The organism is Pseudomonas lundensis, from assembly GCF_002269125.1.
GTDB classification, from domain to species: domain Bacteria; phylum Pseudomonadota; class Gammaproteobacteria; order Pseudomonadales; family Pseudomonadaceae; genus Aquipseudomonas; species Aquipseudomonas lundensis_A.
On the sequence record NZ_NQKI01000022.1, the window covers coordinates 1 to 83,384 of the forward strand.

The 83,384-nt window shown below is 58.0% G+C and carries 83 protein-coding genes and 2 pseudogenes; 39 read left to right on the forward strand and 46 right to left on the reverse strand.

The window, feature by feature from the left end; translation table 11 throughout:
- Positions 1-161: 161 nt before the first annotated feature.
- A complete protein-coding gene (locus tag CJF39_RS14285) occupies positions 162-1,715 on the forward strand; it encodes a glycosyl hydrolase family 17 protein (RefSeq protein ID WP_094994002.1) in 1,554 nt (517 codons plus the stop codon).
- Positions 1,716-1,763: 48 nt separating this feature from the next.
- Here the strand turns inward: CJF39_RS14285 and CJF39_RS14290 are convergent, their stop codons facing one another.
- Complete coding sequence (locus tag CJF39_RS14290) at positions 1,764-2,129, reverse strand: hypothetical protein (RefSeq protein WP_094994003.1); 366 nt, start codon at positions 2,127-2,129, stop codon at positions 1,764-1,766.
- A 229-nt stretch (positions 2,130-2,358) separates the two neighbouring features.
- Between CJF39_RS14290 and CJF39_RS14295 the strand changes: the two genes are divergently transcribed.
- Entirely contained in the window at positions 2,359-3,657 is a 1,299-nt protein-coding gene (locus CJF39_RS14295) for a serine/threonine protein kinase (RefSeq protein WP_094994004.1), read from the forward strand.
- The gene (locus CJF39_RS14300) at positions 3,650-4,438 is read left to right on the forward strand and encodes an MlaA family lipoprotein (RefSeq protein WP_048375839.1); all 789 of its coding nucleotides are present in this window, start codon (positions 3,650-3,652) and stop codon (positions 4,436-4,438) included. Before CJF39_RS14295 ends, CJF39_RS14300 begins: the two co-directional genes overlap by 8 nt.
- Before the next feature lie 112 nt (positions 4,439-4,550).
- Here the strand turns inward: CJF39_RS14300 and CJF39_RS14305 are convergent, their stop codons facing one another.
- Positions 4,551-5,618, reverse strand: coding sequence for an IS630 family transposase (locus CJF39_RS14305; protein ID WP_094994005.1), 1,068 nt, complete (start codon positions 5,616-5,618; stop codon positions 4,551-4,553).
- A gap of 235 nt (positions 5,619-5,853) precedes the next feature.
- Positions 5,854-6,486, reverse strand: a complete 633-nt coding sequence (locus CJF39_RS22845) for a hypothetical protein (protein WP_141232191.1) — start codon at positions 6,484-6,486, stop codon at positions 5,854-5,856.
- 295 nt (positions 6,487-6,781) lie between these two features.
- On the opposite strand from CJF39_RS22845, the pseudogene CJF39_RS14310 reads away from it, so the two are divergent.
- From CJF39_RS14310 to tnpC, 3 genes and pseudogenes are all read left to right on the forward strand, one after another.
- Positions 6,782-7,279 (forward strand): annotated as a pseudogene (locus CJF39_RS14310) (IS5 family transposase); the annotation flags it as partial.
- A gap of 84 nt (positions 7,280-7,363) precedes the next feature.
- A complete protein-coding gene (tnpB, locus tag CJF39_RS14315) occupies positions 7,364-7,723 on the forward strand; it encodes an IS66 family insertion sequence element accessory protein TnpB (protein WP_249275366.1) in 360 nt (119 codons plus the stop codon).
- An 18-nt stretch (positions 7,724-7,741) separates the two neighbouring features.
- Positions 7,742-9,274, forward strand: a complete 1,533-nt coding sequence (gene tnpC / locus CJF39_RS14320) for an IS66 family transposase (RefSeq protein ID WP_094994006.1) — start codon at positions 7,742-7,744, stop codon at positions 9,272-9,274.
- A 242-nt stretch (positions 9,275-9,516) separates the two neighbouring features.
- Here tnpC and CJF39_RS14325 read toward each other — a convergent pair whose 3' ends face one another.
- The 3 genes from CJF39_RS14325 to CJF39_RS14335 all read right to left on the reverse strand — a co-directional run bounded on the left by CJF39_RS14325 (position 9,517) and on the right by CJF39_RS14335 (position 12,469).
- Positions 9,517-10,233, reverse strand: a complete 717-nt coding sequence (locus CJF39_RS14325) for a hypothetical protein (RefSeq protein WP_094994007.1) — start codon at positions 10,231-10,233, stop codon at positions 9,517-9,519.
- A gap of 115 nt (positions 10,234-10,348) precedes the next feature.
- Positions 10,349-11,509, reverse strand: a complete 1,161-nt coding sequence (locus CJF39_RS14330; RefSeq protein WP_094994008.1) for a patatin-like phospholipase family protein — start codon at positions 11,507-11,509, stop codon at positions 10,349-10,351.
- Positions 11,510-11,536: 27 nt separating this feature from the next.
- Entirely contained in the window at positions 11,537-12,469 is a 933-nt protein-coding gene (locus tag CJF39_RS14335; protein WP_094994009.1) for a lipid A biosynthesis lauroyl acyltransferase, read from the reverse strand.
- Positions 12,470-12,589: 120 nt separating this feature from the next.
- Here CJF39_RS14335 and minC point away from each other — a divergent pair, with 120 nt between their 5' ends.
- The 7 genes from minC (at position 12,590) to CJF39_RS14370 (ending at position 19,333) form a co-directional block, all read left to right on the forward strand.
- A complete protein-coding gene (gene minC, locus CJF39_RS14340) occupies positions 12,590-13,327 on the forward strand; it encodes a septum site-determining protein MinC (RefSeq protein WP_094994010.1) in 738 nt (245 codons plus the stop codon).
- 200 nt (positions 13,328-13,527) lie between these two features.
- Positions 13,528-14,340: a septum site-determining protein MinD gene (gene minD, locus CJF39_RS14345; protein WP_094994011.1), complete on the forward strand. Its 813-nt coding sequence runs from the start codon at positions 13,528-13,530 to the stop codon at positions 14,338-14,340.
- Positions 14,341-14,343: 3 nt separating this feature from the next.
- Positions 14,344-14,598 (forward strand): cell division topological specificity factor MinE, encoded by a 255-nt coding sequence (gene minE, locus CJF39_RS14350; RefSeq protein WP_003175252.1) that lies wholly within the window; start codon positions 14,344-14,346, stop codon positions 14,596-14,598.
- A 90-nt stretch (positions 14,599-14,688) separates the two neighbouring features.
- A complete protein-coding gene (locus CJF39_RS14355; RefSeq protein WP_047274219.1) occupies positions 14,689-15,324 on the forward strand; it encodes an RluA family pseudouridine synthase in 636 nt (211 codons plus the stop codon).
- Positions 15,325-15,446: 122 nt separating this feature from the next.
- The gene (locus tag CJF39_RS14360; protein ID WP_094994012.1) at positions 15,447-16,736 is read left to right on the forward strand and encodes a M18 family aminopeptidase; all 1,290 of its coding nucleotides are present in this window, start codon (positions 15,447-15,449) and stop codon (positions 16,734-16,736) included.
- Between the two features lie 135 nt (positions 16,737-16,871).
- Positions 16,872-17,054, forward strand: a complete 183-nt coding sequence (locus CJF39_RS14365; RefSeq protein ID WP_094994013.1) for a hypothetical protein — start codon at positions 16,872-16,874, stop codon at positions 17,052-17,054.
- Positions 17,055-17,173: 119 nt separating this feature from the next.
- Complete coding sequence (locus CJF39_RS14370; RefSeq protein WP_094994014.1) at positions 17,174-19,333, forward strand: mechanosensitive ion channel family protein; 2,160 nt, start codon at positions 17,174-17,176, stop codon at positions 19,331-19,333.
- Here the strand turns inward: CJF39_RS14370 and CJF39_RS14375 are convergent.
- Positions 19,330-20,052, reverse strand: coding sequence for a UTRA domain-containing protein (locus tag CJF39_RS14375; protein ID WP_094994015.1), 723 nt, complete (start codon positions 20,050-20,052; stop codon positions 19,330-19,332). The two genes, CJF39_RS14370 and CJF39_RS14375, sit on opposite strands and share 4 nt — an antisense overlap.
- A gap of 331 nt (positions 20,053-20,383) precedes the next feature.
- Here CJF39_RS14375 and CJF39_RS14380 point away from each other — a divergent pair, with 331 nt between their 5' ends.
- The 6 genes from CJF39_RS14380 to CJF39_RS14405 all read left to right on the forward strand — a co-directional run bounded on the left by CJF39_RS14380 (position 20,384) and on the right by CJF39_RS14405 (position 25,662).
- The gene (locus CJF39_RS14380; RefSeq protein ID WP_094994016.1) at positions 20,384-21,451 is read left to right on the forward strand and encodes an ABC transporter substrate-binding protein; all 1,068 of its coding nucleotides are present in this window, start codon (positions 20,384-20,386) and stop codon (positions 21,449-21,451) included.
- Positions 21,452-21,552: 101 nt separating this feature from the next.
- Complete coding sequence (locus tag CJF39_RS14385; protein WP_094994017.1) at positions 21,553-22,368, forward strand: alkaline phosphatase family protein; 816 nt, start codon at positions 21,553-21,555, stop codon at positions 22,366-22,368.
- On the forward strand, positions 22,365-23,201 hold the full coding sequence (locus tag CJF39_RS14390) for an ABC transporter permease (protein ID WP_094994018.1): 837 nt from the start codon (positions 22,365-22,367) through the stop codon (positions 23,199-23,201). The genes CJF39_RS14385 and CJF39_RS14390 overlap by 4 nt, the downstream gene beginning before the upstream one ends.
- The gene (locus CJF39_RS14395; RefSeq protein WP_094994019.1) at positions 23,188-23,988 is read left to right on the forward strand and encodes an ABC transporter permease; all 801 of its coding nucleotides are present in this window, start codon (positions 23,188-23,190) and stop codon (positions 23,986-23,988) included. Before CJF39_RS14390 ends, CJF39_RS14395 begins: the two co-directional genes overlap by 14 nt.
- Positions 23,985-24,974, forward strand: a complete 990-nt coding sequence (locus CJF39_RS14400) for an ABC transporter ATP-binding protein (RefSeq protein WP_094994020.1) — start codon at positions 23,985-23,987, stop codon at positions 24,972-24,974. Before CJF39_RS14395 ends, CJF39_RS14400 begins: the two co-directional genes overlap by 4 nt.
- A gap of 34 nt (positions 24,975-25,008) precedes the next feature.
- Positions 25,009-25,662, forward strand: coding sequence for an HAD family hydrolase (locus CJF39_RS14405; RefSeq protein ID WP_094994021.1), 654 nt, complete (start codon positions 25,009-25,011; stop codon positions 25,660-25,662).
- A gap of 42 nt (positions 25,663-25,704) precedes the next feature.
- Here CJF39_RS14405 and CJF39_RS14410 read toward each other — a convergent pair whose 3' ends face one another.
- On the reverse strand, positions 25,705-26,667 hold the full coding sequence (locus CJF39_RS14410; RefSeq protein ID WP_094994022.1) for a zinc-binding dehydrogenase: 963 nt from the start codon (positions 26,665-26,667) through the stop codon (positions 25,705-25,707).
- Positions 26,668-26,806: 139 nt separating this feature from the next.
- On the opposite strand from CJF39_RS14410, the gene CJF39_RS14415 reads away from it, so the two are divergent.
- Complete coding sequence (locus tag CJF39_RS14415; protein WP_169965958.1) at positions 26,807-28,888, forward strand: carboxy terminal-processing peptidase; 2,082 nt, start codon at positions 26,807-26,809, stop codon at positions 28,886-28,888.
- A gap of 91 nt (positions 28,889-28,979) precedes the next feature.
- Here the strand turns inward: CJF39_RS14415 and CJF39_RS14420 are convergent, their stop codons facing one another.
- The 4 genes from CJF39_RS14420 to CJF39_RS14435 form a co-directional block, all read right to left on the reverse strand.
- Positions 28,980-29,435: an SEL1-like repeat protein gene (locus CJF39_RS14420; RefSeq protein ID WP_094994024.1), complete on the reverse strand. Its 456-nt coding sequence runs from the start codon at positions 29,433-29,435 to the stop codon at positions 28,980-28,982.
- On the reverse strand, positions 29,436-29,804 hold the full coding sequence (locus tag CJF39_RS14425; protein ID WP_094994025.1) for a hypothetical protein: 369 nt from the start codon (positions 29,802-29,804) through the stop codon (positions 29,436-29,438).
- Positions 29,801-30,139, reverse strand: a complete 339-nt coding sequence (locus CJF39_RS14430; RefSeq protein ID WP_094994026.1) for a helix-turn-helix domain-containing protein — start codon at positions 30,137-30,139, stop codon at positions 29,801-29,803. Before CJF39_RS14430 ends, CJF39_RS14425 begins: the two co-directional genes overlap by 4 nt.
- Positions 30,140-30,554: 415 nt before the next feature.
- Positions 30,555-31,292, reverse strand: coding sequence for an FKBP-type peptidyl-prolyl cis-trans isomerase (locus CJF39_RS14435; RefSeq protein WP_094994027.1), 738 nt, complete (start codon positions 31,290-31,292; stop codon positions 30,555-30,557).
- A gap of 266 nt (positions 31,293-31,558) precedes the next feature.
- Between CJF39_RS14435 and CJF39_RS14440 the strand changes: the two genes are divergently transcribed.
- A complete protein-coding gene (locus tag CJF39_RS14440) occupies positions 31,559-33,373 on the forward strand; it encodes a di-heme-cytochrome C peroxidase (protein WP_094994028.1) in 1,815 nt (604 codons plus the stop codon).
- Between the two features lie 46 nt (positions 33,374-33,419).
- Positions 33,420-34,556 carry a catalase family protein gene (locus CJF39_RS14445; RefSeq protein ID WP_094994029.1) on the forward strand — a complete coding sequence of 379 codons (1,137 nt, stop codon included), beginning with the start codon at positions 33,420-33,422 and terminating at the stop codon, positions 34,554-34,556.
- A gap of 74 nt (positions 34,557-34,630) precedes the next feature.
- Here the strand turns inward: CJF39_RS14445 and cysB are convergent, their stop codons facing one another.
- The 4 genes from cysB to CJF39_RS14465 all read right to left on the reverse strand — a co-directional run bounded on the left by cysB (position 34,631) and on the right by CJF39_RS14465 (position 37,646).
- Positions 34,631-35,605, reverse strand: coding sequence for an HTH-type transcriptional regulator CysB (gene cysB, locus CJF39_RS14450; protein ID WP_047277772.1), 975 nt, complete (start codon positions 35,603-35,605; stop codon positions 34,631-34,633).
- A gap of 105 nt (positions 35,606-35,710) precedes the next feature.
- A complete protein-coding gene (locus CJF39_RS14455) occupies positions 35,711-36,220 on the reverse strand; it encodes a universal stress protein (protein WP_094994030.1) in 510 nt (169 codons plus the stop codon).
- A gap of 83 nt (positions 36,221-36,303) precedes the next feature.
- Entirely contained in the window at positions 36,304-37,221 is a 918-nt protein-coding gene (locus tag CJF39_RS14460) for a 5'-nucleotidase (protein WP_094994031.1), read from the reverse strand.
- Positions 37,222-37,259: 38 nt separating this feature from the next.
- Positions 37,260-37,646 (reverse strand): thioredoxin family protein, encoded by a 387-nt coding sequence (locus CJF39_RS14465; RefSeq protein ID WP_170046129.1) that lies wholly within the window; start codon positions 37,644-37,646, stop codon positions 37,260-37,262.
- Here CJF39_RS14465 and CJF39_RS14470 point away from each other — a divergent pair.
- Together CJF39_RS14470 and CJF39_RS14475 are read left to right on the forward strand one after the other, a co-directional pair.
- Entirely contained in the window at positions 37,645-38,091 is a 447-nt protein-coding gene (locus tag CJF39_RS14470; RefSeq protein ID WP_094994032.1) for a PilZ domain-containing protein, read from the forward strand. The two genes, CJF39_RS14465 and CJF39_RS14470, sit on opposite strands and share 2 nt — an antisense overlap.
- A gap of 131 nt (positions 38,092-38,222) precedes the next feature.
- Positions 38,223-39,299: a 3-deoxy-7-phosphoheptulonate synthase gene (locus tag CJF39_RS14475; RefSeq protein ID WP_094994072.1), complete on the forward strand. Its 1,077-nt coding sequence runs from the start codon at positions 38,223-38,225 to the stop codon at positions 39,297-39,299.
- Between the two features lie 59 nt (positions 39,300-39,358).
- Here CJF39_RS14475 and ppk2 read toward each other — a convergent pair whose 3' ends face one another.
- The 3 genes from ppk2 to CJF39_RS14490 all read right to left on the reverse strand — a co-directional run bounded on the left by ppk2 (position 39,359) and on the right by CJF39_RS14490 (position 41,652).
- Positions 39,359-40,528, reverse strand: coding sequence for a polyphosphate kinase 2 (gene ppk2, locus CJF39_RS14480; RefSeq protein ID WP_094994033.1), 1,170 nt, complete (start codon positions 40,526-40,528; stop codon positions 39,359-39,361).
- A gap of 174 nt (positions 40,529-40,702) precedes the next feature.
- Positions 40,703-41,209 (reverse strand): macro domain-containing protein, encoded by a 507-nt coding sequence (locus CJF39_RS14485; RefSeq protein ID WP_094994034.1) that lies wholly within the window; start codon positions 41,207-41,209, stop codon positions 40,703-40,705.
- 161 nt (positions 41,210-41,370) lie between these two features.
- A complete protein-coding gene (locus tag CJF39_RS14490; RefSeq protein WP_094994035.1) occupies positions 41,371-41,652 on the reverse strand; it encodes a GNAT family N-acetyltransferase in 282 nt (93 codons plus the stop codon).
- A 482-nt stretch (positions 41,653-42,134) separates the two neighbouring features.
- Between CJF39_RS14490 and oprI the strand changes: the two genes are divergently transcribed.
- Entirely contained in the window at positions 42,135-42,386 is a 252-nt protein-coding gene (gene oprI / locus CJF39_RS14495) for an outer membrane lipoprotei OprI (protein WP_003172710.1), read from the forward strand.
- Between the two features lie 123 nt (positions 42,387-42,509).
- Here the strand turns inward: oprI and CJF39_RS14500 are convergent, their stop codons facing one another.
- From CJF39_RS14500 to CJF39_RS14510, 3 genes are all read right to left on the reverse strand, one after another.
- Entirely contained in the window at positions 42,510-43,565 is a 1,056-nt protein-coding gene (locus CJF39_RS14500; protein WP_094994036.1) for a L,D-transpeptidase family protein, read from the reverse strand.
- A gap of 109 nt (positions 43,566-43,674) precedes the next feature.
- Positions 43,675-43,968, reverse strand: a complete 294-nt coding sequence (locus tag CJF39_RS14505) for a hypothetical protein (RefSeq protein WP_003446817.1) — start codon at positions 43,966-43,968, stop codon at positions 43,675-43,677.
- A 58-nt stretch (positions 43,969-44,026) separates the two neighbouring features.
- Positions 44,027-44,632 carry an arylesterase gene (locus tag CJF39_RS14510; protein ID WP_094994037.1) on the reverse strand — a complete coding sequence of 202 codons (606 nt, stop codon included), beginning with the start codon at positions 44,630-44,632 and terminating at the stop codon, positions 44,027-44,029.
- Between the two features lie 10 nt (positions 44,633-44,642).
- Between CJF39_RS14510 and CJF39_RS14515 the strand changes: the two genes are divergently transcribed.
- From CJF39_RS14515 to CJF39_RS14530, 4 genes are all read left to right on the forward strand, one after another.
- On the forward strand, positions 44,643-45,326 hold the full coding sequence (locus CJF39_RS14515) for an ABC transporter ATP-binding protein (RefSeq protein ID WP_094994038.1): 684 nt from the start codon (positions 44,643-44,645) through the stop codon (positions 45,324-45,326).
- A complete protein-coding gene (locus CJF39_RS14520; RefSeq protein WP_094994039.1) occupies positions 45,326-47,830 on the forward strand; it encodes an ABC transporter permease in 2,505 nt (834 codons plus the stop codon). Before CJF39_RS14515 ends, CJF39_RS14520 begins: the two co-directional genes overlap by 1 nt.
- A 34-nt stretch (positions 47,831-47,864) precedes the next feature.
- Positions 47,865-48,362 carry a transcription elongation factor GreB gene (gene greB / locus CJF39_RS14525; RefSeq protein ID WP_094994040.1) on the forward strand — a complete coding sequence of 166 codons (498 nt, stop codon included), beginning with the start codon at positions 47,865-47,867 and terminating at the stop codon, positions 48,360-48,362.
- A gap of 110 nt (positions 48,363-48,472) precedes the next feature.
- A complete protein-coding gene (locus CJF39_RS14530) occupies positions 48,473-49,330 on the forward strand; it encodes a hypothetical protein (protein WP_094994041.1) in 858 nt (285 codons plus the stop codon).
- A 46-nt stretch (positions 49,331-49,376) separates the two neighbouring features.
- Here the strand turns inward: CJF39_RS14530 and CJF39_RS14535 are convergent, their stop codons facing one another.
- The 3 genes from CJF39_RS14535 to CJF39_RS14545 form a co-directional block, all read right to left on the reverse strand.
- Entirely contained in the window at positions 49,377-49,685 is a 309-nt protein-coding gene (locus CJF39_RS14535; RefSeq protein ID WP_094994042.1) for a hypothetical protein, read from the reverse strand.
- 284 nt (positions 49,686-49,969) lie between these two features.
- Positions 49,970-50,407 carry a DoxX family protein gene (locus CJF39_RS14540; RefSeq protein WP_094994043.1) on the reverse strand — a complete coding sequence of 146 codons (438 nt, stop codon included), beginning with the start codon at positions 50,405-50,407 and terminating at the stop codon, positions 49,970-49,972.
- Positions 50,408-50,510: 103 nt separating this feature from the next.
- Positions 50,511-51,929 (reverse strand): transglycosylase SLT domain-containing protein, encoded by a 1,419-nt coding sequence (locus CJF39_RS14545; protein WP_094994044.1) that lies wholly within the window; start codon positions 51,927-51,929, stop codon positions 50,511-50,513.
- A gap of 237 nt (positions 51,930-52,166) precedes the next feature.
- Between CJF39_RS14545 and CJF39_RS14550 the strand changes: the two genes are divergently transcribed.
- The 3 genes from CJF39_RS14550 (at position 52,167) to CJF39_RS14560 (ending at position 54,938) form a co-directional block, all read left to right on the forward strand.
- On the forward strand, positions 52,167-52,979 hold the full coding sequence (locus CJF39_RS14550; protein ID WP_094994045.1) for a TatD family hydrolase: 813 nt from the start codon (positions 52,167-52,169) through the stop codon (positions 52,977-52,979).
- Between the two features lie 123 nt (positions 52,980-53,102).
- Positions 53,103-54,584 (forward strand): methyl-accepting chemotaxis protein, encoded by a 1,482-nt coding sequence (locus CJF39_RS14555; RefSeq protein WP_094994046.1) that lies wholly within the window; start codon positions 53,103-53,105, stop codon positions 54,582-54,584.
- 99 nt (positions 54,585-54,683) lie between these two features.
- Entirely contained in the window at positions 54,684-54,938 is a 255-nt protein-coding gene (locus tag CJF39_RS14560; RefSeq protein WP_094994047.1) for a terminase, read from the forward strand.
- On the opposite strand, the gene CJF39_RS14565 is transcribed toward CJF39_RS14560, so the two are convergent.
- The 3 genes from CJF39_RS14565 to CJF39_RS14575 form a co-directional block, all read right to left on the reverse strand.
- A complete protein-coding gene (locus CJF39_RS14565; protein ID WP_094994048.1) occupies positions 54,939-55,736 on the reverse strand; it encodes an acyl-CoA thioesterase in 798 nt (265 codons plus the stop codon).
- A gap of 76 nt (positions 55,737-55,812) precedes the next feature.
- Positions 55,813-56,580, reverse strand: coding sequence for a CHAD domain-containing protein (locus CJF39_RS14570; protein ID WP_094994049.1), 768 nt, complete (start codon positions 56,578-56,580; stop codon positions 55,813-55,815).
- 26 nt (positions 56,581-56,606) lie between these two features.
- A complete protein-coding gene (locus tag CJF39_RS14575; RefSeq protein ID WP_047274136.1) occupies positions 56,607-56,885 on the reverse strand; it encodes a hypothetical protein in 279 nt (92 codons plus the stop codon).
- A gap of 153 nt (positions 56,886-57,038) precedes the next feature.
- On the opposite strand from CJF39_RS14575, the gene CJF39_RS14580 reads away from it, so the two are divergent.
- Positions 57,039-58,079 carry a patatin-like phospholipase family protein gene (locus tag CJF39_RS14580; RefSeq protein WP_094994050.1) on the forward strand — a complete coding sequence of 347 codons (1,041 nt, stop codon included), beginning with the start codon at positions 57,039-57,041 and terminating at the stop codon, positions 58,077-58,079.
- Here CJF39_RS14580 and CJF39_RS14585 read toward each other — a convergent pair.
- From CJF39_RS14585 to CJF39_RS14620, 8 genes are all read right to left on the reverse strand, one after another.
- Positions 58,076-58,765 carry a response regulator gene (locus tag CJF39_RS14585; RefSeq protein ID WP_094994051.1) on the reverse strand — a complete coding sequence of 230 codons (690 nt, stop codon included), beginning with the start codon at positions 58,763-58,765 and terminating at the stop codon, positions 58,076-58,078. The genes CJF39_RS14580 and CJF39_RS14585 overlap by 4 nt on opposite strands.
- A gap of 36 nt (positions 58,766-58,801) precedes the next feature.
- Positions 58,802-61,468: a sensor histidine kinase gene (locus tag CJF39_RS14590; protein WP_094994052.1), complete on the reverse strand. Its 2,667-nt coding sequence runs from the start codon at positions 61,466-61,468 to the stop codon at positions 58,802-58,804.
- Positions 61,469-61,542: 74 nt separating this feature from the next.
- Positions 61,543-62,094: a potassium-transporting ATPase subunit KdpC gene (gene kdpC, locus CJF39_RS14595; protein ID WP_094994053.1), complete on the reverse strand. Its 552-nt coding sequence runs from the start codon at positions 62,092-62,094 to the stop codon at positions 61,543-61,545.
- 18 nt (positions 62,095-62,112) lie between these two features.
- Entirely contained in the window at positions 62,113-64,185 is a 2,073-nt protein-coding gene (kdpB, locus tag CJF39_RS14600; RefSeq protein WP_094994054.1) for a potassium-transporting ATPase subunit KdpB, read from the reverse strand.
- A 10-nt stretch (positions 64,186-64,195) separates the two neighbouring features.
- Complete coding sequence (gene kdpA / locus CJF39_RS14605; protein WP_094994055.1) at positions 64,196-65,890, reverse strand: potassium-transporting ATPase subunit KdpA; 1,695 nt, start codon at positions 65,888-65,890, stop codon at positions 64,196-64,198.
- Between the two features lie 8 nt (positions 65,891-65,898).
- Positions 65,899-65,988: a K(+)-transporting ATPase subunit F gene (gene kdpF, locus CJF39_RS14610; RefSeq protein ID WP_047274123.1), complete on the reverse strand. Its 90-nt coding sequence runs from the start codon at positions 65,986-65,988 to the stop codon at positions 65,899-65,901.
- 168 nt (positions 65,989-66,156) lie between these two features.
- Positions 66,157-67,389 carry a hypothetical protein gene (locus tag CJF39_RS14615; RefSeq protein WP_094994056.1) on the reverse strand — a complete coding sequence of 411 codons (1,233 nt, stop codon included), beginning with the start codon at positions 67,387-67,389 and terminating at the stop codon, positions 66,157-66,159.
- Positions 67,390-67,416: 27 nt separating this feature from the next.
- Positions 67,417-67,866 carry a YcgN family cysteine cluster protein gene (locus tag CJF39_RS14620; RefSeq protein ID WP_094994057.1) on the reverse strand — a complete coding sequence of 150 codons (450 nt, stop codon included), beginning with the start codon at positions 67,864-67,866 and terminating at the stop codon, positions 67,417-67,419.
- Positions 67,867-68,020: 154 nt separating this feature from the next.
- On the opposite strand from CJF39_RS14620, the gene CJF39_RS14625 reads away from it, so the two are divergent.
- Entirely contained in the window at positions 68,021-68,614 is a 594-nt protein-coding gene (locus tag CJF39_RS14625) for a nitroreductase family protein (RefSeq protein WP_094994058.1), read from the forward strand.
- A gap of 84 nt (positions 68,615-68,698) precedes the next feature.
- On the opposite strand, the gene CJF39_RS14630 is transcribed toward CJF39_RS14625, so the two are convergent.
- The 3 genes from CJF39_RS14630 to rnd form a co-directional block, all read right to left on the reverse strand.
- The gene (locus tag CJF39_RS14630) at positions 68,699-69,631 is read right to left on the reverse strand and encodes a D-2-hydroxyacid dehydrogenase (protein WP_094994073.1); all 933 of its coding nucleotides are present in this window, start codon (positions 69,629-69,631) and stop codon (positions 68,699-68,701) included.
- Positions 69,632-69,758: 127 nt separating this feature from the next.
- Positions 69,759-70,052: a YcgL domain-containing protein gene (locus CJF39_RS14635; RefSeq protein ID WP_047274112.1), complete on the reverse strand. Its 294-nt coding sequence runs from the start codon at positions 70,050-70,052 to the stop codon at positions 69,759-69,761.
- Positions 70,049-71,182 (reverse strand): ribonuclease D, encoded by a 1,134-nt coding sequence (gene rnd, locus CJF39_RS14640; protein ID WP_094994059.1) that lies wholly within the window; start codon positions 71,180-71,182, stop codon positions 70,049-70,051. The genes CJF39_RS14635 and rnd overlap by 4 nt, the downstream gene beginning before the upstream one ends.
- A gap of 299 nt (positions 71,183-71,481) precedes the next feature.
- Between rnd and ampC the strand changes: the two genes are divergently transcribed.
- Positions 71,482-72,630 (forward strand): class C beta-lactamase, encoded by a 1,149-nt coding sequence (gene ampC / locus CJF39_RS14645; protein ID WP_094994060.1) that lies wholly within the window; start codon positions 71,482-71,484, stop codon positions 72,628-72,630.
- Here ampC and CJF39_RS14650 read toward each other — a convergent pair.
- Both CJF39_RS14650 and CJF39_RS14655 read right to left on the reverse strand, forming a co-directional pair.
- Positions 72,627-73,262: a class I SAM-dependent methyltransferase gene (locus tag CJF39_RS14650; protein ID WP_094994061.1), complete on the reverse strand. Its 636-nt coding sequence runs from the start codon at positions 73,260-73,262 to the stop codon at positions 72,627-72,629. The two genes, ampC and CJF39_RS14650, sit on opposite strands and share 4 nt — an antisense overlap.
- Before the next feature lie 174 nt (positions 73,263-73,436).
- Positions 73,437-74,816, reverse strand: a complete 1,380-nt coding sequence (locus tag CJF39_RS14655) for a glutamine synthetase family protein (RefSeq protein ID WP_094994062.1) — start codon at positions 74,814-74,816, stop codon at positions 73,437-73,439.
- A gap of 514 nt (positions 74,817-75,330) precedes the next feature.
- Here CJF39_RS14655 and poxB point away from each other — a divergent pair.
- From poxB to map, 4 genes are all read left to right on the forward strand, one after another.
- Positions 75,331-77,052 carry a ubiquinone-dependent pyruvate dehydrogenase gene (gene poxB / locus CJF39_RS14660; protein WP_094994063.1) on the forward strand — a complete coding sequence of 574 codons (1,722 nt, stop codon included), beginning with the start codon at positions 75,331-75,333 and terminating at the stop codon, positions 77,050-77,052.
- A 401-nt stretch (positions 77,053-77,453) separates the two neighbouring features.
- Positions 77,454-79,001 (forward strand): TerC family protein, encoded by a 1,548-nt coding sequence (locus CJF39_RS14665; RefSeq protein ID WP_094994064.1) that lies wholly within the window; start codon positions 77,454-77,456, stop codon positions 78,999-79,001.
- A 136-nt stretch (positions 79,002-79,137) separates the two neighbouring features.
- Entirely contained in the window at positions 79,138-79,398 is a 261-nt protein-coding gene (locus tag CJF39_RS14670) for a ParD-like family protein (protein ID WP_094994065.1), read from the forward strand.
- Positions 79,395-80,186: a type I methionyl aminopeptidase gene (map, locus tag CJF39_RS14675; protein WP_094994066.1), complete on the forward strand. Its 792-nt coding sequence runs from the start codon at positions 79,395-79,397 to the stop codon at positions 80,184-80,186. The genes CJF39_RS14670 and map overlap by 4 nt, the downstream gene beginning before the upstream one ends.
- Before the next feature lie 262 nt (positions 80,187-80,448).
- On the opposite strand, the gene CJF39_RS14680 is transcribed toward map, so the two are convergent.
- The 5 genes and pseudogenes from CJF39_RS14680 to CJF39_RS14705 all read right to left on the reverse strand — a co-directional run.
- The gene (locus CJF39_RS14680) at positions 80,449-80,751 is read right to left on the reverse strand and encodes a hypothetical protein (protein ID WP_212555981.1); all 303 of its coding nucleotides are present in this window, start codon (positions 80,749-80,751) and stop codon (positions 80,449-80,451) included.
- A gap of 372 nt (positions 80,752-81,123) precedes the next feature.
- Positions 81,124-81,316, reverse strand: a pseudogene (locus CJF39_RS23705) (RHS repeat-associated core domain-containing protein); the annotation flags it as partial.
- Between the two features lie 15 nt (positions 81,317-81,331).
- Positions 81,332-81,769, reverse strand: coding sequence for a hypothetical protein (locus CJF39_RS14690; RefSeq protein WP_094994068.1), 438 nt, complete (start codon positions 81,767-81,769; stop codon positions 81,332-81,334).
- Between the two features lie 636 nt (positions 81,770-82,405).
- The gene (locus CJF39_RS14700; protein WP_170942687.1) at positions 82,406-82,834 is read right to left on the reverse strand and encodes a hypothetical protein; all 429 of its coding nucleotides are present in this window, start codon (positions 82,832-82,834) and stop codon (positions 82,406-82,408) included.
- Between the two features lie 16 nt (positions 82,835-82,850).
- On the reverse strand, positions 82,851-83,384 hold a 534-nt coding region (locus CJF39_RS14705), incomplete at its 5' end, for a DNA/RNA non-specific endonuclease (protein ID WP_170942688.1).

The window sequence follows — 83,384 nt, forward strand, 5'->3', positions numbered from 1 at the left end:
CGTTTTGAGCAAATAGCGCTGCGTGCCGTGCAAATTACGACTTGCCGCCGCCGCGCAGCAAGTTGATCGGAGCATCCTTAGACGTAACAAAATCATTCACACATGCTGGACAGCTCTAATTGCAGGTAAGATGCGCGGCTTTGCTCCCATACGGCCTGACCATGTCTGCGACTGCCCGCTTCCCCACCCTGCCCTACCTCTTCGCGTGCGTGCTGAGCCTGTTTGCCGTGGCCGGTTTCTGGTACGGCTTAGGCCAACCCGTGATCCTGCCCGATGCGGCCACGCCAACCCACAAGTTGCAGTGCGCCTCGTATACGCCGTTCGGTAAGGATCAATCACCCTTCGATCAACCGTTCGTGCCGCGCATTGAGCAAATGGATGCTGACCTGGCCCTGCTGGCCACGCGTTTTAATTGCGTACGCACCTACTCGCAGGCCGGTCTTGAAGCTTTGCCCGAGCTGGCTCGCAAACATGGGCTCAAAGTCATGATGGGGGCCTGGGTAAGCCGGGACCCGGTAGCCTCCGCCGAAGAAGTCAATGCGCTGATTGCATCGGCCAATGCCAACCCGGATATCGTCAGCTCGGTCATCGTGGGTAATGAGGCGCTGCTACGCAAAGAAATCACTGCCCCGCAGTTGGTCACGCTGATCGAGCAGGTGAAGAGCCAGATAAAACAACCCGTCACCTATGCGGACGTCTGGGAGTTCTGGCTGCAACACCCGGAAATCGCGCCCGCTGTCGACTTCCTGACCATTCACCTACTGCCCTATTGGGAAGATGACCCTGCCGGGATCGATCAGGCGGTTAACCATGTCGCACAAATTCGCCAAGCCTTCGGTAGCAAGTTTGCGCCCAAGGACATTGTGATCGGTGAAACCGGCTGGCCCAGCGAGGGTCGCCAGCGCGAAACAGCACTGCCAAGCCGGGTCAATGAAGCCCGTTTCATTCGTGGTTTTGTGACCCTTGCCGAGCAGAACGGCTGGAAATACAACCTGATTGAAGCCTTCGATCAACCCTGGAAACGCGGCAGTGAAGGTGCTGTCGGCGGTTACTGGGGCTTGTTCGATGCGGACCGTCAAGACAAAGGGATACTCGCAGGCCCTGTGACCAATCTGCCGCACTGGCCCGTCTGGCTAGGTCTCGGCGTCGCATTATTGATCGCTACCTTACTGATTGGCGGCCGGGTTCGCAGCAGCCGTGCTGCACTGCTGTTGCCTGCTTTGGGCGCACTGTCGGGGTGCACGATCATTGCCTGGGCTGAACTGGCGTCTGTCACCAGCCGCTTTGCCGGAGAATGGCTATGGGCCGGGATCCTGTTGGGACTCAATCTGATCGTCATGGCCCATACCGCGTTGGCATTAGGGCAAAAAGACGGATGGCGCGAGCGACTGTTCAATATGCTCGAACGCCGCGCTGGCTGGTGGTTGGCCGCTGCCGGGTTTGCCGGAGCCGTAATGATGCTCGGCCTGGTGTTTGAACCGCGCTATCGCAGCTTCCCGAGTGCTGCGCTGTTGCTGCCGGCACTGGTATACCTGCTGCGCCCGGTGCGCGGGCCGCGCCGGGAGTTCGGGTTACTGGCGTTTATTATCGGCGCGGGCATCCCCTTGCAGCTGTACCGCGAAGGCCTCAGCAACGAACAGGCGTGGGGTTGGGCGATGGTAAGCGTATTACTGGTGATGGCATTGTGGCGCAGCTTGAGACTGCACCACCGGTAATTGCTGCAACGCTGCGCGAGGCTGCATGGGATACAACCCTCGCGCGGTTTAAATCCGCTTGGCCCTCACCAGTCGCAACCCTGCAATCACCACCGCAAACACAGCGAGACTGGCGTTATACAACGCCAGTGCTGGCAGCCCAAAAGCCAATGCCAGCACCGCCAAAGCATTACCAAGAGGGCCACGCACAAAAAAGGCCACAACCGCAGTAGCAATCGCAGCCCAACCCAACACCCTGAAATGAATCAACAAGCCCAAATTCGCGCGCAACTGGCACTCCCAGCGGGTCGCCTCAGCCACGCAGGTGCCCACCCACTGCGGATCTTCCATCAAGCCATAGCGCAGGCCATAACCGGCAGCCAGCCACACGGGCACAGCAATGAGCAGCAATATCAACGGCAAACGAGGGCGCATAACAACTCCGATAGGCAAAAGCGGCGCTCAGCTTAATCACACTTGTCGGGTATGCAAGCCTTGCAATCAGATATCTGTTCACTAAAGTCAATCAACGTGTATCGTCTGGTAGCCAATTGCCGCCTGCGACACGTAGGGGGATTTATTTAGGGGTGCAAAAGGCACTTCGAAGGTAGCCCTGTGGTCATAGCCTGCGAATCTTCTCAGCACCTTCTCTAGGATAGTCTTCATGCTTCGTTCTCTGTCCCTCCTTGCCTTGCTCGGCGGCCTTGTATTGAGTGCGTCCGCACAGGCGGTCGATGTCGACCCCGCAACCTATGGCTACCCGATCACCAATCCGTTTGAAGCCACCATCGCCACCACGCCACCGGAGATGCGCCCGTATCTACCGAGCGAAGATGACATTCGACAATCGGATTACAGCCTGACCCTGCGCCCTGAGCGCGAGTTCACCCTGCCCGCCAACTTTTGGGCAGTCAAAAAACTCACCTACCGCATGGCCCGACAAGATCACCCGGCGCCCTTGATGTTCCTGATTGCCGGCACCGGCGCGCCCTACAACAGCAGCCTCAACGAATTTCTGAAAAAACTGTTTTACCAGGCCGGTTACCACGTGGTGCAGCTCTCATCGCCCACCAGCTATGACTTCATGAGCGCCGCCTCACGCTTTGCGACGCCCGGCATCAGCCAATACGATGCCGAAGACCTCTACCGCGTCATGCAAGCGGTGCGTGCGCAGCAGGCCGATGTCCCGGTGACCGACTACTACCTCAGCGGCTACAGCCTGGGCGCGCTGGACGCAGCCTTTGTCAGCCACCTGGATGAGACGCGCAAGAGCTTCAACTTTAAAAAAGTGCTGATGCTCAACCCGCCAGTCAACCTGTACACCTCCATCAGCAACCTCGACAAACTGGTACAGACCGAAGTCAAAGGGATCAACAACAGCACCACCTTCTATGAACTGGTGCTGAACAAATTGACCCGGTACTTCAAACAAAAAGGCTACGTCGACATCAACGCTGCACTGGTGTACGACATCCAGAACTCCAAGGAACGACTGACCAACGAACAAATGGCGATGTTGATCGGCACCATGTTCCGTTTCTCGTCAGCCGACATCGTGTTCACCTCCGACCTGATCAACCGTCGTGGGCTGATCACGCCGCCCAATTACCCGATCACCGAAGGCACCAGCCTCACGCCGTTCCTCAAGCGCTCACTGCAGTGCGACTTCGATTGCTACCTGACTGAGCAAGTCATCCCCATGTGGCGGGCCCGCACCGATGGCGGAACGTTGTTGCAATTGATCGATCAGGTGAGCCTGTACGCCCTGAAGGACTACCTGCAAAACAGCTCGAAAATTGCCGTCATGCACAACGCCGACGACATCATCCTCGGCCCTGGCGACCTTGGGTTTCTGCGTAAAACCTTTGGCAATCGGCTGACTGTCTACCCGTATGGCGGCCATTGCGGCAACCTCAACTACCGTGTCAACGCTGACGATATGCTGGAGTTCTTCCGTGGCTAAACATTTATTACTGGTTGCCGCCCTGCTCAGCGCTGGCGTTGCCCAAGCGGACAACAGCAAGGCCAACCTTGAACGAACCGCAGATGTCGATGGCTTCACCCAACCCTTGAAACTCCTCAAGTTCAATCCCGGGCTGGATCAACGCGAGTTTGAACGCGCCACCATGAACGCCCTGAGCGTTTATGACCCGCTGGAGTCGGTGAACCGCCGGATCTACCACTTCAACTACCGCTTCGATCAGTGGGTATTCCTGCCGGTGGTCAATGGCTACCGCTACGTGACGCCAAGCTTTGTGCGCACAGGCGTGAGTAACTTTTTCAACAACTTGGGCGACGTCCCCAACCTGTTTAACAGCCTGCTGCAACTCAAGGGGCAGCGCTCCCTGGAAACCACCGGGCGACTGTTGTTAAATACCACCTTAGGGGTCGGCGGCCTGTGGGACCCGGCCACGTCAATGGGCCTGCCGCGCGTCAGCGAAGACTTCGGTCAGACCTTGGGTTTCTATGGCGTTCCAGGTGGGGCTTACTTGATGCTTCCGATTCTTGGCCCGTCCAACCTGCGGGACACCACCGGGTTAGTGGTCGACTACGGCGTCAATCAGGAAATCAACTTCCTCAACGTGCCACACGAAAGCACGCGTCACCCGGAAATTTGGGTATTGGGCGCTGTCGACAAGCGCTACACCACCAGCTTCCGTTATGGACAGTTCGATTCGCCATTTGAGTACGACAAATTGCGTTATATCTACACCGAGGCACGCAAGTTACAGATTGCTGAATAAGAACCTACGTCGCACAGCAGTCTGAACACCCGCAGGGTCTTTAGCAAATGTTTGCGAGCGACGGTTAAGCAAGGTGAAACAGGCTAGTGTGCTGTCTCAGAAATAATATCCCTCATGCCTGCGACGCCATTGCCTCGCGGGCTTGTTGTATTTTGTTCAATATGTCTTCTCCTTTGGCGTTCCAAACGTAACGAGTGGGCTGCGCATTTCGCAGTGCCAGGAACGTGGTAATCGAACTCTCCAGCTCGCGAACAGTACTGAAGCTACCCTCGCGCAGGTACACCGTGATGTCGCGAAAGAAGCGCTCAACCATGTTCATCCACGAACTTGAGGTTGGCGTGAAATGCATGTGGAAGCGTTTGTGCTTCTCAAGCCAGGCCTTCACTGTCGGGTGTTTGTGCGTGGCGTAGTTGTCCACGATCAGGTGCAGTTGAAGATGTTTGGGCGTTTCTCGATTGATCTTCTTGAGAAATTCCAGCCACTCCTGATGCCGGTGTTGGCGCTCGATGCAACTGATCAAGTGCTCCTGAAGATAGTCCAGCGCAGTGAACAAGGTGACCGTGCCATGGCGAACATAATCGTGCGATTGAGTTCGGATATGACCGATGCCAAGAGGGAGTCCGGGCTGGGTGCGCTCAAGGGCCTGAACCTGGCTTTTCTCATCGCAGCAGAGCACTAACGCCTTGTCTGGCGGGTCGAGGTACAGCCCGATCACATCCCAAAATTTCTCTTCAAAGTGCGGATTATTGGAGAGTTTGAAGGTGCGCGTCAGATGCGGCTTGATGTCGTTGGCCGCCCAGATTCGCTGGACGCTGGCCGGCGAAATCCCCGCGACGCTAGCCATGCTTCGGCAACTCCAGCGAGGTTGCCCAATGCGCGGTTGAACCACCTGTTCAAGTACTCGACTCAGTGCCTCCGGTGGCAAGGATGAAGGACGCCCCCGTCCAGGTTTATCAATCAGGCCCTCTAATCGCAGCTCTTGAAACCGCTGGCACCAGCGGGTGACTGAGCGCAGTGAAAAGCCAATCAGACGGGCTATGTCTACCCGTGAGTGGCCTTGAGCCGCCAACAGAATTACCCGGGCACGACGGCCATCACGCTGACTGATAGTGGCAGACCTAATGCGGCGACTGAGCTCGCTGTGCTCTTCTGACGTGAGGGTAATGTTCTGCGAGTTCATCTGCTCGCCTCCGACCTGTTGTTGACGGGGAAAGCATAGCCAATTTTCGGAGACTTTATTTTAGAGACAGTACACTAGATTGAACAAGCTCACTGTGTGCTTAACAATCGGTTGATTTTCAATGTTCATGTGGGCTACTTCTCATGGGGTGGTGATTGCTCGCACAATCACCACACCCGCTAGCCCCATTTTTTCAAAGAGGGAAAGTCAGATCAAGTTGAGACTTTTACATGGGTTAATCGACTGCTCGAATATAGCCGCATTGATAAATCGTATCTTGGTTTTCATCACAGGCACTGCCGGAGCCGGTACATAAATGTGCGCGTCTTATTAATGCCTGCCCTGTCGGGCAAGCAAATAGATGCGCAGACTCTTTTTCTTTACGTTGAGTAGCTGGGTGCATTTTTTTAATTTCGCCATTTATTTTTACGACACTGCAACGGTATTTTGTATGCCCGTTTTCATCTCCACTACGTTCCATTCCGGTCATCACTTCGCCGTTTTTGCATGTGTAATCGTGTCCATCCTCTTTACCTTCATCTAGTTGTTCAGACCATTGCCCATTGGGATCAGTACTATTCTCATCGCTTGATGAAAGTTCGGCTGACTGTCCATATGAATAAAATGTTTGGCATCTTATATATGCTTTTTCATTCTCGTCTCCTCTGTGGGCTCTGGCGGTCATTGCCTCATGTAGCGGGCATTCATAGAGGTAGTCCTTCGTTAGCTCATATGACCAGCCATTCTCACCCGGAGTCAGTTCCACTGGCGCTGCAAACACATGCGTTGAGAAACTTGCCGCCATAGCGGCGACAATTAAAAAGGATGCGGTGGGAAATGCCGCTCTTGGAATAAATTGAGAAGCCATTTTCAATATCCTTGCATGACAGTGGGTAGGTTTCCGACAGGTATCGGTTTCACGACCTTACGTCGAAAACAAGCAATTAGGTACTAGTCGTTCTGATAGGTTTTTACTGTTTTTACCTTGTGTGCAAGAGGTATTACTTACATCTGACTGCCCGTTGATCAGCGTAGCCTCCTGCGTGTGTTGTGCGTCAATCGTAAGTGGTGAGTGAGCGTGTTGTAAGTGTTTTAAGGAAATTCTGAAAAAGACTTCCTGATTTGGCAAAATCACCGGACACCAATCGCCGAGCCTTTCGATGATGAAGCAAATGACCTTCGCCGATGCCGAGTACGCCGGTAAGCGCAAGCAGACCCGCAAGGAACTGTTCCTGATCGAGATGGATCGGGTCGTGCCCTGGAAGGGTTTGATTGCACTGATCGAACCACATTACCCGAAGGGCGAAGGGGGGCGTCCGGCTTATCCGTTGAGGGCCATGCTGCGGGTTCATCTACTGCAGAATTGGTTCGGTTACAGCGATCCGGCGATGGAAGAGGCGCTTTACGAGACGACGATCTTGCGCCAGTTCTCCGGTCTGAGCTTGGAGCGAATCCCGGACGAAACCACCATCCTCAACTTCCGTCGCCTACTGGAAAAACACGAGTTGGCCACTGGCATTCTCGGTGTAATCAATGGCTATCTGGGCGACCGTGGCTTGTCACTGCGACAAGGCACCATCGTCGATGCCACGCTGATTCATGCACCCAGTTCGACCAAGAATAAGGACGGTAAGCGCGACCCGGAAATGCACCAAACGAAGGTAAGCGCTCCATAAACCCCACATTCAAAGCGCTGATCCGATCCCGGATGCTGTGCTCCCGATTCCCTCAGGAGCCAGCTCGCCATGATGCGACCCGATGCCAAAGTCGAAAAAGTCTACCTCTACCCCAAGCCCGTGGACTTCCGAAAATCCATCGATGGCCTCGCCGCGCTGGTCGAACTGGACATCAAGGTCGCGGTGTTTGATCCGGTGCTTTTCGTGTTCCTCAACAAGTCGCGCAACCGGGTGAAGATTTTGTACTGGGAGCGCAACGGCTTCTGCCTTTGGCTCAAGCGCCTGGAGTCCGAACGATTCAAAACATCGCCGGACGCCACCGAAGAGGCTATCGTTCTGACCGTCCAGGAACTCAACTGGATGCTCGATGGCTTTGACCTCTGGCGCAACCGTCCTCATCAAGTTTTGACGCCGCGATTCGTAGCCTGATTCGGTATAATCCAGGGCATGAATTCCTTGCCTGAAAATCTTCCAGATGATCCCGTTCTGCTCAAGCAAATGCTTGGGAAGATGCTCGACGAACGTCAGTTGGATAAGGGCAAAGTTGTTCGCCTAGAAGAACAGAATGCGCTCTTGCTTCAGCGTCTGTTCGGACGTAAGTCCGAGCAAACAGCTGATGCGGCAACGCCGCAACTGGCCCTCTTCAATGAAGTAGAAAGCGTCGTCGAGCCTGTGGACGACGCCTCAGATGAAGAGGTCGTAGCCCCGACCAAGCGCCGCGGTAAACGCAAGCCGCTGCCCGCCGATCTGCCGCGTATCGAGATCATCCACGAACTTCCCGAACATGAACTGACGTGCGTCTGCGGCTGCCGCAAACACACGATTGGCGAAGAAGTCAGCGAGCAGCTTGAGATCGTGCCGATGCAGATCCGTGTGATCAGACACGTTCGCAAAGTTTACGGTTGCCGCGACTGCGAGATGGCGCCGGTCACTGCTGACAAGCCGGCTCAACTGATTGAAAAAAGCATGGCCAGCCCAAGTGTTCTGGCGATGTTGCTGACCACTAAGTACGTCGACGGACTACCGCTTCACCGCTTCGAAAAAGTCTTGAGCCGCCATGGCGTCGATATCCCACGCCAGACATTGGCACGCTGGGTTATCCAGTGCGGTGAACACTTCCAGCCGCTGCTGAATTTAATGCGTGATAGCCTGTTGGGTAGCCGTGTTGTCCACTGCGATGAAACGCGCGTGCAGGTGTTGAAAGAGCCTGACCGAGACCCAGGCAACCAGTCTTGGATGTGGGTGCAAACCGGCGGCCCGCCAGATAAACCAGTGATCCTTTTTGACTATTCCACCAGCCGTGCGCAGGAGGTACCGACGCGCCTGCTCGAAGGTTATCGCGGCTATCTGATGACCGATGATTACGCCGGTTACAACGCGCTGGGTGCGCAAGCCAGGGTCGAGCGTCTAGGGTGTTGGGCGCATGCTCGTCGCAAGTTCGTGGAAGCACAAAAAGTGCAGCCTAAAGGCAAGACAGGACGTGCCGACATCGCGCTGAACTTGATCAACAAACTGTATGGCGTAGAGCGTGATCTAAAGGATGCGTGTGACGACGATCGTAAAACCGGTCGTCATGATCGGAGTCTGCCAGTACTGGCTCAGTTAAAAAGCTGGATGGAAAAGACGCAGCCACAAGTTACGTCTCAGAACGCCTTGGGCAAGGCCATCGGCTATCTGGCAAGTAACTGGAACAAACTGGAGCGGTATGTCGAGGAAGGCTATCTGCCAATCGACAACAACGCTGCCGAGCGCGCGATCAGGCCCTTCGTCATCGGAGGAAAGAACTGGTTGTTTAGCGACACACCCAAAGGCGCGACCGCCAGTGCTCAACTTTACAGCTTGGTCGAGACTGCCAAAGCCAACGGCCAAGAGCCCTATGCGTGGCTGCGCCACGCATTAGAACGGCTACCACTGGCGGACTCGGTTGAAGATTACGAAGCGCTGTTGCCGTGGAACTGCTCGCCGGTATCGCCCAGCTAAGCGCTCTACCCATCTTGTAGTCGGTGGGGTTTATGGAGCGCTTACTTTTGATCGACTGCCGTTTTTGAAAGCGCCGATTACGACGTAGCTGAAAAACATGGGGCTATTTCAGACCATCCTTAGTTTGATCATTTCTGGTGAGCAGTTCCACGGTAGCAAGGCTTCATAATCCGAGAGAGGTAACACCCTCTCTCGGATTGTTTATACTTACTGCTTGAATGTTACCAGCCTTGTTACAGATATTAAGATGCGGAAGTGCTAACACTCCTTAAACGATTAAGTTCGTCATACGCCATAAGGCGTCCCGCCTCATCCTCTACCAAATTACCATTTTCATCATAAACCAACTCAACAATGGTCCGCTCACCGCCATCAACAGAATATGAAAAGCTGGTTAACTGTACCGGATCAAGCGACGTGAATTGATACACGGCATTGTGTGTGCCACCATCGGCATAAAGAGTGGTAACCTCTGTAATGTTATCCAGCTCGTCGAAAATGAATATTTGAGTATTGATGGGTTTGCCAAACGGGTCTATCGGTGGTTGGCTGCCCGTGCACTCATATACTTCCAGGCGACCACGCGCATCGTAAGAGTACCTTTCATCTCTAATGATTTGTGCCCCTTCACTCAAGACCCTTGAAGTCAAGTTATCAACTTCATCGTATTCTTGCTGCAGGGTTTGCTCTACACCACTAAGATCGAATGTTCGCAATATTTCACGCCCATACACGTCATACTCAAGAGCCACACTTACAGATTGTTTGCTTGATCCATCAACGGTATTAATATTTTTTATAAGCCCCAAACTATTGTATTCAAAATCCGAAACGATCTCCCCCAATGCAGTTCGAGACATACGCCCCGCGTCTTCAAGTTTATACGTATAGGTTTGTGTGTGGCCTAACACATCAGTATAAGAAAGCAACCGTGACTGCAAACTGTATTTATAGCTCATCTCCAAGGGGTCAGCACCAAAGTGAGAAACCGTCTCTGCTTTGACCTCCCCTGTGCTTAGGTACTCACGCAGGTTGTGCCGCCGGGCATCCGCTCCCGGTGCGCGTCAACACCCCCTACAGATTGTGGGCGTCAATGCCCAAAAAGCGCGAGAGTGCTTCGCGTTGGGCCAGCGCATCCTTGCGCCCCAGTTCGATCAACTCGGTGCAGTACCCCTTCTCGAACAACAAATAGCTGAGCACACCTGCGCCACTGGTTTTGGTCGCACCCGGCCCACGTAAAAACAGGCGCAGGGCGGCGGGCAGTTCATGGCGATGCCGCGCGGCAATTTCGTCGAGGGGCTGGCTGGGGGCAATCACCAGCACGTCCACCGGCGCCAGGCCCGGGCCGTGGGGTTGGTCGGGCAGTAAACGGCTGAAGTGGTTCAGGCGCTCCAGCAGTTCAATGTCGCTCTCAAGGCTGTCAATAAACGTACTGTTGAGCAGGTGGCCGCCGATTTGCGCCAGACTCGGTTGTCGGGCGTTTAAATGGCGCGCTTGTGCGCCTGCCGTGTCCGGCCCTCGCGGGTTGCCGCTGACACCGACCACCAACACCCGCGTAGCGCCCAGATGCAGGGCCGGGCTGATAGGCGCAGACTGACGCACGGCGCCATCACCGAAGTACTCTTCGCCGATGTTGACCGGAGCAAATAAAAGCGGGATGGCCGAGCTGGCCAGCAGGTGTTCGACCGTCAAGGCGGCTGGCCGCCCGATACGGCGATGGCGCAACCAACCGTCGATGGCGCGCTCACTTTGGTAAAAGGTCACGGCCTGGCCCGAGGTATAGCCAAAAGCAGTCAGTGCCACGGCGCGCAACTGCTGCGCCGCAATGGCCTGATCGATCCCCGAAAAGCTGATGTTGTCGTTGAGCAAATCGCGCAACGGCGAACTGTTGAGCAGCGCCACCGGAGCCTGAGGGCCAAGCCCCAACACACTGCGACTCACAAAACGGCTGGCCTGATGAATCACGCCCGGCCAGTCACTGCGCATCACCCGATGGCTTTCGAGCTGCCGCCAGAAGGCGGTCAATCGCTCGACGGCGAGGGTAAAGTTCAGTGCGCCGCTGGCCAGGCTGACTGCATTGATCGCCCCGGCCGAGGTGCCGACGATAACCGGGAACGGGTTGGGCGCGCCCGCGGGCAGTAACTGGGCAATGGCCGCCAGCACCCCCACCTGATACGCGGCACGCGCGCCGCCGCCCGAGAGAATCAGGCCGGTTACCGGCGGCACGCCGCTCACCGACGGGCGCCCTGCAGGCGGCGCGGGTCAGCGGCGCGCGTCGTACAACTTGGGCTCGCCCGGCGGGCGGGTCTTGAAACGGCGGTGAGCCCACAGGTATTGCTCGGGGCACTCACGAATGGCCCGTTCGACCCACTGATTGATGCGCAGGCAATCGGCCTCATCGCTTTCTCCGGGGAAATCCTTCAAAGGCGGATGAATCACCAATTTGTAACCACTGCCATCCGCCAGCCGTTGTTGAGTAAAGGGCACAACCTGCGCTTTGCCCAGCTTGGCAAACTTGCTGGTGGCGGTCACGGTTGCCGCCTGAATGCCAAACAAGGGCACGAAGATACTCTGCTTGGCGCCGTAGTCCTGATCCGGCGCGTACCAAATCGCACGGCCTGAACGCAGTAACTTGAGCATGCCGCGTACGTCATCACGCTCCACCGCAAGCGAATCCAGGTTGTGGCGCTCGCGGCCGCGTCGCTGAATGAAGTCGAACAGCGCATTCCCATGCTCGCGGTACATGCCATCGATGGTGTGTTTTTGCCCGAGCAAGGCGGCGCCGATCTCCAGCGTCGTGAAGTGGAAAGCCATGAGGATCACGCCCTTGCCTTCCAACTGCGCCTGCTTGAGATGCTCCAGCCCTTCTACATGGGCCAGCTTGGCCAGACGCGGCTTAGGCCACCACCAGCTCATGGCCATTTCAAAAAACGCGATACCGGTTGACGCAAAGTTTTGCTTGAGCAAGCGCTTGCGCTCAGCGGCGCACTTTTCGGGGAAGCACAATTCAAGGTTACGCGCGGCAATGCGCCGACGAGCACCGGCAACCCGGTACATCAGCGCACCCAACACACGCCCTAACCCCAACTGCACTTTATAAGGTAGCTGCACCACCAGCCAAAGCACGCCAAGGCCCAACCACAGCGGCCAAAAACGCGGGTGTAAAAAAGCAGCACGAAAACGCGGGCGATCCATTAATGATTCCGGACAGACACAAGGGCCGGGCATTCTACATCGTTCGACCCCGCTTGCGGCTCGCGGGCGTTCTCGTTATAAGTCTCAGCACTTTAAGTGACAAGCCGCAGTAAACCGACCATGAGCCAAACCGAATCGCTAGACCAAGCCCCTGTGTTCCAGCTTAAGGGCAGTATGCTCGCCATCACGGTGCTGGAACTGGCCAAAAACAACCTTGACGCCCTGGATCGCCAACTGGCTGCCAAAGTGGCACAAGCCCCGAATTTCTTCAGCAACACCCCGCTCGTTCTGGCATTAGACAAAATGCCCGCCGGCGAAGGCGCCATTGATTTGCCGGGCCTGATGCGCGTCTGCCGCCAACATGGCCTGCGCACCCTGGCCATTCGCGCCAGCCGCATTGAAGACATTGCCGCCGCGATTGCCATCGACCTGCCCGTGCTGCCGCCGTCCGGCGCACGTGAGCGACCGATTGAGCCGGTCGAAGCCGAGGTCAAGAAAAAGCCCGAAAAACCGCCTGAGCCGGTGGTCAAACCGACCCGCATCATCACCAGCCCCGTACGCGGTGGCCAGACGGTGTATGCCGAAGGTGGCGACCTGGTGGTCATGGCGGCGGTCAGCCCCGGTGCGGAACTTATGGCCGATGGCAACATCCATGTGTACGGGCCAATGCGCGGTCGTGCACTGGCCGGACATAAAGGCAATACCAAGGCGCGGATTTTCTGCCAGCAGTTGAGCGCCGAACTGGTGTCGATTGCCGGCAAGTACAAAGTGTCGGAAGACCTGCGCCGTGATCCATTGTGGGGTGCAGGGGTTCAAATCAGTCTGTCAAGTGACATGTTGAACATCACCCGTCTTTAACGGATACTCTCGCCATTTTCCAACCATCTCAAAAGCGTAGAGAAAACAGTTTAAACCTTGTAGGAAATCAACAATCAGCCAGCGCTTACTCAAGTAAACGCCGAGCTGCACGATCATCCGCCAGGACTGTTCACCTGCCGTCGTTAATAGAGATGTTATTCAGGGGCTAAAAAGTCCTTTTTCCTTAGGGGTGAAACACCTTGGCCAAGATTCTCGTGGTTACATCCGGCAAGGGTGGTGTGGGTAAGACCACCACCAGCGCCGCTATCGGTACCGGCCTCGCACTGCGCGGCCATAAAACAGTCATCGTCGACTTCGACGTTGGCCTGCGTAACCTGGACTTGATCATGGGCTGCGAGCGCCGCGTGGTGTATGACTTCGTGAACGTGGTCAACGGCGAAGCCAACCTGCAACAGGCACTGATCAAAGACAAGCGCCTGGAAAACCTGTACGTGCTGGCCGCCAGCCAGACCCGTGACAAGGACGCATTGACCAAGGAAGGCGTCGAAAAAGTTCTGATGGAACTCAAAGAAACCTTCGAATTCGTGGTGTGCGATTCCCCGGCCGGTATCGAGACCGGTGCGCACTTGGCCATGTACTTCGCAGACGAAGCGATTGTCGTGACCAACCCTGAAGTTTCCTCGGTACGTGACTCGGACCGCATGCTCGGCCTGCTGGCCAGCAAGTCCAAGCGTGCTGAAGAAGGCCAGGACCCGATCAAGGAGCACTTGTTGCTCACCCGTTACAACCCGGAGCGCGTCAGCAGCGGAGAAATGCTCGGCGTTGAAGACGTCAAGGAAATCCTCGCCGTGACCCTGCTGGGCGTGATTCCGGAATCCCAGGCTGTTTTGAAAGCTTCCAACCAAGGCGTGCCCGTCATTCTTGACGACCAGAGCGACGCTGGCCAGGCCTACAGCGATGCGGTTGATCGCTTGCTGGGCAAGACCGTGGAACATCGTTTCCTCGATGTTAAGAAGAAGGGATTCTTCGAGCGTATCTTTGGAGGCAACTAAACAATGAAATTTCTCGACTTCTTTCGCGCCAACAAAAAGCCAAGCACCGCGTCGGTCGCGAAAGAGCGTCTACAGATCATCGTGGCGCACGAACGCGGCCAACGGAGCACTCCGGATTACCTGCCCGCCTTGCAGAAAGAGCTGGTAGAAGTGATTCGTAAATACGTCAATATCGGCAACGATGACGTGCATGTCGCGCTGGAAAACGACGGCAGCTGCTCGATTCTGGAACTCAACATCACCCTGCCAGATCGTTAACCGATCCGGCCGACACCACGGCGACCTGGGCGCCTTCTTTGCGGAGAAGGTTCCCACGTCGCCGTTGGCGTTTCTCAAGAGGCTGTTTTAATGCCGTTGTCGAACATCCATATCATCCATGAGGACGCTGGCGTTCTTGTGGTCAACAAACCGACGTTGCTGCTGTCCGTGCCCGGCCGCGCAGAAGACAACAAGGATTGCCTGATTACCCGTCTGCAAGAAAACGGCTACCCCGAAGCGCGCATCGTGCATCGCCTAGATTGGGAAACGTCCGGGATCATTTTGCTGGCGCGGGATGCTGACACCCACCGCGAATTGTCTCGCCAGTTTCATGACCGTGAAACCGAAAAAGCCTACACCGCATTGGCCTGGGGCCAACCGGCGCTCGACAGCGGCACCATTGATCTGCCGCTGCGCTACGACCCGCCGACCAAACCCCGGCACGTGGTGGATCACGAGTTTGGCAAAAATGCCCTGACGTTCTGGAAAGTCCTGGAGCGCTGTGGAGATTACTGCCGCGTGGAACTGACGCCAATCACCGGCCGCTCGCATCAACTGCGGGTACACATGCTGTCCATCGGCCACCCGCTGCTGGGCGACGGCCTGTACGCCCATGAACAGGCGCTGGCGGCATACCCACGCCTGTGCCTGCACGCCAGCATGCTGAGCTTCACTCACCCGCAAACCGGTGAGCGCTTGCGCTTCGAGTGCCCGGCACCGTTCTGACTCCCGCCCCTGCGTGGTCGCTGCCAGGCAACACAGGCGGCGGCTGCGGGATTGAGGTTCAATCGGGGTCAATTTTTGTGACCAATGCGCTAAACTCGCGGCCTTGCTGTCTGGAGTAACTTATGCGCGAAGAGTTGAACCAAGGCCTGATCGACTTTCTCAAGGCCTCCCCTACCCCCTTTCATGCCACCGCCAGTATGGTTCTGCGTCTGGAGGCCGCCGGTTATCAGCGCCTCGACGAACGCGAAACCTGGTTCACTGAAGCCAACGGGCGCTATTACGTCACTCGCAACGACTCCTCCATCGTGGCTTTCAAGCTGGGCCGTCACTCGCCCTTGCACGGTGGCATTCGCATGGTCGGCGCGCACACAGACAGCCCCTGCCTGCGGGTCAAGCCTCAACCCGAACTGCAGCGCCAAGGCTTTTGGCAACTGGGCGTCGAAGTGTACGGCGGTGCCTTGCTGGCGCCTTGGTTCGACCGCGACCTGTCGCTGGCCGGGCGCGTCACTTTCCGCCGCGACGGTAAAGTCGAAAGCCAGTTGATCGATTTCAGGGCGCCCATTGCGACCATTCCGAACTTGGCGATCCACCTCAATCGCGCCGCCAACGAAGGCTGGGCGATTAACCCGCAGACCGAATTACCGCCGATTCTGGCCCAGGTCGCGGGCGATGAACGTGTGGACTTCCGCGCCTTGCTGACCGACCAACTGGCCCGCGAGCACGGCCTTAACGCTGACGTGGTGCTCGATTACGAGTTGAGCTTCTACGACACCCAGAGTGCCGCAGTGATCGGTCTCAATGGCGATTTCATCGCCGGCGCCCGTCTCGACAACCTGCTGTCGTGCTATGCCGGGCTGCAAGCGCTGCTCAATACCGAGACCGAAGAAACATGCTTGTTCGTGGCCAATGACCACGAAGAGGTCGGCTCTTGTTCGGCCTGCGGCGCCGATGGCCCGATGCTGGAGCAGATCCTGCAACGCCTGCTGCCCGAAGGGGATGAGCTCGTCCGTACCCTCCAGAAATCCCTGCTGGTGTCTGCAGACAACGCTCATGGCGTTCACCCCAACTACGCCGACAAACACGACGCCAACCACGGTCCGAAACTCAATGCCGGGCCGGTGATCAAGGTCAACAGCAATCAGCGTTACGCCACCAACAGCGAAACGGCCGGTTTCTTCCGCCACCTGTGCATGGCCGAAGAAGTACCGGTGCAAAGTTTTGTGGTACGCAGTGACATGGGTTGCGGCTCCACCATCGGCCCGATCACGGCCAGCCACTTGGGTGTACGCACCGTGGATATCGGCCTGCCTACCTTCGCCATGCATTCCATTCGCGAACTGGCCGGCAGCCATGACCTGGCGCATTTGGTCAAAGTGCTGAGCGCGTTCTACGCCAGCCAGCAACTCCCCTGAAGCCGAGCGGAGCGGGCCTGCCCCGCTCCGTTAGCTGAAATGTGCGGGCGTACGGCTCAATTTTGATACACGTCACCGCACACTTTCACAATCGGGCCTAGACTGGAGCCCATTCATTCCTTCAGGTCCATAACAATGATCGAGATGTCTGCGTTCCACTCCATGATGATTCCCATTGTGTGCGGCATGTTGCTGCTGACTTTCGGTTTCACCCTTCGTGAGCGAACCAGCGGCATCGGCGTCCTGATGATCTGGTGCGGCATGCTGCTGATTTTCGGCACCATCGTGTTCAAGATTCTGGCCAAGCTGAATTCCTGAACGCCTGAGCTTTTTTCGCAAAATCCAGCGATGATTGATTTCATGTGTGACAAGAAATGAATCATCGCTGCCCCTAGCGTACACTCGGTCAACCTGCCCCCCTTGAGGTTGATCGCCCAGTGCTTGTTCGTTTGTTCGCCCTGCCTTATTTACTGCTCGTTTGCGTACTGACGCTATCGCCCCTGACGTCTGCGCACGCGGTCGGCTTGCCCGGCCTGTTAGGCAGCCCGGATAAAACCCAGGCTCAACCCACCGAGCCTCTGGGCCAGTCGCTGGACGAAGTGATTAAAAACCTGGAGAACGATCAGCAGCGCAGCAAACTGTTGGCCGATTTGAAGAAGCTGCGCGACGCCACCAAGAAGGCGCAACCCGAAGCTGAAATCGGCGTGCTTGGGCTAATCGGCAGCACCCTGACCGACCTTGAAAAACAGTTCATGGGCACAGACAGCCCGACCTCGCGCTGGGCACGAGAAATCGAACAGGCCCAAGATGAACTCAACGACCTGATGTTGCCTGCTAGCCAATGGCTGCCGATCATTTTTGCCTTTGCGCTCATCATCATGGTCTGGAGCCTGCTGGCCGCGCTGCTGATTTGGGTCAGCCACCGGGTGCGCCTGCGCTTTGGCCTGAGCGAAGAATTGCCGCAGCATCCCAAGGCGGTAGACATGCTGCGTTTTGCCCTGCGCAAGTTGGGCCCGTGGCTGGTGGCCTTGATGATCACCGTGTACATGAGCTATTCGCTGCCGTCTTCGCTGGGCAAGGATTTGGCCATGGTGCTGGCGTATGCGCTGGTCATCGGCACCTGTTTTTCGGCCATTTGCGTGATTGCTTTTTCCCTCCTCGATGGCCCGCATCGCCACCGCGCCCTGCACATCCTGCGGCATCAGGCCTTTCGCCCGCTGTGGTGGATCGGCAGCTTTGCTGCCTTCGGCCAAGCCCTCAGCGACCCACGGCTGGTGGCCACGCTGGGTGTGCACCTGGCACACACGGCCGCCACGTTTGCCAATGTCATGGCTGCGCTGTCCACCGGCTTGTTCATCATTCGCTTCCGCCGCCCGATTGCTCACCTGATTCGCAACCAACCTCTTTCCCGACGCCTGACCCGGCGCGCCTTGAGCGACACCATTGAACTGCTCGGCACGTACTGGTGGATTGCAGCGCTGATTCTGGTGGGCATCTCGCTGGCCGCGACGTTTATCTCGGCGGGCGACACCAGCACTGCGTTGCGGCAGTCGTTGATCTGCACCGTGTTGGTGGTGCTGTGCATGGTCATTAACGGCCTGGTACGTCGGCACGCGCAAAAACCGCAACGCGGGCACAAGCGGCACGCCCTGTACTCCGAACGCCTGAAAAGCTTCGTCTACACCCTCGCACACCTGGTGGTGTGGCTGGTGTTCATCGAGCTGGGCCTGCGGGTATGGGGCCTGTCGCTGATTCGCATCACCGAGGGCGACGGCCATGAGATCACCGTCAAACTGTTCGGTCTGGGCGGTACGCTGCTGTTTGCCTGGCTGATCTGGATTCTGGCCGATACGGCCATCCACCATGCCCTGACCCGTTCACGCAAAGGGCTGGCCAACGCCCGCGCGCAAACCATGATGCCGCTGATCCGCAACGTGCTGTTCGCAGCCATTTTCATCATTGCGCTGATCGTGGCCCTCGCCAACATGGGCATGAACGTGACGCCCCTGCTGGCCGGTGCCGGTGTTATCGGTCTGGCCATTGGTTTCGGCGCGCAGTCATTGGTTGCGGACTTGATTACTGGCCTGTTCATCATCATTGAAGACTCGCTGGCCATCGACGATTACGTGGACGTCGGCGGCCACTTGGGCACTGTCGAAGGGCTGACCATCCGCACCGTGCGCTTGCGTGACATCGACGGCATCGTGCACACCATCCCGTTCAGCGAAATCAAAAGCATCAAGAACTACTCGCGCGAATTCGGCTACGCGATCTTTCGCGTGGCCATTCCTTACAACATGGAAATCGATGACGCGATCAAGTTGATGCGCGAGGTCGGGCAAAAGATGCGCTCCGACCCGCTTCAGCGTCGCAATATCTGGTCACCGCTGGAAATTCAGGGGGTTGAAAGTTTTGAATCGGGCAGCGCGATTTTACGTGCGCGCTTCAAGACCGCGCCGATCAAGCAATGGGAAGTGTCGCGCGCGTTCAACCTGTCGCTCAAACGGCACCTGGACGAAGCCGGGCTCGATCTGGCCACGCCGCGCCTGAGCGTGCAGGTGATCACGGCAGGCAGCGGTGTTTTACAAAAGGATTAATCCTGCCCCTGCACCTCGACGCCAACATGGATGGCGTCATGTCGCCAGTATTCCAGGTCGCAGTCGATCAGCCGCCCGTGCTGATCGTAGTTGACCCGCGCGATGCGTAGCCCCGGACTGCCCATCGACACTTTCAAGACAGCGGCGGCGGCCACCGGCAAGGCTGTGGGCACGATCTCGAATTGCACCCGACCGTAATGCAAATCGTAGTGGCGGGCATACAGCTCGGTGATCGACTGCGTCAGATCAAACTCCAAAATCCGTGGGAAGTATTGTGGATTCAAGTAGTGCTCTACATACAGCACCCGTCGTCCGTCGATACGCCGTCCCCGGCAAATTTGAATCACGCTGGACAGTGCCGGTAACTTCAAACGCTCGCACACGGCGGCAGACGCAGGCTGCAACCGCGCCGAAATCACATCCGTGGTGGGCACTCGCCCTTGGGCGCTGACCATCGCGTGAAAATGACTGCGCTGCATCAGGTTGTAGGCCAGTCGCGGTGGCGAGATAAACCAGCCGCGCCGCTCTTCGCGGTACACCACCCCTTGGGCTTCGAGTTGCAAGAGTGCTTCGCGCACCGTCACCCGCGTGGTGTCGAACAACTCACTGAGTTTGCGCTCTGCAGGCAATTGGCTGCCGCAGGCCAGTAAGCCGTGCCCGATTTGCTCCTGCAGCGCACGGCTAATGGCTGTCACCGCCTTGGGGGCTTCTTCACGCATAACGTTACCTATCTGGACTAGTCCAGCACCAAATATGGGCAAAAGCGGGCCGTTTGCTCCGCGATCCTGAGGTGCCAAGCCTAGGCAGCTCACATGACTGTTCGATGACATGCCTTGCCATTACTGTCGCCAATGTCCCGAAAAACGCTGCTAACGCCATGGTCTACGCTTACTTGCAATGCGTGCGCTGGCCTCAATCTGCCCGTGCGCAGTGGATGCCGACATCAAAGTGTCATACGCCCGGCCTAAATTGGCTCAGGTATTGCTGACCTAGACCAACACCCTGAAAAAGCCCCATAAAAAAACGAGTGAAAAAACCAAGGAGCTACGGATGAAACAGTTTTTTCTGGCATCACTGTTAGGTTCAAGCATCGCTCTGTGCAGCACGGCCATGGCCGCCGACGTCGATTTGAAAACCCTCGAAGCAGCTGCCCGCGCCGAAGGCGTGGTCAACAGCGTGGGCATGCCCGATGAGTGGGCCAACTGGAAAGGCACGTGGGCCGATTTGAACACGCTCTACGGCTTGAAGCACATTGACACCGACATGAGTTCAGCCCAGGAAGTGGCCAAGTTTGCAGCTGAAAAAGACAACGCCAGCGCCGACATCGGTGACGTGGGCGCTGCGTTCGGGCCGATTGCCGTGGCCAAAGGCGTGACCCAGCCCTACAAGCCGACCACCTGGGAGCAAATCCCCGACTGGGCCAAGGACAAAGACGGCAACTGGGCGCTGGCCTACACCGGCACTATTGCGTTTATCGTCAATAAAAAGCTGCTGCACGGTTCCGATGTGCCGACCAAATGGGCTGACCTGAAAACCGGAAAGTACAAAGTGTCTATCGGTGATGTCAGCACCGCGGCCCAAGCCACCAATGGTGTACTTGCCGCTGCACTGGCCAATGGCGGGGATGAAAAGAACATTCAGCCGGCCCTGATCATGTTTGCTGACATCGCCAAACAAGGGCGCCTGTCGCTGGCCAATCCGACCATCGCCACGCTGGAAAAAGGCGAAGTCGAAGTGGGTGTTGTCTGGGACTTCAACGGCCTGAGCTACAAGGCCAAGATGGCCAACCCCGATGACTATGTGGTGCTGATCCCCTCGGATGGCTCCGTCATTTCGGGGTACACCACCCTCATCAACAAATACGCCAAGCACCCTAACGCGGCTAAATTGACCCGTGAGTTCATCTTCAGCGATGCAGGGCAAATCAACCTTGCAAAGGGCAACGCTCGGCCGATTCGGGCTGATCACTTGACGCTGCCAGACGACGTGCAACGTAAGTTGCTGCCAAATGAGCAATACAAAGGCGTAACCCCGATCAAAGATGCCGATGCCTGGGAGAAAACGTCCAAGGCCCTGCCTCAGCTGTGGCAGGAAGAAGTCATCATCAATATGCAGTAACGCCCTAACCCCTGTAGCCGCTTCGCCGCAGACTGCGATCCACCGCGCAGCCTGCGGCAGTGGCTGGCAGGCGGCATGCTCTTTCGCTTGCGGAGTGGTAGATGAAACACAAGGTCATTTTGGTAGTACTCGACGGACTCAATTACGAAGTTGCCCGCCATGCCATGGGGCATTTGCAGGCGTATGTGGGTGCCGAACGGGCAGCCCTGTACAAAATGGCGTGTGAATTACCCTCACTGTCGCGCCCGCTGTACGAGTGCATCCTGACCGGCGTATCGCCCATTGACAGCGGCATCGTGCACAACAATGTGTCGCGTCTGTCCCACCAGCGCAGCGTGTTCCACTACGCCCGCGCAGCGGGCCTGAGTACGGCCGCCGCGGCCTATCACTGGGTCAGCGAACTGTATAACCGCTCGCCGTTTATCATCCCGCGTGACCGCCACACCGAAGCACCGGATTACCCGATCCAGTACGGGCATTTTTACTGGACCGATCACTACCCCGACTCGCACCTGTTCGCTGACGCAGAGCATTTGCGTGTTAAACATTCGCCCGACTTCCTGCTGGTGCACCCGATGAACATTGACGATGCCGGGCACAAACATGGCCTGGACTCGGCGCAGTACCGAAACAGTGCGCGCTCGGCCGACATCATTCTGGCTGACTACCTGCAAGGCTGGCTGGACGCGGGTTATCAGGTGCTGGTGACTGCCGACCATGGCATGAACAATGACCGCTCGCACAATGGCTTGCTCGACGAGGAACGCCAGGTCCCGCTGTTTGTGCTGGGCGAAGCGTTCAGCTTCAACCCCGACGTTGAACCTCGGCAAACCGAGCTGTGCGGCACGGTATGCCAATTACTGGGCGTGGCCCATGACAAGCCCGTGTGCCACGACCTGCTGAGGCCCGCCCCATGAGTCGAGGGAAATGGCTCGCCTTGTTATGCCTGCTGCCGTTCGCGGTGTTTTTTATCGTGTTCCAGATCGCACCCTTGGTGTGGGTGCTGATTCACAGCGTGCAATCGCAAGACAGCGGCTGGGGCCTGGCCAACTTCAGCAAAATTGTCAGTTCAAAGTTTTACAGACAGGCGATTCAGCACAGCCTGGAGATCAGCTTCTGGTCGAGCGTATTTGGCATTGTGATCGCGGTGCTGGGCACTTATTCACTGCGCAAAGTGGATTCGCGGCTGCGTAATTTCGTCAACGCCTTTGCCAACATGACCAGTAATTTCTCCGGCGTGCCGCTGGCCTTTGCCTTCATCATCCTGCTGGGGTTCAACGGCAGTATCACGATCATGCTCAAACAGGCGGGGATCATCGAGGATTTCAACCTGTACTCCAAAACTGGGCTGATCATTCTTTACACCTATTTCCAGATCCCGCTGGGCGTGTTGCTGCTGTACCCGGCTTTCGACTCGCTGCGTGAAGACTGGCGCGAATCAGCTTCGCTGCTGGGCGCCAACAGTTGGCAATTCTGGCGTTTTATTGGCTTGCCGGTACTCACCCCCGCCCTGCTTGGCACGTTCGTGATTTTGCTGGCCAATGCCTTGGGCGCTTACGCCACGGTTTACGCGTTGACCACCGGCAACTTCAACGTATTGCCGATCCGGATTGCCGCGTTGGTATCGGGCGATATCAGCCTCGACCCGAACATGGCCAGCGCCCTGGCCGTGATTCTGGTGGGTTTGATGACCTTGGTGACGCTGGTGCATCAGTGGCTGTTGAAGAGGACTTACCATGTCGCGCGCTGAATCCACATCCGCCAGCCTGTATCACCGTAGTGTGGTCTGGCTGCTGTTCCTGATCCTGCTGCTGCCGTTACTGGGCACGCTGATCTACTCCATCGCCAGCAGTTGGTCGGCCACCATTGTGCCCAACGGGTTCACCTTCAAGTGGTACATCCAGTTGTGGGGCGATCCGCGATTTCTGGCGGCATTCGGGCAGTCGCTGCTGGTCTGCGTGGCAGCACTGGCGCTGTCGGTGGTGCTGATTTTGCCGTTGCTGTTTGTGGTGCACTACCACTTCCCGAAGCTCGACGCGCTAATGAACATTCTGATCCTGCTGCCCTTTGCCGTGCCGCCCGTGGTGTCGTCGGTGGGCCTGCTGCAACTGTATGGCTCCGGCCCGCTGCAAATGGTGGGAACCCCGTGGATTCTGATTGGCTGTTATTTCACTGTCGCGCTGCCCTTCATGTACCGCGCTATCACCAACAATCTGCAGGCAATCAACCTGCGCGACTTGATGGACGCTGCTCAATTGCTGGGCGCCAATACCTGGCAAGCTGCGTTTCTGGTGGTGCTGCCCAACTTGCGCAAAGGCTTGCTGGTAGCGCTGCTGCTGTCGTTCTCGTTCCTCTTCGGTGAGTTCGTGTTTGCCAACATTCTGGTGGGCACCCGCTACGAAACCCTGCAGGTGTTCCTGAACAACATGCGCAACAGCAGCGGCCATTTCACCAGCGCACTGGTGATCTCTTATTTCCTCTTTGTATTGGTGCTGACCTGGGTTGCCACCTTATTGAACAAGGACAAAAGCCAATGAGCTTCGTCAGCGTCGAACATCTGCAAAAAAGCTATTCCGGCACCCCGGTGTTCAGCGACATCAATTGCAGCATCGCCAAGGGAGAATTCGTCACCCTGCTCGGCCCGTCGGGGTGCGGCAAGTCCACCCTGCTGCGCTGTATTGCCGGGCTGACGCCCGTGGACGAGGGCACAATCCTGCTCGACGGTCAGGACATTGTCCCGCTGAGCCCGCAAAAGCGCGGCATTGGCATGGTGTTTCAAAGTTACGCGCTGTTCCCCAACATGACGGTCGAGCAAAATGTGGCCTTTGGCCTGCGCATGCAAAAGGTCAATGCCAATGACAGCCATAAGCGGGTAACTGAGGTGCTGCAACTGGTGGAGCTTAATGACTACGCCAAACGTTACCCGCATCAGTTGTCGGGGGGGCAATGCCAGCGCGTGGCGCTGGCGCGCTCGCTGGTCACTCGCCCGCGCCTGTTGCTGCTGGACGAGCCACTGTCTGCACTGGATGCACGGATTCGCAAACACTTGCGCGAGCAGATTCGTCAGATCCAACGCGAACTTAACTTGACCACCATCTTCGTGACCCACGACCAGGAAGAAGCGCTGACGATGAGTGATCGCATCTTCTTGATGAACCAGGGCCGCATTGTCCAAAGCGGCAATGCGCAAACCCTGTACGCAGCCCCGGTGGATGCCTTTGCGGCCGGTTTTATTGGTAACTACAACCTGCTGGATCCGGAGGCGGCCACGCGCCTGTTGCAACGTCCGGTTACCAGCCGTATCGCAATCCGTCCCGAGACCCTTGGATTAAGCCTGCAAGGCGAACCCGACGCACTGATCCGCAGCCACAGCCTGCTGGGCAATGTGATCCGCTATCGCGTAGAAGTCCGCGGCGTGGAGTTGATCGTCGACGTGCTCAATCGCTCATCGGCGGATTTGCTCCCGGATGGCCAGCGGGCTGCCCTGACCATCGATCCAAGCACCCTGCGTGAGGTAGCCTGATGTTCTTGAATTCACTGAAAAGAGAGTCGCGCTGATGGCTTTGGCAATTTTTGATCTGGACGAAACCCTCATTCACGGCGACTGCGCCACCCTGTGGAGCGAACAGATGGGCCGTTTGGGCTGGGTCGACCCCGAGTCGTTCATGAAGCGTAACAATGAACTCATGGATGCCTACAGCCGGGGCGAGCTGGCCATGGAGGCGTACATGGCATTCAGCCTTGAGCCAATGATCGGCCGCACACCTGAAGAGATTGAACACCTGGTCGAGCCCTGGGTGGAAGACGCTATCGAGCCGATCATATTCAGTGACGCCACCCGCACCATTGCTGCCCATCGCAAGGCCGGAGACCGGATTTTGGTGATTTCCGCCTCAGGCACCCATTTGGTCAAGCCGATTGCAAAACGCCTGGGCATCGATGAGGTGCTGGGCATTGAGCTGGAGATCAAGCACGGGGTATACACGGGCAACACCGTTGGCACGCTGACGTACCGCGAAGGCAAGATCACCCGCTTGCTGGAGTGGCTGGACGCCGAAGAAGAAAATCTGGAAGGGGCGAGTTTTTATTCCGATTCACGCAACGACTTGCCGCTGCTGCTGAAAGTGGATCACCCGCACACGGTCAACCCTGACCCGGTATTGCGTGAACACGCTGAAAAAGCCGGGTGGCCGGTTCATCACTGGAAGTAAGCGCCCAAGCCCCTCTCCGCACAGGACAGGGGCTTGGCCGATTTACACCAGGCTGGGGTCAATCACCAGCACCAGCTTGCCGGACACCTGATTGCCGGCCAACTCATCAAACGCTTCTTGCGCCTGCTCAATCGGGAAGGTTTTAGCCAGTTGTGGGCTCAAACGATTCTCGGTGAACAAAGGCCATACTTGCTGACCCAAATTACTGAGCAAGTCCGCTTTGAACTGGTCGTCACGGCTGCGCAGGGTCGAACCCAACAGCTGGATCCGCTTGCCCAGTACGATGGCCAGATCCAGCTCAGCCTTGCGCCCGCCCATCAAACCGATCAGCACCCAGCGACCGTCCTGAGCCAGCAACGTCAGGTTGGACTCCACGTAATTGGCACCCACCGGGTCCAGCACCACGTCGAACGGCCCCAGCGCCTTGAGGCTGTCGAGCCCCTCGTTACGCAGCACGCCACCCTGCGCCCCCAGTGCTTGGCAATACGCCAGGCGCTCTGCAGACCCCACACTGACCCAGCACGGGCTGCCAAAGGCTTTGCACAGTTGAATGGCGGCTGAACCGACGCCACTCGCACCTGCGTGTAACAGCACTTTTTCACCGGGTTTCAAACCGGCCAGCTGGAACAAGTTCAACCAGGCAGTGCTGTACACCTCGGGCAATGCCGCGGCTTCAACCAGCGACAAACCTTCAGGCACCGGCAAGGCATGGCGCGCATCCACCACCACTTCCTCGGCCATGCCGCCCCCGGCCAGCAGCGCACATACCCGGTCACCCACTTGCCACGACGATCCGGGACCAACTTCGCTGATCACGCCCGAACATTCCAGGCCCAGCACGTGACTGGCGCCTGGCGGTGGCGGATAGAGCCCCGCACGCTGTAAAAGATCGGCACGGTTAAGCCCCGCTGCCGCCACACGAATCCGAATTTGCCCTGCATCGCAGGTGGGACTTGGCTCTTCAACCCACTTCACTTGACCTTCAACGCCTTGCAATGCTTTCACAGTGCCTCCATAGTGAGTCCGGACTGAGCCCGGCGCTGAAGCACCGGGCTTTTTGCATTATGCGACCGGTCCTTGATGGAACCGGCGACTTCAAAGACGGCCTAATATGCGTTATCAATTGCCCCCGCGTCGAATCAGCATGAAGCATTTATTCCCTAGCACCGCACTTGCCCTATTCATTGGCCTCGGCGTTTTGCCGCTTTCGGCCAATACATTCGCCGCTAACAGTTGGGATAACCTTCAGCCCGATCGTGATGAGGTAATTGCCAGTCTTAACGTTGTTGAGCTGCTCAAGCGCCATCATTACAGCAAGCCGCCACTGGATGACGCACGTTCCGTGATCATCTATGACAGCTACCTGAAGCTGCTCGACCCCTCGCGCAGTTATTTCCTGGCCAGCGATATTGCCGAATTCGACAAATGGAAAACCCAATTTGACGATTTCCTCAAAAGCGGCGACCTCAACCCTGGCTTCACGATCTACAAGCGCTACCTGGACCGGGTCAAATCGCGTCTGGACTTCGCTCTTGCAGAGCTGAACAAGGGGGTCGACTCGTTTGACTTCAACGCCAAAGAGACACTGGAGGTCGACCGTAAGGACGCGCCGTGGCTCAAGACTGAAGCCGAACTCAACGACCTGTGGCGCAAACGCCTTAAAGACGAAGTGCTGCGCCTGAAAATTGCTGGCAAAGAGCCTGCAAAAATCCAGGAACTGCTGACCAAGCGTTACAAGAACCAATTGTCGCGCCTTGATCAGACCCGCAGCGAAGACATCTTCCAGGCGTATATCAACACCTTCGCCATGTCTTACGACCCGCACACCAATTACCTGTCGCCCGATAATGCGGAAAACTTTGACATCAACATGAGCCTGTCGCTGGAAGGCATTGGCGCCGTGTTGCAAAGCGATAACGACCAAGTGAAGGTCGTGCGTCTGGTGCCAGCAGGCCCGGCGGACAAGACCAAGCAGGTTGCCCCGGCGGATAAAATCATCGGCGTTGCACAAGGCGACAAAGAGATGGTCGACGTCATCGGCTGGCGTCTGGACGAAGTGGTCAAGTTAATTCGCGGCCCTAAAGGCTCTGTCGTGCGCCTGGAGGTGATTCCGGCCAGCAATGCGCCGAATGACCAGACCAGCAAGGTTGTGTCCATCACCCGCGAAGCCGTGAAGCTTGAAGAGCAAGCGGCCAAGAAGTCGATCCTGAACCTGAAACAGGACGGCAAAAACTACAAACTTGGCGTGATTGAAATTCCGGCCTTCTATCTGGACTTCAAGGCATTCCGTGCCGGTGACCCGAATTACAAGAGCACCACCCGCGACGTCAAGAAACTGCTGACCGAGTTGCAGAAGGAACAAGTCGATGGCGTGATTATCGACCTGCGCAACAACGGGGGCGGTTCGTTGCAGGAAGCAACCGAGCTGACCAGCCTGTTCATCGACAAGGGTCCGACCGTGCTGGTGCGTAATGCTGACGGCAAGGTCGATGTCCTGGAAGACGAAAACCCGGGCGCTTTCTACAAAGGCCCGATGGCGTTGCTGGTTAACCGCCTGTCGGCATCGGCGTCGGAGATTTTTGCCGGCGCCATGCAGGATTATCACCGCGCGCTGATCATCGGTGGCCAGACCTTCGGCAAAGGCACCGTGCAGACCATTCAACCGCTTAACCATGGCGAACTGAAACTGACACTGGCCAAGTTCTACCGGGTTTCCGGTCAGAGCACCCAGCATCAGGGCGTTCTGCCTGACGTCGCATTTCCGTCGATCATCGACACCAAGGAAATCGGTGAAAGCGCACTGCCTGAAGCCATGCCATGGGACACCATCCGCCCGGCGATCAAGCCTGCGGTTGACCCCTTCAAGCCTTTCATTGCCAAGCTCAAGGCGGACCATGAAGCGCGCACGGCCAAGGATGCGGAATTCATCTTTATCCGTGACAAGCTGTCGTTGGCAGACACGTTGATGAACGAGAAGACCGTCAGCCTGAATGAAGCCGAGCGCCGCGCGCAGCACGCCGACATTGAAGCCAAGCAACTGGCGATGGAAAACGCCCGTCGCCAGGCCAAAGGCGAAGCACCGCTCAAGGAAATGAAGAAAGAAGACGAAGATGCTCTGCCGGTCGAGCCTGAAAAGACCAAACCGGAAGATGACGCTTACTTGAGTGAGACCGGGCGCATCTTGCTGGACTACCTGAAGCTCAATGGTCAGGTGGCCAAAAGGTAACGGTTGATCGGCAACAGTGGATTGATTCACCGATGTAAAAAGGGCGGGCCGCGTGAAGCGGCCCGCCCTTTTTATTGGCACGGTCGCCGGGTTAGCCCGACACAGCCTGATAGCGACGGGCCTGCTCGGGATCGGCCAGCAATCCCGGACCACCTTGCTCATACAACGCTGCCAATTTGATCGGTGCCAAGGGATGACCCGCATTGGCCGCCATGATCCACCAGCGCACCGCTTCGGCGGCATCAGGCGCTTTGTTCACGCTTCCTGCAAGGCTGAACACGCCGACTTGGTAGGCGGCTTTGCCATCGCCCGCCAGACCCGCCAGGCGCAACAGACGCACGCCCTCCTCCTTGGCGCCCAGCCCTTGACCGCGAAAGGCCAGGATGTGGCCATAGAAGCTTTGAGCGTCGGTATCACCCAGGTTAGCCATGCGCGCAAACTGACCTTCCATCCAGCGCCATAACCACGGCTGGCGTACACACCAGCGCCAGTGAAATAACCTGCGCGCCAGCCAGTAGCTTAAGCGCGCCTTAAGTCGCCAGAACACTCAGGCCTCCTCATGTTCGTACGCATGTTCAAACACGCGTACCACTTCAGAAGCATGCCAGGACGCGGCGGCTACGCCATCCGGCGGGCCGCTGAAACGCCCCAGTCGTTGCACACATTCGAAAAAACCGGTGCGCGGCAAACGACTGGCCCCCTGGCTGATGACCAATGAGCTGCGCAAGGGCTGCTCGGCCTTGGTATCCAGGGCAGCCAAATGTTCGAGGGCGGCCGTCAGGGTCAGCATTGCCGGGCTGGGCAACTGCAAGCGTTCCAGCAACGCACGGTAGGTCACCAGATGCCGCTGTCGGCGCGCCTGATCGAGTTCAGCCAGCAATCCGTCCCAGTGTTGACGACTGATGCGCACGCTCATGACGCGTCCCTCCATCCAGTGATGCCCAACTCCCAACCGAGGCTGCGACTGATGGCGCTGTCGGGCAGTCGCTCGCCGCTTTCGATCATGCTCAGGTAAGACGGGCTGATGCCCACCGTGCGTGCCAGCGCCTCAAGTGCCAGCCCTTTTGCTTCGCGCAAGCTTCGCAGTTGATCAAGCCCTGGCAGTGCCTGCTCAGGCTCTGGCGCGGGGGGTGCCTCGATGGGTGCCAACGGCTGATTCAAGCCCGCCGCCTTGAGCAGTGCCTGATAGCTTTCCCATGACAGAACCGCGTACTCGGGTTCACCGTTGCGCTTGATAATTTGAAGATCCATTACTAAACCCCGTCAGACTTTTAAGTAAATCGAGTCGGAACTTTCCTTAGAAGCTTAATCCTAACAGCCGATAAGGTCTTGGGGGTTTTTGTTCTGACGCAGGATAAAAATCATCGAGCGGTGGAGAACAGCCAGCGGGGAGAAAAATGTTATCCACACAAATTGTGGATAACCTTGTGAACAGAGCTGATTTTGGCCTCTGAGAGGCCCGTTCTATAAGGGCTGCGCTCAGATCGGGCATTTTTTACACACATAAAAAAACCCACAAATTCATTGACTTGGCAGTCAACTGACACTAGCACTCAAGGCTTACAGCCTTGGTGAGCCCCGCCACAGAGTGGACCAACCGCGTAAGAAGGGGACTACAAAAACGCAAACGCCCCGTCGAGACGGGGCGCTGTGTGTCGCGAAACGCTTATTTGCTGGCAGGTGCTGCCGGAGCAGTTTCCTGGTCAGCGTTTGCCGGATCTTTGATGCCCAGCAGTTCCAGGTCAAATACCAGCACCGAGTTGGCCGGAATGGCCGGGCTTGGGCTTTGAGCGCCGTAAGCCAGCTCGCTAGGAATGTACAGCTTGTACTTCTCGCCCACGTGCATCAGTTGCAAGCCTTCAACCCAACCCGGGATCACGCCGCTTACCGGCAGATCAATCGGGCTGCCGCGCTCAACCGAGCTGTCGAACACCTTGCCGTCGATCAGTTTGCCTTCGTAGTGAACCGTCACAACGTCGGTCGCTTTTGGCTGTGGACCATCCGCTTTCTTGATCACTTCGTATTGCAAGCCAGAAGCTGTGGTGGTGACACCGGCCTTCTTGCCGTTTTCTTCGAGGAATTTTTTGCCTGCAGCAGAGGCTTCTTCACTCATTTTGGTCAGACGCTCTTCTGCACGCTTTTGCAGCGCCGAGAAGGCTTCGATCAGCTCATCATCTTTGAGTTTCTGCTCTTTCTTGCCAACGGCATCTTCGATGCCCAGGGCGACGGCTTTGGAATCCAGATCATCCATGCCTTCTTGAGCCAGGCTCTTGCCCATGTTCAGGCCAATGCCATAAGAAGCTTTTTGTGCCGGAGTTTTCAGCTCTACGCTGGTCTGCGAATCGCAACCCGCCAGTACCAGGCTTACCAGAGCCACAGCTGCCGCCAACCGATGCTGTTTCATGCTATTTCCTTGTTCATGCGCCAAATGGGCAATCGAATAAAGCCGCGAGCTTATCAGGCGGCCGCGACCAATGGCTACCGGCATGAGAGCGACAAAACGATCAGAAGTTCACGCTTAAAACACAATTCATAATCGCCGCAACTTTTGTTAACACTTAAGGCAGTCTGTCAAGGCTTGCGCACTTTTTCCAGAGGGAACTAATGGCTACTTGATGCCAGCCACTCTGTAAGGCATAAGACTGTAAAAAATTGACAAGGAGCGTGACAGTGCGTCTGTTTTACCGTGTTCTGCTAATCCTGCTGGTGGCCGTGGCGGGGCTGATTGCAGTGGTCGTTTATTTCACCGCCAATCCCCACTTACCTGCCTATAAGGCGCCGCAGCAACTGCATTATCTGGATCAATGGAGCCCGGCAGACCGCCAGACGTATTACTACACGCCCCAAGGCACTCAAGTAAAAGGTTTGCGCTACAACTGGTTCAGTGCGCTGGAGCTGCCATTTTCGCAGCAACCCTTCGCCGCGCCCGAGTATCTGGCGCGCTTCGGGTTTCTGGTCGAGCCACAACAAAAAGCCAGTGCGGCCAACCCCGGCAACTTGCCTGTGGGCTTCACACGCCACAGCAACCCCGGCAGCACGGTCGAGTACCTCGACATCACCTGCGCCGCCTGCCACACCGGCGAACTGCGTTATCAGGGGCAAGCCTTGCGCGTGGATGGCGCGCCGGCCCAGCACGTGCTGCCCTCAAGCGTACCCACCCTGCGCGGTGGCAGCTTCGGCCAAGCGTTAGTGGCCAGCCTGGCCGCCACGTATTACAACCCCTGGAAATTCGAGCGTTTTGCCCGCACCGTGCTGGGCGATGACTATGACGCGCAGCACAAACAGTTGCGCAGCGAGTTCAAAGCCTCGTTAGACAATTTCCTTGCCGTGGCCTGGAATGACACCCATCGCGGCCTCTACCCCACGTTGGAAGGCCCCGGCCGCACGGACGCCTTCGGCCGCATAGCCAATGCCAGCTTTGGCGACGCGATATCCCCTGACAACTACCGCGTGGCCGACGCCCCCGTGGATTACCCGCATTTATGGGACATGTGGACGTTCGATTGGGTGCAGTGGACCGCCTCGGCCAAGCAGCCGATGGCACGCAATATCGGGGAAGCCCTGGGCGTCGGTGCCACCCTGAATTTCTTCGACAGCCATGGTCAGCCATTACAAGGTGATGCACGTTACCCCTCGAGTGTTCGGGTAACTGATTTGCACCTGATTGAAGAAACCCTGCAAAAACTCAAACCGCCGGTGTGGCCTGAAGCCCTCTTCGGCCAGATCGACCGCCCGTTGGCCGCCAAAGGACGAGCCCTGTTCTCCGAAAACTGCGCCGGGTGCCACGTGCCGCAGGTCAAGGACGAAGATGGCCGCCGCGTGCAACAGCTCACGGTGATCCCGCTGGACGTGATTGGCACCGATCCCAATACCGCGAATAACATCGCTGATAACCGCTACGACGTGAGCGCCCTGCAATGGGACCCGGCTGAGTTGGCGCAGATGAATGTCACATTGTTCCCCCACAGCGATGAACCGCTGGACTTGCATCAACTGTCCGTTGCCAAAGGGTTGGCGTACATCACCGCCTTTGTTGAAAAGCATGCGTACAACGCTGCCGGAATCAGCCCGCAGGAACAGGATCGCCTGAATGGATATGGGCTGCCGATTGCCGTGCAAGAGGTGCGCGCTTACAAGGCTCGGCCGCTGGACGGGATCTGGGCCACGGCGCCGTATTTGCACAACGGCTCGGTCCCCACCTTGTATCAGTTGCTGTCGCCTCAGTCCGAGCGCGACGAAACGTTTTACCGCGGCACGTTTGAGTACGATCCGCGTCATCTGGGGTATCGCACCGAAGCCTTTGACGGTGGCTTTGTGCTCGACACCCGCATCAGTGGTAACCACAACAGCGGCCATGAATTTCGCGCCGGGCCGCAGGGCAATGGCGTAATCGGGCGCTTGCTGCACCCTGAAGAACGCTGGGCCTTGCTGGAGTACCTGAAGGTACTCGGCAGCCCGCTTGAACAACAGTTGCCCGCGCTATGAGAGGGCCATTGCGAAGCTCGGCCTCAATCACTAAAAGGATGTTTGTATGCTGACCACTCTTTGGACGCGTCTGGGCTCATGGCTGGGCAAGTTGCTGCTGGCACTGATCGCGCTGGGGTTAATCGGCTGGGCGTTGGCCACCGGCTGGTATGCCTGGCAGCATCGCGGGCCCGTGTCGACTCAAGAAGAAATCCCGGCCGGTGAAGCCGCAATGACCCGGGATACGATTCAGACCGCCATCAAAATCGTCGATCAGCACCGGGAAAACACCCGCTACCTGCGCGATGCTCACGCCAAGGCACATGGCTGCGTCAAAGCGGAGGTTGAGGTGTTGAACGACCTTGACCCGGCCCTGCGTCAAGGTGTCTTCGCCGAGCCCGGCAAGACCTGGCACGCCGTGGTGCGCCTGTCCAACGGAAACGCTTACCCGCAATTTGACAGCATTCGCGATGCACGGGGCATGGCTATCAAATTGCTAGATGTTCCGGGCACCCAATTGATGGCCAGTCAACAAGGCCGAACCGAACAGGATTTTGTGATGTTCAACCATCCCAATTTCTTCGTCAGCGATGTGGCCGAGTACCGACAAAACATCGGGGCGCAGGCCGACGGCAAAAAAGTCATGGCGTTCTTTCCGTCATGGAACCCGAAAGACTGGCAGGTTCGTCATTTGTTCATTGCCTTGGCGACGCTGTCACCTGCCCCGGCCAGCCCGATACAAACCACGTATTTTTCGGTCTCGCCTTATAAATTTGGCAGCGTAAACGCCAAATTCCGGGTAGCACCCGACCCTGATCGATGCCCGGCCTACGCCCTGCCCGAGCAGAACCAGGCGCTGCCTAATTTCTTGCGCAATGCGCTGACTCAACAACTGTCCACGGACCGCGTACCTGCCTGTTTCGTGTTGCAAATTCAGCGTCAGAACGCCAATCGCTACATGCCGATCGAGGACACCAGTATTGAGTGGCAAGAGTCGCAGGCACCGTTCGAGACGGTGGCGCGGGTCACTGTGCCCGCGCAAGACTTTGATACCCCAAGCCAGAATTTGACGTGTGACAACCTGTCGTTCAACCCGTGGCACGGGATTGACGCGCATCGGCCCATTGGCGGCATCAACCGGTTGCGCAAGGCCGTGTATGAGTCGGTCAGCGACTACCGCCACTCTCGCAACGCCGAACAGTAATCGCACAGCGGCCCGTCTCAGGCAGACGGGCCTTGCCGCTAGTCCTCCCCGGTTACCGGAACGGACATGAGCGTTTAGTGAACGGGTAATTCGACGCCTTCGAACAGGTCTTCAAGCTCTTGTTTGTTATGGCACTGGATAGCTTTGGCCATCACTTCGCGGGTCAGGTGCGGCGCAAATTTTTCGATGAAATCGCACATAAAACCGCGCAGGAACGTGCCACGTCGGAAACCGATTTTGGTGATGCTCGACTCGAACAGTTCGCTGGCGTCCAGCACCACCAAATCTTTATCAAGGTTAGTGTCGACGGCCATTTTGGCCACGATCCCAACCCCCAGGCCAAGGCGGACATAGGTCTTGATGACGTCGGCGTCGGCTGCGGTGAACACCACTTTGGGTGTAAGACCACGGTGGCTGAACGCTTCGTCAAGCTTCGAACGGCCGGTGAAACCGAACACGTACGTCACGATAGGGTATTCGGCCAGTGCTTCAAGGGTCAGCTTGGGTAGCTTGGTCAGCGGATGCCCCTGAGGCACCACGACGCAGCGGTTCCAGCGATAGCACGGCATCATCACCAGGTCGCCGAACAGTTCAAGGGCTTCAGTGGCAATGGCGAAATCAACGGTGCCATCTGCCGCCATTTCGGCGATTTGCATCGGCGAGCCCTGGTGCATGTGCAGCGAGACATCCGGGTATTGTTTGATGAAGTTGCTGATTACCGGCGGCAAGGCATAACGCGCTTGCGTATGGGTGGTCGCAATCGACAGGGTGCCTTTCTTCTCGTTGGAGAACTCTTGGGCAATCTGCTTGATGCTTTCAACTTTGCGCAGGATCTCGCCTGCCGTGGTGATGATACGCTCGCCTGCCGGCGTGACGCGGGTCAGGTGCTTGCCGCTGCGGGCAAAGACTTCGACGCCCAATTCGTCTTCAAGCAAGCGAATCTGTTTGCTGATACCCGGCTGTGAGGTGTAAAGGCTTTGTGCGGTGGCGGAAACGTTGAGGTCGTGGTGCGCCACTTCCCAGATGTAGCGCAATTGTTGAAGCTTCATATGCATCCCTCAAAGCAAATAGACGCCAAGGGTATCGGCGGCGGTATATAACTATATGGAAGGTCAGAAGAAGAAATCTAGAACTTTTTTATCGTTATGAGCCCTCTATGCGCCTTCACCATCTGTGCGACGCCGGCGCTGCAGCAGCGGCACCAGGTACACCGGCATTTGCGCCAGCTCGATGACCTGCGCTGCGGTACGTCCCAAACGGCGAAGCCCTGCGGTGGACTGGCCATGACTGCCCAGAATCAACAGGTCAACCGCCAGGCTGTTCGATTGCTGCAAAATCACCTGCGCCGGCTCCCCCTGAATCGCCTTGACCGAGCGAATCAGGGCCAGTTCCTGCCCGCCTTCGCCCAACTCGTCGCGCAGGTTTTGCAATACCCGCAGCTCAATGTTCGACAACATGGTGCTCATGCCCTGACGGTGCAGCGCGCTGAATGCCTCTTCATCGAGATAACTCTGCAACACCGACTCAGCGAACAGCCCCATTGGCTCCACGGCATGCACCACGTACAAGTCCGCGCGGAAGGTCCGCGCCAGTCCCAAGGCGTGCTGCATCACCAGCGGCGCATAAATACCGAGGTCATTGGCAAACAGTATCGAGCGAATCATGCCACCTCCCTCGACTCAATGATTGGCCGAGATGGATTCAGCTTAGCAGCGCCAAGGGAAGTGCGAGGGCTATCACCGTGATGTCAGTCGGCAGGCAAATCCGGCCGTTCATTGCTGATACCGTGGGGCACATGCCCGGTCGCAACCACTTGGCGGGCGCGCTCGCAATGACCGGCCTGATCGTCGAAAAACACGTCAGCAGCGAAGGCTTCGAGAAAGGCTGACTTGTCAAGGCCACCCAAAAACAGCGATTCATCCAGCCGGATGTCCCAGTCACGCAGGGTGCGAATCACCCGCTCATGGGCGGGCGCCGAGCGCGCCGTCACCAGCGCTGTGCGAATCGGACAGGCGTCATCCGGGAATTCACGCTGCAACAGGTTCAGCGCCTCCAGAAACCCCTTGAAGGGGCCGCCGCGCAACGGGCTGCGCGCCGAGTCACGCTCCAGGGATTGAAATGCTTCGATACCGCCCGACTGGTACACGCGCTCGGCTTCGTCCGAAAACAGCACGGCATCCCCGTCAAACGCTATGCGCAGTTCTTTGTTTTCAGCCCGCCGCGTGCCTCCGGACAAAATCGTCGCGGCCGCGAAGCCAGCGTCCAGCGCGCTACGGACATCATCGGCGTGGGTTGATAAAAACAAGTCGCAGCCAAAGGCATTGAGATAAGGATGGGGATTGCGCCCTCCTGAGAAGGCCGCCCGGGAAATGGCCAGCCCGTAATGCTGGATCGAATTGAAGACCCTCAAGCCGGTATCGGCGCTGTTGCGCGAGACCAGCACCACTTCAACGCGCTCGCGGCCGAGGGTGGCATTGAAGCTCAACAGCTTTTGCACTAGTGCAAAGGCATCTCCCGGCGCCAGCACTTCATCTTCATGCTCAATCTGGTACTGGCGATACGCTTCAATGCCCCGGGCCAGATAGACCTCATGGCTTTCACTCAGATCGAACAGGGCGCGGGACGAAATCGCCAGCACCAACTTGCCTTTCAAGCCTTTACTCATGTCGCCTCCACAGGGTGTGCATGGGGTGAACGACCGGTTCAAGGCAGTTCGTCCGGTTCCGTCATCAAGGCCAGCCGGATGTGATGCGCCAGCTCGCCTTCACTCAAACGCGATTTCAATTCGCCATAACATTGGCCGTCCCGCACCACAAACAGTGTCGGCAAATGGAAAATCCCATAGCGCTGCACCAAGCCACCGTTATCGCCTGCGTCAATCCAGCACAGCCGGTCAACGGGCAGCACCATCGCGGGCAACATTTGGCGGGCGACTCGACAGCTCGAACACCCGGCGCCAGTGAATATCACCAGTGAGGTACCGGGCAGTTCCAGCAAATGCCGGTCCGCATCAAAATCTGTCAGTTCCATTTCACCCACTATACTGAGGCAAACAATATCAAAGTGCTGGCACTTGGAGTGTGCGTTCATGGGTCGCTTTTTACCCCACCCAGATGATATTCCCGCTGAGATTACGCCACGCGAACAACCCGCCCTTTCACGCCAGAAGCTGCACTCTATCAGCCTTGGCGGCGTTTCATGCAACAGCGATCGAGGCTGGAAGCGTGGAGCAGCCGTCGACATTCACATGCCTACCCTGGGTCTGGATGCACATTACGCGGGCTACATCGCCTGGTGCGAAAAACGTGCACAGGGCTACCGTGTTGGCATTACCTTTACCGATGCCTCGACGCTATTTGGCGCACGGATGGGCGAACAGGTGTGTCAGATCGAACACTTTTACCGCTTGCAGCGATTACAAAACCCGCAGGTAGACAACATAGAAGCACTGGCGCTGGAATGGATCAGCCTCAATGCTGTGGAGTTCTCTCAAGCCACCCTGGAGCGCGCGCTGGGTCAACCGGCACTGGATTAAACCTGCGTGTGCCCATTGTCGGATAACCGCTTTACGCGTTAAGGTTCGGCTCCCCGTTGCGCTCAATCATGCTGTGCTCCGCCGCACGGGGATCGCTGGCGGCCGGCACCCGTGACCTGACGAGTAACACGATGGCTGATTTACCGATCGACGACCTAAACGTTGCCTCCAACGAAACCCTGATCACACCTGAACAGCTCAAGCGCGAGATGCCTCTGCGTGAAACTGCGTTGCAGACTGTGACCAAAGGCCGTGAGGTGATTCGCAACATCCTGGATGGCAAAGACCATCGACTGTTCGTTGTCATCGGGCCTTGCTCGATCCACGATATCAAGGCTGCCCACGAATACGCCGAGCGCCTCAAGGCCCTCGCCGCTGAAGTCAGCGATACGCTGTACTTGGTCATGCGGGTGTATTTTGAAAAACCACGCACCACCGTCGGCTGGAAAGGCCTGATCAACGACCCGTACCTGGATGACTCGTTCAAGATCGAAGACGGTCTGCACATCGGGCGTAAACTGTTGCTCGACCTGGCTGAAATGGGCCTGCCGACTGCGACTGAAGCGTTGGACCCAATCTCCCCGCAATACCTGCAAGACCTGATCAGCTGGTCGGCCATTGGTGCCCGCACCACCGAATCGCAAACCCACCGCGAAATGGCTTCCGGCTTGTCTTCGGCCGTTGGCTTCAAGAACGGCACCGATGGTGGCCTGACGGTAGCGATCAACGCCTTGCAATCAGTTTCCAGCCCGCACCGCTTTCTGGGTATCAATCAGGAAGGCGGCGTCTCGATTGTCACCACCAAAGGCAACGCATACGGCCACGTCGTACTGCGCGGCGGCAACGGCAAGCCGAACTACGACTCCGTGAGCGTCGCCCTGTGCGAGCAGGCGCTGACCAAAGCGAAAATTCGCCCGAACATCATGGTCGATTGCAGCCACGCCAACTCCAACAAAGACCCGGCCTTGCAGCCACTGGTCATGGAAAACGTGGCCAATCAGATCGCCGAAGGCAATCAGTCGATTATCGGCCTGATGGTCGAAAGCCATTTGAACTGGGGCTGCCAGGCCATCCCTAAAAACCTTGAAGATTTGCAATACGGTGTGTCGATTACCGATGCGTGCATCGACTGGGCAAGCACCGAGAGCACCCTGCGCAGCATGCGTGCCAAGCTCAAGGATGTTCTGCCTAAACGTGCTCGCGGCTAACCACCGCCACGGCTGAACCTGCAGGGGCGCACCCGCTCCTGCAGGAGCTTTACACCGTTCTACAACGGAATCGAAGCCCGGCGTTCGCCGCGCTCATACACCACGTTGGCGCGTCCCACGATCAAAGGATCAAGCGCACCGATACCTTTCAAATCCTTATCGGCATACGGCAACTTGTGCAGTACATAGCGCATGGCGCTCAACCGCGCGCGCTTCTTGCAATTGGACTTGATCACGGTCCAGGGTGCATCCGAGGTATCGGTGTACGAGAACATGCCTTCCTTGGCCTTGGTGTAATCGTCCCACTTGTCCAGAGACGCCAGATCGATCGGGCTGAGTTTCCAGTGTTTAAGCGGATGTTTCTCGCGTTCTTTAAAACGTCGACGCTGCTCATCCCGGCTGACTGAAAACCAGAACTTGATCAGGTGGACGTTACTGCGCACCAGCATGCGTTCGAAATCCGGTGTCTGGCGCATGAACTCCAGGTATTCATCGTCCGAACAGAAGCCCATCACCCGCTCAACGCCAGCGCGGTTGTACCAGCTTCGGTCAAACATCACGATTTCACCTGCTGTGGGCAAATGCTGAACATAGCGCTGGAAATACCATTGGCCACGCTCTACTTCGCTGGGTTTCTCCAGCGCGACAATTCGCGCACCCCGAGGGTTGAGGTGTTCCATGAAACGCTTGATCGAACCGCCCTTGCCCGCCGCATCCCGCCCTTCGAACAGAATGACGACTTTCTGGCCAGTTTCCTTGACCCAGGCTTGTAGCTTGAGCAGTTCAACTTGCAGGCGATATTTCTCGCGCTCGTAGTTACGGCGCGACATCAGGTTCTTATAGGGGTAATTGCCTTTGCGCCAATCCGGTGCCAATTGATCGTCCGGGTGCAGGGGGCGCTGGTGAAACACCGACTCGCTTTCCTGACTCAGCAACGCATTGCGCAACACCACCGCATCGTCGGGAGACATGCCCGACATCAAGGTGCCCAAGGTCTGGATAAGCCCCTGCGTATCGCCCTGCGGAATTTGCTGAAGGATGTCTTTGACCGCCGCACTGGTCGCTGCCTGGCGCGACTGAATTTTATCTTCGACTACATGCCGCTGAAGTTGCGCCGGGCTCTGCGTCGGAGCGACATCACCGGACTGGGCGCGGCGTGGGCGGACGCTGCGTGGCGCTTTTTTGGCTGCGGGCTTTACAGAAGCAGTGCGAGTGACCACATCGGTCATGAGATTTCCTTAAATGAACGGCGGATGATTCAAATAAATACAGCATCTGTCACCCAACACCCTAGACACAGATCAAAAACCTTCCGATCAGATTCGCAGCAAACGCAGGCACCCCGCGAGAACGACATACTCGCGGGGTGCAGGTTGTGCGTTTTAAACGTGAGCGCCGCGACGTTAACCCAGTTGCTCGTCCGCTTTTATACCCTTGCGATAGACCTCATACACGATGACATCAGCGTTGAGTTCGCCCAGGTACTTTTCAATCAGAGGCTTGACGTCTTGCCATTCCAGCCCGCCGACGCCGGTGGCCAGACGCGGTAACGCCACGCTTTTGATGTGCTCGTCAGTCACATACCGGGCCAGTTCCCGCAAGGCATGCCCGACGTTTTTCAGGGTTGCCTTGCCGGGCTTGGCGGCATGACCGGCGTGTAGGGAGTCTTGAGTCAACAGGTTCACAATGCTGCGCACCCCACCCTTGTCATCCACACCCGACCAGCACCAGATCTCACCGGGCTGCGGTGCCTTGCTGTGGGCAGCGTGACGATAGTCCGCCACCAGGGATGGCCAACGCTCACGCAGAGCCAGCGCCAGGCCGGTATCGAAAGGATCCTGAGGCGCAATGCCGTGAGCAATCACCTGCGCTTGACTCAGTAAAATGTCGCCTTCGACTTCACGGATCATATGCGTTCTCTCCACAGTCAATAATCCGGGCTCGGCAACGCGCCTCCCCCGCCTGATTCCAGACTAAGCGAGGGGGTCAGTGTTCACGTTGATTCAGGTCAATAGCGGCAAGAAGGGCGTCGAGTGACGCCCGGGGTGGCGGGCAGCGAGCATAAAAGGGATCACAGTTTGGCTGGAGTACGTTTGTGGCGTTCCATATAACGCTCCACGTAAGAACATGAAGGAATTACGTCATAGCCCATCTTCTCGGCGTAATCGAGTGCTTCTTCAGTCAATGCGGCAGCAATTCCGCGACCACGCAGGGCGTTGGGAACAAAGGTGCGGTAGATATCCAGAGTCTGCTTGCCCAGATCCATGTAGGTCAGGTAAGCACGATGACCGTCGACAGTGGTCTCAAACTGGTGACCTGCCTGGTCATGGTGGATGGACAACGCCTCGCTCATCATTACTCCTCGCGGGTCTTGAACCGTGACCCCTACCTTACTGTTGTTTTTCCGCCGAGGGAACCACTGCGCACCAAGCGTTGACCTTGCGCAGTAGCAAGATGCCAGCCTGTGTAAAGCGTAGTCAAACTCGAGATAAACGCTCGCTAAACTCGACCTGACCGAAGCGTCTCTCGCTCAGCCTCATGCCAGTCCATTGAACATTTTGCGGAATGTTGAAGCTATGACGAGAATCCGGCGCTAAAGTCACTTGAAACCTGACACCCTATCCCCACATAGGGCGATGTGCTTAGTGCGTCAAACCGACTGTTTTACAAGCACAATCTGTTAAAGCTAGCCCATGGCCAGTCATTACCAATTATTTTTTTTGGTTCTTGCGCTAGGTCAGTTTACTTACTACAAGTAATGGGTAGTATGTACGCCGGCTGTTTCCTCATGTTGAAGGAGCAGCTTCAATTAGAAAGTCCTTGAAGGGGAACACGATGAACAACGTTCTGAAATTCTCTGCTCTGGCATTGGCCGCAGTTCTGGCTACCGGTTGCAGCAGCGTATCTAAAGAAACTGAAGCCCGTCTGACTGCAACTGAAGATGCAGCAGCACGTTCCCAGGCTCGTGCTGACGAAGCCTACCGTAAAGCTGACGAAGCGCTGGCTGCTGCTCAAAAAGCACAACAGACTGCTGATGAAGCTAACGAACGTGCTCTGCGCATGCTTGAAAAAGCAAGCCGCAAGTAATAGTCCTTCGGGGCTGTTACCAGCCGACCCATTTTATGGGTCGGTTTTTTTTGCCTGAGATATTTTCAACAGGCAAAAAAAAGCCGCCGCAATCACCGACTGCGGCGGCTTTTTAGTGATCGATTACTGCACGTAATCGAGCGACTGGCCCTGCGGCTCTTCACTTAGGCCAGGAACTTGCGGCACTACAGCAGTGCTGATTCCAATTTCGGCGGGTACACCCGTTTCTGCCACCACAACAGGGAACGCTTTTTCCTTGTCGATCTGAATAGTGTCTTCAAGCGCTTTGTGCTTGAGCACAAAGTTCATGAAACCAGCCCACTTTTGCTCTTTGTCTTCTTGCGTCAAATGCGACTTGTCGCTCTTGGCGAGCAGAGAACCGTCTTTGACGTTTAAGGGCTCGTGCACTTCCAGGTATACCTTGCCGCCACTTACACCCATCTTGTAGGGCTCGTTGATGATGCGAACAGGCGTTCCCACCGGCACCAGTTGCGACATTTGCAAGACGTTCTTGTTCAGCATGCGGAAACAGCCGTGGCTAGTGCCGGTGCCAATACCAAACTTGGCATTGGACCCATGGATCAGGTAACCCGGCATGCCCAGCGTAAACTTGAAAGGCCCCAGAGGGTTGTCTGGGCCGGCTGGCACCACGTTGGGCAACGGATCACCATTGCGGGCGTGTTCGGCCTTGATCGACGCGGGAGGCGTCCAGGTCGGGTTCGGTGTCTTGGCGGTGATGCGGGTCTGGCCCACTGGCGACCCCCAGCCCTCACGACCAATGCCCAGCGGAAAGGTATACACCTTGTTTTGATCCTTGGGGTAGTAATACAACCGGTATTCGGCCAGGTTGATCACGATCCCTTCCCGCTTGCCGGGCGGCAGGATGAACTGCGTCGGTAACACGATATCGGTGTCCACCAGCGTGCCGTCGGGATTCTTTTTGACCGGCAACCAGGCATCGATGCCCGGGTTGGCGGCAATCATCTCTGAATAGCCCAGCTCATGCTCATTGCCCAGATCTGCGAAAGAGTCTTCGTAGCGGCCCTTGATGATTTGTACTTGCCCGACCACGTCTTCACCGGGCGGCGGCAACGGAAATTCAAGAGCAGCAACAGGGCCTGCCACACACAGTGCGGCAACTGACAGACAACGGGTGACGGCAGGTAGGCGCGACAACATCCGGAACATCCTTCGCATAATCAACGGGGGACAAAAAGGGGAAAGTGTACACGCAGCCTGCCGGGTTCAGGAGGCGGCGTACCTCGCAAAAATGGTCAGACGAGGTAGATCATAGTTCAAAGCGCAATTCAGGCCAGATCGGCTCGGTGCCACGGCGCTGCGATTCAATGATTGCGCGGCACAGCGGACACAGACGGTGGTCTTGAAATACCTTGCGCGTCACGTCCGACCAGCGCGGCTGCGCAGGCAGCAACGAGCCGCATAACGTACGGTCGATGGTGCCTCCCAGCTCCAATTGACGCGTCACCAGATGCACCCGTACCTCCTGGCAGGCGAACAAATCGAGCTGTTCGTCAGGCTCGATCAGTTGATAGGCATATAAAGACCAGGCAGGACGCGACATCGGGGGCTCCAAATCGGGGGGGCGCCACCTTAGCCGAAACGCTGCGACTAGAAAAGCATCAAAGCAACGGTTTTAGCACAGGCCACACATTATCCAGCAGACGCTTCTGTGCAGCGGCTGCAGGGTGCAAGCCATCTGCCTGCATCCACTGGGGATTGCCCCCGACGCCCTCAAGGAAAAACGGCACCAGCGCGATCTGTTTTTCAGCAGCCAGCTGCGTATAAACCTCGGCGAAGGCGTCGGTGTAACGTTTGCCATAATTGGGTGGCAACTTCATTCCTAACAGCAGCACCTTGGCGCCCGCGGTTTTGGCGCTATCGATCATACCGGCAAGATTTTGTTTCAATTGAGCCGGCAACTGACCGCGCAAGCCGTCATTACCCCCCAATTCGACAATCACCACATCCGGTTTATGCTCTGTAAGCAGCGCAGGCAAACGCGCAAGACCGCCCGCACTGGTATCACCACTGATAGACGCATTGACCACCTGATCGGGGTGACCTTCCTGTGCAAGTCGCTGCTCAAGCAAAGACACCCAGCCCAGCCGGGTATCCAGGCCGAAACCCGCGCTGATACTATCGCCGACGATCAAAATTGTTCCCGCCGCTGCGTTCTGCGCCATGCACATCAGGGCCAGAGCAGCACTTAAAAACCACACACGCATCGGATTCTCCATGGGCGAACGTATTCTCACCGCGCAGAACCTTAGCAAAGTGGTACCCAGCGCGGAAGGCGAGTTAATCATCCTTCACCCGCTGAACCTCGAACTGCGTCAAGGCGACAGCCTGGCCATCGTCGGCGCATCCGGCTCTGGCAAATCCACACTGCTGGGATTATTGGCCGGGCTCGACCTGCCCAGTGCAGGCGAAGTCATCCTCGCAGGGCGCGCGTTGAGCACCTTGGACGAAGACCAGCGCGCCAGGGTTCGCGCCGAACATGTCGGCTTTGTGTTTCAGTCCTTTCAACTGCTCGACAGCCTTAACGCACTGGAAAACGTCATGTTGCCGATGGAGCTGGAAGGCCGCAAAGATGCCCGCGAACACGCCCGCCACCTGTTGGAGCGCGTCGGACTGGGTCAGCGCCTGAGCCATTCACCGCGCCAACTGTCCGGCGGGGAACAGCAACGCGTGGCCATCGCCCGCGCGTTCGCCGCCGAACCCGACGTGTTGTTCGCTGATGAACCCACCGGCAACCTCGACAGTCACACGGGTGAGCGCATCACCGATTTACTCTTTGAGCTCAATCAAGAGCGTGGCACCACGCTGGTGCTGGTGACTCACGACGAACGCCTGGCACACCGCTGCCGGCGCCTGATCCGCCTTGAAGCCGGCCAGTTGGTCGGCCCTCTGGAGCCTTGATGGCACGTTTGCCCCTGCTACGCCTGTTGAGCCTTGCCATCCGCCAGCTGCTGCGCGATGCGCGGGCAGGCGAACTGCGCGTTCTGTTCTTCGCCCTGCTGGTGGCGGTGGCGGCGAGTACCGCCATCGGTTATTTCGGTGCGCGCCTGAACGGCGCAATGCTGCTGCGAGCCACAGAGTTCCTTGGCGCCGATCTGGTACTCGATGGCACCTCCCCCGCTCGTGACGAACAGGTTCGGTTAGGGAAGGAATTGGGCCTTAAACACGCGCGGATCGTAGAGTTCTCCAGCGTGATTGCCACCGACAACGGTATTCAACTGTCCAGCATCAAGGCCGCAGACGATGCCTATCCCTTACGCGGCGAACTGAAAAGCGCAGCACAACCTTACGCTCAAGAGCAGCCCGGCGGCGGCCCGAAACCGGGTGAGGCCTGGGCCGAATCACGCCTGCTGACAGCACTGGACCTCAAGGTCGGTGATCCGATCGAGGTGGGTTCAAAAACGGTGCGCATCACCCGCGTTCTGACTTACGAACCCGACCGGGCTGGCAATCTTTACAGCCTGACCCCACGGGTACTCATCAACCTGGATGACTTGGACGCCACCGGCATCGTACAGCCCGGTAGCCGGGTCAATTTCCGCGAGCTGTGGAGCGGCGAAGCACCCGCGCTGGCGTCCTATCGCCAAGTCATACAGCCCGGACTCGATGCCAACCAACGTTTGCTGGACGCTCGCGACGGCAATCAGCAAATCGGCGGCGCGTTGGGCAAGGCCGAGCGCTACCTGAACATGGCCAGTCTGGTCGCCGTATTGCTGGCGGGCGTTGCCGTGGCACTGTCGGCCACCCGTTTTGCCAATCGCCGCTTCGATGCCAGCGCGCTGCTGCGCTGCCTGGGGTTGTCCCGCCGCGAAACGCTAATCCTGTTTGCCCTGCAGCTCACCGTGCTCGGGTTGCTGGCCAGTGTGGCAGGCGCGTTGACGGGCTGGCTCGCGCAGCTTGGTTTGTTCGCCTTGCTCCATGATTTATTGCCCGCCGACGTACCGCCGGGCGGCCTGCTACCTGCCCTTGCCGGCATGGGAACCGGGCTGGTGGCGCTGGCAGGTTTCGCCTTGCCGCCGCTGGCCGCGCTGGGACGAGTGCCTCCGCTGCGGGTGTTGCGTCGCGACCTGCTGCCCATCCCCGCCAGCACCTGGAGCATCTATGGCGCGGCCCTGCTCGCGCTTGGGCTGATCATGTGGCGCATGAGCCTTGATCTGGTCCTGACATTTGCCCTGCTGGGTGGCGGTATTCTGGCCGCACTGGGTTTGGGCGGCTTGTTGCTAATGGGCCTGCAAAGTCTGCGCCGTCTATTGGCGGGCGCCTCGTTACCGTGGCGACTCGGGCTGGGACAACTGCTGCGCCACCCGCTGGCGGCCGCCGGTCAAGCCTTGGCGTTCGGGCTGATTCTGCTGTCGATGGCGCTGATTGCCCTGTTACGCGGGGAACTGCTGGACACGTGGCAAAACCAACTCCCCAAAGACGCGCCCAATTACTTTGCGCTTAACATCCTGCCTGCTGACAAAGACGCTTTTGGGGCGCGACTGATGCAACTGCAAGCCAAGGCCGCGCCGCTTTATCCCGTCGTACCGGGTCGCTTGATCAGCATCAATGGTGAAGCCGTGCAGGGCCTCGTAAGCAAGGACTCCAGCGGCGACAAAGCCATTCAACGCGACTTGAGCCTGACCTGGGCGGCCAACCTGCCCGCGGGCAATCAATTGACAGCGGGCCAATGGTGGACCCAACAACCCGGCGACGGCATTCCCGGCGTTTCGGTCGAGGCCAAAGTGGCCCAAAGCCTCAAACTGAAACTGGGTGACCACCTGACCTTCAGCGTCGGCGGTGCCCGGCGTGAAGCACAAGTCACCAGCCTGCGCAGCATCAACTGGGACAATTTCCAACCCAACTTCTTCATGATCTTCCAGCCTGGCACTTTGCAGGACTTGCCGGCCACCTACCTCACCAGTTTCTATCTGGCGCCGGGCCATGACCGGGAAATCATCGAACTGTCCCGCCGTTTCCCGGCGGTGACGATTTTGCCCATTGAAGCCCTGTTGGCCCAACTGCGCAGCATCCTTGCGCAAGTCACCATCGCAGTCGAATACGTGCTGTTGTTTGTGCTGGCAGCCGGTATGGCGGTGCTGTTTTCTGGCTTGCAATCCACCCTGGACGAACGCATCCGCCAGGGCGCTTTGCTCCGTGCACTGGGGGCCCAGCGCACGCTGTTAATCAAGGCGCGCCGGATCGAGTTTGGCCTGCTCGGCGCCACCAGCGGGTTACTCGCCGCCATCGGCGCCGAACTGGTCAGTCTGGTGCTGTACCGCTTTGCGTTCGATCTGCCATGGCACCCGCACCCGTGGCTATTGTTGCTGCCAGTGGCGGGCGCCTTGATGGTGGGTGCCGCAGGTGTCTTCGGTACACGCAAAGCCCTCAATACCAGCCCGCTGACAGTGCTGCGCGAGGGCTGATAGACTCGCGACCTTCTCCCCCAATGGATTGCCCATGAGCCGCTATCGCCCACCACGCCCTGCTGGCACCGCGCTGATCACTCCCGAAGGTGAAGCGCGGATGCGGGCCGAGCTGCACGAGTTGTGGCACGTGCGTCGTCCCCAGGTCACGCAATCTGTCAGCGAGGCCGCAGCGCAGGGCGATCGCTCTGAAAACGCCGAATATACGTACGGCAAAAAGATGCTGCGTGAAATCGACAGCCGTGTGCGATTCCTGACCAAGCGTCTCGAAAGTCTCAAAGTGGTAAGTGACAAGCCCAGCGATCCTAATAAGGTGTATTTCGGTGCTTGGGTCACGATTGAGGATGAAGACGGCAAACACGCGCGCTACCGCATTGTCGGCCCGGATGAACTGGATTTGAAACAGGGGTTGATCAGCATCGACTCACCACTGGCCCGCGCATTAATCGGCAAGCCGCTGGATGCTCAAGTGCAAGTCCAGACCCCTACCGGCGAACAATGGGTGTGTATCGTGGCGATCGACTACCCCTGATGTAAAGCGCCTGCTAAAGATGTAGCCACATATGTATTAGCCGTTCATCCAATCATTCCAGTTCTATGCTCAGGTTAATCAACCAACGGTCATTCAAGGAGTGAAAGACCATGAGCACGAAGAACAACCGTTACTGGATGAGTGACGTTCCCGGCCTACAGCATTTGCATATTGGCGAACTCATATTGCCAGGCAGCCATGACTCCGGGAGCGACAAGGAAGCGCCCAACTTCCAGTGGCCACAAGCGATTACCCAAGACGTATCCCCCAAGAAACAGCTGGAGCATGGCATCCGGGCACTGGACTTAAGGGTGGCGTTCTACGCCAAGTACCCAGTCGCAGACGCGCGACGCTTTCAGTTATTCCACGGCACATCATCGGGCCGTACAGTCGAGCACGACATCCTGCAGATGCTCAGGCAATTCTACGCAGACAAACAATCGCAAAAAGAAATCGTTGTGCTGGATTTCCATGAGTTCCGGGACTTCACACCCCAAGCCCACGAAGAGCTGCAAGCGCAAATCTCAAAGGTGCTCGGCACATTGATCATCCCGGAAAAATGCGCTCGGTTAACACTTGAGGCGCTATGGAAAGAACACCCGGGCGCAACGGTCGTGGCGGCCTACAATCACGACACTGACTCGCCGCTGCTGTGGCGAGGCGTGGACCAACGCTGGAGCGGTGAAAACCTGATATCCACCCATCACCTCAAACGCTTTATGGACAGCACGCTCGATCGGTATAAAAGCCCTTATAAACTCGTTGCCATCCAGTGCGCCAAGTATGTATTACCGCTGCATGTTCCCGATGATTTCAGTGACAAAGTCAATACCTGGTTCAAATCGGACAATGCAGAAAGTTATATACAACACTTTTTTATCATCAACACCGACTGGGCAACACGCAGCGAACTGGTGAATCATTGCAAACATGCCAATGAAATAAGAGCTCACCAACAGCGCTCATAAGGGTGTGCGCCAAGTAATTCATATAAAGACTTGGCGCAGAGACGCTTTAACGCAACGTAATCAGCCCTTGGCGAGAAACGCGTACCAGGTTGTGGATGACGGCCTCGGCCTGGTGTGGACGGGGTGACTGAATCACGGCCAAGTCAAAGCTGTCATTGGCAAACCGCGCTAAAGCGTCACCCTCTTCCACAAACTGAATCAAAAACGCCGAAGCCCGACCTTTCCTGCGCGGCCAACCGTCCAGATAGCGCAACAGCGTGGGCTGATGTTTGCCACCCAGGAGGATTTTAGGATTACGAAAAGTTTGATTGGCCGTGATCGGCGCGAGACGTACAAGGGGACGTGGCTGACTCATTTATCGGGTTCTCCGCCTCAGGATTCTGCGTGGCAGGTGAGAGGCAACACCGAACCAGCGCTTTAGCGGTATTTCAAGGCCTGTTACCGGCCTCTTGGGTGATCAGTCGAACACCCGGCGCCCCGCAAGTAGCTGTTTAAATCGGCGCAAGAAAACATCCTAGATAAACCCGGTTACAGCTGTCAAGAATCACGTTCCGGGGCGATCAGCGACGCAGAGAATCAAGAACACAGGCAAGCCTGCTCGACGCGTCCTTTTGCACAAGAGCGAGCAGGCTTCATGGCTTACTTGTTGGCAATCGCCTGATCCAGTGACAGCTTGCCAGCGCCCTCGATTAAAACGGCCAACGTACCGCCCAGCAAGGCCAGCGCAAACTCATAGCCGTTGTTGGCCATGAACAGACCGTTGCTGATATGCACCGTGAAAATCGCCACCAGTAACGTGAAGGTCAGCCCCAACGCTGCAGGCCGGGCCAACAAACCGATAATTAGCGCCAGACCGCCGAAGAACTCCGTGCCGCCCGAGAGCAGTGCCATCAATGTTCCCGGCGCCAGGCCAATGCTTTCCATCCACTGCGCTGTGCCCGCCAGCCCACCGCCACCGAACCAGCCAAAGAGTTTTTGCGAACCGTGGGCAGCGAAGATGATCCCGACCAGAACGCGCAAAACAGTCAAGCCGTAGCCCGCGTGAGTCCCCAAAACGGTATGGGTGAATTTGTTCATGGTGCAGTCCTTTTGTTAATCAGGTTGGGATGTGCCGCCATACTAATCAGTTTTTAGAATGTTAATAGCCGAATAAATCCAAGATAACTATCAGTTATTTCGATTATTTTCGAAGTGCCAGCTTCGGCTCATCAGGCTCCAATGAGTCGCGCTCCCGATCGAAGGCCAAAAAGTATTTATTCACACTATTAACATAGCTGACCGCCCCCATTCCCACCTGCTCCATGGCAATGCGCTCAACCTGAAAGAACCATTGGTTGGGGTTCAACTCCCGGCGTTTAGCCTCGGCGCGCATGCCTTGCACGCGCTCGGGGCCCATGTTGTAGGCCGCCAGTACAAACGCCATGCGCTCGCGTTCATTCAACTTGGGGCTGGCAAAGAACTTGCGCCGAATCATCGCCAGGTATTTGGCCCCGGCCTGCACATTGTTGTCGACGCTTTGAATGTTGTTGACCCCCACCCGTTGCGCCGCTGAAGGAGTGATTTGCAACAATCCCATGGCCCCGTCTGAGCCTTTGGCATTGGGGTTGAGTGTGGACTCCTTGAACGCCAACGCCGCCAGATTGAGCCAGTCCATGCCCTGTTGCCGGGCATGTTTTTGCAGCACCGGACGCAATTTTTCGAGCTTCTGCCGGTCAGCCCGCGCCAGCGGGTAGTGGACGCGATACAGGCGTCGATAGACGCGCTCAAATGCCACATTCTGATCGTCAGGGACGCTGTAGGTCGTCAAGAAACGGTCGATGCTGGCCCGCAACATCGAAGCATCGCGCCGCACATACCAGCGCATGGCACCTGGCTCGCTGACCAGTACTTTGCGATCAAAGCGCAGCTTGGGCATCAACGCGGCCCAACGCTCGGCAATCGGCTGCTCGACTAACGTCAAGTGGTAGATCTTGGCTTGCACCATCTCCAGCACATCTTCCACCGCCAGGGTCGGGTCCACCCATTCGATTTTCACGGGCGGCAGTTTGCGCAACGCCAGCTTTTGATTGATCACGTTCACCGCCGCCCCCGCGGCACTGCCCGTCGTCAATGCCACAGTGCGGCCCGACAACTGCTCAAGGCGGGTGAAACGCCGCTCGCCCTTGACGCCCACGAGGATCAGCGCCACGCGATCAATGATCGGCTCGCTCGGGCTCACGGCGTGGGTCGGCTTGACATCCAGCAGCTCGCCGGGCGCCATCAAATCGCCTTCGCCACGCAGCAGCGCGCCGAGCAGTTGATCCTTGGCTTTAGGGATGATTTTGAGGGTGATTTGCTGACCATTGAGCGCATGGCCATTGAGATAACGCTCGAAAGCGCGCAACCGATGGTATTCGACACCAATCGACTGCCCTTGGACTTCGCCCGAGCTGTTGCGGCTTTGATTGACCAGCACGCGCAACACTTGACTGCTGCGAATCTGCGCCAGATCGCGGATCTGACTCGGCTGCCCGGCCTGTAATGGCCCAGGCAGGCGTGCGGTTGCCATAGCAGGCAACAGCATCAGGCACAGCGCAATCCACAGCGTCAGTCTTGTCATCCGTTCTCCGCAAAGAAGACAGCCCTTCAGCGTGCCGGAATACCCGACAACCGGTCGCCCTTTGGGGCATCAGGTGCGCTGTGAGCGGTGTGCAATTGCGCGGTTACAGCGAACCCTGTACCGGGAATTGCGCAATTGCGGCATTCAAAGACAACCATAACTCTCTGTAGTTCTTGGTTTTTCTTATTAAATCTGCAGCTCTGATATGCTTCGCGGCCTGTGGCCTGAGGTAGCACCATGCAACTCATCGATATCGGCGTCAACCTGACCAACCCCAGCTTCGACGGCAAACATGAGGCCGTTCTGGAGCGTGCCTACGCTGCAGGCGTATGCCAATTGGTGCTCACGGGCACCAGCGTTGACGGCAGCGAACAAGCCTTGCAGCTGTGCCATGAGCAGGATGAAAGTGCCTTGCGGCTGTTTTCGACGGCGGGCATACACCCGCACTCGGCCAGCGACTGGAATGCCGACAGCGCCCGGCGTTTACACGCGTTGCTCAAAGAGCCACGGGTGCTTGCGGTGGGCGAATGCGGTCTGGACTTCAACCGTGATTTTTCGCCACGCCCGCAACAGGAAAAAGTTCTGGAAGAACAGTTGGCGATGGCGGTGGACTTGCAATTGCCGGTGTTTTTGCACGAGCGCGACGCCAATCAGCGTTTGCTGGAGATCCTGCGCGACTACCGCGACCGCCTGCCTGCTGCCGTGGTGCATTGTTTCACCGGCGAACAACGGGCGCTGTTCAGTTATCTGGACCTGGATTTACACATCGGCATCACCGGCTGGATCTGCGACGAACGCCGTGGTACGCATTTGCACCCACTGGTGCGCAACATTCCTCGCGGTCGCCTGATGCTGGAGAGTGACGCGCCGTATTTACTGCCCCGCACGCTGCGCCCTAAACCCAAAAATGGCCGCAACGAACCGGCTTATCTCCCTGAAGTGCTGCGTGAAGTCGCACTGCACCGAGGTGAAACACAAGCCGATCTGGCCGCACACAGCACTGCCTGTGCCCGCACCTTTTTTAGTTTACCGGCCATCCATCACGATTAAGGCGCCGGAGGGACCGTAAGCAGGCTGGCGCCCTTGACCCACATCAACAAGATCGCCATGGTTTGGCGGCACAATGATGGCACCTTGCCAATATTGTTTCCGCCAAATCAGAGAAGACCTTCCATGGGTGCCTGGCTTAGCAACATCTCGCTCAAATACAAGTTCTGGGCCGTCAACGCGGTGGCCTTCGTCACCACGCTGTTGCTCGTCCTCTACGCCGTGCAGCTCGAACAGCAGTCGCGCAGCGACGCCGCTCAAGCCAACGCCCATGCGCAGGCACAATTGCTAAGTGCCTGGCCGCGCGGCCAAGCCTTGCCCACTGTCGACTTTTTGCTACCGATAACTCCCGGCCAAGTCCCGACGGTGGACGAACAATCCCTGCCGCAGCTCAGTGATGCCAATGGCTGGGTGTCCATCCACCACCTGCCGTTCTTTGGCGAAAATCCACTGCTGGGCGCCGAGGTCGTCACCCGCCCTGACGGTGAGCGGGTTGCCGTGCTGGCCTACGCGCCAAGCCTGGCGCACGTGTTTGTCGAGCGTCTGGCTAATTACGCCGTCGCGGTGTTCGTGCTGATGTTGGCGATGCTCTGCGCTTCGCAACTATTGATTCAGTTCTTGCTCAGCCAGCTCAATACGCTCAAGGACGTGATGTTGCACGTCGAAAAAACCGGTGACTTGTCGGCCCGCGTGCCCTTGGCCTGCACCGACGAAGTCGGGCAAATGGCCGGCGCCTTCAATGCCATGCAAGCCGGTTACCAACGTATCGTGCAGACCGTGGCCGACACCGCCGCACAACTGGATGCAGGCGCCGCGCGACTGGCCAGCAGCATGGACGAGGTGCGTCATGGCATGCTCGGCCAGCAAAGCGAAACCGATCAGGCCGCCACCGCCATCAATGAAATGTCAGCCACGGTCTATCACATTGCCCAGCACGCAGGCGCCACCCGTGACCTGTCGCAAACCGCCGACACCCTCGCCGGCAGCGGCCAGCAAGTGGTCAGCCGGGTCCAGGACTCCATCGCCAGCCTGTCCAGCGGCGTGCAGCAAACCGCCGAGATGATTCAGCAACTGGCTCAAGACAGTCAGAAAATTAACAGCGTGGTCAGCGTGATTCACAGCATTGCCGAACAGACCAACCTGCTGGCCCTCAATGCGGCGATTGAGGCTGCCCGGGCAGGCGAGATGGGGCGCGGGTTTGCCGTGGTGGCCGATGAGGTGCGCAACCTTGCCAAGCGTGTACAGGCCTCCACAGACGAAATCACCACCATGGTCTCGGCCTTGCAAGCCGGCACCCGTGATGCCGTGGACTTCATGCAGGAAAGCTCGTTCAAGGCCGACGACTGCGTGCAACAGGCGCAGGAGGCAGGCGAAGCACTGGCGGAAATTACCAGTGCCGTCGCCCAGATGCGCGAGAGCAACACCCAAATTGCAGTGGCCGCCGAACAACAAAGCCAGGTGGCTGAAGAAATGAACCGTGCCGTGGTCAGCATCCGCGACGTGACTGAAAACACCGTGCAACAAACCGTCGACTCGGCCACCACCAGCAATCAACTGGCGACCCTGGCCGGTGAGTTAAACCGGGCCATCGGTCAGTTAAAGCTATAAGGCCAATAGCCATTGTCGATTCGCCGTGCGCCTTGCACGAGCCTATTCTCTGTTCATCCGGTTCAGCCAACGCTGAACCCTTGAACAAGGAGTGCAATCATGGGCAAACGTCATCCCAACCTACCTGCCTGGCAATGGCGCTCGAACCCGCAGAGCCACGCAGGCGCCACGCATCAGGCCATTGACCTGATGGCTGTCGCATTGATGGTTGTGGCCTTTCTGCTTCTGGCCTCAGGCATTTTCAGTGGCAACGCCACCAGTGCTGTGATTGGCCTGGTGACGCTGTTTGCGGCTACCCGCCTGCAACACCAGCGTCGCAAGGCGCAGGACGGGCCACACAGTCAGGCGTTCTGATCAGCCAAACACCGTGACCGTCTGGCGGCTGATCGCAATCAAGTCGCCCTCTGGCGACCACAGATTAGCCGCCACATGGCCATAACCATCCTGCGCATGCTCGATCACAGCCAGGTATTTGCACCACTCAAGGGTGCTGATGTGAACAAGCGGCTGCACAAACTCAATGGTCCAGGTCAAGGTGCTACCGGCTGCCGGCTTGCCCAGCAACGGCAGCAAGGCCGGTGGCCAGGCATCGACCAGGGCCAGTACGTGGGTTTCGGTCAGGGGCTCGTCCTTGACCTCGCCTGCAAACCGCACCCAGCCGCCCATTTCACGCCCGCCTTTACCGGTAAACGGTAAGGCTCCCACCGCCCAACCCATCGACAAATGCCGCATGAATTCCGGTGTAATGCCTTTGATATAGGGCAACAGTGGGCAGCCCTCGACGGGTTTCATGTCCGGCGCGGGCAGGCTTTGCATGTTGACGGTCGACTCGCGTGACGCGCCGAAGCTGCCCTGCACGAGGGTCACCACTTGGCCCTGTTGCAGCACCCTGCCCAGCACCTGAGTGACGGCTTTGCCTTCACGCAGCACGTCGACTTCAAAGCTGACGGGGTCATCCGGCGCCACAGGTCCAACGAAGGTTACGGACAGCGAGCGCAAGGCACGCTGCGCAGGCACCCGCGCGCGCATGGCTTCATATTGCAAGGCCACCATCAAGCCACCAAACGTTGCGCGCCCCTGCCCCCAGTCAGCCGGGATGGTGACGGACGACGGATTATCACGGACCGCCGCAACCAATTCAGAAAACTGCATGAACACCTCGAAACCGATGATTAGGGGCGAATACTACGCACCCGACAGGCACGGCACAGCGCTTGATTCGGCCAAATCATGAGTGAAAACAGGCTGCACTCAATTTGATCAACGCCCGGTCGGCGTCCTTTTCACCACGGGCCAGGGTCTCACGCCATGCCTGGACACAGGGCTGCAGGTCCGGCTGCTGCTCGGCTTGCAGCAACCACTGCCAGGCATCGTGCCAGTCGCCCAAGGCTTTTTGCGCCACTTTGAGCCGTGCCAGTACCCTCGGCGGCAAGCAATCAAGTTCGGGATAGGCTTCGGCGGCGTAGCGCACGCGCTTGATCAAAAGGCGTACACGGTGCCGGTCATGGCCGGGATCATTCAGCGCTTTTTCGAGGGCCTGCCATTGTTTTTCAAGCACCTTTTCGATGCGTTGACGCAAACCGCGCATCAGCCCTTCGCGCTGTGCGGCCCGCAGAAAGCGCGGGAAGACGTCGAGGATCATAAGCAGTTGCGCCAATTGCGCGCTTTCGGCAACAGCGCCATAACTGCCGGCCAGCTGTGACAGCCGACGCTCAGCCAACTGCACATACCCCTGTTGGCGCAGGTACGCCGCCAGGACTTCCAGATCGCGTAATGGCGTCGTCAGGGCGCCCACTTGCGACGCCGCCATTTCCAGCTGGACCACGCCCGGCAAGCCGCGCAAGGGCCTGAGCAAACTGCGCAGGCGGCGCACCGTAGTGCGCAAATCGTGCAACGCCTCAGGGTCGGTTTCGGCCTGCAAGCGCGCCTGACAGGCCAGTAACCTGACCTCCAGACGCACAATGTTCGCCACAATCCTGTCAACCCAATCAGACATCCATCCCCTCCCCGTCCCGCACCGGCTTAACGACCTGCGCGCGACTCACGAATATAGAAACGCGCTTTCTCGGCTTTTTTCGAGCAGCCTTCAAACGCCTCGAACTGTTGTTGCGTTTTAGCCCCGGTCAGCAATGACAGGGCCTTGGAGTAACTGATAGTGCCGGCAAAACCTTCGGCCTTGGCCAGGTCCAGCTCGTGCCAGGCCGCATCCAGCTGCGTCGCGCAACTGTCACGGTAGGCCGTTTTGCCCGCACAACCGGCCAGCATCAACGCCATCAACGGCACACAGATCAGCGCTTTCATGGACATATCCTCGAACAAATAATATTAATCAGAGGCTAAGACGCAAAAGGATGCAGAAAGTGCCCCGCCCCAGCGCGCCCTCTTTGCAAGACTAGCTTGCCCATTCAGGAAAAGGCATTGCATTGTTAGCACCTTACTGCCAAGGATTGATTCATGAAAAAGCGCGTTGCGTTGGTGTTGGGCTCGGGTGGCGCCCGCGGGTATGCCCACATTGGTGTCATTGAAGAACTCGAACGCCGTGGCTACGACATCGCCTGTATTGCCGGGTGCTCGATGGGCGCCGTGGTAGGGGGCATTTACGCGGCCGGTAAGCTTGATCTGTACCGCGACTGGATTCAAAGCCTGGATTATCTCGATGTGTTGCGGCTGGTTGACGTGAGCTTTCGCCTGGGCGCCATTCGCGGCGAAAAAGTGTTCGGCCAAATCCGCAACATCGTCGGTGAAATCAACATCGAAGACTTGCGCATCCCTTACACCGCCGTGGCCACGGACCTGACCCACCAACAGGAAATCTGGTTTCAGGAAGGCTGCCTGCATCAGGCAATGCGGGCGTCAGCGGCGATCCCCAGCCTGTTTACCCCGGTGATGCAAGGCAACCGCATGCTGGTAGACGGCGGCCTGCTCAACCCGCTGCCCATCGTCCCGGTGGTCTCCAGCCATTGCGACCTGATCATCGCCGTCAACCTGAACTCCACCAGCCAAAACTGCTACCAGTTGCCCGTCATTCAACGTGCCCCGGCGTTTAAAAGCCGTTTCGACAACCTGATGAACTCCCTCGGCTCACACATGCCGTTTCGTACTAAACATGCAAACGACCTGCTGGAGCTGGAGCAAGAGCTGCTCAAGCCTGCCCCGGATGCCGCGCTCAATCCCTGGATCGAATCGTCCCGGCCCGACGGTCAGCAACCGGCCGCCGCGCCGACCCACGAAGGCGCGCCCAAGTCAGCCTCGGGCTCGTTCATCATCGACAACGTCGGCCCGGCGTCGCTGCTGGATTTGATCAACCAGAGTTTCGAAGTCATGCAGACCTCACTGGCGCAATACAAAATCGCCGGTTACCCGCCCGACATCCTGATTAACGTGCCCAAGCGGGTGTGCCGTTTTTTCGAGTTTTACAAAGCGCCCGAACTGATCGCTTTAGGCCGCGAAATTGCCAGCGACACACTGGACCGCTACGAGCGTGAAGCCCACTAAGCGTCCAGCAAACGATAGCCCACGCCCGGTTCGGTCACGATAAAGCGCGGGCAGGTCGGGTCATCTGCCAGCTTTTGTCGCAGATGACCGACCACGATGCGCAGGTAATGGCTGTTCTCCACATGGGTCGGCCCCCAAATATCCTTAAGCAATTGTTGCTGGGTAATGACCCGCCCCGGATGGCGCGCCAACTGCGCCAGCACCGCATATTCCTTGCGCGTCAGGGCGACTTCGGCACCCTCGAGCAGCACACGGCGATACGCCAGATCCACGGTCAGTGGCCCGACCTCGACCGCCGATTGTTGCAATTCACCCACGGGGATCTGGCGCAATAACGCACGGATGCGCGCCAAAAATTCCTGAATCCCGAACGGTTTGGTCACGTAATCATTGGCGCCGCCATCCAGCGCCTGGACCTTTTGCGCTTCGCTGGCCCGCACCGACAGCACCAGTACCGGCACGCCCGACCATTCGCGAAATTCGCGCAGCACCTGCTGGCCGTCCATGTCCGGCAAACCGAGATCCAGCACCAGGACATCCGGTTTTTGCAGCGCGGCCAGGCTCAAGCCTTCGGCACCCGTGGCCGCTTCCAGCACCTGGTACCCCTGAGACACCAGGCTGATACGCAAAAACTTGCGGATCTGCGGTTCGTCATCAATGACCAGAACAGTTGTGGGTTGGCTCATGGCGTGGGTTCACCGTGCGAAGAGGCGCGAAGAATATCAGGGTTCACGGGGCGGCTCTTCCCCTTCAGGCTGAGGCTGTTCAGGCAGCGGCAAATGCAGGGTGATGCAGGTGCCGCGCCCCTCGATGCCCTCGCCCACACTGATGCGCCCGCCGTGGGCGCCGACCATGCCCTGACAGATCGCCAGCCCCAACCCCGTGCCTTGCCCGCCCCGGTCGCCGCGGGCTGCGGTGTAAAACATGTCGAAAATCTTCGCCCGGTCTTCTTCCGGGATACCGGGGCCCTGATCGCTCACGGCAAACCACAGTTCCTGTTGATTGGCCCCCGCCACCAGTTGCAGTACGCCCTGAGGCGGCGAGAAGCGCGCCGCGTTTTCCAGCACATTGATCAGCGCCTGCTCGATCAACGCCGCGTGGATATGTAACAGCGGCAACTGCGGCGCCACATCGACCTGTACCTGTAATGGCGCGAGCACAGCCCGCAGCCGATTCAACGCACTGCCGACAATGTCGGCCGGTGACACCCAGTCGCGGGCCAGCTTCAAGGCGCCGTGGCCCAGGCGGGTCATGTCCAGCAGGTTCTGGATGTAACGATCCAGACGCTCGGCCTCGTCACGGGTGCCCTCCAGCAACTCGCGGCGGTCGTCCAGCGGGATCGCCTCGCCCAGCGCGAGCAACGTATCAATGCTGCCGCGCATGGTGGTCAAGGGCGTGCGCAGGTCGTGGGACACGGAGGCCAGCAAGGCGCTGCGCAATTGTTCGGTTTCACCATGCAAGCGTGCGGCTTCAAGGTCTTGGGCCAGTTGCGCGCGGGCCAGCGCTTGCGCCAAAGGCTGGCTGAGGGCCATCAGCAAACGCCGCCGCTGACCACTCAAGGCTTGGCCTTCTTTCGGGCTGACGCCCAGCAAGGCCAACGGACCGTCGTCAACGGTCAGCGGCCACCACCACCAACGGCCCATCGGCAATGTGCCCGTGCCTTTGCCTGCCGGTTGCTCGTGGCTCCAGGCCCAATCAGCGGCCGCGCGCTCGGCTTCGTTAAATTGCAAAGGCCCGCCGGTTTCCACCGTCCAGCCGCCGCTGCCATCACGATTGAGCAGGCACAGGTTGAGCTCTTTCCAGCCGCTCAGGTGCTGGGCGGCGGCATTGACCACCGCTTTACGGTCAGTGGCGGCCGTCAATTTGCGTGACAGGTCCAGCAGTTCGCTGGTTTCTTGCTGGGTCTCGCGCAACGCTTGCAACTGACGGCGCTGACGGGCCGCGAGGTTGCCGGTCAGGGCAGCCATCAACAGGAAAAACACCAGCGTCAGGACGTCTTCTTCGCGCTGGATGCTGAACGAGAAATTCGGCGGAATGAACAAAAAGTCATAGGCCAAAAAGGACATCGCCGCACACGCCAGCGCAGGCCCCAGGCTGCTGCGCACCGCGACCAGCAGCACGGCCGCCAGAAACACCATCGAAATATTGGGCAGCGCCAGCACACTGGACACTCCCCAGGCCAACGCACTGGCCAGTACAGTCGCCAACAGCGCCAGACCGTAGTCGAACCACACCAGCGACCCCACGTGCCGGCGCGGCCTGGCATCCGGCGCCTGCTCGTTGTCGAGCACGTTGATTTCCAGCCCGTGGGCATCGCGCAACAATCGCGAGGCCAGCCCGCCGCCGAAGACTTTCCTGCGCCAACTGGGCCGCGACTGGCCCACCAGCAGCAAACTGGCGCGGCGCTCTGCGGCGTGCTGAATCAGGGTTTTCGCCACTTCTGCGGCACGCAGCAACACCACTTCGCCCCCCAGACGCTCGGCCAATTGCTGCGCACTTTGCAGGCGCAAACGCGCCTGCTCGTCACGTGCACGCCCGTTGTCGACATGCACCAGACTCCACGGCAAATGTCGCCGCTCGGCCACCCGGCTGGCGTGACGCACCAGCCGCTCTGCCTGAGCATCGCCATCAATGCCCACCAGCAGGCGCCCGCGCAACGCCGGGGCAGCTTGACCGAGCTGACGATACCCTTTGTCCAGTTCATCATCGACGTACACCGCCGCGGTCTGCATCGCCAATTCGCGCAGGGCATTGAGGTTGGTCTGGGTGAAGAAGGCATCGATGGCCGCGCGGGCCTGCTCGGGCACATACACCTTGCCATCGCGCAGCCGCTCCAACAGTTCGCGGGGCGGCAGGTCGATCAGCAACAGTTCGTAGGCCTCCTGCACGATCCAGTCCGGCAGGGTTTCGCGCACGTGCACGCCGGTGATGCCGCGCACTTGATCGTTGAGGCTTTCCAGATGCTGGACGTTGACTGTGGTGTAGACATCAATCCCGGCGGCCAGCAACTCCTGCACGTCTTGCCAGCGCTTGGCATGACGACTGCCGGGCGCGTTGCTGTGGGCCAGCTCGTCCACCAGTGCCAGCGCGGGCCGGGCCTCCAGCAGGCCATCCAGGTCCATCTCTTCAAGCTGCACGCCCCGGTACTGCGAGCGCACCAGCGGCTGTTGCGCCAAGCCGTTGAGCAGCGCCTGGGTTTCGGCGCGGCCATGGGTTTCCACCACCCCGACCAGCACCCTGACGCCCTGGCGCACGTGAGTGTGTGCCGCCTGAAGCATGGCGTAGGTCTTGCCCACACCCGGGGCCGCGCCCAGAAATACCTTAAGCCGGCCACGGCCGGCCCGAGGCAAATCAGCTAACAACGCATCGGCGCGACCGGAATCTGTCATGTCTTTACCTATTCAAATGGAGAACAACGCAGCCGTTGCCGCAACAGGCGGCAGCGACTGCGGGGGCTGGTGACTCAGGGTTTGAGCTGCGCCAGCGCCCGGTTCAGGTTTAGCACGTTCACCACCGGCGGCCCTACCCAAGGCTGCTCAATATGCGCCTCGAGCAGTTGCTCCACCGTTTGCACCGGCAGGCCACGGGCCGCGGCCACACGTGGCAGTTGACAGCGTATTGCCTCAGGTGGCAAGTGCGGATCCAGCCCACTGGCCGACGTGGTGAGCATCGCCAGCGGCACCGGCCCCTGTTCGGGCACGGCCCATTCGGCGGCACTGTCCTTGACCCGCGCCGCCAGCGCCGGGTTGCTCGGCGCCAGGTTGCTGGCCGCGCTCGACACCGTGGCATACGCCCCGGCCGAGGGACGCGAATGAAACCATTGTTCGCCGGTGAAGGCTTGGGCGATCAACTGCGAACCGCGCACGCTGCCATCCGCATCGCGCACCAGACTGCCATTGGCCTGATCGGGAAATGCCAGTTGTGCAATCCCGGTCACGGTCAGCGGGTAAATCACCCCGGTAATCGCCGTCAACAACACCATCAGGCTCAGGGCTGGACGTAAAAGAGTAGCCATGTTGCGTTCCTCCTCGGGTTAAACCAGGTGCAGCGTCGTGAGCAGCATGTCGATCAGCTTGATGCCCACAAATGGCACCACCAGCCCCCCAAGACCGTAAATCAGCAGGTTGCGGCGCAGCAGTTGCGCGGCGCTCGCCGCCTGCACCCGCACGCCGCGCAAGGCCAACGGGATCAGCACCACGATAATCAGCGCGTTAAACACGATCGCTGAAAGAATGGCGCTCTGCGGGCTATTAAGGTGCATCACGTTGAGCACGCCCAGTTGCGGGTAGATCGTGGCAAACAGCGCAGGCAAGATGGCGAAATACTTGGCCACGTCGTTGGCAATCGAGAACGTGGTCAGCGCGCCCCGGGTCACCAGCAGCTCTTTACCGATCTGCACCACATCCAGCAACTTGGTGGGGTCGCTGTCGAGGTCGACCATGTTGGCGGCTTCGCGGGCCGCCTGGGTGCCGTCGTTCATCGCCATGCCCACGTCGGCCTGCGCCAGCGCTGGCGCATCGTTGGCGCCGTCGCCGCACATCGCCACCAGACGGCCGTCGTTCTGTTCCTGGCGGATGCGCGCCAGCTTTTTTTCCGGTGTGGCTTCTGCCAACACATCATCGACCCCCGCCTCGGCCGCGATTGCTGCGGCGGTCAGCGGGTTGTCACCGGTCACCATGACCGTGCGAATCCCCAGTTTGCGCAGTTCGGCAAACCGCTCGCGGATGCCCGGCTTGACCACGTCCTTGAGGTGAATCACGCCCAGCAGCTTGCCTTGCACGCACACCAGCAACGGGGTGCCGCCGCTTTGGGCAATTTTGTCGATTTCACGGGACAAGGCCGGTGCGACGTCGTCACGTTTGAGGCCGACAAAGGCCAGTACCGAATCCACGGCGCCCTTGCGGTACACGCGCATGTTGTAATCGACACCTGACAGCCGCGTTTCAGCCGTAAACGGCACCGCTGTGATGTCATGCGCCTCGGGCTCGGGCAGTGCGTGCAGCCCACGGATGAACTCGACAATCGACTTGCCCTCGGCCGTGTCGTCGGCCAGCGACGCCAACAGCGCGCCCTGCGCCATCTCCATCGCAGTCACGCCGGGCGCCGCGTACAGCGCGGTGCAGCGACGGTTACCGAAGGTGATGGTGCCGGTCTTATCCAGCATCAGCACATGCACGTCACCCGCGGCTTCCACCGCGCGGCCTGACTTGGCAATCACATTCAGGCGTACCAGCCGGTCCATGCCGGCAATGCCGATGGCCGACAGCAAGCCGCCGATGGTGGTCGGGATCAATGTCACCAACAGCGCGACCAGAAACACCAACGGCAGGCTGCCTCCCGCAAAATAGGCGAAAGGTTGCAAGGTCACGACCACGATCAAAAAAATCAGGGTCAGGCCGATCAGCAGAATATCCAGCGCCACTTCGTTGGGGGTTTTCTGGCGTTTGGCGCCTTCGACCAGCGCGATCATGCGGTCGAGCGTCGACTCCCCGGGGTTGGCGCTGATCTGCACCAGCAGCCAGTCCGACACCAGCCGCGTGTTGCCCGTGACGGCCGAACGGTCACCGCCCGACTCGCGGATCACCGGAGCGGACTCGCCGGTAATCGCTGCTTCGTTGACCGCAGCAATGCCTTCAATCACTTCGCCGTCACCGGGGATCATCTCCCCGGCTTCAACACGCACCACATCGCCTTTGCGCAAGCGCGTGGCCGGGACCACTTCAAAGCTGCCGTTGGCGGTGCGACGGCGCGCACTCAAACCCACGCTGCCCGCCTTCAGGCTGTCGGCCCGTGCCTTGCCCCGGCCCTCGGCCAGGGCTTCGGCGAAGTTGGCAAACAGCACGGTAAACCACAGCCACAGTGCGATTTGCAGCGCCACGCCGGTGGACACCACAGGGTCGGGCAGCACGCACAAAATCGTGGTGAAGATCGCCGTCAATTCCACCACCAGCATCACGGGCGAGCGCTTGAGCTGACGCGGGTCAAGTTTGACGAACGCTTGCAACAACGCCGGACGCCACAGGTCGGCAAACGCGGTTTTCGGTGACGCGGGCGCCTGAGTGGCAGGCGCAGGCGTCAGGGTTTTAACAGGAGCTGGCATGCTCATCATCGTGTCCTCAGAAGCCCGGAATCAGTTGTTCAGCGATAGGGCCAAGGGCCAGTGTCGGCAAGAAGGTCAAACCGCCCACCAGCACGATGGTCATGGTCAACAGCACCACAAACAGCGGGCCGTGGGTGGGGAAGCTGTCCTGCCCTACGGGTGCGGTTTTCTTCATCGCCAAACTCCCGGCCAGTGCCAGTACCGGCAGGATGTAGCCGAAACGGCCGATCAACATCCCCAGCCCCAGCATCAGGTTGTAAAACGGCGTGTTGGCATTTAGGCCGGCAAACGCAGAACCGTTGTTGGCACTGGCCGAGGTAAAGGCATACAGCACTTGACTGAAACCATGGGCACCCGGGTTGCTCACCGACGCAACGGCACTCGGCACACTGGTCGCCAACGCACTGAGCACCAGCACGCCCACCGGCATCACCAGCAGCGTGACCACCAGCAGTTGCACCTCTTTGGCTTGCAGTTTTTTGCCCAAGTACTCGGGGGTACGGCCAATCATCAAACCGGCCAGGAACACGGCAATCAGCACGTTGAGCAACATGCCGTAGAGACCGGCGCCTACCCCGCCGAAGATCACTTCACCTACCATCATGTTGGCCAGCGCCACCATCCCGCTCAGGGGGTTGAGGCTGTCATGCATGCCATTAACCGAACCGTTTGACGCAGCGGTGGTGGTCTCGGTCCACAGCACCGTAGCGGTGGTGCCAAAACGCACTTCCTTGCCTTCCAGCGGGGCGCTGTGTTCAACCAACGGGCTGTTGAGCGCAGGGTTGGGTTGAGACTCTGCATACAACGCCGTGCCGCCGCCGACCAGGAACAACGCCAGCATGCAGGCGATGATGGCCCGGCTTTGGCGCAGGTCCTTGACGTAATGGCCAAACATAAACACCAGCGCCACGGGAATCAGGATGATTGACGCCACTTCAAACAGGTTGCTCCAGGCTGTCGGGTTCTCGAACGGGTGCGCCGAGTTGACCCCAAAAAAGCCACCGCCATTGGTGCCCAGTTGCTTGATCGCAATTTGACTCGCCGCCGGGCCGAGCGGGATGACCTGATCCACACCCTGCACCGTCACCGCACTGACATAGTGCGCGAAGGTTTGCGGCACGCCCTGCCACACCAGCAGCAACGCCAGCACCAGGCACAACGGCAGCAAGCCGTAGAGCGTGGCGCGGGTCATGTCGACCCAGAAATTGCCCAGCGTACGGGCCGACCGACGGCTAATACCACGGCACAAGGCAACCAATACCGCCAGGCCGGTGGCCGCACTGACGAAGTTCTGCACAGTCAGGCCAGCCATCTGGCTGAAGTAACTGAGCGTCGCTTCGCCGCTGTAGCTCTGCCAGTTGGTGTTGGTGACAAAACTCACGGCGGTGTTGAACGCCTGCGTCCACTCCTGCCCCGGCAACTGCTGCGGGTTGAGCGGCAAATACTGCTGCAACAGCAAAATCGCGAACAGCAACACAAAGCCTGCGAGGTTGAACGCCAGCAACGCCAGCGTGTACTTCTGCCAGCTTTGCTCATCCCCCGGATCGACCCCGGCCACCCGGTAACAGACCTTCTCGACCGGCCCGAACACTGGCGTCAACCACGTGCGCTGACCTTCCATGACCTTGTAATAAAAACGTCCCAGCCAGGGCGCAGGCAGCAACACCAACGCGAAAAAGGCCAGCAACAGCTCATAGTCATAACTGTGCATACCCGCTCCTAATTCCGATCAGCGCGCAACAGCGCCACCAGCAGATAAACGAACAGCCCCACTGCCAACAGCAGCGACACCCCATCCAGAATGCCCATCGACGTGCTCCCCAAAGCGGCGATTGCCGCGTGTTGGGAAAGTGTGGGGTTCAGGGGTGTAAAGGATCGAGATCGAGGGGGATGCGGGGGCGTAAAAAGGGCGTAAAGAAAACAATCACTGCAGACCCTCACCGGCTACCGGGTCTGCAACGACAGCAGTGCGAACGCTTACTGCAGCAGCGGGGTGTCGAGCACCTCGGATGCGCCGCCCAGCACGCTTTCGCTCAGCTGGATAAACGACGGGGTGTTGACCTTGTCCATGCGCATCAACGCTTGGCTCACATCGTCCAGCGAACGCTTGCTATGGGTTTGCAGACGAATTTCGCGGTCCAGCGCCTGCAACAGCGTCACAGCACGCGCCACCGCCGCCGGATTGGCCTGCGCGCCGCGCAACCCCGTGACGCCTTTGCCGGTCGCATTGAGCTTGTGCTGCAACGTCTGATAACGCTCGTCGCTCATCCCGCCTGCGCGGCGCATCAATTCAATGGCGTAATACTCGCTCAGCCCTTGGCTGATCCAGTCATGGCCCGGCTCTACCTGGATGCCACTGAACAGTTGCACCACTTCGCGCAACAACGGGCTGCTGCCAGACTCGCTGACCATCGGCAACGCGCTGCTCAGGTAAATGGAGTTGCGGTCGGCGCTGGCGCCTTTCCACATCGGGCTGCCCGCACCCACGATCAGTAACTTGGGCGGGTTGCGCGGGAACACTGCTTGCACCTGCGGCCAGACGAACGTCAGCAGCGTCAGGACGTCCATACGCCGCATGCCTTGCCCTTGCGGCGCGGCAACGGTGACCTCGGTTTCGCCCAACGTGGTGCGACGGCTGCCCAACGTGCCCGCCAGCATCCACCCGGTTGGCCGATCAAACAAACGCGACACGTCATCAATACGGAAACGGTTTTTACCGATACGCGGCCACGCTGTTTCGACACTTTTCCAGCCGTCGGGCAAGACGAACGTCAGCCGCGACACCAGCTCGGTACCGTCCTGCTGATCGAGGCTGGCAGGCGGCACCAGTTGCTCGCCACGGAACAACGCCCACTTGGCCGTGGAATAGGTGTCGAAACTGCCGTTCTTGAAGGGGTGATTGAGGCGAACCCGGTAACTCAGACTGGCGGTGCCTGACGCGGGATGCCACACGCCACGGCTGTGTTGCGGGTCAGCAGTGAGCTGCCAGCCGCCATCGGCCTTGAAGTCGCTGTAGCTGCCGGGGGCGCCAAGGTCAAAATCCAGGCTGCGCACGGCTGAGCCTTCAGCCAACGTCAGGCGCACGTCGGCCTGGCCGGTCTGCGGCATCAGGCGCACGTGGTAATCCAGATTGACTTTTTGCGCAGCCCACAACGGGCTGCCGAGCAGTGCAATCAGGAGTCCCAGAGGTAGTTGGTAACGCAGCGGCATACACACTCCTTGCGACCGCTCCGGGCGTTAACCGGCGCGGAAAATCAGGTGATCTTCCCAGTCTTCTTCCGGCACGCTGCCTTCGGCCAGCATGCGTCCCGATTGCGAGATGCGCTCGTGATGCACCGCATCCGGATCACCGCATACCAAGTGGTGCCACAACGGCAAATCCTTGCGCTCGCTGACCAGGCGGTAGCCGCAGGTGGGCGGTAGCCATTTGAACGCTTCTGCCTTGCCCGGCGACAGTTGAATGCAGTCCGGAACGGAATCACGTCGATTCGGGTAGTCAGTGCACTGACAGGTTTTCAGGTCGAGCAATTTGCAGGCAATGCGCGTGTAGTAGACGCTGTTGTCGTCTTCATCTTCGAGCTTTTGCAGGCAGCACAGGCCGCAGCCATCGCACAGCGACTCCCATTCCTCCTGATCCAGTTGATCGAGGGTTTTGCGGATCCAGAACGGTTCAACTTTTGCGGCCATGGCTCAAACATCAACATCGGGAAATGGAAAAGGCCGCCAGTCTAGTGCCCAAGGCCCCGCGGGCCAAGGGCTTGTCGTCAGACTTGTCAGCTCGATGGCATAACAGTAGCTTTGCGCCTACGCTGAACTGCGAAAATTAACTCAGGTATCGAGAATGACTGCTAATACCCGCATCGCCGATCACGCCATTCATGAGCAATTCACCCAACGCTGGTCACCCCGCGCCTTTACCGATGCAACCATCGATAAACCGACCCTGATGAGCTTTTTCGAAGCCGCACGCTGGGCGCCCTCGGCTTACAACTCGCAGCCGTGGCGCTTTCTGTTCGCGCTGCGTGGCACGCCGGCGTTTGATCGCTACCTGAGCTTGCTGGTGGAATTCAATCAGGGTTGGGCCAAGCACGCGGCCGCGCTGGTGGTGATTGTGTCGAAAACCACCTTCGCCGCACCGGGCACCACCGAAGAGAAACCTTCACCCACTAACGCGTTCGATACCGGCGCAGCCTGGGGCCATCTGGCTTTGCAAGCCCACTTGAGCGGCTGGCACACCCACGGCATGAGCGGGCTCGATTACGAGCGCGCCCATAAAGAACTGAAAATCCCGGAAGGCTATGCCGTGCAAGCCATGGTGGCGATCGGCAAGCTGGGTGACAAAGCGACGCTGGTGGATTACCTGCAAGCCAAGGAAGTGCCCAGCCAGCGTGAGCCGCTGAGCAAATTAGTCGCTGAAGGTGATTTCAGCCTCTAAGCGATTGCGCTGTGGCAGCCGCATACCGCGAGCGTTTGACCTGACAATTAAACGCTCGCGCTGCCCGGCAGCCACTACAGACTGTTAATAGCCGCGCGTGAAATCCACTTCGCCACGCATTGGCTGCCCCGCCTGAAACGCACGCAGATTGTCGACGAACAGTTGCACCATCAACGACGGTGAAGTCGGTGCCGAACTGTGACCCGTCAACAACAGGCCCCAAGCGGTCCAGAACGGATGCTTGGCGGGCAATGGCTCTTGCCGGCAAACGTCAATCACGGCGGCTGCAATATGGCCAACCCGCAACGCTTCAACCAGGTCCGCGTCCACCACGGCGACGCCGCGCCCGGCGTTGATGAAGACCCCGGTGGGGTTGAATTGCGCAAACAGCTCGGCATCGTACAGATCGTGAGTGTCCGGCGTGTTGGGCAACAGGTTCACCACGTAATCCACCGCCCCAACCAGGCGCGGCAAATCGTCCAGCGTACCTACCTCCTTGAAGGGCGCCTGTTCACGGGCCGTACGGGCGATGGCATACAGCTCCACGCCAAACGGTTGGAGAAACTGCGCCACGGTCTGGCCAATGTCTCCGGCGCCGACGATCAGCACCTTGCGCCCGACCAGACTCTGGCCCATGCGGTTGTCCCATTTGCGCTCCACCTGACTGACCAGCCGCGCCATGACTTCGCGCTCGTGCCCGAGGATGTACGTGAGGACGTATTCGGCCATCACCTGCCCGAAAATGCCCACGGCACGGGTCAGGCGGTAGTTACGCTGCAAGCCGCCGGCCAACAGCGGCGTGATGCCGGCCCAGGTCGATTGCAGCCACTGCGGTTGATGACCTTGACGCATCAGCGTCGCCAGCAGATCAGGCTGGCCCAACCATACCGGGCAATCGGCCGCCAGACGCGACAGCTGCGCCGAATCGCCACTGGTCAACACGTCCAGTTCAGGCGCTGCCTGTTGCAGCAGGCGTGTGTAAAGGGGGTGGTCATGTTCGGCAATCAGAACGCGCATGCTCGTAACCTTTTTAAAACGCTGCCAGCGGCCGCCGTCGCGGGTTAACGCGTCGAGTTCAGGCACCGCCAATGCAATTGAATCCACTCAGGACAGGTGCCCGCTGCCGGGCACCCGGATCGGGCTTTTACATCGGGTCGTTGCGACGCAATAGCTCTTCGGGCAAGTGTTCGATGTATTCGTCTTCGGCCGGTGGCATCTGCAGGTGATAGCCCTGTTTCTCAAGGTTTTCCAACACCACGGCGATGTCTTCGCGCGACAGCTTGCGCTCGGGGGTCAGCACCAGATCGAACGCGTGAATGGCTTTGCCAAACGCCGCCATCAAAGGCTCCGGCACGCGCTCCAGGGCATCGGCCTTGAGCACGTACAAATACATTTCGTTGCGCTTGGTGCTGCGGTAAATAGAGCAAATACGTTTCACGACGGTTCTCCAGCAGTGGCCAGGCTGTCGAGCAGTGCCTGACCCATCAGCTCACGGCGCCATCCGCGCAGTGAGTCCGGCAATTGATAAGGCCCATTGGGGAAGCCGCTTTTGACCAGCGCTTCCAGGGTTTTCTTGCGCAGCATCAGCTCGGGCGCCATGTTCAGTTGTTCGGCATAGACCTGACCCACGGCCCGCAGGCGCTTGATCAACGCAGCGGCCTCCACCGGCAACGGCTCGGGTACGGCAGGTGGCCACTGCTCCGGCGGCAGACTGCCTGCACGCTTGATCAGGCCGAGCAAAAATTCGCCGTCCTGGCGCACGGTTCGCGGGTGCATGTCTTCAATGCGCGCCAACGACACCAGATTGTCGGGCTGAGTTTTGGCCAACGGCCACAACGCATGTTCACGTACGATCCGGTTACGCGGCAGGTCGCGGGCGCGGGCTTCACGTTCACGCCAGGCGCAGATTTCTCGCAACACCGCCAACTGATCGCGGGACAGTTTCCACGCCAGCTTGGCCTCGCGGTACACCTCGTTCGGGTCCACTTCGCGGCGCAAGTTCGCCACCAGTTCAGCACCGTCTTCCAGCACCCAGTTGTACTTCTCATCGGGCAGGCGCGGACGCAACAACACATACACTTCAGCCAGATGTTGTGCATCTTCGGCGGCGTAACTGATCTGGGTTTCGGAGAGTGGGCGTTGCAGCCAGTCCGAACGGGTTTCGCCTTTGGGCAGGTCCAGGTCGAGCACTTCCTTGACCAGGCGCGAATAACCCATTGAGAAGCCCAGGTTCAGGTAAGCGGCTGCCAACTGGGTGTCAAACAAGGGCGCAGGCAAACTGCCCGTCAGGCGCAACAGCACCTCAAGGTCCTCGCTGCACGCGTGCAACACTTTAACCACTGCCGGGTTTTCCAGCAGGGCCGCCAGCGGCTGCCAGTTGTCGATGGTCAACGGGTCAATCAGGTAAGCGCGCTCCCCGTCGCCGATCTGAATCAAACCGGCAATCGGGTAAAAGGTGTCGACCCGCATGAATTCGGTGTCGAGGGCTACGAACGGCAAATGCTGCCATTGGGCGCAATGTTGACCGAGGCTATCGTTGTCGCGAATCCAGTGAATATCGATGGCCACACGGCTCTCCCTTGAAGAATGGCGCGCAGTATATATCGGCATCAGGCTGTTACGGCGATTGACTGACAAACTTGCTGACGAAAATACCTACATGGATTTGGGTGTCTACCTTCACGCGCGCTCTCTTTAAACGTAGCGTTTGTGCCGGCTCCCGCATCGCACAGCAGTGCGCCCATGACTTAAGCTGTGATGCGATGCGCCAGACTGACGTCATTTTGAAACATCCCGAGACAAGGCGGTCTTGCAACACGCCTTCCCTCCCCGCCTGATGCCAACCTTTCATCGAACAGGACGCCGGTATGCGCCAATTGTTGAAACGCACCGCTACTGCCTTTTTACTGGCAGGCTCAAACGCCATGGTATTACCCGCCATGGCCAGCCCTCTCGACGCCACCGTGCAGGAAGCGGCCAACGCCGTCATGCAGGCATACAACGTGCCGGGTCTGGCTATCGGCATCAGTGTCAATGGCAAACAACAGTTCTACACCTACGGCGTCGCATCCAAAGCGGACGCTACCCCTGTGACCGCCGATACGCTGTTCGAAGTGGGCTCTATCAGTAAAACCCTGACCGCGACCCTGGCCGCTTACGCCCAAGCCAACGGGCAACTGTCGCTCAATCAAACGGTCGGTTCTTATTTGCCCGAATTGCGCAACACCCCTTTTGGCAACGTCACGCTGATCGGGCTGGCCACCCACACAGCCGGCGGTTTTCCATTGCAGGTGCCCGATGACGTTCAAAACGACGCGCAACTGATGGACTACCTCATCGCCTGGCAACCGGCCTACCCGCAGGGAACCCAGCGCAGCTATGCCAACCCGAGCATCGGCATGCTGGGCGTGATCACTGCCAAACGCATGCACCTGCCGTACACGCAAGCCCTGCAAGATCAGCTGTTACCTGCCCTGGGGATGAAAAACAGCTACTTGCAGGTGCCTGCCAGCGAGATGCCCCGCTATGCCCAGGGTTACAACAAAGAAGGTGCACCCGTGCGTTTAACCGGTGGCGTGTTGGCGGATGAGGCTTACGGCCTGAAAACCACGGTACGGGATCTGACTCATTTCGCTGAATTGAACGCAGGCGTGGGTCAGGTCAGCAAGACGCTTCGACGCGCGCTCAATGCCACCCATACTGGTTACTTCCGTGTCGGGCCCATGACGCAGGATCTGGTGTGGGAGCAATACCCTTACCCGGTCAGACTTGAGGCATTGCTCGAGGGTAACGCCAGTCAAATGGTGTATGAAACACAACCGGTCGTTGCCCTTGACCCGCCTCTCGCGCCGCAGCGCGAGGTGTGGATCAATAAGACCGGTTCAACCAATAGCTTTGGCGGCTACATCGCCTTCGTGCCAGCCAAAAAACAGGCCGTGGTCATCCTTGCGAACAAAAATTATCCGAACGAAGCCCGGGTAAAGCTGGCTCACACCCTGCTTCAAGCGTTGGATTAGGTTTCCTTGCGCAACACAAAAATGCTGCCCGCTCCCCGGCCGGGCAGCACATCGTATTGTTTGAGAATGCTGAAACCCGCCTCTGAAAACTGAGCTTCAACTTCCTCCTTGGCCACACAAATGCGCTGCGGGTAATGTGAGGATTTGATGCACAGGGAGAGGATCAAGGTGTCACGGCTGACCCGGTGCAATTCGCGCAAAATCGCCAGACGGTGTTCGCTGTCACGCACATGATGGAATAACTGCATGCAAAAAATGCAGTCCACAGCGTTTTCCGACATGTCGATGGTAAACACCGAGCTTTGGAACAAGGTAATACGCGCCAGCAACCCCGAGGAATGATGAGTACGTGCGTGATCCAACATGCCCGCGGACGGGTCTGCGGCCAGAATCACCCGGTTGCCGTGTTCGGCCAGCAATGGCCAGAAACGCCCCGCGCCGCACGCCAGATCCAGTACCAGCCCTGGCTCGCCCGCGATTTTCAGCGCGCGCCGGATCAGCGACCGTTCACGCCACCTTGTCAGACGCTGGAGCACGCCTACAGGCCCCACGTCCCTGCACACCTGAGCATGCTCACGGTCGTAGCTTTCAGCAAATTCAAGCTCAATGGTGGAAGGTGGCTGCGATGACATGGCCCGCGAACTCTTGTGGTTTGAAGTTATTCGCAGAAGAGATTAATGGGACGCCAGTGAAAAAATTGTCAGGAAAGAATGAAAACCTTCGTGGCCTTCCCGGCCGCTTCGCCCGTTGAGCCACGCGTTTAGTCCTGACAAGAGCGGCGGATAGCCGCTCACTCCGTTGGGCGATCAGGCCTGCTGCAAGTACCAGCGCCAGTCCTGCTCGCCCACTTCGCCCATGAACTGTCGGTATTCCGCATTTTTGACCGCCAGGTAGACGTTGAGAAACGCCGGGCCAAACGCCTCCTTGGCCCATTCGGAGCGTTCAAGGGCCCGCAGGGTCGTCAGCCAGTCAGTGGGCAATTGCTCGGCGGCCTGCGCATAACCATTGCCCTCGACCGGGGCGCCCGGATCGCGCTGCTCTCGAATCCCGCGATGTATACCGGCCAGAATGGCCGCAGCGGCCAAATACGGATTGGCATCGGCGCCGCAAATCCGGTGTTCGATATGCCGCGAGAAGGCCGGGCCGCCCGGCACTCGCAGGCTCACGGTGCGATTGTCCACGCCCCAGGTCGCCGCCAGCGGCGCGTAACTGTTGCTCTGAAAGCGCCGATAAGAATTGGCATTCGGGCAAAACATCAGCAGTGAGTCCAATAAGGTACTGAGCATGCCGCCCACGGCCTGTCTGAGCAGCGGTGTTCCTGCGGGCGCTTCACTGGCGAACAGGTTGTTGCCGTCTTTGTCGGCCAGGCTGACGTGCATGTGCATGCCTGTCCCGGCAAGATCGTCAAATGGCTTGGCCATGAAGCACGCCGCCATCCCGTGTTTGTGCGCCACGCCCTTGACCAGTCGTTTGTAGCGCACGGCTTCGTCCATCGCCTGCAACGCGTCGGTACGATGCTCAAGGGTAATTTCCACTTGCCCCGGCGCGTATTCGGAAATGGCCGTGCGTGCCGGAATGCCTTGCAGTGTGCAGGCACTGTACAGATCGGCCAAAAACGGCTCGATTTGCTCCAGTTCACGCAAGCCGTATACCTGCGTTGCCCGTGGCCGTTGACCGTCGGCATCAAGCGCCGGTTGCGGCCGCCCTTGGCTGTCGCGCTTTTGGTCGAGCAAGTAAAACTCCAGTTCCGCCGCCATCACCGGGTAGTAGCCGTCGGCCTTTAGCCCGTCGATCACTTTGACCAGCAGATGCCGTGGGTCAGCCACAGTGGCGGGCATCCCTTGTTCAGGGTGCATGCTGACCTGCACCGCTGCCATCGGTATCTGGCGCCACGGCATGGGTTGCAGGCTGCCACTCAACGGGTAGGCGCGGCAGTCGATATCACCCACGTCCCAGACCAGACCGGTATTTTCCACATCGTCGCCATTGATGCTCAGGCCCAGAATGGTGCTCGGCAGCGGGCGGCCGCTTTCGTAGACCGCCAGCAGTTCATCGCGGTGTAGCCACTTGCCGCGCGGCACACCGTTGTTGTCGAGGATAAACAACTCAAACATCTCGATATCCGGGTGCAACGCCAGAAAGTCCAAGGCTTCTTGCAGGGGGGCAAACAGGGGGGCGGCACTCATGGGAATACTCGTTAAAAAGGCGTATCAGACAGGCGCGAAGAGGCGCGGTTGATCAACATCAGCCAACACAACGGGTATCCGGGGGGCGCGCATGGCGGCAGTGAAACAAAGCCCAAAACGCAAGTTCACAAGGAAGATCACACAAATCAAGGGTGGCGCAGGGGACAACACCCAGCTGCGGCCGTTCTGAGCGCGCGTACACGCCTGACAGCCACTGATGTTGAATCTCTATAAGGCCAAGCCTCATACCTGCAACCAATACCGAAAAAGTACCTGCAGCCTCCCATGCGCCGCAGCGCGCTTAAATACAGACTTATCAACCTTTGCGTGGCCAACCGCTAAACATATGAAGGGATCTGATCGCGAAGCGATACCGCTGGTCGTGCCCTGATGAACATCTTTTCATCGAACGTATGCATCCACGGCAAGGTCGGATTCTGTGTCTATCCTGCTTGGGCAACGGTTACTCAGCTGACTCAAGCCGTCTGTATTCTTACTTCAAGGAGCCTCTCCCATGTCCCGAACGGTTGCTGATTACATCACCGAAACCCTGCAAGAGGCAGGCGTCAAGCGCGTGTTTGGCGTGGTGGGCGACTCGTTGAACGGCTTTACCGACTCGTTGCGCCGCCAGGAGCACATTGAGTGGATTCACATGCGTAACGAAGAAGCGGCGGCCTTTGCCGCCGGTGCCGAGGCGCATTTGACCGGTGAACTGGCGGTGTGCGCCGGCAGCTGCGGTCCCGGCAACCTGCATTTGATCAACGGCCTGTTCGACGCCCATCGCAGCGGCGTACCGGTGCTGGCGCTGGCCGCGCATATTCCCAGCAGCGAAATCGGTATTGACTACTTCCAGGCCACCCACCCCGAAAGCCTGTTCAAGGAATGCAGCCATTACGTGGAACTGGTCTCGCACCCCGAGCAGTTGCCGCAGATTCTGGAGCGCGCCATGCGCATGGCCATCGCCAAACGCGGCGTGGCGGTGGTGGTGATTCCCGGGGATGTGGCCCTGCAAACCACGCAAGCCAAAGTGCCTGGCTGGCTTAAGCCTGCCACCCCCCTGATTCGCCCCGCCGATGCCCAGATCGATGAGTTGGCCTCATTCCTCAATGACGGGCGCAAAGTGACCTTGCTGTGCGGCGCAGGGTGTGCGGGGGCACATACCGAAGTGCTGGCGCTGGCGGAGCGCCTGAAAGCGCCGATTGTGCATGCGTTGCGCGGCAAGGAACACGTCGAATACGACAACCCGTATGACGTCGGCATGACCGGCCTGATTGGCTTTGCGTCCGGTTATAAAGCGATGATGAACTGCGATACGTTGCTGATGTTGGGCACCAACTTTCCGTACCGTCAGTTCTTCCCGGAGCACGGCAATATTGCGCAAATCGATTTGCGTCCCGAGGCGTTGGGCAACCGTTGCCCGTTACAGCTCGGGTTGCTGGGTGACGTGAAGCTGACGTTACAGGCCGTGTTGCCCAAGGTCATACAAAACGCCGACAGTGATCACCTGGAGGCGGCCCTCAAGGACTACAAAAAGTCCCGGGAAGACCTCGATGCGCTGGCCGAAAGCGGGCCAAACAGCGACATCATTCACCCGCAGTACCTCAATCGACTGGTCAGCGAACTGGCGGATGACGACGCCATTTTCACCTGCGACGTCGGCACGCCCACTGCCTGGGCAGCGCGTTATTTGAAGATGAACGGCAAGCGGCGTCTGGTCGGGTCGTTTAACCACGGCTCCATGGCCAATGCCATGCTGCAAGCCATTGGTGCGCAGGCAGCCTTCCCGGACCGGCAAGTGGTGTCGATGTCGGGTGACGGCGGTTTCACGATGATGATGGGCGACTTTCTGACGCTGAATCAGGTGGGCTTGCCCATCAAGGTCATTGTGTTGAACAACGGCACGCTCGGCTTTGTCGAGATGGAAATGAAAGCGGCGGGGTTTCCCGACGTGGGCTGCGACCTGAAAAACCCGAACCTCGCAGCAATGGCCGAGGCCATGGGCGTCAAAGGCATTCGCGTGGAACACCCTTCGCAACTGGAAGCCGCGCTGCGTGAAGCCTTCAGCCATCCTGGGCCGGTGTTGGTGGATGTGGTCAGCGCCCGTCAGGAACTGGTCATGCCGCCGACCAAAACCTTCGAACAAGCCAAAGGCTTTAGCCTGTTCATGCTCAAAACGGTGATGGATGGCCGCGCACGGGAATTGATTGATCTAGCCAAGGTCAACCTGTTGCGTTGAGTTCGCCGCAACAGCAAAACCCTTGGGGCCTGCGCCTCAGGGGTTTTGCTTTGCCCGGAGTCCGCGACGGCTTATGGATCGACGCTGGAGGCTACCAAGTCAAATTTTGTAATAACTCTGCACGACAGAAAAAGGCTGGATCGCTGTAGTCTTGCCCTCCCTCATTGACGCAAGGTTTATATGAACACCCTTCTGGAGCCTCCCAGTCGCTTCTTGGCACTCGCCGCCCCTCTACGCCCGCATCGCTCCACCTCACCTCCCTGCACTGTCTCCGTTCGGTGCTTGTTTGCTTTCTCAGTGCTTGGCCTGCCCCTGACACCTACGCTGCGCGCGTGCGTCGGCGCGTCTGTGACCACCTGGCCTGTCGTTTTCCGTTTTAAGCAAGAGGTTTACTGATTCCTATGGAATGGATTGCAGATCCTACGGCCTGGTTAGGCCTGTTGACGTTGATTGTGCTGGAGCTGGTGCTGGGTATTGACAACCTGGTGTTTATCGCGATTCTGGCGGACAAACTGCCGCCGGAGCAGCGCGACCGTGCACGTGTCATCGGCTTGTCGCTGGCGCTGATCATGCGACTGGGCCTGTTGGCCAGTATCTCGTGGATGGTGACGCTCACCGAGCCGCTGTTCGAGGTGTTTGGCAAAGTGTTCTCGGGCCGCGACCTGATCATGCTGTTCGGTGGTCTGTTCCTGTTGTTCAAGGCAACGATGGAGCTGCATGAGCGGCTGGAAGGCCATGTGTCTGAACGCACCTCAAACACGACCTACGCACTGTTCTGGCCGATCGTGGCGCAAATCGTGGTGCTGGACGCCGTGTTTTCCCTGGACGCCGTGATCACGGCGGTGGGCATGGTCGAGCACTTGTCGGTCATGATGATTGCCGTGGTGTTCTCCATCGGCCTGATGATGCTGGCCAGCAAGCCGTTGACCCGCTTCGTCAACAGCCACCCGACGGTGATCATGCTGTGTCTGGGCTTCCTGATGATGATCGGCTTCAGTCTCACGGCTGAGGGGCTGGGCTTCCACATTCCCAAAGGCTACCTGTATGCAGCCATTGGCTTCTCGATCCTGATCGAGTTGTTCAACCAGATCGCACGTGCTCGCCGCAAAAAGAGCCTGCAAGGTGTACGCCCGATGCGTGAGCGCACGGCGCACGCCGTCATGCGCCTGTTGAGCGGACGCAAGCTGGAAGCGGATGAAGTGGACGACGAAATTGCTGACATGCTGGATGGCGGCGAGACCAAAGAGGTGTTTCACCGTCGCGAACGCATCATGATCAGCGGCGTGTTGCAGTTGGCTGAGCGCCCTATACGTAAGGTGATGACGCCGCGCGCCACCATCGACCACATCGACTTGGCTGATTCGCCCGAGACCATTCGTACGACCCTGATGCACTCGTCCTATTCGCGCTTACCGCTCATTCGCGAAGGGCGAATTGATGAGCCGCTGGGGTTCATTCACAAGAAAGAACTGCTCAAGGAATTACTCGCGGGCAATCAGCCGAATCTGGAGGCCATGGCGCGTAAAACCATCAACTTGTTGGACAGCTTCTCGATCCTCAACGCCCTGGAACAGATGCGCAAGGAATCGACGCATATTGCGTTTGTCGTCAATGAATTCGGGGATTTTCTCGGCATTCTGACCATGACCGACATTCTGGAGTCCATCGCGGGCGAGCTACCGGATGCCAGTGAAATCGACGGCCCGGACATCGACGTGCTGGACGACGGTTTTGCCGTCAGCGGCGCGTTGAACCTGAGTCAGGTGCGTGAGCGCACCGGGTTCCCGGCCCAAAGCACGGACGACTATCACACCGTTGCGGGGATGGTCATGAGCCTGCTGGACCGCTTGCCGATCAAGGGTGACCGGATTCAATGGCAGGACTGGAACCTGACCGTCACTGAAGTCGAAGAACGGCGTGTGACCCGCGTGCACCTGTCCAAATCGTAAAAACCTGAGCGCCCTTGCCACTTTTCACACAAGCGGCAAGGGCTGTCCCACTGCGCAAAGGCGCAATCCGGCCTTTCACTCCCCCAGAACAATCGCTTAGTATACGTTTCATGTGCATTTCATATTGAGCGTACCAATGGGCATCGTAAAAATTTCAGACCCCATGCACGAAAACCTGCGGCTCGCGAGCAATGCGCTGAGCCGCTCTATCAACGCGCAAGCCGAACACTGGATGCGCATCGGCATGCTGAGCGAGCTACACCCTGACCTGGACCACAACCACATCTGCCGTTTGCTGATACGCGCCGAACTGGCGGGCGGTCTGGACCTCAAGTCCCTGAGCGAACTGACAGTTAACGCTTCCCTCCTCGAAACCGTATCGCAGGCCGATCAATGAGAAACCACGTCGTCATCAACAGCCCGGCGCAAATCGCTCAGTCCAAACTGGCAGGCATGCTGGCTGCCGAAGTCCTGGCCATGATCGCGGAACACGTTAAACCCGGCGTGACCACTGACCAACTGGACAAACTCTGCCATGACTACATCGTCAACGTGCAGAAGGCTATCCCGGGCAACGTGGGTTATCACGGTTTCCCGAAAACAGTCTGCACCTCGGTGAACGATGTCGTGTGCCACGGCATCCCGTCGGCCATCCCGCTGAAAGACGGCGATATCGTCAACATCGATATCGCGGTGGTCAAGGACGGCTGGTACGGCGACACCAGCCGCATGTACTTCGTGGGAGAACCGAGCCCTGAGGCCCGCCACTTGGTGAAAACCACTTACGACGCCATGTGCGCCGGGATTCGCGTGGTGCGCCCCGGTGCGACCTTGGGCGATATCGGGCATGCCATTCAATCCCTGGCCGAGAAAGCAGGCTACAGCGTGGTACGCGAATACTGCGGCCACGGCATCGGCAAGGTGTACCACGATGAACCCCAAGTACTGCACTACGGCTTCCCGGGCCAAGGCATGAAATTGAAAACCGGCATGATTTTCACCATCGAGCCCATGCTCAACGCTGGCAAACGCCACGTAAAAACCTTGGCCGATCAATGGACCGTGGTGACCAAGGACCATTCGCTGTCTGCCCAATGGGAGCACATGGTGGCTGTCACCGATAACGGCTTCGAAGTCCTCAGCCCGTGGCCGGACAGCGTGCCTGATTACCCGCCTGTTTGCTGAAACGCATGATGAATGAGCGGGCTTGCCGAGCAGGCATGCCCGTGCAGGTGACCGCTGCCGTAGGTCAGCCAGCTGACTTTGTGGCCATCCGTGCGGGGCGGGTGGTGGCGATGCGTTTCGTGGTGCCACACGGCAACCACCGGGGGTTTGCAGGCTCAGGTAGTGCTAGCGTCCCACCACGCATGCAGCCAAATACCTATGGAGGCCAAAAGGCAAAAAAAACACTGGATATATCTACCCGGCACGCGAGGCGACAGACTCACTAGCGAGCGTGTCCAACATTTTCAGATTGCATACTAGTCCCCTGACTGGAGCCGTCTTCATCCCAACATCTTCTCAACCTCCCTACAATTTCGTCTTGTGAATAAACAAACTCCTCACCAGCACTCATCCCTATAATTCGGCCAAGTAATTCGTTTAACTTTTCATCCTTATATTGATAAGAACGACAATCAAGTGATTTGGCGTACACCTGTTTTGCGACAACATTTGGGTTATACGCAGTCACTTCAAGGCACTCCATTATGTCGCGAACCAAGCTACTGCGTTCATCATACCCAATCATTTTCATTACCTACACTGGCAGTTTTTTACTGCTTTACCACTAGGCGTGGATATTCCCTGGCCTATATCTGCTTTTATTGGCGGATAATGGGGCAAGTCAAGAATTTCACCATTATTGATCTTAGGGTGTACGCGATTAACTGCCCTTGAATGATCATAAGTTTCTTCCCATGCTCGTACCTGACTAGTAGCAGGCGTGAACTCCGTAACATGAGATCGCCCTTTAGTAGCACCGGCTATTCTGGCCGGTGCTTCTTTGTATTAATACCTGATACGTCCATCAGGCATGGTGGCGTGTGCGATCCGCTGAAGTTTCTGCTCCTTCTAGCGCAGAAAACTTCCGCCTTATCTTCTGTGCCGGGCTATCAGCCCTTAGCCCAAACGGATCAACCCACTCCACCGGATTAAGCGCATACGCATACAGATTCAACCCACCCGCATAGCTGATCGGGTCTTTGCTGACAAACCGTCCGGCCCGTGGATCAAAGTACCTATACCGATTGTAGTGCAGCCCTGTTTCGTGATCGTGGTACTGGTCCACGAAACCAGATCGGATTATTCAATCCTGCACGCCACGCCTATTAACCTCGCTCGCATGCAGCTACTGCCAGCTTCAGATTTTTAAGCGCACTGTGGAAATCATTATAGACAGGGTCTGTAGGCGGAAGCGGATTCCCATTATTTAAAAACCCTTCTACCCCCTTATCAATAGCTTTGATTAATATACAAAAATCACACACCCCTAATAGTTCATTTTCTACCCATACGAACACCCCCTCTCTTTGGAGTTCGAAAAATAACGAAAATGACGAATCCACACCGACAAATTCGCATTTCCTGCCAACCTTCAGGCTTAACAAAGTATCGACCAAGGATACAACCGACAAATAAACCATCATCAACAGCCTGGGACTGCCTTTTGAAGATATTTCTTTCTCCCCAAAAGAAAATTGCATATCTCCCAAATCAAAACCTGTCACTTTGCCAGTGTCATTTCTGCAAACAGAAAATTCAAACATAACCTACTCACTCCTGACAGGAAATACTGTGATAGTTCGATTGCCATCTTGGGAATCAAATACCCCTCGCGCTCGGTCTTTTCTACCATTTACTTTAAGTCGTTTTTCAAACGTTTGGATTTGCCGATTCGGGTCGCTGATTCGCGTACCTTTCTTCACCAGACACTCGCACACCTTCAAAATTTGCTCTTTAGTTGTTCCTTTCGGAAACAAGTCTCCAGCTCCGCCTGGATGAGTTCCACTGATATGACGCTCATCAATATGCTGCCATCCCTCCTTATGATTGCCAAACTCAATACGTGGTTTAGACGTCTTACGTCCGGCCAACCCCAACGCATCAACCCACTCCACCGGATTAGGCGCATAGGCATACAGGTTCAACCCACCCGCATAGCTGCATTAGCAGAGTAGGCACTGCTGACCCTCCCCCCGCCATCAGGAAATTACCTGTACAGCGGGTAGCTGACTTTATGACAGTCTCCGGCAATGGACTTGCCGTTGAAGTCGGTCCCGATAAAAGCGTTAAGTACTACTTTTCCGTGGGTGGTGGAGTCGCACTAATAGATGATGTCTTTCATTGCCACCCAATGCCTTTAAATTTCGCATACTAAAAATAAAAAACACCTTATACATCATTTAGATAGCGTTACGGTGCTCCCATTTTTCTGCACTATTACGCCAGACATTTACTCCACTAATTTTAGGTGTTCCGCTTTCCATTTTTAAAATATATTGGTAACGCTGATTAATACCTTTCGTTTTTCTTGTTTCAACCGTCCACCCCGTACCAAAACGATTTTCAGTATCCATTAAAACCGTCTGATCATATTCAGGTGGTCGCCCAGTACCTAAGGTTTCGAGTCGAGCAGCACCAAGAGCATTTAAGCTTTTCGCGCTAAGATTTTCAGAGAATATATCAACCAACCGTGCTTTCGCATCAGCATCAGCACGACATCTGTACTCAGTACTATGTTTGTAATGGTCGCTTTTCTTCTCAGCATGAAAGCCCGCCTCCCACACAACCATCTGATTTATGAAAGTTTGAACTCTCTCTGCAGGTGACATTGATTTCATCTCCGTTTCAACAGTTGCAAGAACATGGATTAAGAAATATCCGAGACTCAGTACTGCCGTCAACTCTGGCTTGGTACAGAATTGAATGCGGCCGGGTTGATCCTTCATCGTATTGCGGGACCACACGAACAATTACATTACTGCCGCGTTTCACTGATTCTGCTACGTCACCTTCAAAGTCACGAAATTCTCCACGATTGACGCTAGGAGCCTGAGGAAAAACATTACTTTTGCCACCACTTCCGCCAAGTCGATTTCCTATGGCATGGCCCGCATCATCGCCTTCACAGCCTAAGTTTCGAGCAAAAATTCGTGAACTCGAATTTGTACTTGTTCCTTTACCTAAATCTTCAGTACGTATTTTTGCTGTTGCACTTTTCAGAGACCCATTTTCGTTGTGACGATATTTTGCATGCAAGCCTGAACCACTAAGACCCAACGCATCAACCCACTCCACCGGATTAGGCGCATACGCATACAGGTTCAACCCACCCGCATAGCTGATCGGGTCTTTGCTGACAAACCGTCCGGTCCGTGGATC

Coding starts and splice junctions, on each gene's coding strand:
- CJF39_RS14460 (WP_094994031.1), bottom strand. CDS start 37,221: ATGAGTAAAGGCTTGAAAGGCAAGTTGGTGCTGGCGATTTCGTCCCGC.
- tnpC (WP_094994006.1), top strand. CDS start 7,742: ATGAATTCCTTGCCTGAAAATCTTCCAGATGATCCCGTTCTGCTCAAG.
- CJF39_RS14295 (WP_094994004.1), top strand. CDS start 2,359: ATGCTTCGTTCTCTGTCCCTCCTTGCCTTGCTCGGCGGCCTTGTATTG.
- greB (WP_094994040.1), top strand. CDS start 47,865: ATGAGCCGCTATCGCCCACCACGCCCTGCTGGCACCGCGCTGATCACT.
- kdpF (WP_047274123.1), bottom strand. CDS start 65,988: ATGGGCATTCTGGATGGGGTGTCGCTGCTGTTGGCAGTGGGGCTGTTC.
- CJF39_RS14665 (WP_094994064.1), top strand. CDS start 77,454: ATGGAATGGATTGCAGATCCTACGGCCTGGTTAGGCCTGTTGACGTTG.
- CJF39_RS14570 (WP_094994049.1), bottom strand. CDS start 56,580: ATGTCTGATTGGGTTGACAGGATTGTGGCGAACATTGTGCGTCTGGAG.
- minE (WP_003175252.1), top strand. CDS start 14,344: ATGAAATTTCTCGACTTCTTTCGCGCCAACAAAAAGCCAAGCACCGCG.
- CJF39_RS14535 (WP_094994042.1), bottom strand. CDS start 49,685: ATGAGTCAGCCACGTCCCCTTGTACGTCTCGCGCCGATCACGGCCAAT.
- minC (WP_094994010.1), top strand. CDS start 12,590: ATGAGCCAAACCGAATCGCTAGACCAAGCCCCTGTGTTCCAGCTTAAG.
- CJF39_RS14500 (WP_094994036.1), bottom strand. CDS start 43,565: ATGTTGTCGCGCCTACCTGCCGTCACCCGTTGTCTGTCAGTTGCCGCA.
- CJF39_RS14670 (WP_094994065.1), top strand. CDS start 79,138: ATGGGCATCGTAAAAATTTCAGACCCCATGCACGAAAACCTGCGGCTC.
- CJF39_RS14470 (WP_094994032.1), top strand. CDS start 37,645: ATGGGTCGCTTTTTACCCCACCCAGATGATATTCCCGCTGAGATTACG.
- CJF39_RS14445 (WP_094994029.1), top strand. CDS start 33,420: ATGCTGACCACTCTTTGGACGCGTCTGGGCTCATGGCTGGGCAAGTTG.
- CJF39_RS14520 (WP_094994039.1), top strand. CDS start 45,326: ATGGCACGTTTGCCCCTGCTACGCCTGTTGAGCCTTGCCATCCGCCAG.
- CJF39_RS14655 (WP_094994062.1), bottom strand. CDS start 74,816: ATGAGTGCCGCCCCCCTGTTTGCCCCCCTGCAAGAAGCCTTGGACTTT.
- CJF39_RS14550 (WP_094994045.1), top strand. CDS start 52,167: ATGCAACTCATCGATATCGGCGTCAACCTGACCAACCCCAGCTTCGAC.
- CJF39_RS14455 (WP_094994030.1), bottom strand. CDS start 36,220: ATGATTCGCTCGATACTGTTTGCCAATGACCTCGGTATTTATGCGCCG.
- kdpB (WP_094994054.1), bottom strand. CDS start 64,185: ATGAGCATGCCAGCTCCTGTTAAAACCCTGACGCCTGCGCCTGCCACT.
- CJF39_RS14390 (WP_094994018.1), top strand. CDS start 22,365: ATGAGTCGAGGGAAATGGCTCGCCTTGTTATGCCTGCTGCCGTTCGCG.
- CJF39_RS14335 (WP_094994009.1), bottom strand. CDS start 12,469: ATGGATCGCCCGCGTTTTCGTGCTGCTTTTTTACACCCGCGTTTTTGG.
- CJF39_RS14615 (WP_094994056.1), bottom strand. CDS start 67,389: ATGCCGCTGCGTTACCAACTACCTCTGGGACTCCTGATTGCACTGCTC.
- CJF39_RS14285 (WP_094994002.1), top strand. CDS start 162: ATGTCTGCGACTGCCCGCTTCCCCACCCTGCCCTACCTCTTCGCGTGC.
- cysB (WP_047277772.1), bottom strand. CDS start 35,605: ATGAAGCTTCAACAATTGCGCTACATCTGGGAAGTGGCGCACCACGAC.
- CJF39_RS14545 (WP_094994044.1), bottom strand. CDS start 51,929: ATGACAAGACTGACGCTGTGGATTGCGCTGTGCCTGATGCTGTTGCCT.
- CJF39_RS14430 (WP_094994026.1), bottom strand. CDS start 30,139: ATGGATCTTCAAATTATCAAGCGCAACGGTGAACCCGAGTACGCGGTT.
- oprI (WP_003172710.1), top strand. CDS start 42,135: ATGAACAACGTTCTGAAATTCTCTGCTCTGGCATTGGCCGCAGTTCTG.
- CJF39_RS14400 (WP_094994020.1), top strand. CDS start 23,985: ATGAGCTTCGTCAGCGTCGAACATCTGCAAAAAAGCTATTCCGGCACC.
- CJF39_RS14530 (WP_094994041.1), top strand. CDS start 48,473: ATGAGCACGAAGAACAACCGTTACTGGATGAGTGACGTTCCCGGCCTA.
- CJF39_RS14475 (WP_094994072.1), top strand. CDS start 38,223: ATGGCTGATTTACCGATCGACGACCTAAACGTTGCCTCCAACGAAACC.
- poxB (WP_094994063.1), top strand. CDS start 75,331: ATGTCCCGAACGGTTGCTGATTACATCACCGAAACCCTGCAAGAGGCA.
- CJF39_RS14325 (WP_094994007.1), bottom strand. CDS start 10,233: ATGAGCTATAAATACAGTTTGCAGTCACGGTTGCTTTCTTATACTGAT.
- CJF39_RS14565 (WP_094994048.1), bottom strand. CDS start 55,736: ATGCAGTTTTCTGAATTGGTTGCGGCGGTCCGTGATAATCCGTCGTCC.
- CJF39_RS14515 (WP_094994038.1), top strand. CDS start 44,643: ATGGGCGAACGTATTCTCACCGCGCAGAACCTTAGCAAAGTGGTACCC.
- CJF39_RS14560 (WP_094994047.1), top strand. CDS start 54,684: ATGGGCAAACGTCATCCCAACCTACCTGCCTGGCAATGGCGCTCGAAC.
- CJF39_RS14485 (WP_094994034.1), bottom strand. CDS start 41,209: ATGATCCGTGAAGTCGAAGGCGACATTTTACTGAGTCAAGCGCAGGTG.
- CJF39_RS14700 (WP_170942687.1), bottom strand. CDS start 82,834: ATGTCACCTGCAGAGAGAGTTCAAACTTTCATAAATCAGATGGTTGTG.
- CJF39_RS14405 (WP_094994021.1), top strand. CDS start 25,009: ATGGCTTTGGCAATTTTTGATCTGGACGAAACCCTCATTCACGGCGAC.
- CJF39_RS14575 (WP_047274136.1), bottom strand. CDS start 56,885: ATGAAAGCGCTGATCTGTGTGCCGTTGATGGCGTTGATGCTGGCCGGT.
- CJF39_RS14375 (WP_094994015.1), bottom strand. CDS start 20,052: ATGCGTGAAGAAGCCCCCAAGGCGGTGACAGCCATTAGCCGTGCGCTG.
- CJF39_RS14425 (WP_094994025.1), bottom strand. CDS start 29,804: ATGAGCGTGCGCATCAGTCGTCAACACTGGGACGGATTGCTGGCTGAA.
- CJF39_RS14415 (WP_169965958.1), top strand. CDS start 26,807: ATGAAGCATTTATTCCCTAGCACCGCACTTGCCCTATTCATTGGCCTC.
- CJF39_RS14360 (WP_094994012.1), top strand. CDS start 15,447: ATGCGCGAAGAGTTGAACCAAGGCCTGATCGACTTTCTCAAGGCCTCC.
- tnpB (WP_249275366.1), top strand. CDS start 7,364: ATGATGCGACCCGATGCCAAAGTCGAAAAAGTCTACCTCTACCCCAAG.
- CJF39_RS14580 (WP_094994050.1), top strand. CDS start 57,039: ATGAAAAAGCGCGTTGCGTTGGTGTTGGGCTCGGGTGGCGCCCGCGGG.
- CJF39_RS14380 (WP_094994016.1), top strand. CDS start 20,384: ATGAAACAGTTTTTTCTGGCATCACTGTTAGGTTCAAGCATCGCTCTG.
- kdpA (WP_094994055.1), bottom strand. CDS start 65,890: ATGCACAGTTATGACTATGAGCTGTTGCTGGCCTTTTTCGCGTTGGTG.
- CJF39_RS14355 (WP_047274219.1), top strand. CDS start 14,689: ATGCCGTTGTCGAACATCCATATCATCCATGAGGACGCTGGCGTTCTT.
- CJF39_RS14490 (WP_094994035.1), bottom strand. CDS start 41,652: ATGAGCGAGGCGTTGTCCATCCACCATGACCAGGCAGGTCACCAGTTT.
- map (WP_094994066.1), top strand. CDS start 79,395: ATGAGAAACCACGTCGTCATCAACAGCCCGGCGCAAATCGCTCAGTCC.
- CJF39_RS14510 (WP_094994037.1), bottom strand. CDS start 44,632: ATGCGTGTGTGGTTTTTAAGTGCTGCTCTGGCCCTGATGTGCATGGCG.
- CJF39_RS14505 (WP_003446817.1), bottom strand. CDS start 43,968: ATGTCGCGTCCTGCCTGGTCTTTATATGCCTATCAACTGATCGAGCCT.
- CJF39_RS14680 (WP_212555981.1), bottom strand. CDS start 80,751: ATGATTGGGTATGATGAACGCAGTAGCTTGGTTCGCGACATAATGGAG.
- CJF39_RS14650 (WP_094994061.1), bottom strand. CDS start 73,262: ATGTCATCGCAGCCACCTTCCACCATTGAGCTTGAATTTGCTGAAAGC.
- CJF39_RS14620 (WP_094994057.1), bottom strand. CDS start 67,866: ATGGCCGCAAAAGTTGAACCGTTCTGGATCCGCAAAACCCTCGATCAA.
- CJF39_RS22845 (WP_141232191.1), bottom strand. CDS start 6,486: ATGGCTTCTCAATTTATTCCAAGAGCGGCATTTCCCACCGCATCCTTT.
- CJF39_RS14625 (WP_094994058.1), top strand. CDS start 68,021: ATGACTGCTAATACCCGCATCGCCGATCACGCCATTCATGAGCAATTC.
- CJF39_RS14435 (WP_094994027.1), bottom strand. CDS start 31,292: ATGAAACAGCATCGGTTGGCGGCAGCTGTGGCTCTGGTAAGCCTGGTA.
- CJF39_RS14395 (WP_094994019.1), top strand. CDS start 23,188: ATGTCGCGCGCTGAATCCACATCCGCCAGCCTGTATCACCGTAGTGTG.
- kdpC (WP_094994053.1), bottom strand. CDS start 62,094: ATGGCTACTCTTTTACGTCCAGCCCTGAGCCTGATGGTGTTGTTGACG.
- CJF39_RS14385 (WP_094994017.1), top strand. CDS start 21,553: ATGAAACACAAGGTCATTTTGGTAGTACTCGACGGACTCAATTACGAA.
- CJF39_RS14540 (WP_094994043.1), bottom strand. CDS start 50,407: ATGAACAAATTCACCCATACCGTTTTGGGGACTCACGCGGGCTACGGC.
- ampC (WP_094994060.1), top strand. CDS start 71,482: ATGCGCCAATTGTTGAAACGCACCGCTACTGCCTTTTTACTGGCAGGC.
- CJF39_RS14585 (WP_094994051.1), bottom strand. CDS start 58,765: ATGAGCCAACCCACAACTGTTCTGGTCATTGATGACGAACCGCAGATC.
- CJF39_RS14690 (WP_094994068.1), bottom strand. CDS start 81,769: ATGTTTGAATTTTCTGTTTGCAGAAATGACACTGGCAAAGTGACAGGT.
- CJF39_RS14630 (WP_094994073.1), bottom strand. CDS start 69,631: ATGCGCGTTCTGATTGCCGAACATGACCACCCCCTTTACACACGCCTG.
- CJF39_RS14365 (WP_094994013.1), top strand. CDS start 16,872: ATGATCGAGATGTCTGCGTTCCACTCCATGATGATTCCCATTGTGTGC.
- CJF39_RS14465 (WP_170046129.1), bottom strand. CDS start 37,646: ATGAACGCACACTCCAAGTGCCAGCACTTTGATATTGTTTGCCTCAGT.
- CJF39_RS14290 (WP_094994003.1), bottom strand. CDS start 2,129: ATGCGCCCTCGTTTGCCGTTGATATTGCTGCTCATTGCTGTGCCCGTG.
- CJF39_RS14555 (WP_094994046.1), top strand. CDS start 53,103: ATGGGTGCCTGGCTTAGCAACATCTCGCTCAAATACAAGTTCTGGGCC.
- CJF39_RS14305 (WP_094994005.1), bottom strand. CDS start 5,618: ATGAACTCGCAGAACATTACCCTCACGTCAGAAGAGCACAGCGAGCTC.
- CJF39_RS14590 (WP_094994052.1), bottom strand. CDS start 61,468: ATGACAGATTCCGGTCGCGCCGATGCGTTGTTAGCTGATTTGCCTCGG.
- ppk2 (WP_094994033.1), bottom strand. CDS start 40,528: ATGACCGATGTGGTCACTCGCACTGCTTCTGTAAAGCCCGCAGCCAAA.